The sequence below is a fragment of the Chryseobacterium sp. 27AL genome, from assembly GCF_057815395.1.
On record NZ_JBYRIW010000004.1, the window covers coordinates 112,551 to 214,459 of the forward strand.

A 101,909-nucleotide genomic window follows, 5' to 3' on the forward strand; every position below is an offset into this window, starting at 1 on the left:
GATTATCTTAATGACGTAGGAGGGGAAATCATCATTGGTGAAATACCAAAGCCACCTCACGAATTTTTGGGAGCAATCGATATTTTCGAAAGAGCTTTGGAACATGAAAGAAAAGTAACAAAAAGCATTTTCAATATCGTAAAAAATGCCAATGATGAAGGAGATTTTGCAACGACCTCATTCTTACAGTGGTTCATTAATGAGCAGGTAGAGGAGGAAGCAAGCGCTTCTCAGTTGGTGACAAAAATAAAAATGGTAAGTGATAACCCATCTGCACTGTATCTTTTTGACCAGGAGCTTGCACAGAGGGTTTTCAATCCGGATACGACAGCTTAATTTTTAGCATAAAAAGTTTCGGCGGCACCAAAGGTGCCGCCGAAACTTTATCTCTTAACCACGGTGAAGTTCTAAAACCTACTTATGGAAATCTATAATTCAGTTAAGAAATTCAGATCCATCTTACAGATAAATAAGTTGTGTTTTCAATACCTTTCTTCCCAACTTTTCAAGAATATTTTTATAATTTTCGATCTGACGTTCATCTTTGGCGGACTCTTCCCCTGTCTTAAAATCAACAATAATATAATCTTCGTCACTCTTTAAAATACGGTCAGGTCTGTACACCCTGCTTTCTCCGTTTTCCGAAATCATAATATCTTTTTCATTAATCACTTCCCATTTTTCATCGAAAAATTCGCTGTGTGTTTCTACGATTTTTTCCAGCTCCTGCTTTATCGTATGGCTTTCCTCAATGGTGATTTGGCCTTCAAGAATATAGCATTCCAGAACTTTAGGAATGTCTTTTTTTGTATTGATCTGTGATAAAAGCTCGTGCACAAAAAGACCGATCCTCACTTTTTCGTTTCGAACCTGGTAATTTTTAGATGGTGTTGCAATTTTGATCGAAGTTGTATTCTCGCTGATATTTTTCAGGACACGGATGTCTTTGGTTTTAAAAGAAGTGGTTTTCTCTTTTGAATGTTTTTTCAACTGTTCAGGATTCACTTCATAAAGATCAAACTCATCAAGATTCTCGGTGTTTTTTGACTGTAGAAATTCCAGCAATTCCAGATTATTCGAGGTTTTATTGGCTTTTTGAATATAAAAGAACAGCTGCTCTACGGGCCGGGTGGTGGCAACATATTGCAGGCAAAGCCGGTCTACAAAATTTTTGTAGGAATTTTGCTTGTTAAATTTCTGAATCTCTTCATCGTAAATTTCCAGATTTTTGTTGAATTGATTAATATTGACCGACTTCAGAGCAGTATCCTGTGAGGTTTCAAACCAGTTGGTAAATTCAGCATCGCGGTTCTTATTCATCATCGGAATAAAAACAATAGGAAATTCAAGACCTTTTGCTTTATGGATCGTCATGATCTGCACCGCATCAATATTCTCGGAAGCCTGAATCGTATAGGAAGAAGCTTCTTCATCCCAATATTTTAAAAATTCTTTTGTGCTGGCACCTGCATTTTGGGTAAAGTTAAACAGCATTTCAAGAAAATTCAACAAAAAGTCAGTCTCTTTATTTTCAACAGAAAATTCATTGATATAGTATTCCACAAAATTGTAGAGATTAAATCTTGGAAAATGATCTTGCTTAAGCTTTAATGAATATTTGTTCTGAATGAATAGTAAAACCTCCTCATGAGCATTAATATCAAGAATTTCTTTCATCTCCAGCGTGAAATCATTCATATGTATTCTTCCCAGCTGATTCAGGTAATACATCATCATGATCAGATTCGATTTGTTTTTCGGATTGACTTCCCATTTCAGAAATTCAATGACCGCTTTTAATGTGTTTGAAAGTTCCAGGGTAAGACCTTTATCAGAAATGGTTTTGATATTGGTTTCTTCACCTTTATAAAAAACTTTCAGATTTCCCAGCTTCTGAGAATAGCTGAAAATATCGAAGTTTCCACGGCAGAGAATGGTAATGTCAGAAAATTTAAAGCCGTTATCCAGACTTTCCTGGATATCTTTACGCATTCTTTCCGAAGTATCATTGTAAAAATCGTCATTGGTGAGATTCTCAATCAGATTCACTTTCACCCGGCCTTCCATAGATGATTTCGGGCTTTGTTCCGCATCTGTCCCGAAAATGTTTTTGTGTTCTTCTTCCAGAATTTCAGAATGAAATCGGTACAGATCATTATTGAAACGGACAATATTCTGAGCACTGCGCCAATTGTCTTTTAATACCAGAAGCTCTGCTTCTTTAGGAGAAATTTCTTTTTTGTTAATAATATCAAGCATCAACTTACTTTCTCCTCCACGGAAACGGTAAATACTCTGTTTAGGATCACCAACCAATGTGAATGAAGTATTTTCCGTCGAAATCGAATGATCTCTCAGCGGAAGAAAATTCTGCCACTGCAGTTCGGAGGTATCCTGAAACTCATCAAAAAAATAATGCTGAAACTGCGAACCTACTTTTTCATAAATAAAAGCAGAAGGCTCATTTCGGAGATTTTCATTGATCAGGATATTGAATTTACTGAGTAAAACAAGATCATTCTCCTGCTCGATTTTCCTCAATTCATCCTGGATGTCTTTATTTACTTTCAGCGGTAAAAGCGCCGATAAAATTTTCTCCTTTTTCTGTGTTTCAATATAAAGAAGAATCAGCTTCATTCTGTTTTCCAGCAATTCATCCAGAATTTCCAAAATATCAGTTTCCTTATGTTTCGATTTTGCAGATGCTCCTTTACGGTAATTGTTTACCACAGATTCTTCTGCGGTAGTCGGAAACGGAAAACCAGGACGTTTTTGCTGGTAAAAGTCCAGAACCTTGGTGAAAAATCCGCCGATCCCGTTTTTTCCCTGTGCAAAATCTTCAATCTCAATATTTCTTGATCTGAATAATTCAATTGATTTTTCTGCAAGTTCAGATGCTTGTTTTTTATATAATACAATCTCTTTACGGAGCGTATTTTTTATATTTTCATAATTCGTACTGTCGAAATCTTTATTGTTTTTAAGATGTTCGTAGTGAATATCTTTTACAAATTCTTTCGCTGAATCATAAAGGTTTTTATTTAAATTGATCCTTTCATTATTCTCCAGGCTGTAGTCAACATAATCCATGAAAGACTCGGAAATAGCTTCATTTTCTCCGATCTGGTCGAGCATTTTGTCTACTGCTTCTATCAGGAAAGGTTCGGCTTCAATTTCGAGGTTGAAGTTTTTTGCTAATCCTAATTCATAAGAGAAACTTCTCACCAATCGTGAATTGAAACGGTCAATCGTTCCGATATTTAGAGTAGAATAGTTATGAAGAACATAATCCAGCAGCTTTTTGGCACGGATATGCAGTTCATCAATCGTAATTTTTAATCCTTCCTGCTCAAATGCTTTCTGAATATTCTTAAGATCTCCATTATTTGCAAAGTCTTCTGAGGAAAAATTTCCAAGCCACGTAAGGATTCTTTCTTTCATTTCATTGGCTGCCTTGTTGGTAAAAGTCAGCGCAAGAATATTCCTGATCGACTGTTGCTGGTTTGGATAGCGGAGACAGATCATCAAAAGACGCTGCACGAGGGCATATGTTTTCCCTGAGCCTGCTGAAGCGTTGATGACTGTGTAAGAATTTTGCATTTTGAGTAGAATTCAATCTGCAAGTTAATTAATTTTTAAATGAAATTTTAACAATTCGGGTTGGTGATTTAACAGTTTTGGAAAGAAAAATCTAAAAGAAATCCTAAAACGAGTTAAGTGTGGTTAAACTTTACGTAATATTTAAAAATAATTTTAGTTTTGCTCTAACAAAAAACTTTCCGTGAAAATTAAACTATTCTTTATTTTATTAACTGTTTTTTTTATCAATGCCAAAGCTCAGGATTACATCTTCGGAAAAGTGATTTCTGAAGATAACGCTGAAATTCCTGATGTAACGGTCATCAATATTAGAACTGATGAAAGGGTTTTTACCAACCGGGACGGCCATTTTATGATTTCCGGAAGAAGCGGCGATGAACTTCGCTTTGTAAAGAACGGATACGAAAGGGCAAACAGGAAAATTACAAATGACAACATCAGTGCGCCGGTTAACATAACCCTTATAAAAGCCGCGACATTAATCGCAGAAGTTGAAATAAAAAAAGAGATCACAGGAGATATTAAAATTGATTCCAAAAACCTGAATGCACCGCGGAAAGTACAGAAGCTTAAAAGTGACCTTGCTGTTTATATGTCCCGTAGATCCGACCCTTCCGTTTTGGCACCGAGACCTGGTGAGTTTGTACAGCCGGTCACTAAAGGGGTATTCTCAATCGGAAAAGTTAAAAACAAGTGGGATGATATAGATCTGATGAATTATCTTCAGAATTCCCTTGGAAATGAGTTTTTTCAAGATCTTAAGATTGATAAAGCTCAGATACAGCATTTTATTCTTTATATCCTGAGAACGGGCTTCGAAAGAAAGAATATTCTGAAATACGGATATGTAACCGAAGCAGATATGAACAGGTTCAGAAATGCGGTGCTGAATAGGATTTCTGCATACAAAACTCCATAAATTTTTAGCACAATTTAAAAAAGTGATGAAGATAAAACTTTTACTTTTTCTCTTATTTCCGTTTTTAAATATATTTTCACAGGAAATTGTGAAAGCTACGATCACTGATGAAGATGGAGTGGTTCTGCCTGCTGTCACCATTATGAATATATCTTCAGATAAAAAAACGTACACCGCTTCAGACGGAAGTTTTTCCATAGAAGCTGCACCGGAAGATGAGATCCGTTTTGTGCGTGCAGGATTTGAAAGATCTTCGATACAGGCGAAATATCTTATCAATAAAAATCTGAATATAAAACTGATACGGGTTGCCCAGCCTATTGAAGAGGTTGAGGTGACCAAAATCACCGGTGACATTGCAAAAGATTCCCGGGCAGTTGCAAAAATTGATAAAGGAAAAATCGTAGAAGATGCCGTAGGACTTCCCGAGCCGAAAGGAAAAATGAGGGAAGAACCGGCTAATGTGAAGCAGGTTTTGTTTCCGATACTTTTAGGAAATCTGAATATCCAGGGATTATATGATCTTGTCAGTGGAGATGCCAGAAGAATGAAACGCCAATACAGGTACGACGATCTTCAGGAAGATATTGTGTGGATCAGGGAAAGGGTAGAGGACGATTACTTTACAAAAGAAGGAATTCCCAGAGAAAGAATTTCAGAGTTTATCGAGTTTTCTTTCCTGGATAAGCCTCAGACAAGAACTTTTATAAGAGCTAAAAATTTGACAGGTGCTTTATCAAGAATGGATGAATGCTTTCCTGTTTTCTTAAAAAGATTAAAAGAAAGTAATAAAAAGTAAATTCGATGCTTGATAAGAGCTTTTTAATGATAAACGATATCGTAAATCTCGTCTTTGATTTCTTTTAAATTTTCAGGATTGTAGTTAGAGAGCAGCCATAGATCCAATGGTTTTTTATCTTTTCCGTAACTTGGCTGTACGTACATTTCATCGATCAGTCGAAAGCCCTTTCTCTGATAGAATGAGTAGCGTCTCGCTGCGTCTTCACCTGCATGTTCAGGTTCTATTTCAAGAATTATTCTTGGATAATTTTCAAAAAGATATTTGGTAATGGATGAACCCAGTTTTTGGCTTCGGAATTTTTCAAAAACTTCAAAATGCTCTACAAAAGTATAGTTACTGAGTTCCCACAGGATAAGATAACCTATATTTTCAGACTCATGCAGTACGGAAATTATTTTCACCTTCGGATGTGAAAATAACGTGGCAAGTTTATCCCAATCTCTTCTTTCATCTTCAGGAAAAGTGGAGCAGTAAGCATCATAAATCTCCTTTACTCTGTAGTCTTCAGAGGATGTAATCTGTAAAAATTCCATAGTTATAGATCAAAAACATTAGGTCGTCTCGTGATGAAAATATCTTTCACCCAAAGTGTAAAGGCCAATCCGAGATAAATTAAAAAGAAGAAACCAGCCGTAGCAAAAGTAGAATAGATAAAGAAAACCCTGAGCTTGGATACGGGAATACCCAATTTTGCGCCGGTTCTGGTAAGAACACCGAACCATTCTCTTTCCATTTTGTGACGGATGTTGTCTAGCATGTTAAAATTCTTTTAAAAGTTTAAATCCAATACCGCAATTTAAGCAATTTTTCTCAACACAGGTATGATTGAAGTGATAAAGCAAACTCTGGCTTTCCAGTGAAGTCGGGATTTCGATTTTTATTTTCTTCCAGCTGTCGATAATGGAATTCTTTTCTGCAGGAAGGCTTTTATAAAAAGCAAGCATCTGATCTGCAATTTCTTCATTGTGATATTTATGGTACGTATATTTTAGTGGTAATACCGTATTCAGTATAACCAGCTCAATAAAATCTCTGCTGATGACTTTTGGCTGCTCAACACTGGAAATTTTCCCGAAATTGAAATGTTTGTCCCAGTATTCAGATGCTTTTACGTTCTTAAATAAATCGAATAATTCTTCAGATGATTTGATATGAATGATCCTGGAAAATAAATTCTGATGTTGATGGTATAAATCAGCAAACTGCGCCAGGCGAATGGTCGGAAAATTGGGCGGACGAAGCCTTAAAAATTTGGGATGAAATTTCAATTCAGATATGTTGAATTTTGCTTTCAGGAAATCAAACTCCCGTTTCCAGATTTTCATTGTTTCATCCTGTGGACTTTCCAGCCATCCGGAAATTCCGAATAGTAAAGCTTCCAACTGTGTTTTGTTTCGGCTGATTTTAAGGACAATAGTAAAATCAATGCTTTCTGCAAGGTGCCTGAAAATATCGGCATTGACTTTCAATCCAAACGAGTAGGCAAGACTATGAAACAATATCGCTTCAAAATTGTTTTTAAACTTGTCAAGACTTTTTTCCAGTTCGGTAGATTTCTCATGGAGTTTCTTAAGAACATTTTCTTCATGAAAATGCATCGGAATTTTATCAGAATTAATGATATTCTCACAAGCGATGAACTGGTTTCCGCTCAACAGTTTTTCGTATTTCCAGAGAATATTCTGATCGATGTAGCTTTTTAACTCAAGAGTCGGAACATTTTTATTCTTTAGTTCTTCGATTTCCATATCGTTGTGGTAAACAACGTGCAGAATAATATTTTGATAATTGGGATCGTGAGAATGATTATGAAAAATCCAGTCAGAAGCTTTTACATGTAGCTCTATATGACCGGCCAAAATGATATTATTGACTTTTATTTTTGCCGTTAGAAAATCCGGACCGGAATTGGTATTCCATTTTCCAAAATCTAAAATTTCAATGGGATTTCCTTCAATATCTTTGAAGTCAAAATGCGTAAAAACCTTATAGTTCCAAAGGTATTGGAGTAATTTTTCTGTCATGAGTGTTTTTTTTGTGTTGGGCTAATTTAGGGAATTTGTGTTATTTGTAAAAAAAAGACTGCCCAGAAATTTGAATATCCTCAAGAGAAAGAATTTTTGTGAGATTTATTCAGAGAATAATAATCTTACGTTATTTACATAACTTTTTCTGGCTACAAACCAGCCTTTTTATAATCAATCTTTTGCGGTCTCAACAGAAAACAGACTAAAACACTCGCCGTTGAGGCAAAAAGACTGGCGGTTGAGTCTTTTTATCTCAAAAACGAGTCTCAAAGACTGGTTTTTGAGTCTTTTTACCTCGTTGGTGAGTCTTTTGTGACAACGTTGAGTCTTTTATATTCAAAAACGACTCTTTTACACTCAATGACGAGTATAAAAGAGTCGTTTTTCAGATAAGAAATGATCAGTTATTCTTTTTTAGGAACAGCTTTGTTTCCCTTTCTTACAAATCTTTGGCTAAGATCGTCGTAAATTGGTTTCGCGGAAGCAATCCCTTTATCGGCAGCTTCTTTGGTCGTTCCGTAATAAAACAAGGCAGAGATTAAAGCCTCACTTCCAGCGATCGTTATCGTGTCGGCTATGTCAGAAGCCAGTTGAGTTGCCAGATTTCCTAATGGGCTAAGACCGGTAACCACGGCTTCATCTTTCAGAAATTCTGTTTTGTCCATATAGGCCGGCGCAAATTCAGGATTGGTTTCGAGATAATCTTTTACTTTCTGTACGGTAGCAACGGTTTTGTCACCCATTTTAAAAAGCTTTTTTCTCTGGTCTACTGTTAGCCCCTGTAGATAGGGTGCTAATAATGTTTTGCAGTCCTGTAGTTTTTGCGCTACTTCATCAAGTACTGCCTTCGGAATTTCTACACTGATTTGATTGTTTGCACTCATCATTTATAATTTTTAATTAAGGAAACTAAAATAATAAAAAACTTTGTAGCGTCATTTAAATATTTAAAAATCAGCGTAATATGAAATTTATTAATTTAAAATATTAAATGGATTTATAATTTTAATGAATATTAAGATTTGTGTTTAAAAAATAAGTCTAATCGGAATAAAGCAATAAAAAAGGCCACATTGTCAAGAAATGCAGCCTGTATTTTACACGATAAAAAATGATTATGCTTTCGTCAACTCCCTTTTAAAATTTTCGATAGTCGTTCTGTACATTTCCTCATAGATCGGAAGAATGTTTTTTAAATCAAATTTGATGGCCTGTTCTTTCGCGTTTTTCTTCATTTTGTTTAAAAGCTCTTCATTGCTCAGCAGCTTGATCGTGTAGTTGCTCATGGCTTCCACATTGCCGATTTCTGCTAAAAATCCGGTTTCCCCTTGAATATTCACTTCCGGAATTCCGCCTGCATTGGAGCTGATCACAGGTGTGTTGGCAGCCATTGCTTCTAATGCAGCCAATCCAAAACTTTCCTGTTCGGAGGGTAATAAGAATACGTCGGAAAGCTGAAGAATCCGGTACAGGTCATTTACTTTTCCGAGCAGACGGATCTTTGAGATCAGATCAGAATTTTCTTCCAGAAACTGATTGACTTTTTCCATATCCGGGCCTTCGCCAATGATGATTAATTTTGATTTTACCTTTTTCTGAACATTTTTGAAAATCTGCAATACTTCATTCACCCTTTTTACCGGTCGTAAGTTGGAGACGTGAATAAGAATTTTTTCATCCGGGTTGGCAAACTGTGTTCGCTGGCATTCATTGCGCTCCTCAAATTCAGAATTGTCGATAAAGTTGGTAATCACCTGGATTTCCTTTTTGATTTTAAAGAACTGAAGGGTGTCTCTCTTTAAACTCTCGGAAACCGAAGTAATGGCATCGGATTGATTGATCGAAAACTCTACCGCATGTTTATAGCTCGGGTGTTGTCCAACGAGTGTAATATCGGTTCCGTGAAGGGTAGTGACCAATGGAATATCATTATCGTCTTCTTTCAGCATCTGCTTCGCCGTAAAAGCTGCATAAGCGTACGGAATGGCATAATGGGCATGAAGCAAATCCAGTTTATAAAGATTCACCACACGATAGATCATCGAGCTCAACGCAATATCATAAGGCTGATACTGGAAAAGCGGATAGGTCTGAACATTTACCCTGTGAAAGAAAATATTCGGATTGGTAATATCTAATCTCGCCGGCAGCGCATTGCTGATAAAATGAACCTCATAGCCTTTGTTGGCAAGAGACATTCCCAATTCAGTTGCTACGATTCCGCTTCCGCCATAGGTCGGATAGCAAAGTATGCCTATTTTCATTTATTTTGGTGGTATTTTTTAATTGTTTGTACTGCAGTTTTTTTCATAATACTGACGCAGTGCTTCTGGATTATTATTCTTAATTACTATTTTCTCTGCTTCAAAGTCACTTACAAGCTTTGGATATTTATCTTTGAAGAAATTTTTAACCATTCTTCTTAGCATCTGCTTTTTATTAAGGGTCAAAATACTGTTGTTAATATAGATTATCTGAGGCTTTTCATCTTTATATTGGAACAAGAAATATTCATGTGAAGATGGGGTTACGGTGTAATGATAACCGTTATGTGCTCCTGAATCAAAGGCGTAGGCAACATACGTTGAAATTTCGCCTGAATCTATTTTGTTCATCCAACAATAACTGGTTTTAGGTTTATCAGACAAAAAGTAATAAATATATTCCTTATATTCTGCGGTCACAGGCTGTTTGTTTTCCGGATTAATATATTCAACTTTATCTAGTAAATTAACCTTAATTTTTTCTTTCTTTTTAGAGCCATTTTCTATGAATGCTAATTTAGGCTCTTGATTAGACACCATATCAGCCTTTCCTGTTCTTTTGCTTCCGTCTAAAAAGTATAAAGTAGCATCAAATTGTTGCGCTTTTATGTTGAAGGAAAAAGTAACAACTAAAGCAGCCAAAAGTTTAATCATTTTTAACATCATTTGTTTTTTTAGGATTTAGTTTTGTGAACTATTCAAATCAATTCCCATCCCTGCTTTTAATTCATCATTTACCAAAACAGGTAGCCTGCCCCATATTTTTGTCTGCCCTTTTAAAGCTTTGGCGGTAGCCGTCATAGAATCATCATTGTTCTCATAAGCAACCAACACCGTGGAAACTTTTGAAATATCAATATCTTTCAAAGCATAGGCACTTCCGAAAACACTAAGAATTACATTTTGATTTTTAGTAAATTCAGATAAAATCTTTTTTGACGCGTCAGAAATTTTGTAAGGCTTATACGCTGTTGAATTATCTTTATGGAATCCTACAATCACGATAGAATTTGCTGGGATTGTGCTGATTTCATTTGCTTTTTTAATGATGATCTCAGTACCCATTTCATTGGCAAATGTCTGGTACGGGGCTTCTTCTAAAGGAACATAATAAACCTGTTTGCCTTGTAATGGAAGTAAGTTCTTTTCATCTTTTAATAATGTTAAAGCATTAGCATATAAATTTTGAACCAACACTTTGTGCGAATCATTATTTAAATCTGAATTGATATTGTCCGGATTTTTTGGACTGTATTTGTCTAACCCTAAAAAGTATTTTGTCAGGAGAATCTTCTTTACACTTTCTTCTACCCTTGATTGCGGAATTTCACCGTTGTCAATCGCTTTCTGAATCAGTTTCTTTCCTTCTGCTACACCCTGAGAAAAAAGCATGATATCATTTCCTGCTTTAAAAGCCATGGCATCCAGTTCGCCTGGTTTGTATTTGTTGGCCACTGCACCCATATTGAGAGCGTCCGTAATAATTAATCCTTTATATCCCAATTGATCTTTCAGCAAGCCGGTAATGATATTTTTCGAAACCGAAGCAGGAATTCCTTTTCCGGATTCCAGGCTCGGAACATATAAATGCGCCACCATTACGCCGCCAATGCCTTTATTCATTAATGCTTTAAAAGGAGCGAGCTCAACGGTATTCAGCCTTTCCAGATTATGGGAAACTACCGGCAGGTCCAGATGAGAATCCGTGCTTGTATCACCATGTCCCGGAAAATGTTTGATGGCTGCTAAAATAGTATTGTCCTGAAGTCCGTTCGCATAAGCCAAAGCCGAATTGATCACATTATTAACCTCAGATCCGAAACTTCTGTTTCCGATAATTGGATTATTAGGATTCGTATTTACGTCTACAACGGGTGCGAAATCCCAATTGATGCCCATTCTGTGGCAATCTTCCGCAATTTTGGCAGCCATCTGACGGATCAGGTTTTTATCCTGAATGGCCCCCAATGTCATTGCCCACGGAAATTTGTGTGCGGCAGCAATCCTCTGATATATTCCCCATTCAGCATCCATCCCGATCATCAAAGGAACTTTTGATTTCTGCTGAAATTCGTTGACCAAGTTTATTTCTCTTGCTGCATCATCCTGCATCAGGATCAGGCCGCCTATTTTTTCGTTGGTAACAATATTTCTTACATTACTGATTTCACTTTCACCCTTATTGGTGTACAGTGCCACAATAAATAACTGTCCGAGCTTTTCGTCCTGCGAAAGATTTCTGTAGGTTTTATCTACCCAGTGATTTGCTTTCTTAAGATCTTCTTTTGAGAGATTCTGCGGAACATATTGGGCTGCAATTTTTGAGCTCAATAATAAAAAAACAAAAAACAACGTACGAACCAGTTTCTTCATATTTTTTGAATAATAACAAAAATACAATTAAAAAAATGAGCAAAACAATGTTTTTGAATTTTTTGGTATATGATTTGAATACGCTTTATAAATAACAAACAATAACTAAACTTTTATAAAATGAAAAAATTTCTTCCAATTTTACTATTAGCCTTCGTAGGTTTATTTATATTCAGTTGTAAGGATGATGAGGATTTTGATACCTACTCACAATCAAAAGATGTTGTAGGATCTTTTACTAGCTCAAATAGTTATGCATTCACACAAGGTATCGCCATCCAAGGTACTGACGTTGTATTGGTTTATAGATATTTAGGTGATTCTTGGCAATTGATTCCAAAGATGATGTATTTACCAGATGCTACAGGAATGCCTACAAACAGAGAATTTCAATATAATTTTGTTTTTGATACGAATAATGTACAAATTAGTATAGATGATCAAAATTTTAATCTGTCTACAGGACTTACTTCAGCTGAAGCAACTCAGTATTTAAATAATCAACGATTCAGAATTGTATTGGTTCCTGCAAGTGCTGGTAAAAATGCAAATGTGAACTATGAGGATTACAACAGCGTAATTAAATACTATAACATTGATGAGTCTAAAATACAGACCATTAAAGTAAATTAAAATATATCTTTTCAGTTTTTTATAATTACAAAAAAGCTCCGGAATTTATTTCGGAGCTTTTGCTTTATTTATCGTTGTCATCAAGAAGATGACCAAAATAGTCTTTCTTTGTTTGCAGATAACCTCTGCTTATTTCGTTGGCCGGAATTTGAAGAGGAATTCTCGAATTAAGATGAATATTGCTTTCTTCTACATATTTTACCTTTTCAGGATTGTTGGTAAGGAGATTAATATCTTTTACACCTAACAAGTTCAGGATTTCAATGGCAATGCCAAAATTTCTGTCATCTGCGGGAAGTCCAAGCTTTAGATTGGCTTCTACCGTATCAAATCCTTTTTCCTGTAAAGAATATGCTTTTAGTTTATTGATGATTCCGATATTTCTACCTTCCTGTCTCAGGTAGATAATAACTCCTCCATTTTCATGGATATATTTCATGGCCGCGTCGAGTTGCTGCCCACACTCACATTTTTTTGAATGGAAAACTTCTCCGGTAATACATTCTGAATGGAAACGCACATTTACAGGTTTTGAAAAATCTGTCTTTTCTGCGATAATAGCCATATGAGGCATCCAGTCATTCTCGTTTTCGGATAAAGCTATCATTCGGAAAGTACCATATTCCGTAGGAACATTGGATTCCGCCTGAATTTTAATCATTAATACCCCTTAAATTAGTTTTAATTTCCCTTAATATAGTCTTCAATTGCAGAAACATTGGTTTTTAATCTTACGAGATACCGGTTAAGAACTTCATTGTCGTCTTTGTTAAGATTTACTCTCAGTTTCTGAACTTTTTTATAAGATTTTTCGAAGTCTTTCATAGCTTTATTTTTTCCATTCAGATTATCAGCGTCTATTGCATAAAGATAATTCTGTAAGCTGTACTTTAATGCTGTAATTTCGTTGTTTAAAGCTGTATTCTTGAATTGTGGAAAAGTTGCGATCAGATTGGAAATTTCGGAAGCATTGACATTACCTTTTACATTAATATCAATACTGTTTTTTGCTTCTTTATCAGAATCAGATGCTTTTGTTTCGCTATAAAAACTGGTAGACAACGGAGAAAAATTTGGTTTTTCCGTTGCACAAGATGTTATTGTTAATAATACTCCAAAAAAAAGAAATCGTTTCATTTTTGCTGCCCCTTTTGATATAGGACTGGGTTAAGACTTTCATCATTGTACATTTTCATTTGTTTGTACACTTTCATCTTAACATCACCGTTCTCAATATCAGCAAGCAACTGATTAATAGAAGTTGAAAGATCTTCATGCTGTGCAAGCAGTACATCTAATTTAGCCTGACAATTGGCTCTGTGCTCTTGCGATGCAGAATCTCTACTAGCTTCTAACGACATATGATAAACCTTGAGTGCGAGAATTGATAGCCTGTCTACCGCCCATGCGATAGTTTCAGTATTGATTTTTGCGTCAGGTTTAGGAGTTACACTTTCATACTTTTTAAGAAACCAGCTGTCTATAAATTCTACCAGATCAGTTCTTTTCTGATTGGAAGCGTCTATTGCTCTTTTAAGTTGGAGAGCTTCAGCCGGATCAATATTTTCATCTCTAATTATATCTTCCAAATGCCATTGAACGGTATCAATCCAGTTCTTTGCATACAAAATCCGTTCCAAAGTATCTTTTTCGAACGGGTTATTAATTAGAGTGTTAACGTCATCAGACACGTGATAATCTTCAATAGATTGATTGAAGACTTTCCATGCGGTCTCAGTAAAATTCATTGAGTTGTAAGAATTTTTAGTTGCTAGAAGAGTTATTGTTGGTGGTTTTGTTTTCAGAACCAGGTTTGTCCTCTTCCTTTACAGCATCTTTGAATTCTTTGATACCAGAACCTACTCCTCTCATTAATTCAGGGATTTTCTTACCTCCGAAAAGCAACAGAAGAATGATCGCTACGATCAGGATGTGTTGCCATGATAATGACAATATTGTTAATGTATTCATTGCTAATTTTTTTACAAAGTTAATCTTTTTTTAATAAGAAACCCAACCTAAAGGATCAACCGGTGTACTTCCGTTCCATACCTGGAAATCAAGAGTATAGGTGCCGTCAAAATCCTGTCCGATAACACCTACAGGAGTTCCTGCAGAAACCTGTTGCCCTTTTGATACATTCACACTTCCCAAATTGGAATAAATGGTGAAATAATTACCATGTTTAAGGATAACGGTTTTGGTTCCGTCACTATTTGCCAAAACAGATGAAACAGTTCCCGGAAATACTGATCTTGCATGTGTGCCGGACGGTACGGAGATCTTGATGCCATTATTTTCCTCATCAATATTTTTAAATACAGGATGGGGGTGTCTTCCGAAACGGTGTGTGATTTGTCCTATTTTATCAGCAGGATAGCCCAGTCTTCCTTTGTTGTCTGCAAAATTGCTTCCGGCAACAGTGGTCACGCCATAATTGGTCATTGCTTTTGTTTCTGCTGCTTTTTTGTCGTCTTCTTTCTTTTTGGCTAATGCCGCTTCTGCAGCCCTTGCTGCAGCCAGTTTTTCAGAGGCTTCTTTCGCTCTTGCTGCTGCTTCATCAGACGCTTTTTTTGCGGCTACTTTTCTTGCTTCATCTCTGGCTGTTGCTTCTGACCGGGCAGCATCTTCATTACGCTTTCTTTCTTCTTCTGCTCTTTTGGCGGCGAGTTCTGATGCTTTTCTCGCTTCATTTTCTGCGGCCAGCCTTTCTTTTTCCAAAGCTTCAGCCCGTGCTTTATTTTCAGCCTCTATTCTGGCCTTTTCTCTTTCTGCCGCGATTTTGGCGAGACGTATTTTCTCAGCTTCAGCTTTTTTTCTGGCTTCTTCTTCTGCTTTGGCTATTCTTATCTCTTCAGCAATAATCGACCTGATCTGTCCTTCCAGCGCTTTGGATTGCGACTGTTTTTGTCGGAGTTCGGAGGTAAGCTTTGATTCATTTTTCTTAAATTCTGCTACAAGTTGCTCTTTCTGGGCTCTTTCAGCATTGATCGTCGTTAAATCTTTTTGCTGATTGACAAGAAGATTAGCTTTTTCCTTTACAGAATTCTGTTTCTGTGCAATAGATTGCTTAATCTTTGCTGCTGCCGTGGTGATTTCTGCGGCTTTTTTATCCTGATAATCGGAATATTGTTTTAGATACTGAACCCTGCGTATTGCTTCTCCTAAATTTTTGGCAGAAAGAATAAAAGTCACTTTATTTTGTACCCCTTTATTTTTATATGCATTCACAAGAACTTTCGCATAATTTTCCCTCAGGATTTTCAGCTCTCTGTTCTGACGGTTGATTTCCAGCTGACGCAGATAGATTTCGTCTTCAATAAATCTTTTTTCCTTTTGAGTATTGTTATAAACCTTTTCTCTCAGTGCCAGTTTCTTATTAACATTATCAAGATAGGCGATCGAAAGTTTAGATTCGTTTCTTGTTTTTGCTAAATCTGTATTGATCTGTGCAATTTGTTTTTTAAGTTCAGCATTTTGTTTTTGCAACTGTTCTTTTTTACCGCTTTGTCCAAGGTGCAGTGTGAACAATAAAATACCTATTAAAAAGCTAAATTTTTTAATCATTTAATCTCAATTTTCTTATAACTGGATGGTACAGAATATGGTGTATCCATCCTCGAAAAGTCAAATTTCGTATTTTCCAGTAAAATCTGACTGCTTTTTGAGCCTTTTATAATTATTTTAACATTTCTTGGTAAACGGATTCCGTTGATTTCTTCCCAGTTGCTGTAAGACACATCAAGCTCATCAGGAGAAAGAACATCCTTAAGATTTACATTTAAAAGGTCATAATTTGTATCGTAGTTCAGAACAATTTTATATTCTCTGGTCTTTTCATCGGTGACAATCTTCTGATTGACATTGGATGCCATTTTAAAGCCTTGTGAATTTTGAGTGAGCGTAAACTGGGAATCATTAATTCTGACAAAAGTTCGCCCCAAAAGTATTTTCTCCAAAGATTTGTAATCAATGAAATTTACATTCAGAAGATTATTTAAATAATCAAAATCAGAATCGATATAGGTTTTGCTGGTTTTATCCTGGCCTTTAATACCTTCCGGGGTTGCCATTCCGCGGGCGACAGTGATGATGAATGCCTGAAGATTCATCCAGACTTTTTTATCTTTTTCAATATAAATTGTGGCATCCAGAGTAGGAATAAAGCTTCCTGTCTCCACATTAACTTTGCTATTGATCTTGATCTGCTCAAACTGCGGCATAGGGATCACATGCTCAAAGAACGGGAGTTTATTTCTTATAGGTTCATTGATATCTTTGGGATTCTGGTCATTTTCCAGAACGAATGTACTATCAACTTTGATGCTATTTTTAGACTTTTTTGCCGCATTCCTCGTTTTACAAGAAGTTACAGCAAAAAGCAATAACAGTACTATGATCCAGTTTTTCATGTATTTACCTTTTCAATTTAAAAAAATTACGGTGCAATATTAACGCCAAACCACACAAAATGTTTTGTGTGGTCTGAAGATAGCTATTTGCGTTGATATATCTCTGTCAAATTATTTCGACAAGAAGTCCAGAACTGAATAGTCACCAAGAGAAATTTCCCTGGCTACTCCAAAATACTGTGCAGAATTTCCGATCATGGAATTGGAAAGATTTCCGTGGTTGATTTTTGTATTTTCCTGGATCAGTGAATTTTCAATATTTGAATTAACGATTACCGTATTGTTCCCCAATGAAACTCCAGGCCCTACTTTTGAATTGGAGATTTTTACATTTTCTCCAATAAAACATGGCGGAATAATCAGTGAGTTTTCGATCTGAGCCGAAGCCGGAAAATGTGACATCGCTTCCTGTTCATAAGCAAGAATTTTGCTGTTGGTTTCTACAGTCGCATTTTTGTTTCCGCAATCCATCCAGTCGTTGACTTTTCCTAATGTGAATTTTGCGCCTTTAGCACGCAGGTTTTCCAAAGCGGTTGTCAGCTGGTATTCTCCACCGTTTTTGATGTCATTATCCATAAGATAATTGATTTCGTTCATCAGCTTTTCTGCACTGTTGAAGTAATAGATCCCGATAATGGCAAGATCTGAAACAAAAGTCTGAGGTTTCTCAACAAAATCTGTGATGAATCCGTAATTGTCGAGTTTTACAACACCAAAAGCAGATGGGTCTTCCACGCTTTTTACCCAGATTACACCATCGGAATTTTTATCTAAAACAAAATCTGCACGGAAAAGAGTGTCAGCAAATGCGATTACTACATTACCACTCATTGACTGTTCTGCACATTTGATAGCATGTGCTGTACCAAGCGGGTCATTTTGATAGTAAATACTGCCTTTTGCCCCCAGCTTCTCAGCAATCTGAAGCAGTGATTTCTCTATTTCGGGACCAAAATCTCCGATAATGAAAGCTACTTCTTCAATTTCTTCTCCTGCGACCTTGGCAATATCTTCTACCAGTCTCTGTACGATCGGTTTTCCTGCGATAGGAATCAGAGGTTTCGGAACGGTAAGAGTATGTGGACGTAATCTGGAACCACGTCCAGCCATAGGAACGATAATTTTCATAAATTATTTAGTAAGTTTTAATTTTTTATAAAGATAGTAATAAAACCATTGCCGAGGTACCATTACTTCTTTAAGTATTGTTTATATTAAGTGAAACCCATAGCAACAAATAAAAGACCAAAGTCATTTTTTAATTCTCGACAGCAGCATATTTTTTTCAGAATAGATCAGAATACCTGCGTAAACCACAAAAAATAAATTCCCGATCCACAGGTTGTAATCAAACAATTCTACAATTATATAACTGAATGCAGCCAGGAGTATCACGAAAAAAGAGATTTTTTTCATTCTGTACGGGATAGGATAATATTTTTGGCCTAAAAAATAAGACACAATCATCATCGTAAAATATGCTGCCAGGGTTACCCATGCTGAAACCATAAAACCGTATTTTCTGAGAAGAGCAAGGTTTAAAATGATTGTTATGATAGCACCCGTCCAGGAAATATACGTTCCTACCCTCGTTCTGTCAGTGACTTTATACCAGGTAGAAAGGTTGTAATAAATGCCGAAAAAAAGATTTGCAATAACGATGATGGGAATGATATTAAGTGCAATCCAGTATGAACTGTTGGGTACCAGCAAGAGTTTTAGCCATGATACATTCGCGATAATTCCCAATGCAACCACTGATGCAAAAAACGAGAAATATTCCGTTACTTTGGCGTAAGTATTCTTCGCATTTTCATTATTCATCTGTTTAAAGAAAAATGGCTCTATTCCCATTCGGTATGCCGTAACAAAAAGCGTCATTAAAACAGCCATTTTATAACATCCGCCATAAGCTCCGGCATCACCATCATTAATAATGAATTTCTGTATAAATTTATCAAAGTTTTCATTGACCATAAATGCCAGACCGGCGATCATAATCGGCCAGGAATACTTGAGCATTTGCAAGAAAAGATCTTTTGAAAACTGCAGTTTTACCTTTAAAATCACAGGTAAGACAAGCAGTACACCTACAAAACTTGCCGCAAGATTACTGTAAAAAGGATAAGAAACTTTTTCATTTAAGCCTAATTGTAAACTGAATTCCTGAGGGATGTAAAGAAACAAAGCAATGGCAAAAGCACTCTGGAAAACCGCCTGAATGACTCTTACTGCCGTATATTTTATAGGCCTGTTGTGAAATCTGAACCAAGCCAAAGGAATAACGAGAATATTGTCAAAAAATGCAATCCATGCAAACCATCTGATATATTCAGGAGTAGTCGAATACCCAAAAACATTGGCGATAGGCTGGTTAAAAAATAAAACCAAAATCAGGAAAACTGTTGATAAGCCCGTTAAGAACCAGAAGGATGTGTTGAAAACTTTTTGTTCATTGTTTTTATCCGATGAAAACCTGAAATAAGCCGTTTCAAAACCAAAGGAAAGGACGATATTGACAAATGATATCAGCGCATAGAGATTAGTAAAAATGGCAAATGCACTGTTGTCGATATTTTTAATAAATAGGTAATTCAGCAATACGACAATTATCCTCGGCATGATCGCCCCGATTCCATATATAATTGTTTCGTTAAGAAGCTTCTTCAAAATCTGAAAATTTTATGCAAATGTAAATATTTAGAAATTGATTTGTTGTTGGCTGGGTTAAAATTCATTCATAAACCTTAATTTTGAAAAACTTTGTCAAAGTTCCGAACTTTGACAAAGTTGACAGCCAAATTTTCATCTCTAATTTCAAAAAGTAAATGAAGACTTTAATCAAAAATGTAAAAATCGTCAACGAAGGCAAAATCGTTGAAGGTGATATTTTAATTGAAAACGATTTAATTTCCAAAATAGATTCTCAAATTTCTGACGATGCCGACCAAATTATTGATGGAGCAGGGAAATATCTTCTGCCGGGAGTGATCGACGATCAGGTACATTTTCGCGAGCCGGGACTTACTCATAAAGGAGATGTCGAGACCGAATCAAAAGCAGCCATTGCCGGCGGGACAACAAGCTTTATCGATCAGCCGAATACTGTTCCGAATGCTGTAACGCAGGGATTGTTAGCAGACAAATACGAAACAGGTTCTCAAAAAGCGTATGCCAACTACGGCTTTATGATGGGCGGAACCAATGATAATCTTGAAGAAGTCCTGAAAACGAATCCGAGAAATGTTCCGGGAATTAAATTATTTTTGGGTTCTTCCACCGGAAATATGCTCGTTGATAATCCGGAAACCCTGGAAAATATTTTCAGCAATACCAAAATGCTGATTGCGGTGCACTGTGAAGATGAGGCAACCATTAAAGCCAATACCCAAAAGTATATGGATGAATACGGAGAGGATATTCCGGTAAAATTCCATCATTTGATCAGAAGCGAAGAGGCATGTTACAAATCTTCCTCAAAAGCGATCGAGCTTGCGAAAAAAACAGGAGCGAGACTTCATGTTTTTCATTTGTCAACGGCAAAGGAAACAGAACTTTTCAGAAATGATATTCCTTTAAAAGATAAAAAAATAACGGCGGAAGTTTGTGTTCACCACCTTACGTTTACCAATGAAGATTACGAAACCAAGGGCGGATTGATTAAATGGAATCCTGCTGTAAAAACGCAAAAAGACAAAGACGGACTTTGGGAAGCGTTGCTGGATGACAGAATCGATGTGATTGCAACCGACCACGCGCCGCACACCTGGGAAGAAAAGCAGAATGTGTATACCAAATGCCCTTCCGGAGCCCCGCTGGTACAGCATTCATTGAATGTAATGCTTGAAAACTATAAAAACGGCAAGATTTCTTTAGAAAAGATTGTTGAAAAAATGGCGCACAATCCGGCTATACTTTTCAGAATTGAGAAAAGAGGTTTTGTAAGAGAAGGCTATAAAGCAGACCTGGTGCTTGTTGATCTGAATGAAAACTGGACGGTTGCCAAAGAAAATATCCTTTACAAATGTGGATGGAGCCCGTTAGAAGGCATGAATTTCCATTCTAAAGTGACTCATACTTTTGTCAATGGAAACCTGGTATACGAAAACGGAAAAATTAATGAACAGAAATTCGGAGAACGTCTGCTTTTTGAAGTTCAGGAATAATACTTGTTTAAACTAATTTCAGAATTAACCGCAAAAGTTGCAAAAGATAATCACAATGAAATGATTAGTGTATTTAAAGTTTTCAAAAGAATAAAAATCGAAGATTTTTTTAAGCTATTGTAACCTTTTTCATTTGTAATTATCAACTTTAAATAAAAGTTGAGCTCGTCTTTGCAACTTTGCGGTTATATAAAAGTTTAAAACAGCCATACAATAAAAAAATATCGTTATATCAATAGGAGCGGGCTAAGCCTTTTTATTTATAATCATCGAATCGGCTTTAGCCAAACTTATCTTAAAACAAACTGAAGCCTCTTCAATTTAAAAAGGCTTCAGTGTATATGTATAATTAATCTATCGTTATATGTTCAATTGTTTTTTCCAACGAATTTTCCATGATTCCCGGAATTGATAAGCCTTCTGCCCGGAAGACGGTGACGTCTGAAATACCATAAAATCCAAAAACATTTTTAACGTAAGGAACATTAGAATCATAGATCTGATGAGGACCATCCGAATAAATATTTCCGGATGTAAAAGCGATATACAGCTTTTTGTTATTCAGCAAACCTTTAGGTCCGTTTTCATCATATTTAAAGGTATATCCTGCTCTGGAAGTAAAGTCAAAATAAGCTCTGAGCCCCACCGGAACCGAGAAGTTATACATCGGAGATTCAACAACGATAATATCGGCTTCCTGAAGCTCTGCAATTAATCCTGTTGAGTATTTATTGATTTCTGCCTGTTCTGAAGAATGGCTTTCTGCCGGTGTGAAAAAAGTATTGATGTGAACCTCATCTAAAATAGGAACAGAATTTTTTGCCAGGTCCCGCTCTTTTACTATAGCATCCGGATATTTTTCTTTTATTTTTTCAACTACAGCTTTTCCCAGTTTTCGGCTTGCGGAAACTTCCATTCTCGGGCTTGAAATAATGTGAAGTATGTTTTTCATTTTTTAAATTTTAAAAATCTCTTTAGCAAAATTATGTACATTTGCTTATCAAAAGTTAGTAGTATACAGAAGGTTAGCAGTAACTTTTAGGTTAGTTGAAATAGGACTTATGAAAAATACTGAAGTTTTAGAAGAGCGTATAACGGCTCAAGGCTGTACCGAGCATCTTTCTGCTGTTGAAGATGCCATCTATGTAATTGGCGGAAAATGGAAGCTTAAAATTATCATTGTTTTGCAGGAAAACGGTAATATCAGATTCAATGAGCTGCAAAGGAATATTCCGGGTATTTCGGCAAGGGTGCTCTCCAATGAGCTGAAAGATTTAGAGCTGAACGGATTTGTAAAAAGAGTTGTTCATGCAGAGCAAACGCCCGTGGTCGTAGAATATATTTCAACCGATTACAGCCGAACGTTACAGCCTGTGATCATGGCACTTTCGGATTGGGGCAAAACGCATAAACGAAACATCAAAGAAGATGCTTTTTAAATTTAATTAATCATCAACATTTGCTTTATCCAAAATATTTCTCCCGCAAATAATACAGTTTTTTAATATAGTTATCTGTAAAATCTTCGGGAGGAAAAATATCATTAAGAAAAGCATTAATTGAAAGATTGTCTGAATTCCAAAGGCGACATATTCGTTTTCTTTTTAAAGAGTGTACTGAACGACTGCGAATGCTCAAATCCCAGTTCATAAGCAATTTCGCTCACCGAAAGCTCTGTCGTCGAAAGTTTCTCCTTTGCTTTGCTGATCAGCTTTTCGTGAATATGCTGCTGTGTATTTTGCCCGGTATGCACTCTCAAAAGATCACTTAAATAATTCGGAGAAAGATTCATCGCTTCTGCAATTTGATGAACAGTTAATAAACCTTTTTCAGATGAATGATGATTAAAATAATCATTTAAAAAAGATTCAAATTTTGTTAAAAGCTGGTGGCTTCCGCTTTTTCGGGTAATAAACTGCCTTTCGTAGAAGCGTTTGGAATAATTCAACAACAATTCAATCTGAGACAGGATGATTTCCTGGGTGTGATGGTCGATGTGCTGACATTCTTTATCAATTTTATACATGATTTCAAGCAGATCATTCTCTTCATCTTCAGATAAATGCAAAGCTTCATTCACAGCATATGAGAAAAATCCATAAGAAGAAATGGTTTTTGCCAAAGGATGTTTCAATAGAAAATCTTCATGAAAAACCAGCAGGTAGCCTGTATTTTCACAATCCATCGTTTTCAGATCCAGATACTGAACCTGATTTGGTGCCGTAAAGCTCAGAACACCTTTGTCATAATCGTAATGCTGCTGACCGTATTTTATTTTTCCTTTCGCATTACGTTTCAGCGCGACACAATAATGTTTGCTCACAAAACCATCCCACACCTTATCTTCAATAAAAATACTTTCATAAAGATTAATGATACTCACCATGGGATGCTTCGGTTCCGGAAGTGATAATAAGTGGTGAAACTGTGAAATAGATTGTATAGTATTCATGATCTGAAGTTCTAAATAGTAAAGATAATAATTTGGGCGCCTTTTTCCGTCTGTAATTTATCCTGAGCGAAGTCGAAGGACTCCCGCTTTTTTGTTCCGCTTCGCTCCACAAAAAGAGCTCCGTTCAAGCCGGGGCGCGACATTACTGCGTTATAAATTTAGCAGTCTGTCATTTTGACGAAGGAAGAATCTCACAAATAAATAAAGGGGAGATTCTTCACTACATTTCTGAACTACGTTCGTAGACTTTCAGTCTATGTTCAGAATGACAAACTGTAGAATAATTTAAACAATTAAAATTACAAATTAATAATCCAAAAGTCCCATTCCAAATTCGTCATAGGTAGCTCCCGTATCTGTTCCCAGTGGGACAATGCTTTCCAGTTGCTGAATTTCAGACTCACTTAGTTGAATATTGGCGGCTTCAATATTTTGTTCCAAATATTTTCTGCGCTTCGTTCCCGGAATAGGAAGAATTCCTTTGCTGATAATCCATGCCAGAGCCAGTTGAGATGAGGTGATATTCTTTTCTTTAGCCAGACTTTCAATGGCATCTACCAATTCGATGTTTTTATAAAAATGCTGTTCCTGAAAGCGTGGAATTCCTCTCCTGAAATCATTTTCCGGAAGATCATCAATCGTGCGGATTTGTCCGGATAAGAAACCTCTTCCTAAAGGCGAATAGGCCACAAAACCAATCTCCAATTCATTTAATGTTTTGATGACGCCTTTTTCTTCAACCGTTCTTTCAAAAAGAGAATATTCACTCTGCACTGCAGAAATTGGGTGAACGGCATGGGCTTTTTTCACCGTTTCAGAAGATACTTCCGACAAACCGATATACCCTATTTTGCCTTCTTTTACCAACTCACTCATTGCTCCGACGGTTTCTTCTACAGGAGTGTTTTTGTCAAGACGGTGCATGTAGTAAAGGTCGATATAATCGGTTTTTAAATTTTTCAGAGAGCGTTCTACCGATTTTTTTACATAGTCTTTGGTTCCGTTGATCTTCCAGGTTACCTGGTCATTATCATCAATTTCCCATCCGAATTTGGTAGCAATGATATACTGATCTCTATTGCCTTCAATCGCTTTGGCAATTAATTGCTCATTTTTGAAAGGACCGTACAGATCGGCCGTGTCAAGGAAATTTCCACCCATTTCCAAAGAACGGTGAATCGTTGCGATAGCTTCTTTCTCATCGGTTTTACCGTACATATCTGCATCGCCAAAACCTGTCATTCCCATACATCCCAAGCCAATATTGGGAACTGTTAATCCCTGGCTTCCTAATTTTACCTGTTTCAATTTCATATTGTTGATTTTTATTGATACAAAATTCAGCAGAAATTAAAAACCAGATGTATGCAAAATCATGATTGTCGTATGCAAATTACAGAAGTTATAATAATGTTAAGTAATATCGGATTTAACCGCAAAAGGTACAGAAGAAAAATCGGGAAAACATTTAGATTGGCAAAAGTTCAAAAAAGCAGAATGAAAAATTTTGTAACCTTTTGAATATCTAAACACGCTGAAAATCTTTTGTGGCTTTGCGGTTAAATAAAAAATTTAAATATTATAATAATCTGCGTTATCTGCAAAATCAGCAGAGATAAAATGATAAATGGAGATTCTTCATTCCGCTTCTGCTTCATTCAGAATGACAAAAGTACAGCAGAATCATCAGTGAAAATCAAGTAAGATTAAAATTCATATTTACAAGATTACTTTCTTGGTTTAGCACCCATATAAAAACTCAGTTTTCCGCCATTTATAATATCAGAATGTTTCAGCGTAAAGTTTTTAATTTCTTTTCCATTCAAAAGAATTTTCTGTACATATACATTCTTCGGACTTTGATTGATCGCTTCAATAGTAAATATCTTTCCGTTCTCTAAATTCAATACCGCATGATCCACGGCCGGACTGCCGATCGCATAATCTTCAGAACCCGGTGCAACAGGATAAAAGCCAAGCGAGCTCAGAATATACCATGCACTCATCTGTCCCGCATCATCATTTCCTCCCAATCCGTCAGGGGTTGCTTTGTATTGCATCTCTAAAATTCTCCTGATCTGCGCCTGGGTTTTCCAAGGCTGTCCTGCCCAGTTGTAAAGATAAGCCACGTGATGTGCCGGCTCGTTTCCGTGAACATAGCCCCCGATAATTCCCTCTCTCGTAATATCTTCCGTATCTGCAAAAAACTCGTCGGGCAAATGCATGGTAAACAATTCATCCAGTTTTGATGCAAATTTTTTCCTCCCACCCATCATCGTAATAAGTTCATCCGGCTGTTGGGGAACAAAGAAACTGTAGTTCCATGAGTTTCCTTCGATGAAGCCCTGTCCATGGGTGCTTAATGCATTAAAATCTTTCTTAAAGCTGCCATCTGCCAAACGTGGACGCATAAATCCGGTCGATTTGTCGAAGTTGTTTTTCCAGTTTTGAGAACGTTTGATAAACTGATTATAAATTTCCGTTTCCCCAAGATGCTTCGCCAACTGAGCAATAGCCCAGTCGTCATAAGCGTACTCCAGTGTATTGGAAACTGAAGTGCCGTTTTTTTCTGCAGGAATATAGCCCAGATCAATGTATTGTCCTATTCCTTCGTAATCTCTTTTGTTGGCTGTTTCCACACAAGCCATCAGCGCTTTTCTGGCATCATCGGAATAATTTCCTTTGATGATCGCATCAGCCACAACACTTACGCTGTGATAGCCGCTCATACACCAGTTGTCATTGGCGTAATGCGACCAGATCGGTAACATCTTCATGGAAAACTGGTCGTAATGTGCCATCATCGATCTCACCATATCCCCATTTCTTTTAGGTTGAATAATGTTAAAGAAAGGATGAAGCGCCCGGTAGGTGTCCCAAAGCGAAAAAGTGGTATAATTCGTGAAATCCTCTGCTTTATGAATATTTTGGTCTAATCCTTTATATTCTCCGTTTATATCCATGTATACGGTAGGATTGATAAATGTGTGATATAGGGCTGTGTAAAAATTGGTTTTATCAGTGTCGGAGGCTTTAATGACAATTTTGTTCAATTCTTTATTCCAGCTTTCCTGAGTCTGAGCTTTGATCTGGTCAAACGATAAATTTCCGGTTTCTCTTTCTAAATTTTCCAGGGCATTGGCTTGGCTTACAGGTGAGATAGCAAGCTTTACTTCAATGGCTTCATTTTCATTTGTATCGAAATCAAAATACATTTTCAGATTCTTTCCTGCAATTTCAGGGAAGTTCTTCGTCTGGTCAAACTTTCTCCAGAATCCGTTGTACACTTGTTTACCATCGTAATTCTTCTGCCCATACGATTTAAAAGGCTTTGAAAACGTCATAGCAAAATAAACCGTTCTCGTTCTCGCCCAGCCGTTGGTCTGCCGGTAGCCTGTTATGGTATTTCCGTTTTCCACGCGTACGTAGGTCCACACGTTTTTACCGTCGTAATTATAAATTCCGGCCATCAGATCAAGAATGATATGTGCCTGATCAGACTTTGGAAATGTATAACGGTGAACGCCCACTCTTGTCGTTGCGGTGAGTTCTGCCAAAATATGATGATCGTCCAGTCTTACTTTATAATATCCGGCTTCTGCTTTTTCGTTTTGATGTGAAAATCGACTTCTGTAACCAATTTCAGGATTTGATGCTGTTCCCGGATTTAACTGTAATTTTCCCACCGTCGGCATAACCAGAAAATCTCCAAGATCAGAATGGCCTGTACCACTGAAGTGTGTCGAACTGAAGCCTACAATGGTTTTGTCTTCATAACGGTATCCTGCACAATATTTATAGACCTCACCATTGTATTTACCGTTCAGGGCATAGGAGATCGTATCGGTTTCCGGACTCAGCTGTACGGCTCCGAACGGCGCAGTTGCGCCTGGATAGGTATGTCCCATCTTTTCGGTTCCGATCAGAGGATTCACATACTGAATCAGTTTTTCGAATTGCTGGGCTTTACCATATACACTGAAAAATAAAATGAATAGAAAAACAGAAGCTTCCGGCTTTTTCATGAATAAAATATTTTTTATGAAAGCGTAAATTTAGTTAAATTTAAATGTAATGAAACGGGTCTTTATGAAGGATTAGTTTCGGCGGCGGCTTTGCCGCCGCCGAAACTAATCACAACCTCTTATTGCTAGCATATTATTTATAACGCATCGAATAACTTAAAATATTAAATTTACTGAAACAATAAAATTATGAATCTATATACACAGCCGATGTTACGGGAAGATGCCCTGAAAGATAAAGTTGCCATTGTTACCGGTGGCGGAAGCGGTCTTGGAAAAGCCATGACCAAATACTTCCTTCAGTTGGGCGCCAAGGTGGTCATCACATCCAGAAATCTTGAAAAACTACAGGGAACAGCCAAAGAGTTGGAGGAAGAAACGGGAGGTCAAGTACTTTGTGTGGCGTGCGATGTGCGCAACTGGGATGAGGTGGAAGCGATGAAAGAAGCCACGTTGAAAGAATTCGGGAGAATAGATATCTTATTAAACAATGCGGCCGGGAATTTCATTTCCCCAACGGAAAGATTAACGCATTCCGCATTTGATTCCATTCTGGATATCGTACTGAAGGGAACTAAAAACTGTACGCTTTCCATCGGGAAACACTGGATCGATACCAAAACTCCGGGAACTGTTCTGAATATTGTAACTACCTATTCATGGACAGGTTCTGCCTATGTCGTTCCATCCGCCTGTGCAAAAGCGGGTGTTCTGGCTATGACAAGATCGCTGGCGGTAGAATGGGCGAAATACGGAATTCGCTTCAACGCCATTGCGCCGGGACCATTTCCTACAAAAGGAGCCTGGGACAGGTTGCTTCCGGGAGATCTGCAGGAAAAGTTTGATATGAGAAAAAAAGTCCCGTTGAGAAGAGTAGGAGAACACCAGGAACTGGCCAATCTTGCGGCATACCTCGTTTCTGATTATTCGGCCTATATGAATGGTGAAGTGGTGACTATTGATGGGGGAGAATGGCTGCAGGGTGCCGGAGAATTCAACATGCTGGAAGATATTCCGCAGGAAATATGGGATGCTTTGGAGGCAATGATTAAAGCAAAGAAATCAAATTAATCTGTGATAAAAACTTTTTTAATGGCAACTTCGGATCCCGGAGCTGCCATTTTTTTTGTTAAATCAGCCCTTGAAATGATATCCTTTCAATGGTGGCTTCGACTCCGCTCAGCCACCAGTTGTAACGCGACCCTTCGACTCTGCTCAGGCTCCGCCAGCCGACTGCTTTTTGTCGTTCCCTATAAATCGCATATTTATATACACTAAAACACTAAACACTAAAACGCTCAAACCCTCCGATCCAATGCGGCTGAGCGGAGCCGAAGCCAAAACTCCGGCCTGTTCTGCAAAGCAATCGGTAAAACCATGAAACGATCACTTTACTCACAAAGCCGGAGTACCACTATACTTCAAGAAATAGTTGTCAGCTTCTTTCATTATGAATCATTTTCACTGACGAAAACGATTCCCTTTCATAATTCTGGCAATTTATTCGCAACAGAAATTATTGCTTTTTATAACAAGCCGATTGCTTGCTCCCTTGCAACCATCTTGCAAGCCTCCTTGTAATACCCTTACAAGCCCCCTTGCAAACCTCTTGCATGCACCGATGCAATCCGCTTGTTATTCTACGGCCAATTCTCTGTCAAAGGTTGCGACGCGAGGTTCCTTTAGAATAATACTGTCTGCATATTGTGTTAGGATCTCTAATCTATAAGTTCCTGCTGCTAATTCAGGAATCGCCACCATAACCTCCGAAGGATTAATTATATATTACTATTGCTGAAATTCTACTATGAAGCCCCAAGTACTATTTTGAGATGTATAGTTCGCCACTACATCATTCCAAGGATGTGTAGAGGTATAGCCATTATAAGTTTTGGTGATGTTTGTGTTTTTACTAATAATATGAATAAACCCTTCAACGCTACTTCCATTATTTGGTTCTCCTGAAGCAAACCAATTTGATTTCCTTACTGCAGAAGTACCCCCAGCAGAATAATCATGGTTGGGTTGCTCTCCTGTAATCCACTTCATTTCTGGGTCGGGTGTTAGAGCAGATCCTGCAGACCATGAAAATTTAGTCATACCTATCCATGCTCCATTCGTATTGAATATAGTATAAGCCGTCAATAAATTAGTTTCAACATATTGCCATTCTGCATCAGTCGTAAAGACCGCCAGATAGCCTCCCATATTTTTAGCGGCACTATACGCCTGATACCAGGTTACCGCTGCACTGGTAGAATAGGATGCATACGTATGCCCACCAAAACTCCCTGTTCCTTGTCGGGTGGCAGTAGCAGAACCTACCGTTAAGGTCGCAGGTGCGTCGACTGATGCTGTTGCCGTAGTGCTGGGTACATAGCCTAAGATGTTGGGATCTGCAATGGTGGTATAGCTTATGGTGCTTCCAGAACTGTTTATTTTCTTCCACTTGGTGCCATTGAAATAATAGAATCCCGGTTCGGTAATTTCTGCGGTGACGGTATTGGGAGCGGAGGGGGCTGCCGTGGCATAAATCATCGTTCCCACATGGTTCGACCCATACGTTCTGTTCTGGATTTCGGTACCACTTAATTGAGGGAAAATTAATCCTTGAGGTTTGCTGTCGGTTGTTTTGGCTTTGATGTCGAGGGTGGCATTGGGGGTTGTTGTATTGATACCCACTTGAGCTTTAATAATAAGGCTGATAAGTAAAACAGCCAGTGTGATTATATTTTTCATTTTTTATTGTATTTATTGTTGTTATATTTTTTAATCGTTTTTTAACACAAAAGAGCTGCACTTCGACAGGCTTAGCCTGACATTGTGAACACGAAGCGCACTAAGGTTTTTTATTGTTGATCTGCTTTAAGTTTCACAAAGCCGTTCCACTTATAAAAGCTCACTAAGCAATTGTTCTTAACACAAATGGCACTAATGGATTGAACACTAATTTCACAATTGTTTTGTGAAAATGTTTGCTTAGATCCCTACGGGATGACAAACGTGGTGGAAAGTATCTTGCATTAAGCTTTGTGTTATTTGTGCGTTGATATTTGTGCTTATCTGTGTTTAATAAATGTTTCATGATGACGCAAACATGGGCGGAGGACGGCTGAAGTGATTGATAATAATTTTTAAGAGGTTGAAATAGTTAATAAGTGAATATAGAAGCTTCTTTTCAGTAAGATTTACATATAAGAAAAGTTTTAGAATAGGAATTAATATTTTCTGATGTTGTTTTAATGAAAAGGAATTGCCTAAAATAGCTGTTGATAGATGATTCGTTGAGTTTACAATATAATCTGAGCTCTTTGGAATTGTAAAGCAGAGTTGGTTTATTTGGTTGACCTGACTCTTGTTAATGTCCGGCGATTTTAGCCTGAAAAGGGATTTACGCTTGTTTGCGTTAAACTGTTTTGATGATGTCTGACTTTTTCCTGGTAAAGATGTTACGGTTGAGATGTCAACAGGTGATTCAACATACAGATAAGAATCTTCAGAAACAAAAATTGTTGAATCGGAATAAGAAAAGGGAGTCTGTGAACAGATAAAGTTGGAGATGAAAAACAGTTGACAACACAGCATCCTTACGCTAAAACGCAGAAACAGAGGGAGCTGAGAAAGGGTCATCATTTGTAGTTTCATTGTGCTTAAAAAAGTAGTCCCACTTAGACTACTTTTAGTGCCAATGATTTAAGAATCAATATGTTTTTCTTTTTTTAGGGTAAAAACGATGGCAGTTTCTTTTCCTCTTAAGCGCCCGATTTTTAAAGGGATCTACTGTTTCAAATTAATTAACATATTAAAAAACAAAGGATTATTATTTGGAAGTAATGAGAATTTGTTTACATTTGTCACAGAGAAAGTAGTCTAAGTGGGACTACTTTTTTATTGAATATGACCGGTTCTTTTTAATAAAGATTTTAAGCTCCGTAAGAACCATAAAGCTTTCTTTTATAGGCTGTAATCGTAGAAGATTTATATTGCCTTTTCCTCTTTGTGGGATGTTTATTTTTGCTAACTTGTCGCCAAAAATAATTATGAAAATGAAATTTCGAAATCTTGTTTCTGCCCTGACTCTTATTGCTTTTTCGCAGTTCGCTTATGCGCAGGAATCTCCAAAGTATGATTATGTGGAAGCTTTCAAGCCTTTTTTCTACACGCAGACCGGCACCTCAACACGATCTGCAAGTGGCCAGCCAGGATATGCGTACTGGCAGAATGCAGCAGATTATCACCTCAACGTAAGCCTCAATGAAGCGAATAATGAAATTAGCGGAACAGCAGAAATAAAATATACCAACAACAGCCCCGATAAACTGGGCTTTCTGTGGCTTCAGCTCGATCAGAATTTATTTGAAAAAGATTCAAGGGGAAATGCGGTGGTGCCTATGTCCGGAAGCCGAAACGGTGCTCATGGTGAAGAATTTGAAGGTGGCTATAAGATAAAATCAGTAAAACTTGGCGGTAAGGAGGTACACTATACCATCACCGATACAAGAATGCAGATCGATCTTCCATCTGAACTAAAAGCCCGCGGTGGTGTTGCTAAGATTACAATTGAATATTCTTTCATCTCCCCGCAATATGGGTCCGATCGGATGGGGATTCAGGATAGCAAAAACGGTAAGATCTTTACCATGGCCCAGTGGTATCCGAGAATGTGTGTCTATGACGACGTCATGGGATGGAATACCATGCCCTATCTGGGAGCTTCCGAATTTTATCTTGAATATGGAGATATTACAGCTGATATTACAGTACCAGCCAGTCATTACGTCGTGGCATCCGGAGAGCTTCTGAATGCTAAAGAAGTCTATACCAAAGAAGAAAACAGCCGATGGGAGCAGGCAAGGAACAGCGATAAGACCGTTATGATACGCCCTGAATCAGAGATCGGAAAAAATAAGTCGTCCGGAACAAAAACCTGGAAATTTAAAATAAAACAGGCGAGAGATTTTGCCTGGGCGTCGTCAGCAGCCTTTGTAATGGATGCTGCCAGGATCAACCTTCCAAGCGGTAAGAAGTCATTGGCCATCTCGGCTTATCCTGCGGAGAGTGGGGGTGAAAAGGCCTGGGGGAGATCTACGGAATACACCAAGGCGGCTATTGAGCATTATTCTGCAAAATGGTACGAATACACCTATCCTGCGGCCACCAACGTTGCCGGAAATGAAGGCGGAATGGAATATCCTGGAATCGTGTTCTGCCACATGACTTCTAAAGGTGCAGGACTTTGGGGTGTTACCGATCATGAATTCGGACACAACTGGTTCCCGATGATCGTAGGCTCTAATGAAAGACTGTTTGCATGGATGGATGAAGGATTTAATACTTTTATTAACGAACTTTCTACGGAAGCTTTTAATAAAGGCGAATACTATCAGAAGAAAAATGTTGCACAAATGGGATCTTTCCTGATGAACGATCGTTTTGAGACCATGATGACTGGACCGGATAATATGAAGGAAAGCAGCATTGGTATTCTGGCTTACTTTAAACCTGGGGTAGGATTAGGTGTCCTGAGAGAATCGATCCTGGGACCTGAAAAGTTTGATAAGGCTTTCAGAACCTATATTCAGCGCTGGGCTTTTAAACATCCTACGCCCTGGGACTTTTTTCATACTATGGAAAACGTTTCGGGAGAAGAACTAAACTGGTTCTGGAGAGGATGGTTTATCAATAAATGGAAAATTGACCAGGCTGTAAAAAGCGTAAAGTATGTAAATGATGACTTTAAAAATGGTGCACTCATCACCGTTGAGAATATCGGCCAGCTGCCTATGCCAACGACCGTTCAGGTGAAATTCAAGGATGGTACGGAGCAGACGGCAAATATTCCGATTGAGGTTTGGAAAAGAAATACTGAATGGACATTCCGGTTAGATTCAGCAAAAGAAATTGTTGAGGTAAAGCTTGATCCGAAATCACAGATCCCGGATGTTAACATGACAAACAACATGTGGACTTCAGCAGATGCGAAACCATAAGGAAATTAAAGCAGGAATTAAGTGTCCTGTAAAATAATATACTGCAGATTGTGATCCAAAAGTCAGACATATCTCTTTAGATCGAATATGCTTCTAGTATAGGGGCTACAAGGCTGTCCAAACTTTGGACAGCCTCTTTTTTCTTTAACAAAAAATAAAAGGGTATTTTTTATGCTCCGGAGGAGCAATATCTCTGTAGAAAAAAACAATGGAATATCACCAGCACGCCGTAGGTGTGCTATGATAAGATAGAACCCCTCCGGGGTTCTGATGTTACAACATCTTGATATAGATCTACACAGATGTTGCTCCTCCGGAGCAAATTAAATGATTGCTTCATACACTATGTTGAAATTATTTTAAAAAGAAAACCTGAAAAAAATTAATAAAAAGAGGCTGTTCAAACTTTAGACGGTCTTTTTATTTTAAATTAAGTTCAAACTGAGTGTTGTCTTCATGATAAGCCTTACTTTTGTCTAAGCTAATTAAAAATATATGATTATGAATTTCAGATTTTCAATCGTAGGTCTTATGATGTTTGCATTAGGTTTTTCGCAGGATCTTAAAGTGATGAGCTTCAACATCCGTCTGAATGTAGATTCTGATAAAGAAAACTCATGGACCAACAGGAAACAGGATGTAGCAGATTTGCTGACGTATTATCACCCGGATTATTTTGGCGTTCAGGAAGCATTGCCGGAGCAGATGAAGGATATTAAGAGCGGATTGAAAAATTACGATTATGTAGGAGTAGGCAGAGACGACGGTAAGGAGAAAGGTGAATTTTCTGCCCTATTTTATGATACCAACAGGCTTCAGGTTATAAAATCGGGTACCTTCTGGCTTTCCGAAACTCCTGAAAAGCCTTCCAAAGGCTGGGATGCAGCGTTGAACAGAATTTGCACCTATGCGCTTTTCAAAGATAAAAAGTCAAAGAAGGAATTCATGGCCCTGAATCTTCATTTTGATCATATCGGAAAGGTGGCAAGGGTAAAATCTTCAGAGCTGATCTTAAAGAAAATCAAAGAGCTTAATCCTGGAAATTTACCGGTAACCGTAAGCGGAGATTTTAATTTAACAGAAGATTCCGAGCCTATTAAAATTATGTCACAGAATATGCAGGACAGCTTTTATCATTCCGAAACAAAACATTACGGACCGAAAGGAACTTTCACGGGTTTTAATGTCAACGAAATTCCAAAAGACAGAATCGACTATATTTTTGTAAAAGGATTTAAAATTAAATCTCACAGACATATCAACGACAGACGCGAAAACCTGCTGTATCCATCAGATCATTTTCCGGTGCTTACCGATCTGCAGTTTTAAAATATCGCTGAAGAGAAATTAATGAGCCTATCACTGTTTATTATTTCCCAAAAGCCCATACAGAATCTTATCTCTGATCTCATCGGTGATCTCTGATGTAGATTCTGTATTTCTTTTAAACCAGAAATAAGAGTTATTCAATGTATGTAGGATGAATCTTGTGGTAAAAGCCGGCGATTTCAGTTCCCAGTTTTCGGCCTGATGAATTTGGGAGATCAGCTCTTCAACTTCCTGCTGGTAGCTTTTTCGTAAAGCAATAAACTCGGGAAGACGTTCTTCCAGGTGCTTCCATTCGTTTGAGTAGATATGGGTAACGTCGCGGTTTTTAAGAACAACCGATAAATGTTTATCCAGAAAAAGGTTTAATTTTTCCTTCGGCGGAACATCCGTATTTTTCACCTTTTGCAGTTCATCAAAAAACTCCTGGGCAATCCCAAAACAAATCCATTCTAAAATTTCTTCCTTGGAGCGGATGTGCGCATACAAAGAAGCCGCTTTGATATTAAGTTTTGTGGCTAAATCCCGTACAGAGCTGCCCATATAACCCTTTTCTTTGAAGAGTTCTACGGCTACATCTAATATTTTCTTTTGTTTTTCTTTAAGCTCCATCTGGTAAAAGGCAAAAGTAATTATTTTGATTTTAATATTCTGATTTTCGGATTATGATTTTTGATCTGACGATTGTCATTGGCTATGCCGAATCTTCGATTTCTGACGAAGGAAGAATCTATAACATTAATAATAAGTGATTCTTCATTTCACTTTGTTCCATTTAGAAGACAAAGGTATTTTTTATATATTGAATAAGTGAAGCCATCTTAAACCCTCTTAACTTCTTAATTAAAGTCTTAATGGTTTAAAAACAAATCTCTTTTATTTAAATTTACCAACTATGACTGTTCTTCCGATAATTTTCATTGAATATCATCTTAACCGGAAAATTTGTCTTTGCATTCTTTGTTTACAATGAATATTTCGGAAATTTTGTCTGTATTTTTTGAAAATTCAATAATTGAATGGTTTTTGCGATATGGTTCTCGAATTAAATGATTGATAAGACATTAAGATTAGACTTAGCAACTTTGGTCTTAATGTTTTTTAATAACAAAAATCATTATTTTAAAACCGGGAATTGTATACATTTTGATGATAATCTATTAACTATAAACCAACAATAATCAGATAAATAATATGAACTTAAACCAATATACTGTAAAATCGCAGGAAGCCATCCAGGCCGCTCAACAGGTAGCCATGGAGTTCGGTAACCAGAGTATTGAGCCTCAACATCTTCTTGAAGGTATTTTTCAGGTAGATGAAAATATTTCGCCATTCTTATTAAAAAAATCTGAAGCAGATGCTGCTTTGGTAAGAGAGCGAAACCGTGAAAATTTAGAAAAGCTCCCAAAAGTGCAGGGAGGAAACATTTATCTTTCACAATCGGCAAACAAAGTTTTGCTTGATGCACCCAACATCGCTAAAAAAATGGGTGATGAATATGTGACGATCGAGCATTTATGGCTTTCGTTACTGGAAACAAATTCAGAAGTTTCGAAAATGCTGAAAGATATGGGCGTTACGAAAAGCCTTCTGGAGGGTGGAATTAAAGAATTAAGAAAAGGAAGCAAGGCCACTTCTGCAAGCTCAGAGGAAACGTATCAATCCTTAAATAAATATGCAAAAAACTTCAACGAATTAGCCGCAGAAGGGAAACTTGACCCAGTAATCGGTCGTGATGAAGAAATCAGAAGGGTGTTGCAGATCCTTTCGAGAAGAACAAAAAACAATCCGATCCTGATTGGGGAGCCTGGTGTTGGTAAAACTGCCATCGCTGAAGGAATTGCCCACAGAATTATCAGTGGTGACGTTCCTGAAAACCTGATGGATAAAACTTTATATTCATTGGATATGGGAGCTTTGATCGCCGGAGCCAAATACAAAGGTGAGTTTGAAGAACGTTTGAAATCGGTGGTAAATGAGGTTATTAAATCAGACGGGCAGATCATTCTTTTCATTGATGAGATCCACACATTAGTGGGAGCCGGAGGTGGTGAAGGAGCAATGGATGCTGCCAATATTCTGAAACCTGCTTTGGCAAGAGGAGAATTAAGAGCGATCGGTGCAACCACTTTGAATGAATATCAAAAATATTTCGAGAAAGATAAAGCGTTGGAAAGACGTTTCCAGAAAGTGATGGTGGAAGAACCTGATACTGAATCTGCCATTTCCATTCTTCGTGGAATTAAAGATAAGTATGAAGCGCACCACAAAGTAAGAATTAAAGATGAAGCAATTATCGCGGCGGTGGAAATGTCTCAAAGATACATCTCCGATCGATTCTTACCTGACAAAGCTATTGATTTGATTGATGAAGCTTCAGCTAAACTGAGAATGGAAATCAATTCAAAACCTGAAGAGCTGGATGTTCTGGACAGAAAACTGATGCAGCTGGAGATCGAATTGGCAGCTATTTCAAGAGAAGGAAACCAAACGAAAATTGACCATTTAAAAGAAGATATTGCCAAAATTTCTGAACAAAGAAATGAAATCAACGCAAAATGGTTAAAAGAAAAACAAAAATCTGAAGATTTAACCCAGATTAAAAAAGATATTGAATCTCTGAAATTAGAAGCTGAAAGAGCTTCAAGAGCCGGAGATTATGCAAAAGTAGCGGAAATTCAGTACGGGAAACTTCGTGAAAAAGAAGAAGAGCTTTCCAAGCTTGAAATCGAGATGCAAAATCATCAGAATGAATTGATTAAAGAAGAAGTAACTTCTGAAAATATCTCCGAAGTCATTGCAAAATGGACAGGGATTCCTGTGACGAAACTGCTTCAGTCTGAAAGAGAAAAATTATTAAATCTTGAAACCGAACTTCATCACAGAGTAGTTGGACAAGACGAAGCTATCACAGCGGTTGCCGATGCCATCCGAAGAAACAGAGCGGGATTAAGCGACGATAAAAAGCCGATCGGTTCGTTCTTATTCTTAGGAACAACCGGTGTCGGAAAAACCGAGCTGGCAAAAGCCCTGGCTGAATTTTTATTCGATGATGAAAACAATATGACGAGAATTGATATGAGTGAATATCAGGAACGTCATTCCGTTTCGAGATTGGTGGGTGCGCCTCCGGGATATGTAGGGTATGATGAAGGCGGACAACTGACGGAAGCCGTGAGAAGAAGACCTTATTCCGTAGTGCTTTTAGATGAAATTGAAAAAGCGCATCCGGATGTGTTCAACACGTTGCTGCAGGTTTTGGATGATGGACGTTTAACGGATAATAAAGGCCGTGTCGTGAATTTCAAAAACTCAATCATTATTATGACCTCGAATTTAGGTTCACACTTAATTCAGGAGAATTTTGAAAATATTACCGATGACAATCAGGATGAAATCGTTGACAAAACAAAAGATGAAGTCTTTGATTTATTGAAGCAGACTTTACGTCCGGAATTCTTAAACAGAATTGATGAGGTGGTATTGTTCCAGCCTTTGAGAAAAAAAGAAATCGGGAAAATCGTTCAGTATCAGCTGAGAGGATTTAATGATATGCTCGCAAAAAGAAATATCATTATGACCGCCACTCAGGATGCGGTAGATTATCTGATGAATAGAGGATATGATCCTGTTTTTGGTGCAAGACCGTTGAAGAGAGTAATCCAGCAGGAAGTTTTAAATAAACTCTCAAGGGAGATTCTTGCAGGAAAAGTGAATGACGGCGACAGAATCACTTTAGATTATTTCGAGGAAACAGGTTTGGTATTCAGACCAACCGATTTATAAGTAGTTTTTTCATATATATTATTTTTGTAAGTAAGTGCTGCATGTTTTCTGCAGCACTTATTTTTTTTTAATTTATGCTAATGATTTTGTTAAAATATACAATCCGTAAAAACCCCATAAATAAACAGGAAAAAAACGTGTTACTGCAATATGTTTTTTTACGAAATTTGCAGCATCAACTAACATTAAAAAAACTAGCTTATGAAAACGAAACCTAACCGGGGAGCTGAAACTCCGGACCCTAAGCTGCTACCCAACACAATGACCAACGATCTTATCCGTACGCTGGTAGAGAATTACAGAAGTAATCAATTGATGTCTGTAAAAGAAAAACTGGGAATCGAAGATGCTCATTCTATCCATTTTGATCTCACGACCCTGAAGAAATTTATTTCCGATATTGAAGCATTATCCATTACAAACAATCCTGATATAAATACACAAGATCTTGGTATAAGATTCTACTATGCTGCTTATCCTAAAGCAGAAAACTGGGATCTCATGGCTCATATACCTGTACAGAAAGAGTACGCCGGAAGGCATACGCTGGTAATGGTTCCTACTATTAAACGAAAAGATGAAAACGGAGAAGAGGGTAATTACGATTTCAATCTTTTAGAAATGAACAGAAAAGGAACGAATGCGGTGACTTTTGGAACGGATTCCGATACTGGTATTGAATTTATTTGTCAGAATCATGGCACATTATCTCCTCCTGCAACAAAAATAACAGAATTGTTTTAGAAAAAATTATATTTATACGAACAGGCACAATGGGTGAATTTCAAAAAGTACTACAGGAATCTTTAATCTGGACTGAGGGGCTGGCTGCCATGATTTCTATTATATTTTACAGAAATGCAAAGGATTCTTACTGGAAGTACTTTTCCATTTATTTAATAATCATGTTTTTAAGTGAAGTATTTGGAAAATGGGGTGGCGACCTGATAGAATATAGCAAACCGATATTTTTTAATTATTTTGTCATTCCCATTGAATTTTTATTTCTCTATTGGCTTTATGCTTCAAAAACATTTAAAAAGCCTAAATTATTTTATATTGTGTCACTTCTTTATTTACTTTCCTTTATTCCCAATGAATATTTCTTTGGAGCAGGGAAAATAATTTTTTCATTCAATTATACATTTGGCTGCCTTATTCTTATGATTCTTGTCATAATGGAATATTACAGACAGATTAATTCTTCAGATATTTTACATTTTAATAGGAATAAAATGTTTTACATTAATCTTGGGGTAACCCTATTTTATATAGGAACGTTGCCATTCTGGACATTTTTCAATCTGTTAAGCAAATATCCGGAGCTATGGAATATGTATTTTAATTATTTCCTTATGTCAGGAATCATTATGTATGTATTATTTTCAATTTCATTCATATGGGGAAAACAGAGCTCCTGATAACAATTATACTGTTCAACATATTTTTTGTGTTGTTTGTAGCCGCTGTCATGGTGTACATCCGGAAATACAGACAGCGCAAAAAAGAATATCTTAATGAGATTGAAGTGAAGAACGAAATTCATAAACGTGAACTTCTGGCTACTCAACTGGAAATCCAGCAGGCTACCATGCAACAGATCGGCCGGGAGCTTCATGATAATATCGGACAAAAGCTTACCCTGGTAAGCCTTTATACCCAACAGCTTCTGTACGAAAATAAAGTTCCTGAAGTAAGCGAAAGAATTGATCAGGTGTCGCAAATTATTAACCAGTCATTACAGGATCTCCGAAGCCTATCGAAAACCCTGACGGATGATAATATCAACCAAAAGGAAATCGTAACTTTAATCCAGGAAGAAGTGGACAATACCAACGCTTTTAAAAAATGTCATGTTGATTTTAAGCATAATTTTCAACAGCTCGATCTGGGATTTGTTCATAAAAATGTCCTGCTGAGAATTACTCAGGAATTTATTCAGAACAGTATAAAACATGCGCATTGCAAGAATATTTTTATTAGCCTGAATACTTCCGAAGAAGCACTCTGGGAGCTGAATATTAAAGACGATGGGATCGGTTTTGACCAATCATCCGTCAGGTCAAACGGAATCGGCCTTACCAATATGGAAAACAGGGCCAGGATCATCGGCGCTGATTTCAACCTCGTAAGTGGGGAACATTTAGGAACCACACTCAACATTATTTTAAAAAGAAAGCCATGAAAAAAACGATAGTGATTGTAGACGATCATATCCTTATTGCAAAAGCATTAGAGGGAATTATTGGGAATTTTAAAGATTTCGAAGTAATTTATGTTGCCGAAAACGGCAGAGATCTTATTCAGAAATTTGAAAATAACAGCCGGATTCCGGATATTATTTTAATGGATATCAGCATGCCAATCATGGATGGTTTCGAAACTGTTCTGTGGCTTAAAGAAAATCATCCCGGCATAAAAGTCATGGCACTGAGCATGCAGGGTGACGATAAAAGTGTTATCAAAATGATTAAAAACGGAGCAAAAGGATATTTACTTAAAAACACCCATCCGAAAGAACTCGAAAATGCTTTAATTAAGCTTAATACCGAAGGGTTTTTCTATCCCGACTGGGCCTCAAAAATTATTTTCTCTAATATGAATAATGATGATCCCGCCGGAAATATCAGGATTTCTGAACGGGAAAAAGAATTTCTGAAGTACACCGTTACCGAGCTCAGCTATAAAGAAATTGCCGACAAAATGTGCTGCAGCCCCAGAACTGTGGAAAGCTACAGAGATCAGCTTTGCGAGAAACTGGATCTTAAAACCCGTGTTGGATTAGCCGTTTTCGCAATTAAAAATGGTTTTGCAGGCTGAAATTGGGTTTAATGGAAATTGAATTTAAGTGGTTTTTTAATAACAAAAGCTTGTTTGTATTGGTGTGTTTTGAATCTAATATCAAAATTGTTATTGATTGAATAATAAAATTATATAACAATTTGGTGAAATACTTGCGTAGTAATTCCGAATTTTATAATTTCATTTTTGTAACAAAATATTCCTTATTATGAAAAAACTACTATTCGGAGTTCTCGTGCTGAGCTTCATGTCTGGCTGTAACAGCGACAACATTGCAAATCAAATTGAAGAATCATCAAACAAGCAGGAAACTTTGTCCGGATCGGCCTTAAAAAGAGGCTGCCCTTCTGAGGAAATCAGGAAAATTGCCCTCCAAAACAGTTCTGAGCTCAGACAAAAATATTCTGAACTTGAATCCAAAACTGAAAAATTTGAAAATGACCTTAAGCTCGGAAAAGTACTTTCTGATGGGACAGTTGAAATTCCGGTCGTGGTAAATGTTTTATACCGAACATCATCGGAAAATATTTCCGCTTCCCGTATCGCAGAGCAGATTGCTGTTCTGAATGCAGATTATGGAGGAACAAATACCGATGCTTCCAGTATACCAACTGCTTTCCAGGGAGTAAAAGCCGGGGATGTAAAAGTCAGATTCAGACTGGCAAACACGGTAAGAAAATCAACCACAAAAACCAGCTGGAGTACAAATGATGCCATGAAAAGATCTTCCAGCGGCGGTATTGATGCCACCAGCCCGGCCAATTATCTCAATATATGGGTTGTTGGAAATATGGGCCAGATTCTTGGCTATGCTACTTTCCCTGAATCTTCAGGACTGTGGAATGATGGTGTCGTAATAGCTGCTTCCTATTTCGGGAAAACGGGTGCTTCGGCTCCGTTTAACAAAGGAAGAACTGCAACTCATGAAGTAGGACATTATTTAAATTTAAGACATATCTGGGGAGATGCCAATTGCGGAAACGACCTTGTATCCGACACTCCTACGCAGACAGGACCAAATTACGGAACACCAAGTTATCCTTTGTATAATACCTGTGGCGGTGTTCAAAGATCTGTTATGTTCATGAATTATATGGATTACGTAGATGATGCGGCAATGTTCATGTTCTCTGCCGGTCAGAAAACAAGAATGCAGTCAGTTGTTGCTTCATCAGGAGCAAGATCAGGCTTAAGACTGTACTAAAAAATAATAACCTTTTCATCAATACGAATGTCGGGCTGTTTCAGAATGAAACAGCCCGACTTTTTTTATAAAGATTTTTTATTATCCTCCGGTGTATAATCCATAAAGATACCGCCATCAATATTCACCGATTTTACTTTCTTGGTGATGGGGATGGTAAGCATTGTCTGCTTCTGATCTTTTTCCCATACGGAAGGTGAAAAATGAAGCTTTTCAACCGTACCGTCATCATATCCGATCTCCGCATCAAATGGAATGGCGAAGCCTCCGATGTTATTGATATTCACGGTAAGAAGACCATTTACCTGGATTGCTCCTGTTACTTTAAGGTCGATATAATTATTAGTATAAAACCAGTTATTAAAGAACCAGTTGAGATTTTTTCCTGAGCCTGTATTCATAGAATAAAAATAATCCCAAGGAATAGGATGCTTGCCGTTCCAGTTATTCATATAATGATGAAGCGCTTTTTTAAAAAGATCATCCCCAAGATAATCTTTCAGCGCCAGATAAGATAATGATGCTTTCACATAAGAATTGTTGCCGTATCCCGCCCCGCTTACCTGTGTGCTCATGGTAATGATCGGCTGATCCTGTTCTGCAGAAGGGTCATTGATCCATCTTTTCACTCTGAAATTTTTATAAAATTCTTTGGCTTTTGCTTCACCGTTTTCATCGATTCCGATCAGGTATTCCAATGTGGTGGCCCAGCCTTCATCCATAAAAGCATATCTTGTTTCATTAATTCCCATATAGAACGGGAAATAAGTGTGTGCAATTTCGTGATCTGCGGTTAACCTTGCATCCTGAAAATCATCAGGAATACTGGTGTCATTGATCATCATTGGATATTCCATATCGGCATATCCCTGCACGGCGGTCATGACATTGTAAGGATATTCCACGCCCGGCCAGTTTTTTGAAAACCAATCCAGGTTGTATCGCATCCATTCTACATAATGTTCAAAATCCTTTGCATCGGCTTTGTAAGCTGCCTGCACACTGGCTCTTTTGGTTTTTAGCTGAACACTGGAAGCATCCCATGTATAATGATTACTCAATGCAAAACAGAAATCGGTGATATGATTGGCTTTAAATTTCCATACATTCCATTTATTCTGCTTCGTGACTTTTCCGGCTTTCATTTCATGCTCAGTAGCAACATGAATGACCTTGTCACTTTTTAAAGAAGATTTAAATCTTTTTAAATATTCTGATTGAAGAACGGCTTCCGGATTGAGGAAATCTCCCGTGGCCCAGACTACATAATTCTTTGGAGCTGTAATGGCGAAACTATAATCGTTAAAATCATTATAGAACTCCTGTCTGTCGGAGTGAGGAAGCATATCCCATCCGTTGTAATCGTCATAGACAGATATTCTTGGGAAAGAATAGGCAACATAAAACGTTTCCGGATCGATCTGTCCTTCTCTTCCGCTTTGTACCGATAGAGGATATTCCCATTCTATTTTGATTTCCGCTTTTCCTTTAGACTTTAAAGGAGAATGGAGTTTGACTTTTTCTACTGTTCCCCAATTTTCACTGTTCACAGTATATTTTTCTCCGTTTACAGAGAATGATTTAATATGCAATCCGGATGTCAGAAAATCTTTGGAAACCATTCCTGATCTTGGAGCTTGAGGCTTATGTAAATTATTTACAAACCGTATAGCCAGTTCGCTAAGATTATTGGGGCTGTTATTGCTGTAAACGATCGTCTCTTTCCCTGAAACGATCTTTGTTCCGGCATCTACTTTTACCTCTACATTATAGATCCCTTTATTCTGCCAGTAATTTTTTCCCGGTGCACCGGACAAGTCGCGGGTTCCGTTTTCGTATGCCTTTTTTATATTTCTCGGCATATACAGCTCCTGAGCGGAAAATTGCCATGAAGCCAAAAGCAATAATCCCCAAACTAATCTTCTCATTAAAGTTTTTTTATAATCAATTAATTTAACATAAAAATAATGAAAAACAGCAATAAAATATTACTTCATCTTATTATTTGTCAGCTGTTAACAAGTAAAATTCAAGACAAATTGTATCCAGTTTCGGTTTTTTGCTTTCAGAATATATTGTACAGCCTTAATCGAACGTGCAAAGATACGTCAATTTAGTACGGATGCCATAAAAAGTATATTAAAAAGAAGTCATATTTTACAGCGTATTTAAACGGATTATCTTATAAAGTATTGCATTATTTTAATCAGCCATATGACGAAAATCATAAAAATTTGGCAGAAACAAAAAATCTTTTTACATTTACGCCTAACAAGTGTTAGTTAGTTGTAGTATGGATTTTTCAGTTGAATATTTAAAGCTCGACCAATTGAGACAGCTTCAATCTGAGCGATTGGCTAAATTGGCAGACTATCTTGGGGAGAAGTCGGAATTTTATAATAGAAAATTTATTGAGACAGGAATATCTCCGCAGGATATCAGGTCGATTGAAGATATTACGAAACTTCCGATTACTTACAAACAGGATTTGAGAGACAATTATCCGTTCGGATTATTTACCGTTCCGAAAAATGAATTGCAAAGAATTCACTGCTCAAGCGGAACAACGGGAAAACCAACGGTAGTAGGATATACAAAAGAAGATGTTGATTTATTCAGCGAAGTGGTTGCAAGATCATTAAACGCAGCGGGAGCAAAACCCGGAATGCAGTTGCACAATGCCTACGGTTACGGAATTTTTACGGGCGGATTAGGACTTCATTATGGAGCAGAAAAATTAGGAATGAGCGTGTTGCCCATTTCAGGAGGAATGACAACGAGACAGGTCGATTTAATTATAGATTTTAAGCCTGAAGTTCTTTGCTGTTCACCCTCTTACGCTTTAACGCTGGCTGATGAATTTGCCAAAAGAGGAATTTCTGCGGATGAAATTAGTTTGAAATATGCCGTTTTAGGTTCTGAGCCTTGGACGGAAATCATAAGACATCATATTGAAGAAAGGTTGGGTGTTCACGCGACCAATATTTATGGTTTAAGTGAAATTATCGGTCCCGGAGTTTCAATGGAAGATTTTGAGGAAAAAGGCGGTGCTTATATTTGGGAAGATCACTTTTATCCTGAAATTTTAGATCCGGTTACTAAACAGCCGGTGCCATTCGGGGAAGAAGGAGTTTTGGTAATCACGACTTTAACGAAAAAAGCAATGCCGCTGTTACGTTACTGGACAAATGATATCACAAGTCTCTATTATGACGAAAAAGGTAAAAGAACAATGGTGAAAATGAGACCCATTCTCGGAAGAGCCGATGATATGTTGATCGTAAGGGGAGTAAATGTCTATCCGAGTCAGATCGAGGAAGCATTTTCCCACGTGAAAGGAGTTGTTCCAAATTATTATCTGACACCTGTAGAAAAAGAACAAATGTGTGTCGCACTGGATGTTGATGTGGAAGTAGATGATGAATTGGTACGGGCGCAAAATTTAAGTTTAAATACCGATGATTATGCTATTTTTGTCGGAAACTTTGGAAAAAGTATAGAAAACGAAATTAAAAAGCGGGTAGGAATCACAACGAAAGTAAAAATTCATGCCCAGGACAGTCTTCCTAAATGTGAAGGTGGAAAAATTAACAGAATACTTAAAAAATAAATGAATTCATTTTATAAACTAAAAACGGTTAAGGTTCAGAAAGATACCAACGATGCAGTAAATGTAGCCGTTGAAATTCCTGAAGAGCTGAAGGATAAATTCAGGTTTAAACAGGGACAGTATCTTAATTTCAGAATGATGATCGACGGAAACGAAGAGAGACGGTCTTATTCTATCTGCAATGCGCCGAGCGAAAAAAGCAACACGCTGGAAGTATTGGTAAAACTATTAGAAGGCGGAAAGGTTTCCGGATATTTCAACGAGCATCTTCATATGGATGAAGTTCTTGAAGTAATGCCTCCAATGGGCGGTTTCAACACTTCCTATCACCCGACGAACGTTAAAACCTATATTGGTTTAGCGGCAGGAAGCGGAATTTCCCCGGTGTTGTCTAATATTAAAGAAAGTCTTTACCAGGAACCGAATTCAAATGCTTATCTGTTTTACAGCAACAGAAGCATGAATCATGTAATGAAAAAAGCTGAAATCGACAGGTTGGTAGAGCAGTTCAGAGGAAGACTGAAAGTTATTTATCTGGTTAGCCGTGAAAAGCATGAAGATCAATTATTTGAAGGACGCATCTGTCCGGATAAACTGGAGCAGCTTTTTGAAAGGCATCCCGAAATTGACGTTAAAGAATCTACTTATTTCATTTGTGGCCCTTCAGAGATGATTAAAAGCGTTGCAGATTATTTAAAGAAAGATAAAAAAGTACCTGCTATTCAGGTTTTATTTGAATATTTCACCGCTCCGGATGAAGAAAATACAGAAGAAATGAGCGATGAATTCAAAGCCATTGCCAATATCGAAAGTATGGTAACGGTGATCATTGATGATGATGAATATTCATTCCATTTAAATTCAAAAAAAGAAAGTATCTTAGATAAAGCATTGAAAGATAATCTTCCTGTACCTTTTGCCTGTAAAGGAGGAGTTTGTTGTACGTGTAAAGCCGAAGTTTTAGAAGGTGAAGTTTTCATGGAAAAAAACTACGCGCTTACCGAAGAAGAAGTAGCCAGAGGTTATGTTCTTACCTGCCAGTGTCATCCTACAACGAACGTGGTGATGCTTAATTATGATGTTTAAAATTAATGTAACAATCTAACAATTTACCATTGTAACAATCACTGTCATGCTGAGCTTGTCGAAGCATCTAATTGGTACATTGCTAAACTGATATATTGCTAAATTGAAAGCTATGGATTTAGAAAAATTTGTACAATACGTACACGACGAAAATAAAGTGGAACCAAAAGATGTAATGCCAGATGATTACAGGAAATTATTGGTTCGTCAGATCTCCCAGCACGCCCATTCCGAAATTGTAGGAATGCTGCCGGAAGCCAACTGGATTTCCAGAGCACCGTCATTGAGAAGAAAAATGGCTCTTTTGGCTAAAGTTCAGGATGAGGCGGGCCATGGTTTATACCTTTATTCAGCAACAGAAACTTTAGGTGACGGAACGGTAAGAGCAGACAGAGATGCCACTTATGAAGATATGCTTTCAGGAAAAGCAAAATATTCCAGCATCTTTAATTATCCGACGTTGAGTTGGGCAGATATCGGCGCAATCGGCTGGCTGGTAGACGGAGCTGCGATTATGAACCAAGTAATGTTGATGGGGAATTCTTACGGTCCTTACTCAAGAGCGATGGTGAAAATCTGTAAAGAAGAATCTTTCCATCAAAGACAAGGTTACGAGATTTTGATGGCCCTTTGCCGTGGCACAAAACAGCAGAAAGAAATGGCTCAGGCTTCGCTAAACCGATTCTGGTGGCCGGCTTTAATGATGTTTGGTCCGAATGACGACAGTTCGCCAAACTCAAAAATCTCTATGAATTACAGAGTGAAAAGAGAAAGCAACGACAGTCTTCGTCAGAGATTTATCGATGTTACCGTTGCTCAGGCTGAATTTTTAGGCTTAACCATTCCGGATAAAGATCTGAAATGGAATGAAGAAAGACAGCATTACGATTTCGGAGAGCTTCCTTGGGATGAATTCATGGAAATTCTAAAAGGAAACGGTCCTTGCAATAAAAAACGTATCGAGACAAAAAGAAAAGCGCAGCGAGAAAACTCTTGGGTAAAAGAGGCAGCTGTGGCTTTTGCAGAAAAACAGGAAAAAATTTCAATATAACAATATACCAATGTAAAAATGTAACAATCCTATTGTCATTCTGTAAGAAGCGAAGAATCTCATTATTGTTAAACTGTTACATTGATACATTGTTAAATTAATTTTAATTATGGCAAACTTAGATATGTGGGAAGTGTTTATTCAGACTAAACCGGGATTATCCCACAAACACGTTGGAGTGGTGCAGGCACCAACAGCAGAAATGGCTTTGCAGAATGCAAGAGACGTTTACACAAGAAGAAAAGAAGGAACTTCGGTTTGGGTGGTTCCAAGTAAATATATCGTAACTTCGGAAGGCGTGGATAAAGAAGCGTTTTTCGACCCGGCAGATGACAAATTGTACCGTCACCCGACATTTTACGAGATCCCGAATGATGTAAAAAATATGTAATAAGACTTTGGAGATAATGGACGGATAGATAATAGACCTTGAAATTTATATCTATTTTCTATTAGTCTATCATCTATCCGTCTTCAAATTGATTAAACAATGAATCCATTATATAATTATTTATTAAAACTGGCAGACGACAGCTTCATCATGGGACAACGTTTGTCCGAGTGGTGTGGTGAAGGCCCTTATCTGGAAGAAGATATTGCATTGACAAATATCGCGCTGGATGAACTTGGACAAGCCAACAACTTTTACGTATACGCCTCAAGAGTGATTGATGACGGAAAAAGTGAAGATGATTTGGCATTTTTAAGATACGAACATGAATATGTAAATGCCCATTGGGTAGAGCTTCCAAACGAAGATTATGCACAGACGATTTTAAAAGTGTATGTATTTGCGGTGTATCAAAAGCTGATGTATGAAGCATTGTCAAACTCTGCGAATGAAGAACTTTCTGCTATTGCTCAGAAATCTTTGAAAGAAGTAAGATATCATTATACTCATGCCGCTTCCTGGATGAAAATCTTTGCTCAGGGAATGGAAGAAAGTAAAATTCGTCTGGTGAAAGCCATCGAAAATATTTGGGAATATACCAAAGGATTATTTGCGAAAACAGAAGGTGAAGATGATTTAGTTGCCTTAAATATTGCCCCGAATACAGATATTCTTTACGAAGAATTCCTTGCGATCACGCAAAAAGATTTTGCAGATTTCGGGCTGGAATATCCTGTAAATCCTTTCATGCAGCCAAAATCAAGAACAGGCTATCACACAGAATATTTCGGATATATCCTTTGTGAATTACAATATATGCAGAGAGCATATCCGGGGTGTACGTGGTAAATAAAATGTACCAATATATCAATGTAGCAGTTTAACAATCTAACAATTTTGAACTACCATTGAATTTACTCTTCGTTGGCTTCGCTGAGTAGAACGCCTTTGCGAACTTAAAAACGGTTAGTAGTGAAAAAAATCTTAGCGCACTTTGCGTTAAAAAAATAAGATAAAATAAGATTGAAAAATCCTTTAGACATATTAGAAATGGTTCCCGATCCGGAAATTCCCGTGATCAATATTGTGGAATTAGGTATTGTAAGAGAAGCTAAAGTTATTGGTGATAATTCTTGTGAAGTAACGATTACGCCAACTTATTCTGCCTGTCCCGCCATGTTTACCATTGAAGAAGACATTATCAAGATCATGAAACAAAACGGTTGGGAAGCGAAAGTAGTCACCAAAATGTTTCCGATCTGGACGACAGACTGGCTGACGGATGAAGCAAGAGAAAAACTTCGTGTTTACGGAATTACCCCGCCTGAAAAAGGAGCAGATGAGCATTATATTGGGAAACCGAAAAAATGTCCACGCTGCGGTTCCGAGCATACGAAGCAAATCAGCAGGTTTGGCTCTACATTATGTAAAGCTTCGTATCAATGTTTAGACTGCCTAGAACCTTTTGACTATTTTAAATGTCATTAAATTGATGTCTTGTTACATGATTTAATATTGTTAAATTAGAGCATTGTTAAATCTTTGAATTTTTAAATAAGTTAAACTTAAAATTTAAACCATGTACACACAACTCGATATTGAGACGCACTTTGAAGGAAAACTAAAAATCGCTTATCTCAACCAACCGGAAACTATGAATGCGCTTACAAAGCCTTCATTATCAGATTTAAAAGATTTTTTTAAAGAATGCAGTGAAGATCCAAATGTACGATGTGTCGCGATTTCAGGAAGAGGCAGGGCTTTTTGCTCAGGTCAAAATCTGGACGATGCATTCGTTACCGGCAAAGAGCATCATGACCACGATATCATCAGAAAAATTGTGACGGATTATTACAATCCTTTGGTGATTGAACTTACACGCTGCAAAAAACCGGTGGTAGCATTGGTAAACGGTCCTGCCGTAGGAGCCGGAGCTATGTTGGCGCTGATCAGTGATTTTGTTTTAGCAAGTGATAAAGCCTATTTTGCACAGGCCTTCTCTAATATCGGACTAATTCCTGATACAGGAGGAACATATTTTTTGCCTAGATTGATGGGCCGTCAGCTGGCAAATTATTTAGCTTTTACAGGAAAAAAATTGTCTGCAGAAGAATCAAAATCTTATGGTCTGGTTGCTGAAGTATTCTCGGAAGAGGAATTTAATTCAAAATCAATGGAGATTCTTGAGAAAATGGCCAATATGCCGACAGCAGCAATTAAATTAACGAAAAAAGCATTCGCCAACTCTTACAGCAATACACTGAAAGAACAACTGGAACTGGAAGCCGATCTGCAACAGGAAGCTGCAGGAACTGAAGATTTTATCGAAGGAGTAAATGCCTTTTTACAAAAAAGAAAACCTGATTATAAAGGAAAATAAAATTAATATAACAATGTACCAATGTAACAATCACTGTCATGCTGAGCTTGTCGAAGCATCTCATTGATAAACTGCTACATTGCTACATTGTTACACTATTACATTATGAAATATGTAGGAATTATCGGTGCCGGAACTATGGGAATTGGCATCGCACAGGTAGCCGCTACCAACGGATGCAAAGTTTTGGTTTACGACGCCAATCCGAAACAAGCGGAAACTGCAACCCTTGGTCTGGAGAAAACACTGATCAAACTGGTAGACAAACAGAAAATTTCAGCAGATAAAATGACTGAAATTTTAGCCAATATCTCTATCGCAACAGAACTGAAAGACTTCAAAGAATGTGAGCTCATCATTGAAGCCATCATTGAAAATAAAGAAATTAAGACCAAAGTATTCACTGAACTGGAAAACCACGTTTCAGAAAGCTGTATCATTGGTTCTAATACATCCTCCATTTCCATCACCTCACTCGGTGCAGAATTAAAGAATCCTGAGCGTTTCATCGGAATTCACTTCTTCAATCCGGCTCCTATCATGCCTTTGGTGGAGGTCATTCCTTCTTTGCTTACTGAAAAATCTTTAGCGGATAAAATTTACCATTTAATGAAAGAATGGGGCAAAACACCTGTTATTGCCAAAGATATTCCAGGATTCATTGTGAATAGAATTGCACGTCCCTATTACGGAGAAGCATTAAGAATTGTTGAGGAAAATATTGCAACTCCTGAGCAGGTAGATGATGCCATGAAAACTTATGGAAACTTTAAAATGGGACCGTTTGAATTAATGGATCTTATCGGCGTTGATGTGAATTTTTCCGTAACTACAACCGTGTATAAAGACTATTTTTACGATCCGAAATATAAACCGTCTTTGTTGCAGCAAAGAATGTCTGAAGCTAAGCTTCACGGCAGAAAAACAGGAAAAGGCTTCTACGATTATTCTGAAGGGGCAGAAAAGCCCGTTCCTCAAAAGGATGAAGTTTTGTATGATGATATTTTTCACAGAATTCTCTCCATGCTTATTAATGAAGCTGTTGAAGCAAAAAGACTGGGTATCGCCAGTGATGAAGATCTTGATTTGGCCATGCAGAAAGGTGTAAATTACCCAAAAGGTCTTTTACAGTGGGGGAAAGAAATCGGATACGATCTGGTAACTGAAGTCCTTGAAAATCTTTATGATGAATACCAGGAAGACAGATACAGACAAAGTCCGCTGCTGCGTAGAATGTAACAATTTACCAATCTAGTAATCAATGTCGCCTGTAGGAGCTTGTTTGATTTTCTAAACATTTCATTTTTAAATTATTATGAATTACAAAATAATAACTAAAAAGAAGTTGATTTCATCTTTTACGGTAGCCCTTTTCTCAACAATTTTTGTAGGAGGTATATTTTACTTAACTGATATTCGTTTTAAAGCGATTGCAGATGATAAAATGTTTAGTTGGGGATTCGTAATCATTTATTTTTCAGCGACGTTTATAAGTCGTCTTTTTATGGATAGATTGATGATTTTTTTTAAAAAGACTGGTCGAAAAGATTTGATAAAATAGAACGGTTAATGGATATAAATGCATTCAGGGCAGAATTGGAAACAAGGCTTCTTATTGAAAAAGAATATATAATTCAGGAGCTTGATTCTATTAAAACCTATCAGGAGCGGATTGAATTGCTGCCAAAATTTAATAAGAAATATAAGTTGCTTATCAAAAGGCTTGCGGATGAGGAAGGTTTGGATCTGAGTGCTCTCTATCAGAACGAAAGTGATCCTAAGTCGGAAAATCTTTCTAATGGACAGATCATTCTCGGTGTAACCATGAATATTTATGACCAGATGGCAGACGATTTATATGAAAGAATAGCAGATACAGAGTAAAGTGAATAATCAAAAACTTAAAAAAGCATTTACGCAGACAGCAATTTCATTTTCGGTTATGACAATCGCAAATTATCTGGCATACTACTTTTCAGATACGAAAATTTTTTCATGGCGCTTCATGATTATACTTTTTGTGATTTATTTTTCAGCCAATTATTTTCTGGCAAATAAAGAGCTAAGCTGGAAAGATATTTTTAAAACAAAAAACAACGGATTAAGTTAATCAATATATGGAAATGACTCCAACACAGGTTGCAGAATATATGTTGAATCAGGATGAGTTCTCTCAATGGATGAATATCAGACTGATAGAAGTAAAAGAAAACTATTGTTTAATCGAAATGCCCATAAAGAAAGAAATGATAAATGGGCTGAAGACAGTTCATGGTGGAATTACATTTGCTTTTGCGGATTCTGCGCTGGCATTTTCGTCTAATAATTCAGGAGATGCTGCCGTTGCATTAAACTGTATCATCAATTTTACCAAAGCCGGTAAAGAAGGTGATATTTTCAGGGCAGAAAGTATTTTAGTGAACGATACCAGAAAAACTGCTGTTTACGACATTAAAATTACCAACCAAAACAACGATCTTATTGCCAAATTTGTCGGAACGGTATATAAAATAGGGAAAAAAGTAACAGAATTATAAATTTGAAAATTTGGAAATGAGGCAATTTGGAAATTATTTTTAATGCTTTATTTCATTTTCAAATTCTCAAATTAACTCATTTTCAAATTAAAATTATGAACAACGTATATATCATCGATTATGTAAGAACACCGATTTCAAAATTATCTGGAGGACTTTCAGAAGTTCGTGCGGATGATCTGGCAGCGGTAGTTATTAAAGAAATCATAGCAAGAAACCCGGAAGTTCCCGTTGAGGAAATTGAAGATGTTATTCTCGGGTGTGCCAACCAGGCCGGTGAGGATAACAGGAATGTGGCGAGAATGGCGCTGCTTTTGGCTGGACTTCCTTATCAAATTGGTGGAGAAACAGTAAACAGGCTTTGCGCATCAGGAATGTCGGCGGTAGCCAATGCTTTCCGTGCGATTGCTGCAGGAGAAGGCGAAATTTATATAGCGGGTGGCGTAGAACATATGACACGCTCACCTTATGTAATGTCAAAACCAAGCACGGCGTTCGGAAGAGACAGCCAGATGTTTGACACGACTTTCGGATGGAGGTTTGTCAACCCCAAAATGAAAGAAATGTACGGGGTAGATGGAATGGGAGAGACAGCTGAAAATTTAGCGGATATCCACCAGATCAGCCGCGAAGATCAGGATAAATTTGCCCTTTGGTCACAGCAAAAAGCGAGCAAAGCTCAGGAAAGCGGAAGACTGGCAGAAGAAATTGTGAAAGTTGAAATTCCCCAGAAGAAAGGTGAACCTAAAGTTTTTGATACTGATGAATTCATCAAACCGACTTCCTCAATGGAAGGACTAGGAAAACTTCGTCCTGCTTTTAGAAAAGAAGGAACAGTAACTGCAGGAAATGCTTCAGGAATGAATGATGGTGCCGCAGCATTGATTTTAGCCAGTGAAGAGGCGGTACAGAAATACGGACTCCAGCCTATTGCTAAAATTTTAGGTTCAGCCGTTGCTGGTGTAGAGCCAAGAATTATGGGAATCGGCCCTGTAGAAGCCATTCAGAAAGTACTGAAAAGATTGAATCTCTCGTTGGATGATATGGATGTTATTGAATTGAATGAAGCCTTTGCAGCTCAGGCGTTAGCCGTAACAAGAACATTAGGATTACAAGATGATGATTCAAGAGTCAATCCAAACGGAGGAGCAATTGCAATCGGTCACCCGCTTGGAGTTTCCGGCGCGAGAATCGTAGGATCTGCTGCCATGGAATTACAGAAACAGAATAAGAAATATGCCCTGTGTACCCTTTGTATCGGTGTCGGACAAGGTTACGCAATGGTGATTGAAAAAGTTTAAATCAATTTGAAAATGAGCTAATTTGAGAATTTGAAAATGATATTTAAAACAGAATAAATTTTCAAGTTAGCTCGTTAAATTAACGTTTAGACTTTGCTGAGTGAAATCGAAGATTTGACGAAGTCAAACGCCTTTGCAAACGAAAAGTATGCAGAAAAATTTTCGAAAAAACTTCGTGAACTTTGTGTTAAAGTAATTTTCAAATTAGCTCATTCTCAAATTTTCAAATTAAAATTATGAATATCTACTCATATCACGGTATCAGACCGATCATTAAACCTTCCGCTTACATTCATCCGCAGGCGGTAATTATTGGAAATGTGGAAATCGGTGAAGAAGTGTACGTGGGACCCAATGCGGTAATACGTGGAGATTGGGGAAGAATCATCGTTAAAGATGGAGCAAATGTTCAGGAAAACTGCACGCTGCATGTTTTTCCGGGCATTGAAACTGTTTTGGAAGAATCTGCACACATCGGTCATGGCGCAATCATTCATTCCGGACATATCGGAAAAAATTGTTTAGTGGGAATGAATGCTGTCGTGATGGATAAAGCAATTATTGGTGATGAATGCATTATCGGAGCTTTGGCTTTTGTTCCCGCAAATTTTACATGTGATGCAAGAAAATTAATCGTAGGAAGCCCGGCAAAAATTATCCGTGATGTTTCAGATGAAATGATCAAATGGAAAACCGAAGGAACAAAATTGTATCAGGAATTAGCAAGAGAAGGAAAAGATGCCATTTTACCTTGCGAGCCTTTTACAGAATATGTTCAGCAGATTCCTACAAAAGTTGTTGATTATAGCATTTGGGATGATATTAAATAATTTTTCGTTCCTTACTAAACCTCATAGGTTTCCAAAACCTATGAGGTTTGAAATATAAAAACACAACTGAAGAAAAAGAAATGTCAAACACAGAAAATTTTGAATGTGAATATGTTTACCATATCTACACTCATGCAAATGGAAAAGATTTAATTTTTAGAGAAGAAGAAAATTATAAATATTTTTTAGATAAGCTTGTAAAATATATTGTTCCAATAGCTGAAATATATGCATACTGTTTAATGCCAAATCATTTTCACCTGTTGTTAAGATTTAAAGAATTGAAAGAGATTGAAAATGAGCATTTTTATTTAATGAAACATTTTAGCAATTTACTAAACGGATATGCAAAAGCATATAACAAAAGATATAATAGAAAAGGATCTCTCTTTCTTGACTATATAAGGCGTAAAAGAGTTGATAATAAAAAATATTTAATTAAATTATTACATTATATCCACAATAATCCTGTCAATCACGGATTTATAGAAGATATTAATGATTGGAAATATTCATCCTATCAGTCTTATATTAATTTTTCTAAAGAAAGTAGAATTGAAAGAAAAGAAATGATGCAATATTTTGATACCATAAATGAATTTGTAGAATATCATAAATCAAATGTTGAGTATGATTTTCTAACAATCGAATAAATAGAATTTAATTCAAACCTCATAGGTTTTAAAACCTATGAGGTTTTGAGAGAACAGTTAACAAAGAAATAAAGTATGTTAAAAAAACTTCTCATTTTCTGTAGTATTTTGTTTGTATTTCAAAATGTGATTTTAGCCCAAAACGGGAATATAAAACCGCTGACTATAGGAGAAATCAGAACGTTTAAGTCTAAAATTTTAAATGAAGATAGAACGTTAAACATCTATCTTCCGCAAAATTTTGATAAAGCAAAATCTTACCCGGTTATTTACCTTTTGGATGGAAGCATGAATGAAGATTTTATCCACGTTACAGGGCTGGTACAGTTCTTTAATCAAATGTATGCAATGCCGGAAACAATCGTGGTAGGAATTGCGAATGTCGACAGAAAAAGAGATTTCACGTTTCATACCGATTTAAAAGATTTACAAAAAGATTATCCTACAACAGGACATTCTGATAAGTTCATTAATTTCCTTGAAAAAGAATTAAAACCTTATATTGAAAATCAATTTAAAACTACCGATACCTATATCTTCGGACAATCCCTTGGCGGACTATTAGCGACAGAGGTTTTATTGAAAAAACCTGAAATGTTTAACCACTATTTTATTATCAGTCCGAGTTTATGGTGGGATGGTGAAAGCCTTTTAAAGAAGGCGAACCAGCTATTAACCAAAATTCCTGATACTACGAAATTTATTTACATTTCGGTTGGAAAAGGCGAACATTCTGTGATGGTAAAAGATGCAGAAGATTTATATGATGTCCTTAAAAAATCAAACAAAAAAAACTGGACAGTAGAATATAAAATGATGGAAACGGACAATCATGCAACGATTCTTCACAGAAGCTTGTATGAAGGTATTTTGAAATTATTCCCGTATAAGGAAACGAAATAATTTTTATTTCATGAAGAATAATAAAATTTTGAATATCAATAATTTAGAGAATGTTCAGGATCTTCTTTTGGAAGTTCCTGAATTTGAATATCAAAAAGTATTAACAGAAAAACTTGATAATAAAAAAGACGATTTCACTTACGAAACTATGTTGGAAATTGTTCTTTGGAAAACGAATCGATTTCCCGAAATTAATGATGATTTAATTATAAGAATTAATGAATTAAGAAAAGGATATGATGAAGATTTATCAGATTATATTCTAACTAAATTATTAGATTCAAGAGGATTTGATTTACCTATGGCTTCAACTTTTTTAAGATTTATTAATCCGGATTATTTTCAAATTATTGATCAAAGAGTTTACAGAATCGTATATGGAGAAAATTTGAAGATTCCATTTAATAAATCAAAGAAAGTTGGATTGTATAAAAAATATCTTATTGATTTAAAAGAGACTTGTATTCTTCATCATATTCCTTTTTCTAAATCTGATAGAATTCTTTATTTGTTGGACAAACATCCTCGTGTGAATAAAGATCAAAAAATAAAATATTAGTAAAAAGTAAAAACTATATGCAAAAATTAAAAAACTATATCCACGGCGAATGGATCGAAGGTAACGGAAACGGAATTCCTTTGTACAATGCGGTGACTGGAGAACAGGTGGCTATCTCCGATACAGAAGGGCTTAATTTTGAACAAGCCTTGAATTACGGTAGAACGATTGGGTACAAAAACCTTTCATCCATGACGTTTTACGACCGTGGGGAAATGCTGAAAAAAGTAGCACTGTACCTTTTAGAAAGAAAGAAAAAATATTACGAATTATCTTATAAAACAGGAGCGACTCATGTAGATTCGTGGGTAGATATCGAGGGAGGTTTCGGTACTTTCTTTACCTACTCAGGTTTGGCAAAAAGAATGCTTCCGAATACACCTTTTTGGGTAGATGGAGACACACAGAAAATTTCTGCCAACGGAACTCACCTCGGAACCCATATTTTAACGCCGAGTGAAGGAGTTTCTGTCCAGATCAATGCCTATAACTTTCCGGTTTGGGGAATGCTGGAAAAACTTTCGACATCATTATTGGCTGGTGTTCCTTCGATTGTAAAGCCGTCTCCGTTTGGTTCGTATTTAACAAATGCCGTTTTTCAGGATATGATTGAAAGCGGAATCCTTCCCGAAGGAGCCGTACAATTAGTTTGCGGAGAGCCCGGAAATATTCTGGATTATGTTCAGGATGGAGATTCTGTGTTATTCACAGGTTCTGCAACGACAGGTAGAAAATTAAAATCTTTACCATCTGTTGCGGGAAATGCTGTTCGCTTCAATATGGAAGCAGATTCTCTAAACTGTTCAATTCTCGGTTTGGAGGCAAAGCCCGGAACTCCTGAATTTGATTTATTTATCAAAGAAGTTCGTAACGAAATGACCACAAAAGCAGGACAGAAATGTACGGCGATCCGAAGAATTATCGTTCCTGAAGACTTAATCGGAGAGGTGCAGTATGCTTTATCCAAAGCTTTAGATCAGACCAAAATCGGAAATCCGCTAAGCAGGGAAACAAGAATGGGCTCTCTTGTTGGAAAACAGCAGTATGACGAGGTTTTAAGAAAGATCAACCTGCTGAAAGCTGAAACCGAACTGATTTATGACGGACAGCATGAACTGGTAGATGCCGATTATGAAAACGGAGCATTTATGAGTCCGAAATTATTCTTAAATGACAAACCTTTTGAAAAAAATATCTCTCACGATGTAGAAGCATTCGGACCTGTTTCTACTTTAATGCCTTATAAAGATGCGGAGGAAGCAGCTGCTTTGGCAAAAAGAGGAAAAGGAAGCCTGGTTGGATCCATCGTTTCTTATGACGATCAGTTCGTAGCAGAAACTTCATGGAAAATGGCATCGCAGCACGGAAGGATTTTTGTTTTGAACAGAGATAATGCCAAGGAAAGCACCGGTCACGGTTCACCGCTTCCTACATTAATGCATGGCGGTCCCGGAAGAGCCGGAGGAGGCGAGGAAATGGGCGGACTAAATGGTCTTCATTTTTTCCTTCAGAAAACAGCGATTCAGGGTTCTCCGGATATATTGACGGCAATTACTAAAGTATATCAGCAGGGTGCTGAAAAGAAATATTCTGATAAGCATCCGTTCCAGAAATATTTTGAAGAAGTAGAAGTTGGCGATTCACTCGAAACAGCAGGAAGAACGGTGACTGATGCCGATATTGTGAATTTTTCTAATGTTTCATGGGATCATTTTTATGCGCACACTGATGCAACAAGTTTAACGGGAACTATTTTCGATAAAACGGTTGCTCATGGGTACTTTATTCTTTCTGCGGCAGCAGGATTGTTTGTATCAGGTAAAAAAGGACCGGTTATTGCCAACTACGGACTGGAAAACTGTTCATTCTTCAAGCCTGTGTATGCAGGAGACACGATTACCGTTTATTTAACGGCGAAAGAAAAAATCAACCGCGGAGTGAAGGGTAGAAATATTCCTTCCGGAGTGGTAAAATGGTTGGTTGAGGTAGTTAACCAAAGAGAAGAAGTCGTTTGTGTAGCAACAATTTTAACGCTTGTTGCAAAACAGTCACCGTTCATCGATCTTAGTGTAAAAAATGTTCAGAAAATTCTCAATGGCTTAACAGAAACAACGCAGCCGAAATGGGGAAAAATGTTACCTCAACAAATGATCGAACACCTGGAACATGGCGTATTGGTAAGTTTAGGTGAGCCTGAAGCAGACAAATGCTATACCCCGGAAGAGCATTTGGAAAAATGGCAGGATTCTCTTTACAATCACCGGAAAATGCCTAAAGATTTTCCTGCTCCGTTCTTAGCGGATGACGCAAAGCTTTTGGAATTAAAGCATAAAAACCTGGAAGCAGCCAAACAGTCCTTCCTGGAAAATCTTAAGAGATTTGTAATTTATTATAAAGAAAATCCACAGGCGGAACACATGAATTTCGTATTCGGAAAGCTGAATAAAGAAATGTGGGAGCTGATGCACAGAAAACATTTTACGCATCATTTTGAACAGTTCGGATTGATTTAATTTAATCATACACAGTGTAGCAGTTTAACATAAATTGCTACATTTTTTTTATATTGTATTGTGGAAAATTTAGCGGACAACATAATTGAATTCAATAAAAATTTAACTTACAATGGAAAGCTTCCGGAAGATTTTCAGGTGTTGAATCCTTATCTCGACAATCCGGAAACGCTGGAAGTTATGCAGCAGTTTTACTGTAAATATTATAATGATTCAAACCGCCGGAAATTTTTAATAGGAATTAATCCCAGCCGTCACGGAGCCGGAGTTACCGGAGTTCCTTTTACAGATACCAAACGTCTGGAGAGCGTTTGCGGAATTAAAATGACCTCAGCCTACACCCATGAAGTTTCGTCTGTTTTTGTGTATGATATGATTGCAGAATATGGCGGCGCAGAAGAATTTTACAGAGATGTGTATATTAATTCACCTTTTCCGCTGGCAATTGTAAGAAAATCTAAAGGAAACTGGATCAATGCCAATTATTATGATGATAAAGCTTTATTTAATGACGTAAAGGATTTTATGATTGATTCCTTAAAGAAGCACATCAGTCTCAATCTTGATATTTCGGAAGTATTTATTATGGGGAAGAAGAACGCTGATTTTATTTCAAAGCTTAATCAGGAAGCCGGCCTTTTTGATAAAATGACTGTTCTTGAGCATCCGCGATATATTCAGCAATATAAATCGAAAGAGAAGCAGATGTATATCGACAAATATATTTTAGCGTTAAAAAAATAAAATCCCCCGAATTCAATTCAGGGGATTTACATCACACACTTATGCATTAGAACCGCCACGGTATAATTACCTGTATCAAAAAGTTTCGTGGTTATTAGTCAAGTATTTTTATTTTTTGATAATTTTGTAAACCTCTGAAGAAGATTTTACCAGATAAGTTCCTTTTGGAAGTTCAGAAATATCTGTTTGATTTACACCTTTTCTTGCTTCAATCGTTTTAACCAATTGTCCTGACTGGCTATACACTTCAAATTTAGAATTCTCAACAGTTTCAATCGTAAGAGGTCCGCTGGTAGGATTCGGATATACCTTGTCGGCTTTTTTAGAAGCTTTTACGTCATTAGCCGCAAGCACAAGATTGCTGTCTTTCACCCAAGTAAAGGCATCAAGTGCAAGATATTGGAAGTTTCCACCGGCAGTAATCTGAATTTGATCAATGACAATGTTGCTGTAGTTTTGGCCATTTAAATTCGTAAGGTCAATCAAAGTGTATCCATTGGTAGCACCAAGTGTTGCTGCAAACCCTGTGGTTTTAGTCTGTAAAAATTTAGTAACTCCTGAAAGTTTTCCCGTAATAGTCAGAGTACCTGCAACTCCCAAAGTACCATTTCCTGCAGCTGCGTACACCCAGAATCTGTTTACTTTGAATAAGTTAGAAGTCGTTTTGATACTGAAAGATGTACCTGCCGACTGATTTCCTGCTCCTGAATTATCGATATACCTGTTGTCATTAGAGGTTCCGTTCCATCCTGATCCTGGATAGTTGGCCTGAATGTCGTATGTATTAACATGCGAGAGAATATTGAAAATCACACCGTTGTCAGTAAAACTTGAACTTGAGTTTGATTCAGTTTCAAACTGTTCTGTGCTGGTCTGTCCAAACGAAGCAATCGAAATGAAAAGAGCACACACGCTAGAAAATAGAGTACTTTTCATGATTAAATTTTATCGTTGATAATTATTGTCTTGATGGGAAAATGCCTATTACACAGATAATATAGTTGAGCCCCAGATATGGAGGCATATTATCTATAGGAAGATTCTGCCCCGTAAAGGTTACCGAACCCGAATTTATTACTGTATCCGGATCATTGTCTATAAAGTTCGGAACAGGTAAAAAATCTCTTCCCGCATATGTTCCTGAAACAGCAATTGAAGAAGCTGCAGATGGAGTGGAAGTTGTTGCATTTGATTTCGAAACCCGCAGCTGACTTACCATCGTAGGAAGATTTGAACTGAGAATCGTGGTCTGAGGATTTCCTGCCGCTTCTCCTAAGACAACACTTTTTCCCGTGTTTGATGCTCCTGCTCCTATAGGTGCACGGCCGTTTAGGTTAGGTAAGGCAAAGGTTGTTTTTCCGTCGCCTCCATACACATTTCCTAAAATTGCAAAAAGTGCCTGGTTTTGATTGATATTTAACAGCGCACCGTTGCATAGCATATAGCCTCTTGGCGCAAAATTTCCTGCGAAAAGTTTGATTGTTCCTATTAATTCTTCGTCCATGATTATTGTATTTGGTTGTTAATATTATAAAAGATTATGGTCTTGAGGGGTAAAGTCCTTCTACACAGATGATATAGTTAATCCCTAAATAAGGAGGCATATTGTTAACCGGTAAATTCTGACCAATGAAAACAACAGATTGCTGGTTGATGATAGTGTCAGGATTCGCATCTACAAAATTTGGTGCAGGTAAAAAATCTCTTCCTGCATACGTTCCGCTCACCGCAAGTGATGTCGTATTTGAAGGAGTAGAAGTTGAAGCGTTAGCCGATGATACCTTTAGTTGGCTTGCAAAGCTTGGCATATTGGCAGAAAGAAGTGTATTTGCAGTCGATCCGTCTGCTTCCCCAAGTTCATAAGACTGTCCTGTAGTAGAATTTCCTGCACCAATCGGCATACGTCCATTTAGGTTTGGTAGACCAAATGTTGTTCTTCCATCACCTCCATAGGTCGTTCCAAGAATTGAATAAAGAGCAGTGTACTGTGAAATACTTAGTAAATCACCATTACAGAACATATATCCTACTGGTGGGAAATTTCCGGCGAAAACTTTGATTACGCCCATTAATTCGTCGTCCATGATAATTATTTTTTTCAGTTTTAAATTCCTACTCTTTTCTGGCTTTTCGGATACCGCCCTTTTTGGTGTAAATGTCATATTGATTGACAGTTCAAAGTAACGACAATCACAAACGTTGCTATAGAGTAGAAAATACTAAATTCATGATTACGTATTTCTACGTAGTGAGAGTTTAGAAAAAATTTAGTTCATGCGTATTTCCTCTGAAAGCATTGTATTTATTACATTTGTAAAAATCTAATTAAAACTAAAATGAACGAATTTGTAGTAGCAGAACTTAAAAATAATATCGCCGAAATTACTTTCGGAACACCCAAAAGCAATTCTCTTCCCGGGGCTATTCTGGAAAAATTGGCACAGACTATTCTAGATGAAGGAGCAAAAGATGTGGTAAAAGCCATCCTTATAAAAAGCGAAGGTGAAAAAGCTTTCTGTGCTGGAGCGAGCTTTGATGAATTGCTGGAAATCGAAGAGCTTGAAAAATCCACAAAGTTTTTCGGAGGTTTTGCTAAAGTTCTGAATGCCATGAGAAACTGCGGTAAAATTGTCGTAGTAAGAGTTCAGGGAAAAACTACCGGAGGTGGAGTGGGAATTGCCTGTGGGGCAGATTATTGTTTTGCAACAAAGGATGCTGCATTGGCACTTACGGAAATCAATTTAGGAATCGGCCCGTTCGTGATTGGTCCTTATGTGGAAAGAAAAATCGGGAAATCACAGTTTTCGGCAATGGCTATTGATGCAGATTTCAGGTCGGCAGAATGGGCGGAGCAGCATAATATTTATCATTCTGTTTCTGAAAATATTGAACAAATGGATGCTAAGCTTGAGAAATTCCTTCAGACACTTGCGTCGAGAAGCAGTGATGCTTTAGCTTTGATCAAAAAAGTTTCCTGGGAAGGAACAGATCATTTTAATGAATTGATGCCTGCAAGGATTCACATGAGTGCAAGCCTGATCCTGGAAGATTCCGCAAAGAAAAATATAGAAGCTATTAAAGAAAGATTAAGGACAAAATAAAAGTCTTTTATTCTGAATACAACCGTCGGGCTTTCCGACGGTTTTTTTAGCAATAATGATTTAGTGCTTATTTAAATTTTATCTAATATATTTTATGGACTTCTCTTTATATGCTTTATCAAATAAATATATTTTTAGAATTAAATACAATCTTTAAAATTAGGCTGACCAAAAATTGATAAGCAAAGCGGATTGACCATTGACTATTCAACTTTTTTGCAAAAAAACTTTGCGTATTCAAAAAAAATAATAACTTTGTAATTCAAAGTTCTTTTTATGGAATCAAAAAACTATCACGAAGACTTATCACATATCCGTTCCATGATGGAGCGTTCTTCAAGGTTTATTTCTTTAAGCGGATTATCAGGAGTTGTAGCAGGTTTGGCTGCTATCATTGGTGCCGTGTATGTGTATTTTGTTTTTAAAAGAGAAGGAATTGACTATTTTGATGGTGACAGGAATATTTTCGGGCCTTCTTTGGTAAAAGAACTGATTTTCATCGGAACCGCTATTCTTGTTGTCGCTATTCTGAGCGGATATCTGTTTACAGCTCACAAAAGTAAAAAGAACGGACTGAAGATCTGGGATGCAACGACAAAACGCCTGCTTGTCACTTTTGCAGTTCCGTTGGTTACTGGCGGAGTATTTTGCCTGGGACTTCTTTATCATCATCTTTTTGTTTTCGTAGCACCTGCAACTCTTATTTTTTATGGATTGGCTCTGGTAAGCGCAGAAAGATATACCTTAACCGACATAAAATACCTGGGATATTGCCAGGTCATTTTAGGATTAATCTCACTGTTTGTTTTGGGATGGGGACTGCTTTTCTGGACGATCGGTTTCGGAGTGTTACATATTGTTTATGGTATGATCATGCATATTAAGTATAAATAATAATTATTTTTGCAGATCTAAAATTGATATAATAATGATAAAGATAAATCAACTCAATAAAGAATTCGAAAGCCGGGTAAGATTAGGCATTATGTCTGTTCTTATGGTCAACGATTGGGTTGATTTCTCTGAAATGAAAAGTCTGCTTGAGATCACAGACGGCAATTTGGCAAGCCACAGCAACGCATTGGAAAAGGCAGGATATATTGAAGTGAAGAAAGAATTTGTCGGAAAGAAACCTAAAACGTCTTACCGTGTTACACAAAACGGAAGAAAAGCTTTCTCTGATCATCTGAATGGATTGGAAAAATTGCTTGGAAAATAAAGAATTTTTTTTGAATTTAAACTTTGAAATACAAAGTACTTTTTAATTTAAAATATTAAAATAATGATTACACAAAAACAAAAAACAACAATTATTTTCGCTGTACCTGCTTTATTGCTTGCTGCCGCATTTTTTGCTAACCTTTTGATGAAAGACTGGAATTGGTCCATCTTTGATTTCATTGTTGCAACAGTAATTCTTTTCGCAACTGCTTTTTTCGTAAATCTTGTAGTGCTTTCCAACAAAACTTTTATCACCAAAGTTCTGGTTTCATTTGTCATACTGCTGATCGTTTGTCTGGTTTGGATCGAGCTGGCTGTAGGTATTTTCGGGAGTCCTTTTGCAGGAAACTAAGTGAATCTTTAAAATTTAATTTTTTATGAAAAAAATACGCGTTCAATTTCTGCTTTTCATTTATGATAAAACTCAAAAGCTTTACCGAAAATATTTCAAGAAAAAGAAAAGACAGTGGCAGTTTACCGAAAAACAGCTGCTGGAATTTCAGGAAGATTCTTTAGGAAGAAAATTAGGCGAATTTTATAAAAAACACGGTTTTAGTATGATTCCGAAAATGGAAAATCATGATGTTCATCATCTGATTACAGGCTGTGGAACCAATTTCGAAGATGAAATTGCCATGCAGTTTCTTTTGCTCGGCAATGGCAAGCTGAATGCTCATCTTTTGGCAGCTATCGTTTTAGGAAGTCTGATTTTACCGGAATATTATAAAATCTACATTAAAGCTTACAAAAAGGGACAAAACATGCGACCGTTTTATGAATGGGATTTCGAGGCCTTACTATGGCAGAATTTTGAGCATCTAAAAGATTTTATTCTGCAAAAAAATACGGAGGTTCACTTTTAAAATTAAATAAAAACTATGAAAACACATCACTATATCTTTATCACGACTGTTTTGTTCATCATTCTGTTTTATGATCAGAATATGGGACTCAACCTTGGAATTATAGCCGTAGTCTATTCCATCCTCACATTTTTCAGAACACCTGCTAAAAACAGAACATTGACTTTTTACTTTCTTTTGATCACAAGTTTATTTTCGGCGGCAGCATTTGCCTGGTACGGAGATTTCCCTTCATTTCTGGCTGTCTTAAGCTCGGTGGTACTGTTGGGCTACCGTTCAAAAAACAGAAGAATGAAAATCCTTTTGCTGATTCCGGTTATTGTAACCAACTGCTCAACTTTTTTATGCAGGTTCTTTAGCTTTGACAAATGGCTCCCAAAGAGAAAAATTCCAGGATTCTGGCAGAAAATGTTTGCGTTTATCTTTATTCCGTTACTGCTGATCTCTGTTTTCTTTGGCGTCTACTCGGCAGGAAGCGATCATTTTGCCAATCTTTTTATAAATATTGAACTAGACATTAATTTCTGGCAGTTAATCGCCATTACTGCTTTGGGACTTTTTGTTGCATTTAATTACTGGAATTATGTTGTTGAAAGAATTATTTACAAAATTAACGGACTCTTGGACAATAACTTTGGAGAAAAGGATAAAGTTCTGAAACCTACCTATTCTTTTTTTGACCTTGATATGGAAAGAATGGGCGGTGTAATTTCCTTACTGGCTTTGAATATTTTGTTGATATTTTTTATTGTCACTTACAATTATGAACAGTTTTTTGAAACGGTAAAAAGTCCATCACAGCTTTCCCAGGAAACTCATGAGAGAGTAAACGTCGTAATTATCTCCATCGTTATGGCCATTTTTGTGATTATGTTTTATTTTAAATCCAGTTTCAATTTTGATCCTAAAGCAGGCTTAATGAAAATGTTGGCTAAAGTATGGATCTTCCTGAATGCTGTTCTCGTCATTTCAGCATTGGTGAAGAACACGGAATATATTGAAAATTATGGGTTTACTTATAAGAGACTTGGTGCGTATGCGTTTTTAATTCTTTCGTTGATAGGTTTGGTCATGACGTTTATTAAAATACAGTTTAGAAAAAGAAATGCATTTCTTTTCAATACGATGACATGGTACATCTATGGAACAATTCTGGTCTGCAGCTACATCAACTGGGGCGGGATTATTACCTCTGAAAATATGAAGCGTAAAGATTTTATGGTAAATTATTATGAAACAACCATTAATTTCAATGAAAAACAATTATTGGAATATGCTGAAAAAAAACATGATGAAAAGCTTAAACAGGAAATACTAAATAAAGTAAAACCCCAACACGAAGAGAAAACGCTTTCAAAGGTTTTATATTATCAGACCATAAAATAATGGTGAAAAATCTAAAATGTGATAAACTGTAATTGATTTGTTTAAAATTAATTCTAATATTTTTTTAAGCTGTGAATAACTTTAATGGAATAATTTTGGCATCTCAGAATACTCAAAGTTTAAAGACTTTAAATTTAAGTTTCTCATTAAAATAACTATTATGAAAAAGATATTTTTGCTTATCCCGCTGATCATCCTATCATGTAAAAAAGAATCGAAAATACAGGAAACGCAAAATACAGATTCACTGGCGACGACAACGGAACAAACTGCAAATCCTGAAAAAACAGATTCTTCTGCCGTAAAGATGAAAGATTCCATCATCAATAATGCTCCAAAAACAAAAGAAGTTTTACGAACTGGCGTCATGAGAGAAGTTAAGGATGGAAAAATCATCAGAACGGTAGATGGTGAGCATCTTCCGATAACACTGGGCGAGGAATTTACTAACGACAATCAGGAACTTGTCCTCAAAATTGCCGATTACAGCAATCCTGAAATAAAGGCCAAAATTTCAACCAAAGAGAAGGATTTTAACATACGCTTCAATCAGATAAAATTACCAAACGGCGATTACGACGGACCTTTCGGAAGAGATCTTACCTATGAAATAAAAAATAAAGGTGAGGTGTGGCTGATTATTGGCAAAAGCAATATGGCTTCAGGAAATACCAAAGGAAATTTTACAGTAAGTATAGAATGATGTTTAGCAATTTGGTATAATTTCTGCTTGCAAAACTTTAAAATTTATCAATATGAAAAATATGATTTTGACAGCGGCAGTGGCCTCACTTGCTGTAGTAAGCTGCGGAACAGTGCAGTCGTTGGTTCAGAATACATTTCCTTATACAGCTAATGTTTTGATTTCAACAGGCGTTCCTGCAGATAAAGAAGTTTCATCTACCGCAACAGCATCCAATGTACAGACCTGGTTTGGCGGTAACAATAACGCAAAAATTAAAGATGTAAGAATTTCCGATGCTAAAGTTTCTGTAGTATCACCTTCGGGAGGAAATTTAAGTGCTTTTAAATCCATTAAAGTTTATATATCATCAAGCGGTACAGGAGAAAGGCTGGTTGCCTCCAGGACGAATATCTCTACCGATGCTTCAAGCTTAACGCTTGATCTTGAAAATTCAGGTTTTCTTGATGAAGTTGTAAAAAGTACGGGCGTTACCGTAAGAACGGTTTATGAACTGAAAAACCAGACAAGTTCAGACATGAATCTCAGAATTGCTCTTAATTTCAGCAGTATACCTGCGAATTAGTTTTTTTATAAAAGTTTATTGAAAAAAACGCCTTTCAGCAATGAAAGACGTTTTTGTTTTTATATGATTAAATTTATTTGAAATCAACCAGCTCAACATCAAAAATAAGTGTTGATCCTGGAGGAATGATATTCCCGGCACCATTGTCGCCATAAGCAAGGTCGGCAGGCAGATAGAATCTGTATTTTGCCCCTTTACTCATCAGCTGTATACCTTCTGTCCATCCTTTTATTACCCCGGAAAGATTAAGCTCAGCAGGTTTTCCACCGTTTTTCTCCGTAGAGTCGAATACCGTTCCATCCATCAGTTTTCCTGTATAGATAACAGTTACGGTGCTCGTTGCGGTTGGTTTTGCTTTTCCGTCGCCTTCTTTAAGCACTTCGTACTGTAGGCCGCTGGCAGTGGTTTTTATATTTTTATTAAGCTTGTTTTTAGCGAGAAAATCATTTCCTTTCTTTTTATTTTCTTCCGCCTTAGCTTTTTCTATAGCCATTCTTTTTTCATTCTGCTTCTGCATAAAGCCCTGCATAAAATTGCTCATTTCTTCCTTAGGAAACAATTTGGGTTTATCCCCAAACTCATCTTTCATGGCCTGGGCAAGTAAGTCGGGATCTACGTCGAAACCTTGTCTCTTCATATTTTGTGCAATATCAAGACCTATATAATAAGAAGCTTTTTGATCTTCAGTATAGCTTTTTTGAGCATACACAGAGCTTATTCCGCCGAGAATAAGTAAAGTAACGAATGTTTTTTTCATTTTTGTTAATTAAAAATTCGGTGCAAATTTAAGATTTTATTACAGAATCCATCACAATTGTTACAGGTCCGTCATTAATTAGTGAAACTTTCATGTCGGCTCCGAAAATTCCGCTCTCGGTTTTTAATCCGGATTTTGAAATTTCATCTTTAAAATAATCAAATAGCGGAATGGCTTTATCAGGTTTTGCCGCTTTAATGAATGACGGGCGGTTACCTTTTTTGTAATCTGCAATCAGGGTAAACTGGCTGATACACAGAATTTCACCTTTAATGTCCTGTACGGAAAGATTCATTTTACCTTCATCATCTCCGAAAATTCTTAAGTTTAAAATTTTCTGCACAAGCCAGTCTGCATCTGTCTGAGTATCATTTTCGTCAATTCCTACCAGCAACATCAATCCTTTTCCGATTTCTCCTACCACTTTTCCGTCTACTTTTACGCTGGATTCGGAAACTCTTTGTACTACAACTTTCATTTAATAATAAATATTTAAAATTTTTCCTGAAGGATCATAGTTGTAAAGATAAGTCTTCGGAGGAACATTCGCCACTGCGGTAGGCTGCCCTGTCAATAAAATCCATTGTGCATTATCTTTTGGACATATTACCTTGATGTTATCCTGAACTTCTAATGTCGTATTATTATCCGGGCATATATGCGGCGCATTCCGGTCATAGATCTTAAATGTTGTATCGGAGGCTCTTACCACGATAAGTCCTCTTGTACCGGACTGTTGTTCATTGATGTAGACCCATCCTCCAACCTGGTTCAGCGGGTAATAGGCAGGAAGATTAAGATTAAGGGTGACGTTAACGGGATTATTCGGGAAGCAACTTACGGTGTCTTCCGTACTTCCACAGGATTTTATTGCTAAATTACTGAAAATCAATAATGTGATTAAAGATAATATTGAAAAAGTTTTTTTCATTTCAATTTAAATTTTTATATATTTGTAGAAATTAAACGATTACAACTCGAAAACATTGTCCGGCAAATGTCGGATTATTTTTTTATACTAAAACTAAATTTTGAAAATTATGGCAAGCTATGTTACAAAGGAGGGATTAGACAAAATGAAAGCTGAGCTGGAACAGTTGGAAACTGTGGAGAGACCAAAAATCACCCAACAGATTGCAGAAGCAAGAGATAAGGGAGATTTGTCTGAAAATGCAGAATATGATGCTGCGAAAGAAGCTCAGGGAATGCTTGAAATGAGAATTTCTAAGCTGAAAGATATTATTGCTACTTCCAAGATCATAGACGAAAGTCAGCTGGATACTTCAAAAGTTTCTATTCTTACCACAGTAAGATTGATGAATAATGCCACAAAAAAAGAGCAGGTATTTACTTTGGTTCCCGATAATGAAAGTGATCTTAAAGCAGGAAAAATTTCTGTGAATACCCCTATTGCAAAAGGGCTTTTAGGGAAAGCGGTCGGCGAAACGGCAGACATCACGCTTCCTAACGGAAACAAGCTTTCTTTTGAGGTATTGGAAATTACCCTTTAATTCAGTTAAGAAAAATCAATCTTAAACACTAAGAAATGAGTACAATATTCACAAAGATCATCAATGGCGAAATTCCCTACTATAAAATTGCCGAAGATGAAAACTTTATCGCTTTTCTGGATGCAATGCCTTTGGTAAAAGGTCATACTTTGGTAGTTCCCAGAAAAGAAACAGATCTTATTTTTGATCTGGAAAGTGAAGAATATAAAAATCTTTGGGGTTTCACTCAGGAGATTGCTAAAAAAATTAAAGAGGCAATACCATGTGTACGGGTTGGAGTAGCGGTGGTAGGACTTGAAGTTCCTCATGCTCATATACATCTGATTCCCCTCAACAAGGTGGAAGATATGAACTTTAAAAATGAAAGACTGAAATTATCAGCTGAAGAGTATACTGAAATTCAGAACTCTATTATTAAATCCTGAAAACAAATAGACTCGTAATATTTGCGGGTTTATTTAATATACTTATATCTATACAATTTAAAAATGAATTCAAACCAGTGTTCTTTCTGCGGAAGAAAGAGAAATGAAGTGCAGATGCTGATTTCCGGTCAGAATGGTTTTATTTGTGAAAACTGTATCGAGCAGGCACATGCTATTGTGAAAGACAGTTCCGCAAAAACAGGATTTTCTCCTGCTGAAAATATAGAAGAATTAAAAAAACCGAAAGAAATAAAAGAGTTTCTCGATCAATATGTCATAGGACAGGATCAGGCTAAAAAACAACTGTCGATTGCTGTTTACAATCATTACAAAAGATTGCTGCATGCCCGGGACGAAAACCGCGAAGTTGAGCTTGAAAAGTCCAATATCATCATGATTGGTGAAACCGGAACCGGTAAAACGTTATTAGCTAAAACTATCGCACGCGAACTGAATGTTCCTTTCTGCATCGTAGATGCTACCATTTTAACGGAAGCCGGATATGTAGGAGAAGATGTCGAAAGTATTCTGTCCAGATTGCTTATGGTTGCAGATTATGATGTGGAAAAAGCAGAAAGAGGAATTGTTTTTATTGATGAGATAGATAAAATTGCAAGAAAATCTGATAATCCAAGTATCACGAGAGACGTTTCCGGAGAAGGTGTTCAGCAGGGGCTTCTGAAACTGCTTGAAGGAAGCATTGTAAATGTACCGCCACAGGGTGGAAGAAAACATCCGGACCAAAAATATATCCAGGTAAATACACAAAACATTCTGTTTATTGCAGGGGGAGCGTTTGACGGAATTAAAGAAATCATTGAACGTAGAATGAATAAGCAGGCTATTGGTTTCAGTGCAGAAAAAATCAATAATACCAATGAAGATGAATACATTTTAACCAATATCAATGCTATTGATCTCCGTTCTTTCGGATTAATTCCTGAACTTCTTGGTAGATTCCCTATTATCACCTATTTAGATAAACTTACAAAAGAAACAATGGTAAGAATCATGAAGGAGCCGAAGAACTCTATCGTTAACCAGTTTGTAGAGCTTTTCAAAATGGATGGTACCCATCTTGTTTTTACGGACGGTGCTATTGAAAAGATTGTGGAGGAAACTATTGAAAAAGGTTTAGGTGCAAGAGGACTAAGGGGAACTACTGAAAAAGTCCTTGAAGACTATATGTTTTCGATTGGTGAAGAAAAAGAAATAATCTTGTCTGAGGACAACATTTTTGTAAAAAATTAAAATATTTTTGTTTTTTATTAAAAAAAATATAACTTTGCAGTTGTATTAACACACAAATAACTACATACAGTGAGAAAAAATTTATTTGCTATTGGTCTATTAGCAGCTATGTATTCTGTTCAGGCGCAGAATATTCTAGTACACATAGATGACGCTGCTACTACGTACGTGAGTGAAGGCACTCTGTTATACTCCGGTGGAGGATTTCAGACACGAGGTTCCGGCATAATAGATCTTCACGGAAACATGATGATTGAAGGAGCATCTACGGATGGCTTTAGAACAATCACAACAGGAGGTTCAAACAAAACGGACGGTGGAAACATCGTCCTGAGACTTAATACTCCCGGAAGTTACGCTACTTCTACATATGGACAGCTTTATATTAACGGATTAACCCAAGCGAATATTACGGGTGTCGTAAGTAAAGAATTTCGCACAAGTAGGCATGGGACAGGAAATAGTTACTTTCAACAAATGGCTATGCCGTTTTCCGGTAAGGTTATAAGCAGCCTTTCAACTGAATTTGGTAAAACATTTAATACCAGCAGATATGATAACTCAATTCTGAAATGGGATAATACAAATGTGCTGCAGGTTCATTACACGAATCTTGCTTCGGTGACGGCTGATCCTACCGGATATTATATGGTAAAATCCAAAAATAATGATCTTGATACAAGTACACCGCCTGTTTCATTACCAACCATTGCGCCTACCGCTACAGGATCTGTATTTACACTAAACGGACAACCTTATGCCAATCTTTCTGCACCTATAACGCTGCAGAATGCCGGAAATGTGAATTTCGGACTTAATGGTACCAATAAGAATGCTTACAATGAAAAGTATAACACCTATCTGAATGATCTTTGGGAATTTACTGCTACTCCATGGGCAGGAACTTTTGGTAAGAACATTTATCAGTTTGGAAACCCTTTCCTTACCAATTTAGATTTAACAAAGATAGGATATGTAGAAAACGGGGGTGTGACGGATGGAAACAATGTATCAAATATCTTGGGTATCGTATATGACCCGGGTACAATTGTTACAACAGCATCCGGAACTTATTCTGTGGGAACTTTAGTGCAAAACTTTAACCTTGACGGAACTCCGGTAGGTGATACAGGTCTTATTATTAAACCTATGCAGACCTTTAAAATTAAGCTCAGAGATAATACAGCTCAGACGTTAGACTTTAATACTTTAAGAAGATTCAACGGAACAGCCAGAGCTGCGTCTACGGATTACAGTGTGGTAGCAGCCAAGAATAATTCTGCCGGAACTGTAAAACAGCTTGGGATTATTGGTCTTGATGCTAACGGTGTAGAATTATCCAGAACTTATTATGTGGTTTCTCCATCATCCGTTACAGGACATCAGTCATCAATTGCCACAACTGTTCAGGCTTCTGCAGGAAGTAACATGATTGGTACTTTTGAAGAAGCAATAAATGGAGGTTATGATAACAATTACCTAAACTATTGGCTGTATATAAATGAGGCAAACGAAAATAATTTTAAAGGTAAGAATGTAAAACTTGTTAATTATTATCCGAATAACGTAAAATCATACAAGTTTGAAATCAAAGAAAATGCTCAGCCAATAGCAAATGGTGCACATGCATTATCTACCGGAATTGGATTCTATTATAAGGAACCAAACGGAACTATACAACAGGCGAAACAAGGAGATGTGATTCCTGTAAAAGGTAATGAATATGATTTGTACTATGGAGAACCTACTAATATTGTTTTAGGAACTGATGAAAAGGCTACAAATGCAAGAACACTGGTAATTTATAATCCTGCAATAGATAATTATTTTGTAAGATTTGATCCTAACTGGAAAAAGGCAGACATCGAAGTTTATGATATGAGTGGTAAATTGGTTATCTCTAAAAAGGCAGTTGATGCATCACATGACTTTGTTATTGAGTTAGATGGTAAAGTCAAAAACTCATATGTGGTGAAAGTAGTATCGGAAAAAGGAGAAATTGTTAATGCAAAAATATTAAAATAGAATATATGAAAACCCTACATAAACTGTGTTTAGCTTTTTTTCTAACCTTGAGCTTTGTGGTGACTGCGCAACCACCCAATCCGCCCGGTAATAATGGTGCGGGAGGTGATGGAACAGGGGAGCAGGTGCCTGTTGATATGTATGTATATTTGCTGGCTGTTATTGCGATAATGTTAATACTGTTTTACAGCAAAAAATATATACCCAGAAAAATATAAAATTTTATTAAAAATTCATTAAGCTCTCTGATTACTCGGAGAGTTTTTTTACTTTTACCCTATGAAAAAGATTTTAATATTGCCAGCTATTATAGCTTCATTTTCATTACAGGCTCAATTTATCGTTACTATTCAGGCTCCGGCTGACTTCAAAGATCAAGATGCCATCTTATATACATTAAACGGATCCAAAGACATCATTTTTTCAAAAGAGAAAAGTAAAAATAATACGTGGAACTTCAAGTACCCTAAAAATTATATGGGAATGATGAAGGTGTATTTTCCGGGTTCAAACAATACGTTTAATTTTATCTCTGAAAATAAAAATGTGAGTGTAAAGCTTGAAGTACAAGCCAACAAAATTAAAGATGTAATTTATCTTGATGAAGCAAACGAACTTATGAGTAACCTGCAGGAAGGTTCTCAGAAAAAAGAGCTGATATTGCCCGCTTTATCGCAAATCAAAGAGTATTACAAAGACAATACAGAATTTGGCAAAGCCCTTAAAACCGAGATCAACAGACTTAGCGGAGGTTCTTTAGGCATTGATCCGGCTCAGCATCCTTTTATTAATTACTACAATACCAATTATAGCAAATTTCTTTCTAATGAGGCCTCAAAAAAAGTAAACCAGGATGATATTATTAATTTTATTGATAAATCAAATGACATGCTTGAGACATCATCGTTATTAAGGCCTGTATTGGTTTCATATCTTAATACAGGAGGAAATACCAATGTAAGTGCATCTGTAGATAAACTACTTGAAAGATTAAAGGTAGAAACTCCCCGGGGGCAAACCGTTCTTTCCGAACTGATCGACATTTTTGATGTATACGACATGCAGGATTTTAAAACCAAATATCTCGGGCTGGCTAAAAATCTTAAATGTACTATTACAGACCGATTGGCTTCAACTTTGAAATCTAATGCCAATGTGGAAATTGGAGCTGTTTTTCCAAATTATACTTTTCAGACGCCGGCCAATACAAATGTTAAAACTCTTCATGATGTAAAAGCAGATAAAAAAGTGGTGATATTTTGGTCATCTACATGTTCTCACTGTGAGAGCGAACTTCCGCAGCTATTGGCAAAATACAACGATCTAAAAGCAAAAAATATTGAGGTCGTGGGATTATCATTGGATGTTGACAAAGATGCTTATACAAAAAAAATCAGTGCATTTCCATGGGTGAATGATTCTGAATTAAGGGGATGGAACAGCAGTTATGCTGATACCTATAATGTTCATGCTACACCAACGTATTTTATTTTAGATGCTAACAATAAGATAATCAATAAACCAGAACATGTGGGCGATGTTTTGGAATATTTTAAGCTAAAATAATTTTGGTTAGTTGTAAATATTTTCTATATTTGCACCACCAAAACGGCGAGGTAGCTCAGTTGGTTAGAGCGCAGGATTCATAACCCTGAGGTCACGGGTTCAATTCCCGTCTTCGCTACAAAAAAGTCTGTAAGATACTCTTGCAGACTTTTTACTTTTTAAGATAATTGTATTTTCTACTATAAAAATAGTAAAAGCCAAAGAAGACTCTTCGGCTTTAAAATATGCTAGCTTTGATACCCCAGCAGTTTTCTGATTTGATAGAAGAACCTTTCAATCAAACGTAAATCTTGTGTTACAATTTCGGCGCTTCCTTTTAATTCCTTATCGAATGTCAGGGTTTTGTTGTATGAAGTTTTCAATCCTTTTGGAAGAGCGATATCTACATAATAATTTCCGTCTTTATCAGGAGAAAGAGAAATATTCTGCACTTTTCCTTCCACAATCCCATATTCCTGGTAGCGGTAATTATCGAGTTTGATTAATACTTTTTCACCGGCAATGATCTTCCCTGAATTAGCGGCGGGAACAGCCATTCTTCCCACAAGCTTTTCTTTGTTATCGGGTAAAATGGATAAGATGGCATCCCCAGCCTTTACAAATTGATTTTCACCAAAAAACTGCTGAAAGCTGGCCTCACCATCTGTATTGGAAATGATCAGATAATTCTGTTCCCATTCTTTCAGCGATTTTCTGAGTTGTTCGAAAAGCTGTAAAGTTTGTGACGAATACGTAATTTTATCCTTTTCGGTATTAATGGCTGTTCCGCTTTTGGTTTTATTAACATTGGAGATCCCCTCTTCAATCTGTGAAAGAGAAATATTGATGTTTTCTAAATTTTGTTGAGCCTGCAGGAATTTTATTTTTTCATTTTCCAGTTCTACAGCAGCAATTACGCCCTGATTAAACAGCTCCTGCGAACGCTGATAATTCTTTTTCGTAATCTCATATTTGGCCTGTTCAAGACTTTTCTGCTGTTTTAATGTAGCGATTCTCACACGGTATTCTGAGAGGCTTTGATTGGCGGCGAGATTTTCCGGGGCATAAGGCTGCAGCCTTGTAAATAATTCTTCATCCTGAAATGCCTTTGCAAAATTGTTGTAATCCCCCTGCAGTTCACCAAGTTTAAAGTTTGAGGTTTTGCTTAAAGGAAATGAGGCCAGCTGATCCGGCGTTATGGAATCAACCAGTTTTTTCAGTTCCAGGATATCTTTATAATTCGCTGTCGACTGCATGACCATCAGAACATCGTTCTTTTTAACATGCTGGTGATCTTTAATAAAAATCTTTTCGATTTTCGAATTGGTACGGGCTTCCAGTTTTTCCGGCGGATTTTGAGAGGTTACCACAATCGGGGCAGGGATAAATTCAGGATACCGGATCATGTAACTCATGATGAGAATCATCACAAGAATTAAAAATATAATGGTATTTCCCCATCGGATCATCCAGTGAGGAGGCTGGGTAAGGATATCCTGAACGCTTTCTGAGCGAAGTTCAATACTATCTAAGACGTCTTTTTTCATATAAAAATAAAACTCAATAATCTTCAGGTAATAATGATTATTGAGTGATTTCTGAATTAATGCTATAATGGCAAGGTATAATCACATTTCGGATTATTGCCGGGCTCTACTCCGGGAATGTCTCCATCGGGGCAGTAACGGTTGCATGCATTCCACTGTTTTACATTGTTGATGTAGCAGAAACAATTGCACGGAAATACCGGAACAGGGCCTGCACCATGAATTTCTCTAAGTTTTTTTCTTTCAATTTTCTGTAAATTTTTCATAACTGATAGATTTTGAATTGGTTGATTAAAGTTAGTTAAATCATCGTCAGTTTCCAAGCTCCAGCTGATTTTTTACCAATCTGTAATATTCACCTCTTAAGGCCACCAGTTCGGAATGATTTCCCTCTTCAACGACTTTCCCTTTATCCAAAACAATAATTTTATCGGCGTGCTTCACGGTTGAAAGCCGGTGGGCAATAACGATGGCTGTTTTTCCTTTAAAAAACTGTTCAAGATTTTCCATGATGATTTTTTCGTTATTGGCATCAAGAGCCGAGGTTGCCTCATCAAAGAAAATATAATCCGGAGATTTGTATACGGCCCTGGCAATGAAGAGCCTTTGTTTTTGTCCGCCACTTACTCCAAGCCCTTCGTTTCCGATTTTTGTGTTGTAGCTTAACGGTAATTCTTCAATAAAATCCTTAATGTGGGCAATTTCTACCGCTTTCCTTAATTTTTGTTTATCAACATAATCTTCACCAACAGCAATATTATTAGCAATAGTATCATTAAATACATATCCTTCCTGCATCACTACCCCGCAATGATCCCGCCAGAATCTTGGAGAAATATTTTTAAGCTTTGTATTTCCAAGCCTTATTTCCCCTTCAGTGGGCTCATAAAATTTCATGAGAAGCTTTAGCAAAGTTGTTTTTCCGCTTCCGCTTGCTCCCACGATGGCCGTTGTTTTCTGGTAAGGTATATTTAAATTTAAATTTTCAAAAACATAGGCATCTGAACCTATATAACGGAACGAAAGATTCTCGATTTCGATATCCTTTTGTGGAAGATCATGGGCATACTGCTCATCTTTATTTTCTTCGTCTTCCTTATCATGAATTTCTCCCAGTCTTTCAAGGGAAATTTTGGCATCCTGAGTTTGTTTGATAAAGTCGATTAATTGGAGCAAAGGACTGTTGAGCTGGCCAATGATATACTGAACCGAAAGCATCATCCCCAATGTAAGGTTCCCTTCCAATACCAGTTTTGCAGAAAGAAAGCTGACGAGGATGTCCTTCATCTGGTTGATAAAATTTCCTCCCACAGACTGCCATTGTTCCAGTGAAAGCGATTTTATCCTTATTTTAAATAATTTTACCTGCAAAAATTCCCAGTCCCATCTTTTTTGCTTTTCGGCATTATGCATTTTGATTTCCTGCATTCCGTTGATCAGCTCGATCACCTTACTCTGCTCCTCGGAAACCTGTGAGAATCTCTTGTAATCCAGCTCCTTTCTTTTTCCAAGGAAAAAACTGATCCACCCAATATAGGCCGCCGCACCTACCAGATAAACGATAAACAGCCGGTAATCATAGAACAAAAGAACAATACTGAAGATAATGAGATTCACTAATGAGAACAGCGTGTTCAAAGAAGAACTCGTTAACAGATGTTCGATTCTGTGATGGTCATTGATCCTCTGCATGATGTCTCCCGTCATTCGGGTATCAAAAAAGCTGATGGGCAATTTCATCAGTTTAATAAAGAAATCAGAGATGATGGAGATGTTGATCCTGGCAGAGAGATGCAGTAAAATCCAGCTCCGAATCACTTCGATACCCATTCTTCCGATAAAAAGCATGATCTGGGCCAAAAGAACAAGGTAAATAAAGTTCAAATCCTGATTCTGAATACCGACATCGACAATACTCTGCGTAAGGAACGGGAAAATAAGCGATAATAAGCTTCCTGCCAGCAGTCCTATTGCCAGTTGGATAACGAGTGATTTGTATTTTAAAAGATATTTTGAAAGAAAAGAAAAACTTGCTTTACTTTCTTTATCATCAAATTCAGTCTGAAAGAAGGCGGGGGTAGTTTCTAAAATTAATACGATACCTTCCTCGGTTTTCTCGTCAGCATTTTCGCCAATCCATAGTCTTATAAATTCTTCTTTTGTGTAAGTAATAAGACCATAACCCGGATCAGAAACATAGATCTTTTTATTTTTATCAATTTTGTATACGACCACGAAGTGATTTTTGTTCCAGTGCACAATACAGGGCAGCGGAACTTCCTCTGCAAGTGTGTTGAAGTCAATCTGCACACCCATAGAACGAAAACCCAGATCTTCGGCAGCATCACTTAGCCCCAGCAGGCTGCTTCCTTCGCGGGTAGTCTCCGAAAGGTTACGGATCTGCTGTAAAGAAATGCTTTTTCCGTAATGTTTGCTTACGATACGAAGGCAGGTAGGTCCACAGTCTTTGGAGTCTGGCTGGCGATAAAATGGAAAAGATTTCAATGATGTATTTTTATTTTTAAAACAAATTGCCATTTTTTATTGGCAACTATTCTTTTTTTAGTGTTAGAGTCCGTTTATTTTTTTTCTAATTTAATGAATTTTGATTACAAAAGTATTTTCCTTATATCTCTTCATCTTCAACCATCTCATCAATAAAATAGTAAATATCTTCCCGGTCGTATTTATCTGGGAACTGATATCCATTGATTAAAATGATTGGAGTGAAATTAAGTCCTGCATTCCTGTTTTCTGCAGACATCTCAATCAAAGGAGCTAAATCTTCAATGCTTGAAGCGGCTCCGACTTTTTGTCTGATTTTATTTTCATCCCTGGTTTCAAACCAATAGTCAATAAGTTTTAAAAAATCGTCCGAAGTTCTGTTTTTATATGTGTACATGAAATCGGAAATGAGATTGGTAAATTTTTCATTCTGCTTATCGGGAGAATAATTGAACCTCATCTGTACAGAAATATCTTCCGGATATTTTTGAAGTAAATTTTCCATGATTTTATGAGCATCTTTACAAAAGCCACAATACGGATTTGAAATAATGGAAAGATGAAGTTTTGCATCTTTATTTCCGATAAAAAATGTTTCGTTGTTTGTGAAAGTTACTTTTTCGTTTTCCAGAAGTTCTCTTTTGAAAAGTTCATAATTTCTTTTAAACCTTAAATTTTTAGCATTTGATTTCTGAAGTTTTTCTTTCTCTTCAAGCATATTATTAAGATATAAGACTGAAGAAAACAGAACAATCCATAAAATAAGGCTTAATAAGGCAATTCCTGTATCAAAATAAATATTCTCAAACACAAAAGCGCTGATGAAAAGCTGAGCTAAAAGGATAGAAATAATCAAAAGGCAAACTCTGCAGAAAGTCTTTTCCACAAATCCCTGAATATATAACGAATAGCCGATAGCAATGATTGAAGCGAACGAAAAACCTTTCACCACTAAAGAAGTTGTGGGTAAAAATAATCCTAAAATGGTAATTCCGATAAAATAAATGAGAGAAAAATCCGAAAACTTAAGACCGAGAATACTCGTTTTGTCTTGTGTAATTATTTTATTGCAAGAGTTTACGGATTGATTTCCAGCTGTGTCACCGCAAATGCTCCCGATCACTGCGGAAATATTTCCGAATTTCTGATTAAAGATTTCAAGCGAAATATAAACCCCGGCAAGGGAAAGGAGGTTAAAAAATACCTCATACCATGCTTGCGTCAAAAGTGAATACACAGCAATAAGGGCAAAAATGCCATAAACAAATGGCTTATAACTTGTAGCAGATTTACTTTCTGCTTTATCTTTTTCAAACAGCAAGACGAAGTCCGTGGCTTTTTGATGAAGTTCTTCTTTGTTTAAAGTTTTCGCTTTATCAGAATAAATAGAATATTGATTCCCCGATTTTTTTACTATGGAGAAAGAATTGTCAACAATGGCAATAAATTCTTCAGGCAGCTCATCCCAATATTCTTTATCCAACTCATAGGCATCGTTTCTCACGCCCATAAAATTAAGGGTATCACTAAAAGCTAATGCTGATGGGTAATTCGGGTGAGAATTGAACTGGAACAGAAACTCCTGTTTGTCCAGTTTCAGATAATTAATGAGTTTGTCCAATAGCATATTAATTTTTTTGTCTAAAATAGGGAGATGTTTGAAAAAAACAAACTTTTTTTTCAATTTTCTGGGATATATCGTGTTTTATTAAATTACAGTTGTATCATTTATTTTCAATAAAACCTTGCAAGTCTTTTTCTGAAGATAAACCTACGGTAGACTTTAAAATTTTAGAATTGTTATCAAGAAGAACAGTATATGGAATAGCGCCATTTAATCTGAAATACATTTGAATTTTTTCGTAATTTGGATCTTTTTCGTTGATAATTAGTTGTTTCCAATCCATTTTTTCTTCGTTCAAAGCTTTTTTCCAGGCATTTTTATCATCATCAATTGAAATAGAAATAAATTCTATTGATTCATCTTTTTTACTATACATCTTTTTTAAAAGAGGAATCTCCTGTCTGCAAGGTCCGCACCAACTTGCCCAGAATACAACAAGATGTTTTTTATATTTTGAATCTAAAATCGCAAATTTCTCACCGATAATATTTTCCAATGATGGAAGGGATGTATTTTTTTCGGTGAATCTTTTTTTGTTGTAAGCAGAAAGTTTTTTATAAGATTCGCTTTCTGTAATATCACCTTTGAATATTTTCAAAAATTGATCGACTTGTTGTGGAGAGAAGCTGTTTTTATTGTTGCTAATTTGATAGAGTAAATGAAATGAAAAAGGATATTTTTTTATTTTTTCTTTAATAATTTGTATACTACTATCATTAATTTTATCAAAAAGATCTGCGTCAATATTATAAAGAGCTTCGGTTTGAATGCCTGCAGAAACCTTAGGACTAATAACAATTTTGTATTTTTTTTCTAATGTAATACCTTTTGCTTTAAAATCTTTCAGTTTACCTTTGATTAAAATTATTGGATCAGAAAAAAAATATTGAGAATTAATTGCAGAACCTTTAAATTTTGAATTAATTGTTGGAAATCCAATTGCTCGTAATACACCGCTATTATCAACATGATCTAATCCTAAATATTGTGGTTCAGTATTTTTTGGGGTATACCTTATTTCAAATTTCCCATTTTTTGTGTTTACACTATCTATTCTATTATCATATTTGTCTTGATATAAATATAGTGTACCATCTGGTAAATTTGAAATATCACCCTGTATAATTGTTTCTTTACTTTTATTTTCATTGCAAGACGAAATGAAAATAGATATGATTAAGAAAAATAAAAATTTATAATTCATTCTATCTTTATTTATAAGAAGTTTGTCATATCATGACAAACTTCTTTTTTGTTTCTAATTTTATATTGCTATAATCCTTTTGTTAGCATCTGGATTGTCCTCCATTTGAAGTAACTGGAACTTGTCCTAATCCTGTACTGCAATAACTAGTTTTTATAGGGACAGATGCACCTCCTACTTGCTGCCATTCTACAGTAGTTACACATTCTCCAGTTCTTGGAAACCATTGTCCATTATCAGCTTGAATATAATGAATACAAGCTTTTCCACCAGTTATTTCTTTCAAATCATTTCTCGAAAGTTTTTTCAAATTTTTCATTTACTTAATTTTTAACATTAATAGTTTACTTTTTGCCATACAATCCCTGACATGGGCTTTCTGATCAGTTCTAACTTATATCTGTACATATATAAATTATATTGTTTAAAGCGCTTTATCAATATTGATTTTCAAAACTATAAAAAAACTATATCACATCGAATAGAAAAATTTGCAATTTTTTTGCAATTTTATGCAGATATTTGCGTTAAGTTTTAAAAATATTTTTAATAACCACGTTAGGATGATACAGCAAAAGTTGAGGAATCTCAGAAAGCAGAAATGTATGTCGCAGGAAAAAATGGCTAAAATATTATCTACAGATATTTCCAGCTATTGCCGCAAAGAAAACGGAAAATCAAAGATTCATGATGATGAATGGGAAAAGTTAGCTAAAGCACTGGAAGTTTCTGTTGATGATATTAAAGAATCAGAAAGCTCAGGAATTGTTCATAATGATAATTCAACTTTGCATGATCAGTCAGATAGGTCTATTCATAATTATAACTTTCCTATTTCGGTATTAGAAAATCTCCAGGACTAAATCAAAATTTTAAAAGAGCAAATGGAATCCTTAAAACGAGAACTTGAGGGTTTAAAAAAATAAAATAAAAAATATTCAATATTAGATGCCCCTAGAAAGTTTTTAACTTTTTTAGGGGCATTTCATTTAATTACTTAGATTTAAAAAAATTGTTGAATATTAATTCTCATCTAAATGATAAATATCTCCAAAAAAAATTATTAGATATAATCACCTAATAATGAGTAATGACCGGCATTTTAGAAAAAAGGTAAAGATTATAAGAAGTAATTGTAGCAATTTCAGAAATTGAATTGTCAAAAATTTGTGAAAAAAAATTTGAAAATATTTTTTTATTTCTAAAATATATTGTACTTTTACAACGCCTTGAATGAGGGAACAAGTCAAGGTAATAAATTTTTTTTCATCATTTGTGTTTTTAGAATCGTATCGCCTGATACGATTCTTTTGTTTTTATACCTTTTCATAATTCAGAAGAAGATCAATGAAATAAGAATAGGTGATCGATCCTTCCTGCTGATTGCTCTTAAGAAAAAGATTATTGGTAAATCCGAAAAAATCATCCAGCAAACCCTGATGTTTCATCATAAAAGCTTTTTCATAAGCCCTGTCTTTTTTCATTTCTGGAGAATAATTTCGAAGTATGCTCTTTACAAAATCAGGATCTTTATCTGCAATATAATTCAGTAAGCTTTTTAAAGTAAAATATTCCGTGCTGTAACGTAAATCTAAATTTTTAGAATTGATTCCAATGAGATATCCGACAAAATTAGCTTCCTGTTCTCTTGCAAAACCAAGTTGGTGTGAGCTTTCATGAGCAGATGTAAAAGGAATAAATGTATTTGGCAGCAGGGAATTAAATTGGGATTCTGCTGTAAAAGGATTATAATATCCTAGAATTCCCGTATAGCTCATGATATTTTTAAAAAGACTGGGTTTAAAAGAATTAATCCCAGGAGCTTTTTTCCCTGAAATGTTTCCAGGAAGTAAGGTTTGCCGGTAAAGAATCTCTTTCTGAACAGCTTTCAAATCGGCAATCACAAAAATACCGTTTTTATCTTGTTTCGTAAGTTTTCTGGTGTCTTTGCATTTTTGCAGATATTTTAATGCTAAAATTTTGGCTTTATCAACGGTCGGTTCTTTTTGAGAAGGAAGTTTCTTTATAATCGGGGTCTGGAAATAAAGCATTCCCCAAAATATCTGATATATAAAGTAAAAGATATTTATAGATACAAGAATTTTGAATAAAGAGTTTTTTCTTGTCTTTTTGCTGAAACATCTTATAACGTGATAAAGTAGAAAAATTCCTAATAAAATATAAAGAACATCACCAAATGAAAAAGGAATCCATGAAAAGATCAGCTGATGAAATTTCTTTTGAATTTCGAAGAAGCTTTCAAAAAAAGAAATGATTACCGAAGCTCTGGAGAATGCGTAGAACAAAAGAAATTGGGCAAGTAATAAACCTGCCCAAACTCTTTTTTTATATATTGTTTTTGTTGTATTAGTGACCACTGCCTTTTGTGATTTTGTCAAGATCAATGCCCTGGGATTTCAGGATTCCGCTTACTCTTATTGCATAGAAAGCAAGGTACGCAAAACAGATTACTCCCACAATATAACTGAAGTGGATATTAGTTAGGTCTGCTACATATCCCTGGATAAGGCTTACAATTCCACCTCCCATGATCATCATAATTAATAGGCCGGATCCCTCATTGGTATGCTTGCCAAGACCATTGATTGCCAAAGCAAAAATACAAGGCCATAGAGTAGAACAGAATAAGCCCACGCTGGTGAAAGCATATACCGAAACCATACCGGTGGTGAACATTCCGATTAACAAAGCTGCAATCCCTGCAACTGAGAAAATAAGAAGCATTCTTGCAGGATTACCTTTACTCATAATGTCACAGATGATCATTGCAATGATAATCAATCCATACACATAAAAATGGGAAAGATCATGTTTTGCAATAGCATTTACTAATAAGAAAACTCCAAAAGCAAGATAAGGAGCTAAAAATCTCAATATTTTTTTAATTCCTGCGCTTACGTCAAAAGCTTCTACAGCACCGGTCCAACGGCCGATCATTAATGAAGCCCAATATAAAGAGATGTAAGGAGCAACATCTTTAGTTTCAAAACCTAAACTTTTTTCCATGTACGCAGGGAGATTACTGGCTGTAGAAACTTCCACACCCACATACACAAATATCGCAATCATCCCCATAAAAAGCTGCGGGTATTGAAAAGCAGACTTTCTATGTTGTCCCGGAACGACATCATCCGTATTTTCAGTCACGGTTGGTGTAATGGCCGGAAGGGAAGAAAATTTCAACATAATAGCTACCAGAACAAAGGCTACTCCTAATATTAGATAAGGAACCTTTACACTTTCAACACTTACGTCAGTTGTAGCAGCTGCTGCAGAACCGAAAATCGCGAAGGATACAATAAGCGGGCCTATCGTTGTGCCCAGGTTATTTATTCCTCCTGCCATGGTAAGCCTTTGGGAACCTGTTTCAGCAGGACCTACTTCAATAGCTAACGGATTTGCTACAATTTGCTGTAATGAAAATCCCAGTCCTACAATAAAAAGACCCGAGATCATCAGAGTAAAAGAATGCAGATTGGCTGCAGGATAAAATAAAAGTGTTCCTGCCGCAGAAATAAGAAGTCCTACAATAAGACCATTTTTATAACCGATTTTATTAACCAAATCCTGTTTTATACCTTTGGAAACAGCCATATAAATCAGAGAACCTACCGTATATGCTACATAGAAGCATATCTGCACCAGCATACTTTCGGTTTGTGATAATTTAAAAGCTTTTTGGAAAACCGGGATCAAAATGTCATTACTTGCCGCCACAAATCCCCAGAAGAAAAACACAGTAACCAATGGGATGAATTGTCCCCAATTGGTTTGTTTAGAATAATTTGACATATTTGTTGAAAATTTCTGAAAACAAATATATATTATTTCTTTTAATTATAGTGTTTTAGCAATGTTTTTTTTATTGTCTCAAAAGAAGACAATTTAAGCTCTTTCGGAGGTGCAGATGGGTATAAAATTCCGTTAAAATATACTTTTGCTTTACCCGGATAACCTTTTGAATTGTCAAACGGAAAAATTTCCTTTAATCCGATAAAAGTATAGATTACAATTGGCGAATTATGCTTCGAAGAAAGTGTAAAAGCTCCATCTTTAAATTCATCTAAAATTATTGAAGTATCATCCGGGACACCACCTTCAGGAAAGATCACAATGCTGTTACCTTCTTCCATTTTCTCGGCGCACCTGCGGTATACATCGGCACGGCTTCTGGCGCTTCCACGGTCTACCATTACACATATCCGTTTATAGATTGTGCCAAAGATCGGGATTTTTACCAGCTCTTTTTTTCCCACGAAACAGATCGGATGATCAGCGCACAAGATGCACATCAGCATAATGTCCATAATCGAAGTGTGGTTGGAAATAAAAACATATTGCTGATTCTTGTCAAGCGTTTCCCCCGATAATCTGGTTAACTCATACCGAAGTCCCATACCGTAAAATATACAGTAGCTCCAATATCTTACGAAACGGTAGGCATATTTATAATGCTTTTTATTAAATGATAAAATATAAACCGGAAGTCCAAAAATTAGGGTAAAGACAAATGCCAGAATCAAAAGCCAGGCTCTCCAGAGATAGTTTAAAACCTTTGCCATTTCTATCCGTTAAAGATTAATTTCTTCTTAATTGAATAGTTCAGGATCGAAACCAGCAGGATTGCTGCAATCTTACTTATAATTTCAGGGCTTAATGCATAAACCACAAGATCAATCGTATCTTTAAAGACATAGCTGTAAAAAATCTGGAAGAAGCCGAGACTCAGTAATGTCGAAATAAATGAAACAAGCATGAAATAGGCAAATTCCTTTCTTTTTGAATGTTTTCCCCTTTCAAAAACAAACCAGATGCTTAGGAAATAATTGGTGATAATTCCGCAGCTTGTTGAGAAAATATTACTTAAAGGATAATGAATTCCGTGGAAATTAATTTCGCGAGGAAAGAACTGAGGGATCGTGGTGCTAAATAGTTTAAAGCTTCCGATTTCAACAACAGCGCTCAGCCCTCCTGCTATGATAAAGAATAAAACCTGCTTCTGTCGTAGTAGTAAATCTCTCATCCGATTGATATAATGTGCAAATTTATAACTATATGTTAAACCCTGAAAAAAGTTGTTAAAAATTTTTTTAGATTCAAAATAATTTCTAAATTTAGTTTTCCAATTGAGACAAGCTATACCTGATAATAAATTCATTTTCAACTATTTGTGTTGATGGTTTTTTATATCTTGTAATATGATTAAAAATCATATCATCCAAATTTTTTACGCCCAAATTTTAATAATATTTGTATGAAAAGCCAAAACAAATACAGAAAATTTCAGCTTCAGCAGAAAAATATTGAAGCTCTAGAAAGAGAAAATTCACGTTTCAAACGCGTTTATTCAGAGTATGAAAATATGTCAGAGGAGCTTTGGAATCTTGAGAATTCCAATAATGAACCTGTTCCCGATGACTTTATCAATGCCATGATCCTTCAGACCTCCTATCTTGAAAATGAGATCGAAGACTGGCTGGTGCAGTTTAACGATAAAAAGCCAGAGATAAAACAATGAAAATACAATTTTTCCTCCTGCAACAAAGAGCTTACTTATTTGGTTTGCTCTTTTTTATTTTAATGTTCATTTAAATTAACAATATGTTCAGATTTCAGAAACAACACATATGTCATGTCAATTATCCCATATCTTAAAAGATAAATTCATAATTTAGCATCCTTAAACTAAAATGGAAAATATGGTTGCTATTGTTGATAGTGGTTCTACAAAATCAGATTGGGTTATTCTGGACGATTTTAAACAAGTCTTCCTGAAAACAGAAACCATTGGCTTCAATCCCAATTTTATCAGCAAAGAACTCATCGTTCCCGAAATTGAAAAAAATACAAGCCTTACCTCCGTTAAGAATTCTATCAGGAAAATATACTTTTACGGCTCAGGATGTGGCGTTCAGCAGAACTGCGATACCATTATCGAAGAATTGGGGAAAGTATTTACCGATGCCGAAATCATCGTGAAAGAAGATCTTACCGCAGCAGCCTATGCCGCATACAGAGGAAAGCCGGCCATCGTCTGTATCTTAGGAACAGGCTCAAATTCATGCTATTTTGATGGTGTAAACATAAAAATTCAATTACCTTCATTAGGTTTCCTTGTCGGAGACGAAGGCAGCGGAAGTGCCATCGGAAAACAACTGGTACGTAGATTCTTTATGCAGAAACTCCCTGAAGATCTTTCAAACGAATTTGAAAAAACGTATAACCTTACCGTGGATGAGGCATTGAAAAATATGTATCATACCACACGCCCAAATGCCTATTTAGCAGATTTCAATAAATTTGTTGTAGAAAGAAAAAATCATCCTTATTTACAGCGAATGGTACATGAAGAAATGCTTAACTTCTTCGACTACCAGGTGATTCCTTACAAAGAATCAAAAAATGCCGAGATCAATTTCATCGGGTCGATAGCCTATTACTATGAAGACATTCTGCGTGCAGCAGCGGCAGAACTCGATTTAAATGTGGGGAAGATTGTACAGAAGCCTATCGAAAGCTTAGTCAGCTACCACATTCAATATGTATTATAACTAAATAACAAAATTCAATATATGTCAAGTAAAACCCACCGCGACGAAAAGAACTTTAATCAGGCCGCGTTAGATTATCATAAAGCCGAACCTAAAGGAAAAATCGAAGTGATTCCTTCAAAACCGCACTCTTCGCAGAGAGATCTGTCATTGGCGTACTCGCCGGGAGTTGCAGTGCCTTGTATGGAGATTCACGATAAGCCGGAAACCGTTTACGATTACACCGGAAAAGGAAATCTGGTAGCCGTTATCTCTAATGGTACAGCGGTTCTCGGATTGGGAGATATTGGTGCAGAGGCGTCAAAGCCCGTGATGGAAGGAAAAGGTCTTTTGTTTAAAATTTTCGCAGACATCAATGTATTTGATATCGAGATCAATGAAAAAGATCCGGACAAATTCATTGATATTGTAAAAGGAATTGCGCCTACTTTCGGAGGAATCAATCTTGAAGATATCAAGGCTCCGGAAGCATTTTATATCGAGCAGAAATTAAAAGAAGAGCTGGATATTCCTCTGATGCACGATGATCAGCACGGAACAGCAATTATTTCTGCAGCAGCCTTAATAAACTCTTTAAAAATCGCCGATAAAAAAATTGAAGAAGTAAAAATGGTGGTGAACGGAGCCGGAGCTGCCGCGATTGCCTGTACCAACCTTTACATTTCTTTAGGTTTAAAAAGAGAAAATGTACTCATGTGCGACAGTAAAGGGGTGATCAATCAAAGAAGAGAGAATCTTACACCCGAAAAACTGGATTTCATCGCTCAAACCGATATTGATACACTGGAAGATGCCGTAAAAGGTGCTGATGTTTTCGTAGGATTGTCAAAAGGAAATGTAATGAATCCTGAAATGCTTTTGAGCATGAATGAAAATCCTATCGTGTTCGCATTAGCCAACCCTGATCCGGAAATTGCCTATAATCTTGCCATTGAAACCCGTAAAGATGTGATCATGGCAACAGGAAGAAGTGATTATCCGAACCAGGTAAACAACGTTCTTGGTTTCCCGTATATCTTCCGTGGAGCACTGGATGTACAGGCGAAAACCATTAATGAAGAAATGAAGCTGGCAGCGGTTCACGCTATTGCTGATCTTGCTAAAGAACCGGTTCCTGAAGCTGTAATTTTAGCGTACAATCTTCAGAATCTTCAGTTCGGAAGAGAATATTTTATTCCGAAACCATTTGATAACCGTCTGATTACAAAGGTTTCAAGTGCTGTAGCAAAAGCAGCCGTAGAAAGTGGAGTAGCGAGAAAGACCATCACCGACTTTGACGAATACGAAAACAGCCTTCTCGACAGAATGGGAAGAGATGAGAAGCTGGTAAGAATGATGCAGAACCGCGCCAAAGCAAATCCTAAAAGAATTACCCTGGGAAATGCTGAAGAATACAACGTGTTGAAAGCTGCGCAGATTCTGTATGAAGAAGGAATTGCTTATCCGAGTCTTTTAGGAAGCAAAAAATACATCAAAGAACAGATGGAGCGTTTCGGAATTACCCTTGATGTTCCGATTATCGATCCCAGTGATGACGATCAGAAAGAAAACAGAAAAAGATACAGAGAAACACTGTGGAAGCTTCGTCAGAGAAAGGGAATGAACGAATATAAAGCCAAAAGATTTGTTCGCCAGAGAGATTACTTCGGGCCTTTGATGCTGAGACATGGTGATACCGATGGATTGATCGTTGGTTTCTCTAAAAACTATGTGTCTACATTAAGACCGGTTTTAGAGGTGATCGAAAAAGATAAAGGCGTAGATAAAGTAGCCGCAATGATGATGATCCTTTCTGAGAAAAAACCGATTTTCTTTGCAGATACTTCCATCAACCAGAATCCTACCGCCGAAGATCTTGTTAATATTGCTAAAATGGCAGAATTAACGGTGAAATCTTTTGCCATAGAACCGAGAATTGCAATGCTTGGATTTGAAAACTTTGCTGCGATCTCCGAAACCTCTAAAAAAGTGGCAAAAGCGGTAAGCATTCTTCACGAAAAATATCCTAAAATGATTGTTGATGGAGAAATACAGCCGGATTTTGCCATGGATTCTGATCATCTTAGTGATTATCCGTTTTCAAAATTAGGAAACACACCGGCCAATACATTTATCTTCCCGAATCTTGAGAGTGCCAATCTTTCGTACAAAATTCTTCGAGGAATGAAGCTGGCACAGGTAATCGGCCCAATTCTAATGGGACTTAAACAGCCGGTTCACGTATTGCAGATGCGCTCAAGCGTTGATGAAATCGTAAATCTTGCAACCATTGCCGTACTGGATGCTCAGAGAAGAGAGGTTAAAGAGAAAAAATAACCTTCCACGGTATTTAAGCTAAAAAATATATAAAACAAAGACTTCATTTCCGGAGTCTTTGTTTTTTTATGTATTGTCCGAAAATATTATCCTGATAACTTTTGGAATTTATCCTGGTAATTTCCCAAATTTATCCTGATGATTTTCCTGATTCATCAGGATGAATTTAAAATAGATGTCGGATGACTGTTTTTCAAGTCTTTTGTTTTTGTGGCATATCTTTAAAATTCAAATTAAAAATTAAGTTAAAAATCATTCGTCCATGAAATGAAAACATTAATTAGTTTAATTTGCTATATTTGGGAGTTTTAAAAATTAATAATGATATTTTCACTACAAGGCATTGTTCAGGAACTTACGCCTACTTATGCAGTGATCAACGTCCAGGGAGTTGGTTACTATGTAGGTATTAGCTTAATGACCTCACAAACCCTTACCACCAATCAGGAAACCATTCTTTTTATTCAGCAGATCATCAGGGAAGATGCTCATTTACTTTTCGGATTTAAAACCAGATCAGAAAAAGAGATGTTCAATCTGTTAATAAGCGTTAACGGAGTAGGGGCAGTGTCTGCTCTTATTTTACTTTCAACATTAGCTCTTGATGAGATCGCTTCGGCCATCCTTTCAAGGAACAGTGCGTTGATCCAGAAAGCCAAAGGAATCGGTGCTAAAACAGCCGAAAGAATTATTGTAGACCTTAAAGATAAAGTCCAGAAATTCAGCAATCCGGAAGAAAATATTTCTACGCTGGCAAATAATAAAGTCAAGGAAGAATCGTTATCTGCATTAGAAGTTTTGGGTATTCCTAAAAGAATGAGTGAGAAGCTTGCAGACAGAATCATAAAGCAAAATCCGGAGATTTCAATCGAAGAGTTGGTAAAACAAATTTTAAAAAACATTTAACATTTGGTGGCAAATATTAAGTATTTCAATATATTCCTGTTCCTGTCGTTCATGTGCATGTCAGTAATGACTTTTGCGCAGCAGAGACCGGCAGTCCGGGACACAGCAATAATAAAAAAGGACTATCAGCTGGCAGATCCTACACAATATGAAGCCTATTATGATATAAAAACCGGTATGTATTACGTATATCCGAAGATCGGAAATACCATTACCGGACCTCCTACAGCCATGTCTCCCGAAGACTATAAAGAATTTATGATGGCGGAGCAGACCAGGGCTTATTACAAAGAAAAGTCGGACCGCTACAGCCTGATGTTCAGAAAGGATAAAAGTGATGCGGCCAGAAAAGGATTAATTCCTTCTCTTACCATCAATAACCGTCTTTTTGAAACGATTTTCGGAAGCAATAAAATTGAGATCATTCCTTCAGGATATGTCTCGTTTGATTTTGCAGGGCTTTATCAGAAAATCGATAATCCACTCATCTTACCTCAGAACAGGACGAGTTTTACCTTTGACATAGATCAGAGAATTCAGCTTGGTTTATTGGGGAAAGTAGGAGAGAATCTACAACTGAAGGCCAATTATGACACGCAGAGTGGTTTTGCCTTCGAAAACAGGATGAACCTCGTATGGCAGGCTAAAGGAAGCTGGAAAGATCTTCAGCAAAAAGGACTTCAGGATGTTGATAAGCCTAGTGCCGGCGGCGAAGATAAGATCATCAAAAGAGTGGAATTTGGTAACGTAAATATGCCGCTTTCAACCAGCCTCATCCGTGGATCTCAATCTTTATTCGGGGTAAAAACAGAATTCCAGTTAGGAAAAACGTACGGAACCGTTGTATTATCCCAACAACAGGGAGAAGCCAGGAATATTACTGTTCAGGGAGGGGGTGTGATGAATACGTTTAAGCTGAATGCTATTGATTATGAAGACAATCAGCATTACTTTATCGGGCATTATTTCCTGAACAATTATGATAATGCTTTATTAAATTATCCCCAGATCAATTCGAAAATCAGCATCACCAGAATGGAAGTTTGGGTGCTGGATCAGGGAAACAGCAACTTGCAATATCAGAAAAGTATCGTTGGGGTAAGGGACCTTGGAGACGCTCCGGGTGTACTTCCAAATAACGACCAAACCGGATTTAATCTATACTCTGCAGTAAATGCATTACCGGGATTAAGGGATGCAAGCACAGCTTATGATGCTATAAAAGGAGCAAATCTTCCTGTCGCATCGGGCGGAACACAAACGTATACAGACGGAGAACATTTTATCTTTAATAAAAAAGCAAGAAGATTAAATACCAACGAATATATCCTTCAGCCACAATTAGGATACATTTCATTAAACCAGAAACTGAATGATAACCAGCTTTTGGCGGTGTCATTTTCATATACGGTAAATGGAAGCAATCAGGTGTACAAAGTCGGGGAATTCTCTGAAGAAAGTACGGTTTTGGTAGCAAAACTTTTAAAACCGAATACCACAGTAAAGACTTCCTCTCCAATGTGGGATCTGATGATGAAAAATATCTATTCGCTGGATGCAGGCCAGGTGATTCAGGACGGATTTCTACTGAATGTTTTATACAGGGATCCGCAGTCCGGAGGTAAACTAAACTATCTTCCGGTGGCTAATAATCCGCAGGTGAACAATGTTCCTCTAATCAAATTACTAAACTGGGACCGACTCAATGCCAACGGTGACTTACAGTCCAATGGAAATACAACAGGGGACGGAATTTTCGACTTTGTCAATGGAATCACCATCAGACCGGAAACAGGGAGGGTGATCTTTACCAAAGCACAGCCATTTGGTAATTATATTCAGTCGGTAATCGGAAGTAATGATCCGCAGTATGTTTTCTCGGATCTGTACAGCCAGCAGAAGCAGGTTGCCATATCCAGTAACCTTGCTCAGCGATATACCATCGAAGGCCGTTATAAAGGAACTCAGGGACAGGGAATATCTTTAGGAGCTGTAAATGTTCCTCAGGGTTCTGTAAAAGTCTCTGCAAACGGTGTTCAGCTTACCGAAGGTATCGACTATACCGTAGACTACATGCTCGGTACGGTAACCATCATCAACGAGCAGGTGAAGCAGTCCGGGCAGGCAATTAATATCTCATTAGAGAATCAGCTTACTTTCAATACCCAGAGAAAACGTTTCTTAGGATTAAATTTAGAAAGAAGATTTAATGAAAACTTTATTTTAGGAGGAACTGTTGTTAATTATTCCGAATCACCGCTTACTCAAAAAGTGAACTACGGACAGGAAGCCGTAAACAATACCATGGCGGGAATCAATTTAATGTACAACAATCAGTTGCCATTCCTGACTCGATTAACCGATAAAATTCCGTTTGTAAATACAGAAGCACCTTCCAATGTAAATTTCAAAATGGAAACTGCTTATTTGCTTCCGGGGTTAAATAAAGGAATTAATGACCAGTCTTATATCGACGATTTTGAGCAGACCACTTCAAAGATTACTTTAAAAGAACCAACCGCATGGAGTCTGGCTTCTAAACCTGAAAAAAACCAATCTAATTCTTTGTTTACAGGTGCCGGTAAGAATAATGACATCAGAGAAGGTTATGGAAGAGGTTTGCTATCATGGTATAACATTGACCCAAGATTCTGGGGAGTAGGAGGAAGAGCGCCGAACGGGATTACACCGCAGTCGGTTTCCAACCACGCTTCCAGAAGAGTTCAGTTCTCCGAGATTTTCAATAACAGGGATTTCGTTGCAGGAGAACAGACCTATACCAATACATTTGATATTTCATACTATCCTGCAGAAAAGGGACCTTATAACTCAAATCCTGCCGCTGAAAGTACATCGCAAAGATGGGCCGGTATTATGAGGCCAATCTCGGTTTCGAATTTTGTAAGTTCCAATATTGAATATGTGGAATTCTGGATGATGGATCCTTATGCCGACGGAAATACGTTGGGTGCAAATCCAAAACTTTTATTACAGTTAGGTAACGTATCTGAAGATATCCTTAAAGACGGCCAAATGCAATACGAGAACGGATTGCCTACACCTTCAGCTCCATCGGTTACCACAAACTCGAACTGGGGAATTCAGCCTAAGCAGCCACCGATTTTATACGCTTTCTCAAGCGAAGGTGCAGACAGAACGGCACAGGATTTAGGATACGATGGATTAAGTTCAGATCAGGAAGCAGCTTTATTTGGAAATACATTTGTAAACCCGGTTACAAACATATCTGACCCTGCAGTGGATGATTTCGTATTCTACATGTCAGACAGATTTACCGGAAATCAGGCGGCATCTGTAGTACAGCGATATAAATACTTTAGAGGTCCGGAAGGAAATTCACAGAGTAATTCCCTGGAAGTTTCTACCCAGACTCCGGATTCGGAAGATATTAACAAAGATTATAACCTTGATCAGAGCGAAAGCTATAATCAATATGAAGTGAATCTTGATCAGGGAAGTTTGGCATTAGGAAGCAATAATATCGTTGATGTTAAAACAGTTCAGGCTCAATTTCAGAATGGACAGACTTCTCAGGTAAAATGGTATTTATTCAGAATCCCAGTTTCACAGTATGTAACAACAGCGGGAGATGCAGACCCTTCAATTTTAAATAATGTAAGATTCGCAAGATTATTATTAACAGGGTTTGATCAAACTTCTACATTAAGATTCGGAACAATGGATCTTGTAAGATCCGACTGGAGAAAGTATCCTAAAAATATTGCTAAATACTCAACCCTTGATGGGAGCGGAAGTATTGTAATACCAGATCCTGCAACAGATGAAGGATTAAATATTGATCCAAACATTCAGAATCTTGAAGTGGGAAGTGTAAATATTGAAGAAAATGCTTTAAACCAACCTCCTTATGTATTGCCTCCGGGAATCGATAGGCAGATCCTGAGTGGAAATGCAGGTGCACAAAGACAAAATGAGGCTTCTTTATATTTGAAAGCCACAGGATTACGTGCTAATGAAGCCAAAGGGGTATTTAAAAATACTTCTCTTGATATGAGAAGATATAAGAAATTAAAACTTTTTGTACATGCCCACACGGATCCTAGAACCGAAGGTTCAGTTAGTGGTCAAATTGATGAAAAGACTAAATTTTTTATTCGTTTAGGAAGTGATGCTACAGACAACTATTACGAATATGAATCTTCATTAAAGATTACTCCAACAAATGCTACCGCTCCTATGGAAATCTGGCCAATGGAAAATGATGTTGATCTGAATATTCAGGATTTTGTAGATGCTAAAATAAGAAGAGATAAGAATCATTCGACTCAGATTGTGCAGCGATTAAAAGATGAGGCTTTTGACCCTGGGAATACCTTTAAAAGTATTTATATAAAAGGCCGTCCTAGTTTAGGAAATATTACAACCATAATGATTGGTATCAGAAACGGAGATGACAGGGGTACTCCAGGTGCCATCGACAGGATTCTTTGGGTCAATGAAATTCGTCTTTCCGAAATTGAAAATGATGGTGGATATGCTGGAAATGCAAGTTTAAATTTCAATCTCGGAGATTTTGCTACGGTGAATACCAGTGCATCCTACACATCCGTCGGATTCGGAAATATTGATTCTAAACCGGCAGAAAGAAACCAGTCTACACAGTCTGCTTTCAGCATCAATACAGCAATTAACGTTGATAAATTCTTACCTGAAAAAACAGGAGTGAAAATCCCGTTAAACTATTCATATTCTCAAACTATCGAAGATCCGAAATACAATCCTTTGGATACCGATGTTGAATTTAAAAAAGCCGCTAACAGAGAGGAACTCAAAAAAGTTGCAAGAACATATACCCAACAGAGAAGCATTGGTGTTGTAAACATGCACAAAGAAAGAATGAACCAGAATAGAAAACCGAAATTCTATGATGTGGAAAACATTTCCGTAACAGCTGTTTATAACGATGATTTTTACAGGGATATTTACACCAAAAGAAATTACAGGCAATATCTGCGAGGGTATATAGATTACAATTATACTTTTAAACCGTGGGTGATCCGTCCGTTCAATAAAATGATCAGCGATACGGCAAAATCTACGAAATACCTGAAATGGGCAAAAGAATTTAATTTCAATCCAATACCAACAAGATTCTCTTTCAGAACAGAGGTTGACAGAAATTATAACGAATTGGAGTTCCGTAATATTGACGCTATTTTAAACGGAAACTATAATGATGACTTCGGGGCAATCAAAAACAGAAACTTCTATTTCGGATGGCAGTATGGTTTAGGATTTAATTTCACGAAATCTCTAAAGCTTGAAATCAATTCAGCTACCAGAACGTTAAATGACAATGTGGATGTAAACACCATGGATAATAATTCCATTTTCGGAAATGTGTTCAGAGCCGGAAGACCTGTATTGTATAACCACAGAGTTCAGTTAAATTATAAACTGCCGTTCCAGTATCTTCCGTACTTAGATTTCATCGATGCGGAATTAGGTTACGGATTTACCTATAACTGGAATGCGAGATCCACTGTTCTTTTGGCAAGTCCGGATGGAAGTTTAGGATCGATCGGGCAGAATACCAATGTGATTTTGGCTACCGGTACGGCGGACTTTACGAAGTTCTTTGGCCAGTTTAAATATTTTAAAAATATTTCTGCCAAACTTCAGAAACGTAAGCAGGAAATTGATTCATTAAATAATGCGTACACTCAACAGTGGGAGAAAAACAAATATGCTTATAAAAAATATAAGTTTAAAAACAGACTAACGCCACTTCAGAGTATGGCGTATCTGTTGACCTCCATGAAACAATTGGATATCAACTATTCTGAAAATAACGGTACGGTACTTCCGGGATTACTTTCTGCGCCGAACTGGTACGGATATGGTCAGACATTAGGTGGTCCTACCATCGGATTCCTTTTTGGTTCACAGGCAGATATCAGAAGAACCGTTATGGAGAATGGTTGGGTGAGTGACTCTGAATTTATGACCGATCCTTATGTGCGGATGTCAACAAGAGAACTTCGTGCAAATCTGCAGATCATGCCGATGAATGATCTCAGAATTGATATCAGTGCGCTGCACAATTACAACAGAAACTTTACGCATACCGGATTTAATTATGTTGATAAAACTGATCCATTGAATCCTGTGCCTAATCCTAATTATACATTTGCCAATGATATGGTAACTTATACCAATTCTGTGGTGCTCCTTAAAACAGCATTTAAAGATGGTACCGCAATTTATCAGGCAATCAGGGAAAACGCAAGAGCCTTGTCACAGCAAATGCCGGGAGCTTTGGAACCAAACGGATTCAAAGACGGCTACGGAATATCAAATGCTTACATTCTTATCCCTGCATTCAGGGCAGCGGTGGAAGGTAAGACTCCAAAAATGATGGGCAATCCTAAAAAAGCAGGACTTCCGATTCCAAACTGGAAGATCACGTATTCAGGATTAAGAAATGTTCCGATTATTAATGGGCAATTCTCCAAATTCGATATTCTCCATGCTTATCAAGCAACGTACACTGCAACGGGAGTTCAGTCGAGTATAGATTATTTTAATACGCTCAATAATCTTGGTGCAACACAGAGAGATATCAATGACGATTATATCAATCCGTTTACATTCGCTCAGGTAGGGTACGTAGAAAACTTCTCACCATTAATCGGGGTTGACATGACAATGAGAAATAATATGCAGTTTGGAATCCAGTATAATAGATTAAGAACACTATTATTAGGATTAGTCAATCATACGCTCACTGAAGATTCAAACAGTGAATATGTTGTAAGAGTAGGGTATATCATCAGAAACTTCAGACTTGGAATGACCAACGTCAGAGGAAGAGGTAAAGCTAAAGGAAGTGATTTGAATATCAGAGGAGATTTCTCCTTAAGAGACAGCAGAACCAGCATTACCAACATCCTGCTGGATGACTCACAGGTTACCGGAGGTCAGAGATTAATGAACATTAAAGTGTCTGCAGACTACAACGTTTCGGAAAATCTGAACCTTAGAGTATTCTACGAACAGATGACCTCAAAATATAAAATCTCAACCGCATTCCCACTGTCAACGATAAGAGCAGGGATCTCAGCTACATTTACCTTCGGAGATTCAGGAGGTTTCTAATTAGAACTAAAATAAATTTAAATGTCCTTCACCTTTTGGAGGATATTTTTTATATCCAATATTTGAAGCTTGTAGAATTTTGAATACATTTGTACAAAATAAAAAATTAAAAATGAACACACCATCAGAATTAAAGTACACTAAAGATCACGAATGGATTAAGATCGAAGGTAACGTGGCTACAATCGGTATTACAGACTTTGCTCAGGGAGAGCTTGGTGATATCGTTTATGTAGACGTAGATACTGTAGATGATGAATTGGAAGGAGGAGCAGTTTTCGGAAGTGTAGAAGCTGTAAAAACAGTTTCAGACTTATTCTTACCAATTTCAGGAAAAGTGATTGAGTTCAATTCGGAACTTGAAGATCAGCCTGAGCTTTTGAATTCAGATCCTTATGGAAACGGATGGATCATCAAATTAGAAGTTGCTGAAGGTGCAGATCAGTCAGAATTACTTTCCGCTGAAGAATATCAGGCCATCATTGGATAAAATTTCAAAAATATTTAGTAAGATACTGCCCATTTATTGGGCATTTCTTACTTATATGCTTCTGAAGCCCGGAGAAGAAAACCACGAATATTGGTTTATGTTCGACGGGATCGACAAACTCTTACATCTCAACATTTTTGCGGCACTTGGCTTCTGTTTCATGGCTGCATTTCCAAAAATCAGATTTTACTACTTCATTCAGATCATTCTTATATATGCCTTTCTTACAGAAATTCTCCAGCAGGAAATGGGACTCGGCAGATCAATGGAGACTCTGGACGTTCTTGCAGATACCATTGGCTGTCTCATCGGCTACTTTACATACAAGTTTCTTGTCAAAAGATTTTTCTGATCTTATTTACAAGCATTCACTACCACAACAGAACTCATCCACTCTCCAACTCACTCTCCAACTCTCACACCTTCATCTCTTCCTTTTTTTCAGGGAGCTTTTTCCGGCTCTCCGCTCATACTCCTCGCGCCGACCTTCACCGATGCTCTCCAACACCCAATCCTGTACGCTCCAACACTCCAGCCCCGCTGTGGGGTAACCGCTTCTATCCGGGCTAGGGTATGGGGGCTTTCTTTCAACAGTCGCCATCCAAATATTACCCAAACCCTCCAGCACATCTTTAATAAAAGTAAGATTGCACATATTAAAAGCACCTGAATATTATAAATTCACAATCTGCATCATCAGCCAAATCCGCGAGAGATTAAATAAAACAAACCCTAAACACGCCCTCCGACACTCAACCCTTTACGCTCCAACGTTCCAGCCCCGCTGTGGGGTAACCGCTTCTATCCGGGCTAGGGTATGAGGACTTTCTTTCAACAGTCGCCATCCAAATATTACCCCAACCCCCAAACACATTTAATAAAGAGGGCCACTCAAAATAAAAGCACCTGA

General features: G+C 36.9%; 94 protein-coding genes and 1 tRNA gene (1 of these 95 only partly in view). 55 read left to right on the forward strand and 40 right to left on the reverse strand.

Going from position 1 to position 101,909, the window contains the following annotated elements:
- A protein-coding gene (locus AC3WV0_RS09560) for a ferritin (protein WP_089999808.1) crosses the window boundary here: on the forward strand, positions 1–336 show its 3' portion. It extends 174 nt beyond the left edge of the window; 336 of the gene's 510 nt are visible here — the last part of the coding sequence; its start codon lies beyond the left edge, outside the window; its stop codon occupies positions 334–336.
- Positions 337–459: 123 nt separating this feature from the next.
- On the opposite strand, the gene AC3WV0_RS09565 is transcribed toward AC3WV0_RS09560, so the two are convergent.
- Positions 460–3,600: a UvrD-helicase domain-containing protein gene (locus tag AC3WV0_RS09565; protein ID WP_488845874.1), complete on the reverse strand. Its 3,141-nt coding sequence runs from the start codon at positions 3,598–3,600 to the stop codon at positions 460–462.
- A 181-nt stretch (positions 3,601–3,781) separates the two neighbouring features.
- Between AC3WV0_RS09565 and AC3WV0_RS09570 the strand changes: the two genes are divergently transcribed.
- Both AC3WV0_RS09570 and AC3WV0_RS09575 read left to right on the forward strand, forming a co-directional pair.
- Positions 3,782–4,519: a carboxypeptidase-like regulatory domain-containing protein gene (locus AC3WV0_RS09570; protein ID WP_488845875.1), complete on the forward strand. Its 738-nt coding sequence runs from the start codon at positions 3,782–3,784 to the stop codon at positions 4,517–4,519.
- A gap of 25 nt (positions 4,520–4,544) precedes the next feature.
- A complete protein-coding gene (locus tag AC3WV0_RS09575) occupies positions 4,545–5,318 on the forward strand; it encodes a carboxypeptidase-like regulatory domain-containing protein (RefSeq protein ID WP_488845876.1) in 774 nt (257 codons plus the stop codon).
- 23 nt (positions 5,319–5,341) lie between these two features.
- On the opposite strand, the gene AC3WV0_RS09580 is transcribed toward AC3WV0_RS09575, so the two are convergent.
- The 7 genes from AC3WV0_RS09580 to AC3WV0_RS09610 form a co-directional block, all read right to left on the reverse strand.
- Positions 5,342–5,854, reverse strand: a complete 513-nt coding sequence (locus AC3WV0_RS09580; protein WP_488845877.1) for a GNAT family N-acetyltransferase — start codon at positions 5,852–5,854, stop codon at positions 5,342–5,344.
- Between the two features lie 2 nt (positions 5,855–5,856).
- Positions 5,857–6,078, reverse strand: coding sequence for a PspC family transcriptional regulator (locus tag AC3WV0_RS09585; protein ID WP_029297636.1), 222 nt, complete (start codon positions 6,076–6,078; stop codon positions 5,857–5,859).
- A gap of 1 nt (position 6,079) precedes the next feature.
- Positions 6,080–7,345, reverse strand: coding sequence for a DUF2851 family protein (locus tag AC3WV0_RS09590; protein ID WP_488845878.1), 1,266 nt, complete (start codon positions 7,343–7,345; stop codon positions 6,080–6,082).
- Positions 7,346–7,752: 407 nt separating this feature from the next.
- Positions 7,753–8,235, reverse strand: coding sequence for a hypothetical protein (locus AC3WV0_RS09595; RefSeq protein WP_488845879.1), 483 nt, complete (start codon positions 8,233–8,235; stop codon positions 7,753–7,755).
- Between the two features lie 228 nt (positions 8,236–8,463).
- Entirely contained in the window at positions 8,464–9,612 is a 1,149-nt protein-coding gene (gene bshA / locus AC3WV0_RS09600) for an N-acetyl-alpha-D-glucosaminyl L-malate synthase BshA (RefSeq protein ID WP_488845880.1), read from the reverse strand.
- 18 nt (positions 9,613–9,630) lie between these two features.
- Positions 9,631–10,278 (reverse strand): hypothetical protein, encoded by a 648-nt coding sequence (locus AC3WV0_RS09605; RefSeq protein ID WP_488845881.1) that lies wholly within the window; start codon positions 10,276–10,278, stop codon positions 9,631–9,633.
- 15 nt (positions 10,279–10,293) lie between these two features.
- On the reverse strand, positions 10,294–11,985 hold the full coding sequence (locus AC3WV0_RS09610; protein ID WP_488845882.1) for a glycoside hydrolase family 3 protein: 1,692 nt from the start codon (positions 11,983–11,985) through the stop codon (positions 10,294–10,296).
- A gap of 120 nt (positions 11,986–12,105) precedes the next feature.
- Here AC3WV0_RS09610 and AC3WV0_RS09615 point away from each other — a divergent pair, with 120 nt between their 5' ends.
- Positions 12,106–12,618: a hypothetical protein gene (locus AC3WV0_RS09615; protein ID WP_488845883.1), complete on the forward strand. Its 513-nt coding sequence runs from the start codon at positions 12,106–12,108 to the stop codon at positions 12,616–12,618.
- Between the two features lie 64 nt (positions 12,619–12,682).
- On the opposite strand, the gene ribA is transcribed toward AC3WV0_RS09615, so the two are convergent.
- From ribA to AC3WV0_RS09655, 8 genes are all read right to left on the reverse strand, one after another.
- A complete protein-coding gene (ribA, locus tag AC3WV0_RS09620) occupies positions 12,683–13,279 on the reverse strand; it encodes a GTP cyclohydrolase II (RefSeq protein WP_488845884.1) in 597 nt (198 codons plus the stop codon).
- Between the two features lie 20 nt (positions 13,280–13,299).
- Positions 13,300–13,755, reverse strand: a complete 456-nt coding sequence (locus AC3WV0_RS09625) for a hypothetical protein (protein WP_488845885.1) — start codon at positions 13,753–13,755, stop codon at positions 13,300–13,302.
- Positions 13,752–14,366 (reverse strand): DUF4254 domain-containing protein, encoded by a 615-nt coding sequence (locus tag AC3WV0_RS09630; protein ID WP_488845886.1) that lies wholly within the window; start codon positions 14,364–14,366, stop codon positions 13,752–13,754. The genes AC3WV0_RS09625 and AC3WV0_RS09630 overlap by 4 nt, the downstream gene beginning before the upstream one ends.
- A gap of 16 nt (positions 14,367–14,382) precedes the next feature.
- A complete protein-coding gene (locus AC3WV0_RS09635) occupies positions 14,383–14,589 on the reverse strand; it encodes a twin-arginine translocase TatA/TatE family subunit (protein ID WP_042721620.1) in 207 nt (68 codons plus the stop codon).
- A 30-nt stretch (positions 14,590–14,619) separates the two neighbouring features.
- The gene (locus AC3WV0_RS09640) at positions 14,620–16,185 is read right to left on the reverse strand and encodes a peptidoglycan DD-metalloendopeptidase family protein (RefSeq protein ID WP_488845887.1); all 1,566 of its coding nucleotides are present in this window, start codon (positions 16,183–16,185) and stop codon (positions 14,620–14,622) included.
- A complete protein-coding gene (gene lolB1, locus AC3WV0_RS09645; RefSeq protein WP_488845888.1) occupies positions 16,182–17,030 on the reverse strand; it encodes a lipoprotein insertase outer membrane protein LolB1 in 849 nt (282 codons plus the stop codon). Before lolB1 ends, AC3WV0_RS09640 begins: the two co-directional genes overlap by 4 nt.
- Positions 17,031–17,141: 111 nt before the next feature.
- Complete coding sequence (locus tag AC3WV0_RS09650; RefSeq protein WP_488845889.1) at positions 17,142–18,158, reverse strand: sugar phosphate nucleotidyltransferase; 1,017 nt, start codon at positions 18,156–18,158, stop codon at positions 17,142–17,144.
- A 123-nt stretch (positions 18,159–18,281) separates the two neighbouring features.
- Positions 18,282–19,700, reverse strand: coding sequence for a lipopolysaccharide biosynthesis protein (locus AC3WV0_RS09655; RefSeq protein WP_488845890.1), 1,419 nt, complete (start codon positions 19,698–19,700; stop codon positions 18,282–18,284).
- A 158-nt stretch (positions 19,701–19,858) separates the two neighbouring features.
- On the opposite strand from AC3WV0_RS09655, the gene AC3WV0_RS09660 reads away from it, so the two are divergent.
- Complete coding sequence (locus AC3WV0_RS09660) at positions 19,859–21,196, forward strand: dihydroorotase (RefSeq protein ID WP_488845891.1); 1,338 nt, start codon at positions 19,859–19,861, stop codon at positions 21,194–21,196.
- A gap of 349 nt (positions 21,197–21,545) precedes the next feature.
- Here AC3WV0_RS09660 and AC3WV0_RS09665 read toward each other — a convergent pair whose 3' ends face one another.
- Positions 21,546–22,148 carry an FMN-dependent NADH-azoreductase gene (locus AC3WV0_RS09665; protein WP_488845892.1) on the reverse strand — a complete coding sequence of 201 codons (603 nt, stop codon included), beginning with the start codon at positions 22,146–22,148 and terminating at the stop codon, positions 21,546–21,548.
- A 109-nt stretch (positions 22,149–22,257) separates the two neighbouring features.
- Here AC3WV0_RS09665 and AC3WV0_RS09670 point away from each other — a divergent pair, with 109 nt between their 5' ends.
- On the forward strand, positions 22,258–22,635 hold the full coding sequence (locus AC3WV0_RS09670; protein WP_488845893.1) for a winged helix-turn-helix transcriptional regulator: 378 nt from the start codon (positions 22,258–22,260) through the stop codon (positions 22,633–22,635).
- 116 nt (positions 22,636–22,751) lie between these two features.
- Here the strand turns inward: AC3WV0_RS09670 and AC3WV0_RS09675 are convergent, their stop codons facing one another.
- The 3 genes from AC3WV0_RS09675 to AC3WV0_RS09685 all read right to left on the reverse strand — a co-directional run bounded on the left by AC3WV0_RS09675 (position 22,752) and on the right by AC3WV0_RS09685 (position 27,673).
- Positions 22,752–23,648: a helix-turn-helix domain-containing protein gene (locus tag AC3WV0_RS09675; protein WP_488845894.1), complete on the reverse strand. Its 897-nt coding sequence runs from the start codon at positions 23,646–23,648 to the stop codon at positions 22,752–22,754.
- 306 nt (positions 23,649–23,954) lie between these two features.
- Positions 23,955–24,962 carry an aldo/keto reductase gene (locus AC3WV0_RS09680; RefSeq protein ID WP_488845895.1) on the reverse strand — a complete coding sequence of 336 codons (1,008 nt, stop codon included), beginning with the start codon at positions 24,960–24,962 and terminating at the stop codon, positions 23,955–23,957.
- 413 nt (positions 24,963–25,375) lie between these two features.
- The gene (locus AC3WV0_RS09685) at positions 25,376–27,673 is read right to left on the reverse strand and encodes a GH92 family glycosyl hydrolase (protein ID WP_488845896.1); all 2,298 of its coding nucleotides are present in this window, start codon (positions 27,671–27,673) and stop codon (positions 25,376–25,378) included.
- Positions 27,674–27,862: 189 nt separating this feature from the next.
- Between AC3WV0_RS09685 and AC3WV0_RS09690 the strand changes: the two genes are divergently transcribed.
- Complete coding sequence (locus AC3WV0_RS09690) at positions 27,863–28,744, forward strand: SDR family oxidoreductase (protein WP_488845897.1); 882 nt, start codon at positions 27,863–27,865, stop codon at positions 28,742–28,744.
- A gap of 564 nt (positions 28,745–29,308) precedes the next feature.
- On the opposite strand, the gene AC3WV0_RS09695 is transcribed toward AC3WV0_RS09690, so the two are convergent.
- Together AC3WV0_RS09695 and AC3WV0_RS09700 are read right to left on the reverse strand one after the other, a co-directional pair.
- A complete protein-coding gene (locus AC3WV0_RS09695) occupies positions 29,309–29,455 on the reverse strand; it encodes a DUF4469 domain-containing protein (RefSeq protein ID WP_488845953.1) in 147 nt (48 codons plus the stop codon).
- Between the two features lie 6 nt (positions 29,456–29,461).
- Positions 29,462–30,412 (reverse strand): C-type lectin domain-containing protein, encoded by a 951-nt coding sequence (locus AC3WV0_RS09700; protein WP_488845898.1) that lies wholly within the window; start codon positions 30,410–30,412, stop codon positions 29,462–29,464.
- Between the two features lie 1,301 nt (positions 30,413–31,713).
- Here AC3WV0_RS09700 and AC3WV0_RS09705 point away from each other — a divergent pair.
- Positions 31,714–33,663, forward strand: a complete 1,950-nt coding sequence (locus tag AC3WV0_RS09705; RefSeq protein WP_488845899.1) for a M1 family metallopeptidase — start codon at positions 31,714–31,716, stop codon at positions 33,661–33,663.
- Positions 33,664–34,164: 501 nt separating this feature from the next.
- The gene (locus AC3WV0_RS09710; protein ID WP_488845900.1) at positions 34,165–34,992 is read left to right on the forward strand and encodes an endonuclease/exonuclease/phosphatase family protein; all 828 of its coding nucleotides are present in this window, start codon (positions 34,165–34,167) and stop codon (positions 34,990–34,992) included.
- Between the two features lie 30 nt (positions 34,993–35,022).
- Here the strand turns inward: AC3WV0_RS09710 and AC3WV0_RS09715 are convergent, their stop codons facing one another.
- Complete coding sequence (locus AC3WV0_RS09715; protein ID WP_488845901.1) at positions 35,023–35,601, reverse strand: TetR/AcrR family transcriptional regulator; 579 nt, start codon at positions 35,599–35,601, stop codon at positions 35,023–35,025.
- 582 nt (positions 35,602–36,183) lie between these two features.
- On the opposite strand from AC3WV0_RS09715, the gene clpB reads away from it, so the two are divergent.
- The 6 genes from clpB to AC3WV0_RS09745 all read left to right on the forward strand — a co-directional run bounded on the left by clpB (position 36,184) and on the right by AC3WV0_RS09745 (position 42,784).
- Positions 36,184–38,778: an ATP-dependent chaperone ClpB gene (clpB, locus tag AC3WV0_RS09720; protein WP_488845902.1), complete on the forward strand. Its 2,595-nt coding sequence runs from the start codon at positions 36,184–36,186 to the stop codon at positions 38,776–38,778.
- A 201-nt stretch (positions 38,779–38,979) separates the two neighbouring features.
- Positions 38,980–39,522: a hypothetical protein gene (locus AC3WV0_RS09725; protein WP_488845903.1), complete on the forward strand. Its 543-nt coding sequence runs from the start codon at positions 38,980–38,982 to the stop codon at positions 39,520–39,522.
- Between the two features lie 29 nt (positions 39,523–39,551).
- Complete coding sequence (locus tag AC3WV0_RS09730) at positions 39,552–40,199, forward strand: hypothetical protein (protein WP_488845904.1); 648 nt, start codon at positions 39,552–39,554, stop codon at positions 40,197–40,199.
- A complete protein-coding gene (locus AC3WV0_RS09735; RefSeq protein WP_488845905.1) occupies positions 40,178–40,963 on the forward strand; it encodes a sensor histidine kinase in 786 nt (261 codons plus the stop codon). Before AC3WV0_RS09730 ends, AC3WV0_RS09735 begins: the two co-directional genes overlap by 22 nt.
- On the forward strand, positions 40,960–41,598 hold the full coding sequence (locus AC3WV0_RS09740) for a response regulator transcription factor (RefSeq protein WP_488845906.1): 639 nt from the start codon (positions 40,960–40,962) through the stop codon (positions 41,596–41,598). The genes AC3WV0_RS09735 and AC3WV0_RS09740 overlap by 4 nt, the downstream gene beginning before the upstream one ends.
- 190 nt (positions 41,599–41,788) lie before the next feature.
- Positions 41,789–42,784, forward strand: coding sequence for a M43 family zinc metalloprotease (locus AC3WV0_RS09745; RefSeq protein WP_488845907.1), 996 nt, complete (start codon positions 41,789–41,791; stop codon positions 42,782–42,784).
- A gap of 65 nt (positions 42,785–42,849) precedes the next feature.
- Here the strand turns inward: AC3WV0_RS09745 and AC3WV0_RS09750 are convergent, their stop codons facing one another.
- Positions 42,850–44,712 carry a M1 family metallopeptidase gene (locus tag AC3WV0_RS09750; protein WP_488845908.1) on the reverse strand — a complete coding sequence of 621 codons (1,863 nt, stop codon included), beginning with the start codon at positions 44,710–44,712 and terminating at the stop codon, positions 42,850–42,852.
- A 365-nt stretch (positions 44,713–45,077) separates the two neighbouring features.
- On the opposite strand from AC3WV0_RS09750, the gene AC3WV0_RS09755 reads away from it, so the two are divergent.
- From AC3WV0_RS09755 to AC3WV0_RS09835, 17 genes are all read left to right on the forward strand, one after another.
- Entirely contained in the window at positions 45,078–46,394 is a 1,317-nt protein-coding gene (locus AC3WV0_RS09755) for a phenylacetate--CoA ligase family protein (protein WP_488845909.1), read from the forward strand.
- Positions 46,395–47,480, forward strand: coding sequence for a 2Fe-2S iron-sulfur cluster-binding protein (locus tag AC3WV0_RS09760; RefSeq protein ID WP_488845910.1), 1,086 nt, complete (start codon positions 46,395–46,397; stop codon positions 47,478–47,480).
- A gap of 112 nt (positions 47,481–47,592) precedes the next feature.
- Positions 47,593–48,531, forward strand: a complete 939-nt coding sequence (gene paaA / locus AC3WV0_RS09765; RefSeq protein WP_488845911.1) for a 1,2-phenylacetyl-CoA epoxidase subunit PaaA — start codon at positions 47,593–47,595, stop codon at positions 48,529–48,531.
- 109 nt (positions 48,532–48,640) lie between these two features.
- The gene (gene paaB, locus AC3WV0_RS09770; protein ID WP_027373980.1) at positions 48,641–48,922 is read left to right on the forward strand and encodes a 1,2-phenylacetyl-CoA epoxidase subunit PaaB; all 282 of its coding nucleotides are present in this window, start codon (positions 48,641–48,643) and stop codon (positions 48,920–48,922) included.
- A 99-nt stretch (positions 48,923–49,021) separates the two neighbouring features.
- Entirely contained in the window at positions 49,022–49,771 is a 750-nt protein-coding gene (paaC, locus tag AC3WV0_RS09775) for a 1,2-phenylacetyl-CoA epoxidase subunit PaaC (protein ID WP_488845912.1), read from the forward strand.
- Between the two features lie 201 nt (positions 49,772–49,972).
- Complete coding sequence (paaD, locus tag AC3WV0_RS09780; protein ID WP_488845954.1) at positions 49,973–50,410, forward strand: 1,2-phenylacetyl-CoA epoxidase subunit PaaD; 438 nt, start codon at positions 49,973–49,975, stop codon at positions 50,408–50,410.
- Positions 50,411–50,501: 91 nt separating this feature from the next.
- Positions 50,502–51,302: an enoyl-CoA hydratase/isomerase family protein gene (locus tag AC3WV0_RS09785; RefSeq protein ID WP_488845913.1), complete on the forward strand. Its 801-nt coding sequence runs from the start codon at positions 50,502–50,504 to the stop codon at positions 51,300–51,302.
- Positions 51,303–51,407: 105 nt separating this feature from the next.
- Complete coding sequence (locus AC3WV0_RS09790) at positions 51,408–52,541, forward strand: 3-hydroxyacyl-CoA dehydrogenase NAD-binding domain-containing protein (RefSeq protein ID WP_488845914.1); 1,134 nt, start codon at positions 51,408–51,410, stop codon at positions 52,539–52,541.
- A gap of 330 nt (positions 52,542–52,871) precedes the next feature.
- Positions 52,872–53,186: a hypothetical protein gene (locus AC3WV0_RS09795; RefSeq protein WP_488845915.1), complete on the forward strand. Its 315-nt coding sequence runs from the start codon at positions 52,872–52,874 to the stop codon at positions 53,184–53,186.
- Positions 53,187–53,425: 239 nt separating this feature from the next.
- Positions 53,426–53,839, forward strand: a complete 414-nt coding sequence (locus AC3WV0_RS09800; protein ID WP_488845955.1) for a PaaI family thioesterase — start codon at positions 53,426–53,428, stop codon at positions 53,837–53,839.
- Between the two features lie 95 nt (positions 53,840–53,934).
- A complete protein-coding gene (pcaF, locus tag AC3WV0_RS09805; protein WP_488845916.1) occupies positions 53,935–55,140 on the forward strand; it encodes a 3-oxoadipyl-CoA thiolase in 1,206 nt (401 codons plus the stop codon).
- A gap of 236 nt (positions 55,141–55,376) precedes the next feature.
- Positions 55,377–55,970: an acyltransferase gene (locus AC3WV0_RS09810; protein WP_488845917.1), complete on the forward strand. Its 594-nt coding sequence runs from the start codon at positions 55,377–55,379 to the stop codon at positions 55,968–55,970.
- A 47-nt stretch (positions 55,971–56,017) separates the two neighbouring features.
- Positions 56,018–56,623, forward strand: coding sequence for a transposase (locus AC3WV0_RS09815; protein ID WP_488845918.1), 606 nt, complete (start codon positions 56,018–56,020; stop codon positions 56,621–56,623).
- 75 nt (positions 56,624–56,698) lie between these two features.
- Positions 56,699–57,526 carry an alpha/beta hydrolase gene (locus AC3WV0_RS09820; protein WP_488845919.1) on the forward strand — a complete coding sequence of 276 codons (828 nt, stop codon included), beginning with the start codon at positions 56,699–56,701 and terminating at the stop codon, positions 57,524–57,526.
- Between the two features lie 10 nt (positions 57,527–57,536).
- Positions 57,537–58,085: a hypothetical protein gene (locus tag AC3WV0_RS09825; RefSeq protein WP_488845920.1), complete on the forward strand. Its 549-nt coding sequence runs from the start codon at positions 57,537–57,539 to the stop codon at positions 58,083–58,085.
- 17 nt (positions 58,086–58,102) lie between these two features.
- A complete protein-coding gene (paaZ, locus tag AC3WV0_RS09830; RefSeq protein ID WP_488845921.1) occupies positions 58,103–60,598 on the forward strand; it encodes a phenylacetic acid degradation bifunctional protein PaaZ in 2,496 nt (831 codons plus the stop codon).
- A gap of 60 nt (positions 60,599–60,658) precedes the next feature.
- The gene (locus AC3WV0_RS09835) at positions 60,659–61,342 is read left to right on the forward strand and encodes an SMUG2 DNA glycosylase family protein (RefSeq protein WP_488845922.1); all 684 of its coding nucleotides are present in this window, start codon (positions 60,659–60,661) and stop codon (positions 61,340–61,342) included.
- A gap of 108 nt (positions 61,343–61,450) precedes the next feature.
- On the opposite strand, the gene AC3WV0_RS09840 is transcribed toward AC3WV0_RS09835, so the two are convergent.
- From AC3WV0_RS09840 to AC3WV0_RS09850, 3 genes are read right to left on the reverse strand one after another with little or no spacing between them, the layout of a single operon-like run.
- On the reverse strand, positions 61,451–62,278 hold the full coding sequence (locus tag AC3WV0_RS09840; RefSeq protein WP_488845923.1) for a T9SS type A sorting domain-containing protein: 828 nt from the start codon (positions 62,276–62,278) through the stop codon (positions 61,451–61,453).
- Between the two features lie 22 nt (positions 62,279–62,300).
- Complete coding sequence (locus AC3WV0_RS09845) at positions 62,301–62,846, reverse strand: phage tail protein (RefSeq protein ID WP_488845924.1); 546 nt, start codon at positions 62,844–62,846, stop codon at positions 62,301–62,303.
- 34 nt (positions 62,847–62,880) lie between these two features.
- The gene (locus tag AC3WV0_RS09850) at positions 62,881–63,426 is read right to left on the reverse strand and encodes a phage tail protein (RefSeq protein WP_488845925.1); all 546 of its coding nucleotides are present in this window, start codon (positions 63,424–63,426) and stop codon (positions 62,881–62,883) included.
- Positions 63,427–63,678: 252 nt separating this feature from the next.
- Here AC3WV0_RS09850 and AC3WV0_RS09855 point away from each other — a divergent pair, with 252 nt between their 5' ends.
- The 8 genes from AC3WV0_RS09855 to AC3WV0_RS09890 all read left to right on the forward strand — a co-directional run bounded on the left by AC3WV0_RS09855 (position 63,679) and on the right by AC3WV0_RS09890 (position 69,181).
- Positions 63,679–64,443 carry an enoyl-CoA hydratase/isomerase family protein gene (locus AC3WV0_RS09855; RefSeq protein WP_488845926.1) on the forward strand — a complete coding sequence of 255 codons (765 nt, stop codon included), beginning with the start codon at positions 63,679–63,681 and terminating at the stop codon, positions 64,441–64,443.
- A 276-nt stretch (positions 64,444–64,719) separates the two neighbouring features.
- Entirely contained in the window at positions 64,720–65,337 is a 618-nt protein-coding gene (locus AC3WV0_RS09860; protein ID WP_488845927.1) for a hypothetical protein, read from the forward strand.
- A 34-nt stretch (positions 65,338–65,371) separates the two neighbouring features.
- The gene (locus tag AC3WV0_RS09865) at positions 65,372–65,662 is read left to right on the forward strand and encodes a winged helix-turn-helix domain-containing protein (RefSeq protein WP_488845928.1); all 291 of its coding nucleotides are present in this window, start codon (positions 65,372–65,374) and stop codon (positions 65,660–65,662) included.
- 63 nt (positions 65,663–65,725) lie between these two features.
- The gene (locus AC3WV0_RS09870; protein WP_488845929.1) at positions 65,726–66,016 is read left to right on the forward strand and encodes a hypothetical protein; all 291 of its coding nucleotides are present in this window, start codon (positions 65,726–65,728) and stop codon (positions 66,014–66,016) included.
- Between the two features lie 25 nt (positions 66,017–66,041).
- On the forward strand, positions 66,042–66,527 hold the full coding sequence (locus tag AC3WV0_RS09875) for a Coq4 family protein (RefSeq protein WP_488845930.1): 486 nt from the start codon (positions 66,042–66,044) through the stop codon (positions 66,525–66,527).
- A 15-nt stretch (positions 66,528–66,542) separates the two neighbouring features.
- Positions 66,543–67,913, forward strand: coding sequence for a DUF4153 domain-containing protein (locus tag AC3WV0_RS09880; RefSeq protein ID WP_488845931.1), 1,371 nt, complete (start codon positions 66,543–66,545; stop codon positions 67,911–67,913).
- Positions 67,914–68,073: 160 nt separating this feature from the next.
- The gene (locus AC3WV0_RS09885) at positions 68,074–68,616 is read left to right on the forward strand and encodes a hypothetical protein (RefSeq protein ID WP_488845932.1); all 543 of its coding nucleotides are present in this window, start codon (positions 68,074–68,076) and stop codon (positions 68,614–68,616) included.
- 52 nt (positions 68,617–68,668) lie between these two features.
- On the forward strand, positions 68,669–69,181 hold the full coding sequence (locus AC3WV0_RS09890; RefSeq protein ID WP_488845933.1) for a hypothetical protein: 513 nt from the start codon (positions 68,669–68,671) through the stop codon (positions 69,179–69,181).
- A gap of 73 nt (positions 69,182–69,254) precedes the next feature.
- Here the strand turns inward: AC3WV0_RS09890 and bamJ are convergent, their stop codons facing one another.
- Genes bamJ through AC3WV0_RS09905 form a run of 3 tightly spaced genes read right to left on the reverse strand, consistent with a single transcriptional unit; the run spans position 69,255 to position 70,869 of the window.
- A complete protein-coding gene (bamJ, locus tag AC3WV0_RS09895) occupies positions 69,255–69,938 on the reverse strand; it encodes a BamJ family beta-barrel-assembly machinery protein (RefSeq protein ID WP_488845934.1) in 684 nt (227 codons plus the stop codon).
- A gap of 28 nt (positions 69,939–69,966) precedes the next feature.
- Complete coding sequence (gene dtd, locus AC3WV0_RS09900) at positions 69,967–70,416, reverse strand: D-aminoacyl-tRNA deacylase (protein WP_488845935.1); 450 nt, start codon at positions 70,414–70,416, stop codon at positions 69,967–69,969.
- Positions 70,417–70,869, reverse strand: a complete 453-nt coding sequence (locus AC3WV0_RS09905; protein ID WP_488845936.1) for a hypothetical protein — start codon at positions 70,867–70,869, stop codon at positions 70,417–70,419.
- 109 nt (positions 70,870–70,978) lie between these two features.
- On the opposite strand from AC3WV0_RS09905, the gene greA reads away from it, so the two are divergent.
- From greA to AC3WV0_RS09940, 7 genes are all read left to right on the forward strand, one after another.
- The gene (greA, locus tag AC3WV0_RS09910; protein WP_066434321.1) at positions 70,979–71,449 is read left to right on the forward strand and encodes a transcription elongation factor GreA; all 471 of its coding nucleotides are present in this window, start codon (positions 70,979–70,981) and stop codon (positions 71,447–71,449) included.
- Positions 71,450–71,484: 35 nt separating this feature from the next.
- Positions 71,485–71,874, forward strand: coding sequence for an HIT family protein (locus AC3WV0_RS09915; protein WP_488845937.1), 390 nt, complete (start codon positions 71,485–71,487; stop codon positions 71,872–71,874).
- Positions 71,875–71,937: 63 nt separating this feature from the next.
- Entirely contained in the window at positions 71,938–73,125 is a 1,188-nt protein-coding gene (gene clpX / locus AC3WV0_RS09920) for an ATP-dependent Clp protease ATP-binding subunit ClpX (RefSeq protein WP_488845938.1), read from the forward strand.
- 69 nt (positions 73,126–73,194) lie between these two features.
- Complete coding sequence (locus AC3WV0_RS09925) at positions 73,195–75,150, forward strand: T9SS type A sorting domain-containing protein (protein WP_488845939.1); 1,956 nt, start codon at positions 73,195–73,197, stop codon at positions 75,148–75,150.
- Between the two features lie 5 nt (positions 75,151–75,155).
- Positions 75,156–75,368 carry a signal peptidase gene (locus AC3WV0_RS09930; RefSeq protein WP_488845940.1) on the forward strand — a complete coding sequence of 71 codons (213 nt, stop codon included), beginning with the start codon at positions 75,156–75,158 and terminating at the stop codon, positions 75,366–75,368.
- Between the two features lie 61 nt (positions 75,369–75,429).
- Positions 75,430–76,716 carry a peroxiredoxin family protein gene (locus AC3WV0_RS09935; protein WP_488845941.1) on the forward strand — a complete coding sequence of 429 codons (1,287 nt, stop codon included), beginning with the start codon at positions 75,430–75,432 and terminating at the stop codon, positions 76,714–76,716.
- Positions 76,717–76,760: 44 nt separating this feature from the next.
- A tRNA-Met gene (locus tag AC3WV0_RS09940) sits at positions 76,761–76,834 on the forward strand.
- Positions 76,835–76,943: 109 nt separating this feature from the next.
- Here AC3WV0_RS09940 and AC3WV0_RS09945 read toward each other — a convergent pair.
- The 6 genes from AC3WV0_RS09945 to AC3WV0_RS09970 all read right to left on the reverse strand — a co-directional run bounded on the left by AC3WV0_RS09945 (position 76,944) and on the right by AC3WV0_RS09970 (position 83,894).
- Entirely contained in the window at positions 76,944–78,242 is a 1,299-nt protein-coding gene (locus AC3WV0_RS09945) for an HlyD family secretion protein (RefSeq protein ID WP_488845942.1), read from the reverse strand.
- Positions 78,243–78,304: 62 nt separating this feature from the next.
- Positions 78,305–78,508 (reverse strand): hypothetical protein, encoded by a 204-nt coding sequence (locus AC3WV0_RS09950; RefSeq protein WP_042722904.1) that lies wholly within the window; start codon positions 78,506–78,508, stop codon positions 78,305–78,307.
- A 46-nt stretch (positions 78,509–78,554) separates the two neighbouring features.
- The gene (locus AC3WV0_RS09955; RefSeq protein ID WP_488845956.1) at positions 78,555–80,747 is read right to left on the reverse strand and encodes a peptidase domain-containing ABC transporter; all 2,193 of its coding nucleotides are present in this window, start codon (positions 80,745–80,747) and stop codon (positions 78,555–78,557) included.
- A 121-nt stretch (positions 80,748–80,868) separates the two neighbouring features.
- Entirely contained in the window at positions 80,869–82,374 is a 1,506-nt protein-coding gene (locus AC3WV0_RS09960) for a thioredoxin domain-containing protein (RefSeq protein ID WP_488845943.1), read from the reverse strand.
- A 97-nt stretch (positions 82,375–82,471) separates the two neighbouring features.
- Positions 82,472–83,575 carry a thioredoxin-like domain-containing protein gene (locus AC3WV0_RS09965; protein WP_488845944.1) on the reverse strand — a complete coding sequence of 368 codons (1,104 nt, stop codon included), beginning with the start codon at positions 83,573–83,575 and terminating at the stop codon, positions 82,472–82,474.
- An 82-nt stretch (positions 83,576–83,657) separates the two neighbouring features.
- Positions 83,658–83,894, reverse strand: coding sequence for a bacteriocin-like protein (locus AC3WV0_RS09970; protein WP_488845945.1), 237 nt, complete (start codon positions 83,892–83,894; stop codon positions 83,658–83,660).
- Positions 83,895–84,138: 244 nt separating this feature from the next.
- Between AC3WV0_RS09970 and AC3WV0_RS09975 the strand changes: the two genes are divergently transcribed.
- Entirely contained in the window at positions 84,139–84,438 is a 300-nt protein-coding gene (locus AC3WV0_RS09975; protein WP_488845946.1) for a helix-turn-helix transcriptional regulator, read from the forward strand.
- A gap of 453 nt (positions 84,439–84,891) precedes the next feature.
- On the opposite strand, the gene AC3WV0_RS09980 is transcribed toward AC3WV0_RS09975, so the two are convergent.
- The 4 genes from AC3WV0_RS09980 to AC3WV0_RS09995 are packed head-to-tail and all read right to left on the reverse strand — an operon-like array spanning position 84,892 to position 88,619.
- Positions 84,892–85,953 carry a DUF3810 domain-containing protein gene (locus AC3WV0_RS09980; protein WP_488845947.1) on the reverse strand — a complete coding sequence of 354 codons (1,062 nt, stop codon included), beginning with the start codon at positions 85,951–85,953 and terminating at the stop codon, positions 84,892–84,894.
- On the reverse strand, positions 85,943–87,388 hold the full coding sequence (locus AC3WV0_RS09985; protein ID WP_488845948.1) for an MFS transporter: 1,446 nt from the start codon (positions 87,386–87,388) through the stop codon (positions 85,943–85,945). The genes AC3WV0_RS09980 and AC3WV0_RS09985 overlap by 11 nt, the downstream gene beginning before the upstream one ends.
- A 41-nt stretch (positions 87,389–87,429) precedes the next feature.
- On the reverse strand, positions 87,430–88,158 hold the full coding sequence (locus AC3WV0_RS09990; protein WP_312902491.1) for a lysophospholipid acyltransferase family protein: 729 nt from the start codon (positions 88,156–88,158) through the stop codon (positions 87,430–87,432).
- A gap of 2 nt (positions 88,159–88,160) precedes the next feature.
- Positions 88,161–88,619, reverse strand: a complete 459-nt coding sequence (locus AC3WV0_RS09995; RefSeq protein ID WP_089999724.1) for a GtrA family protein — start codon at positions 88,617–88,619, stop codon at positions 88,161–88,163.
- A 231-nt stretch (positions 88,620–88,850) separates the two neighbouring features.
- On the opposite strand from AC3WV0_RS09995, the gene AC3WV0_RS10000 reads away from it, so the two are divergent.
- The 7 genes from AC3WV0_RS10000 (at position 88,851) to AC3WV0_RS10030 (ending at position 101,351) form a co-directional block, all read left to right on the forward strand.
- Positions 88,851–89,114 carry a hypothetical protein gene (locus AC3WV0_RS10000; RefSeq protein WP_488845949.1) on the forward strand — a complete coding sequence of 88 codons (264 nt, stop codon included), beginning with the start codon at positions 88,851–88,853 and terminating at the stop codon, positions 89,112–89,114.
- Positions 89,115–89,295: 181 nt separating this feature from the next.
- Entirely contained in the window at positions 89,296–90,147 is an 852-nt protein-coding gene (locus AC3WV0_RS10005) for a BadF/BadG/BcrA/BcrD ATPase family protein (RefSeq protein ID WP_488845950.1), read from the forward strand.
- A 21-nt stretch (positions 90,148–90,168) separates the two neighbouring features.
- Entirely contained in the window at positions 90,169–92,463 is a 2,295-nt protein-coding gene (locus tag AC3WV0_RS10010; protein ID WP_488845951.1) for an NADP-dependent malic enzyme, read from the forward strand.
- Between the two features lie 321 nt (positions 92,464–92,784).
- The gene (gene ruvA, locus AC3WV0_RS10015; protein WP_089999721.1) at positions 92,785–93,369 is read left to right on the forward strand and encodes a Holliday junction branch migration protein RuvA; all 585 of its coding nucleotides are present in this window, start codon (positions 92,785–92,787) and stop codon (positions 93,367–93,369) included.
- Positions 93,370–93,420: 51 nt separating this feature from the next.
- Entirely contained in the window at positions 93,421–100,509 is a 7,089-nt protein-coding gene (gene sov / locus AC3WV0_RS10020; RefSeq protein WP_488845957.1) for a T9SS outer membrane translocon Sov/SprA, read from the forward strand.
- 112 nt (positions 100,510–100,621) lie between these two features.
- Entirely contained in the window at positions 100,622–100,999 is a 378-nt protein-coding gene (gcvH, locus tag AC3WV0_RS10025) for a glycine cleavage system protein GcvH (protein WP_089855944.1), read from the forward strand.
- Positions 101,000–101,054: 55 nt separating this feature from the next.
- Positions 101,055–101,351 carry a VanZ family protein gene (locus AC3WV0_RS10030; RefSeq protein ID WP_488845952.1) on the forward strand — a complete coding sequence of 99 codons (297 nt, stop codon included), beginning with the start codon at positions 101,055–101,057 and terminating at the stop codon, positions 101,349–101,351.
- Positions 101,352–101,909 lie beyond the last annotated feature (558 nt).

Bases quoted from the DNA above. Each gene is read 5' to 3' on its own strand.
- pcaF (WP_488845916.1), top strand. From the start codon at position 53,935: ATGAACAACGTATATATCATCGATTATGTAAGAACACCGATTTCAAAA.
- AC3WV0_RS09650 (WP_488845889.1), bottom strand. From the start codon at position 18,158: ATGAAAATTATCGTTCCTATGGCTGGACGTGGTTCCAGATTACGTCCA.
- AC3WV0_RS09730 (WP_488845904.1), top strand. From the start codon at position 39,552: ATGGGTGAATTTCAAAAAGTACTACAGGAATCTTTAATCTGGACTGAG.
- paaC (WP_488845912.1), top strand. From the start codon at position 49,022: ATGAATCCATTATATAATTATTTATTAAAACTGGCAGACGACAGCTTC.
- dtd (WP_488845935.1), bottom strand. From the start codon at position 70,416: ATGAAAGTTGTAGTACAAAGAGTTTCCGAATCCAGCGTAAAAGTAGAC.
- AC3WV0_RS09595 (WP_488845879.1), bottom strand. From the start codon at position 8,235: ATGATGAGTGCAAACAATCAAATCAGTGTAGAAATTCCGAAGGCAGTA.
- AC3WV0_RS09690 (WP_488845897.1), top strand. From the start codon at position 27,863: ATGAATCTATATACACAGCCGATGTTACGGGAAGATGCCCTGAAAGAT.
- AC3WV0_RS09855 (WP_488845926.1), top strand. From the start codon at position 63,679: ATGAACGAATTTGTAGTAGCAGAACTTAAAAATAATATCGCCGAAATT.
- AC3WV0_RS09625 (WP_488845885.1), bottom strand. From the start codon at position 13,755: ATGAAACGATTTCTTTTTTTTGGAGTATTATTAACAATAACATCTTGT.
- AC3WV0_RS09585 (WP_029297636.1), bottom strand. From the start codon at position 6,078: ATGCTAGACAACATCCGTCACAAAATGGAAAGAGAATGGTTCGGTGTT.
- paaB (WP_027373980.1), top strand. From the start codon at position 48,641: ATGGCAAACTTAGATATGTGGGAAGTGTTTATTCAGACTAAACCGGGA.
- AC3WV0_RS09580 (WP_488845877.1), bottom strand. From the start codon at position 5,854: ATGGAATTTTTACAGATTACATCCTCTGAAGACTACAGAGTAAAGGAG.
- AC3WV0_RS09885 (WP_488845932.1), top strand. From the start codon at position 68,074: ATGAAAAAGATATTTTTGCTTATCCCGCTGATCATCCTATCATGTAAA.
- AC3WV0_RS10005 (WP_488845950.1), top strand. From the start codon at position 89,296: ATGGTTGCTATTGTTGATAGTGGTTCTACAAAATCAGATTGGGTTATT.
- AC3WV0_RS09915 (WP_488845937.1), top strand. From the start codon at position 71,485: ATGAGTACAATATTCACAAAGATCATCAATGGCGAAATTCCCTACTAT.
- AC3WV0_RS09795 (WP_488845915.1), top strand. From the start codon at position 52,872: ATGGATATAAATGCATTCAGGGCAGAATTGGAAACAAGGCTTCTTATT.
- AC3WV0_RS09785 (WP_488845913.1), top strand. From the start codon at position 50,502: ATGTACACACAACTCGATATTGAGACGCACTTTGAAGGAAAACTAAAA.
- AC3WV0_RS09870 (WP_488845929.1), top strand. From the start codon at position 65,726: ATGATTACACAAAAACAAAAAACAACAATTATTTTCGCTGTACCTGCT.
- AC3WV0_RS09945 (WP_488845942.1), bottom strand. From the start codon at position 78,242: ATGAAAAAAGACGTCTTAGATAGTATTGAACTTCGCTCAGAAAGCGTT.
- bshA (WP_488845880.1), bottom strand. From the start codon at position 9,612: ATGAAAATAGGCATACTTTGCTATCCGACCTATGGCGGAAGCGGAATC.
- AC3WV0_RS09990 (WP_312902491.1), bottom strand. From the start codon at position 88,158: ATGGCAAAGGTTTTAAACTATCTCTGGAGAGCCTGGCTTTTGATTCTG.
- AC3WV0_RS09840 (WP_488845923.1), bottom strand. From the start codon at position 62,278: ATGAAAAGTACTCTATTTTCTAGCGTGTGTGCTCTTTTCATTTCGATT.
- AC3WV0_RS09590 (WP_488845878.1), bottom strand. From the start codon at position 7,345: ATGACAGAAAAATTACTCCAATACCTTTGGAACTATAAGGTTTTTACG.
- AC3WV0_RS09670 (WP_488845893.1), top strand. From the start codon at position 22,258: ATGAAAAATACTGAAGTTTTAGAAGAGCGTATAACGGCTCAAGGCTGT.
- AC3WV0_RS09755 (WP_488845909.1), top strand. From the start codon at position 45,078: ATGGATTTTTCAGTTGAATATTTAAAGCTCGACCAATTGAGACAGCTT.
- AC3WV0_RS09630 (WP_488845886.1), bottom strand. From the start codon at position 14,366: ATGAATTTTACTGAGACCGCATGGAAAGTCTTCAATCAATCTATTGAA.
- AC3WV0_RS09715 (WP_488845901.1), bottom strand. From the start codon at position 35,601: ATGGAGCTTAAAGAAAAACAAAAGAAAATATTAGATGTAGCCGTAGAA.
- AC3WV0_RS09735 (WP_488845905.1), top strand. From the start codon at position 40,178: ATGGGGAAAACAGAGCTCCTGATAACAATTATACTGTTCAACATATTT.
- ribA (WP_488845884.1), bottom strand. From the start codon at position 13,279: ATGATTAAAATTCAGGCGGAATCCAATGTTCCTACGGAATATGGTACT.
- gcvH (WP_089855944.1), top strand. From the start codon at position 100,622: ATGAACACACCATCAGAATTAAAGTACACTAAAGATCACGAATGGATT.
- AC3WV0_RS09820 (WP_488845919.1), top strand. From the start codon at position 56,699: ATGTTAAAAAAACTTCTCATTTTCTGTAGTATTTTGTTTGTATTTCAA.
- AC3WV0_RS09605 (WP_488845881.1), bottom strand. From the start codon at position 10,278: ATGATGTTAAAAATGATTAAACTTTTGGCTGCTTTAGTTGTTACTTTT.
- AC3WV0_RS09725 (WP_488845903.1), top strand. From the start codon at position 38,980: ATGAAAACGAAACCTAACCGGGGAGCTGAAACTCCGGACCCTAAGCTG.
- AC3WV0_RS09800 (WP_488845955.1), top strand. From the start codon at position 53,426: ATGACTCCAACACAGGTTGCAGAATATATGTTGAATCAGGATGAGTTC.
- AC3WV0_RS09745 (WP_488845907.1), top strand. From the start codon at position 41,789: ATGAAAAAACTACTATTCGGAGTTCTCGTGCTGAGCTTCATGTCTGGC.
- AC3WV0_RS09660 (WP_488845891.1), top strand. From the start codon at position 19,859: ATGAAGACTTTAATCAAAAATGTAAAAATCGTCAACGAAGGCAAAATC.
- lolB1 (WP_488845888.1), bottom strand. From the start codon at position 17,030: ATGAAAAACTGGATCATAGTACTGTTATTGCTTTTTGCTGTAACTTCT.
- bamJ (WP_488845934.1), bottom strand. From the start codon at position 69,938: ATGAAAAAAACATTCGTTACTTTACTTATTCTCGGCGGAATAAGCTCT.
- AC3WV0_RS09860 (WP_488845927.1), top strand. From the start codon at position 64,720: ATGGAATCAAAAAACTATCACGAAGACTTATCACATATCCGTTCCATG.
- AC3WV0_RS09825 (WP_488845920.1), top strand. From the start codon at position 57,537: ATGAAGAATAATAAAATTTTGAATATCAATAATTTAGAGAATGTTCAG.
- paaD (WP_488845954.1), top strand. From the start codon at position 49,973: ATGGTTCCCGATCCGGAAATTCCCGTGATCAATATTGTGGAATTAGGT.
- AC3WV0_RS09565 (WP_488845874.1), bottom strand. From the start codon at position 3,600: ATGCAAAATTCTTACACAGTCATCAACGCTTCAGCAGGCTCAGGGAAA.
- AC3WV0_RS09685 (WP_488845896.1), bottom strand. From the start codon at position 27,673: ATGAAAAAGCCGGAAGCTTCTGTTTTTCTATTCATTTTATTTTTCAGT.
- sov (WP_488845957.1), top strand. From the start codon at position 93,421: ATGTGCATGTCAGTAATGACTTTTGCGCAGCAGAGACCGGCAGTCCGG.
- AC3WV0_RS09880 (WP_488845931.1), top strand. From the start codon at position 66,543: ATGAAAACACATCACTATATCTTTATCACGACTGTTTTGTTCATCATT.
- AC3WV0_RS09810 (WP_488845917.1), top strand. From the start codon at position 55,377: ATGAATATCTACTCATATCACGGTATCAGACCGATCATTAAACCTTCC.
- AC3WV0_RS09640 (WP_488845887.1), bottom strand. From the start codon at position 16,185: ATGATTAAAAAATTTAGCTTTTTAATAGGTATTTTATTGTTCACACTG.
- ruvA (WP_089999721.1), top strand. From the start codon at position 92,785: ATGATATTTTCACTACAAGGCATTGTTCAGGAACTTACGCCTACTTAT.
- AC3WV0_RS09930 (WP_488845940.1), top strand. From the start codon at position 75,156: ATGAAAACCCTACATAAACTGTGTTTAGCTTTTTTTCTAACCTTGAGC.
- AC3WV0_RS09675 (WP_488845894.1), bottom strand. From the start codon at position 23,648: ATGAATACTATACAATCTATTTCACAGTTTCACCACTTATTATCACTT.
- AC3WV0_RS09575 (WP_488845876.1), top strand. From the start codon at position 4,545: ATGAAGATAAAACTTTTACTTTTTCTCTTATTTCCGTTTTTAAATATA.
- AC3WV0_RS10010 (WP_488845951.1), top strand. From the start codon at position 90,169: ATGTCAAGTAAAACCCACCGCGACGAAAAGAACTTTAATCAGGCCGCG.
- AC3WV0_RS09985 (WP_488845948.1), bottom strand. From the start codon at position 87,388: ATGTCAAATTATTCTAAACAAACCAATTGGGGACAATTCATCCCATTG.
- AC3WV0_RS09790 (WP_488845914.1), top strand. From the start codon at position 51,408: ATGAAATATGTAGGAATTATCGGTGCCGGAACTATGGGAATTGGCATC.
- AC3WV0_RS09845 (WP_488845924.1), bottom strand. From the start codon at position 62,846: ATGGACGAAGAATTAATAGGAACAATCAAACTTTTCGCAGGAAATTTT.
- AC3WV0_RS09970 (WP_488845945.1), bottom strand. From the start codon at position 83,894: ATGAAAAATTTGAAAAAACTTTCGAGAAATGATTTGAAAGAAATAACT.
- AC3WV0_RS09975 (WP_488845946.1), top strand. From the start codon at position 84,139: ATGATACAGCAAAAGTTGAGGAATCTCAGAAAGCAGAAATGTATGTCG.
- AC3WV0_RS09705 (WP_488845899.1), top strand. From the start codon at position 31,714: ATGAAAATGAAATTTCGAAATCTTGTTTCTGCCCTGACTCTTATTGCT.
- paaZ (WP_488845921.1), top strand. From the start codon at position 58,103: ATGCAAAAATTAAAAAACTATATCCACGGCGAATGGATCGAAGGTAAC.
- AC3WV0_RS09995 (WP_089999724.1), bottom strand. From the start codon at position 88,619: ATGAGAGATTTACTACTACGACAGAAGCAGGTTTTATTCTTTATCATA.
- AC3WV0_RS09935 (WP_488845941.1), top strand. From the start codon at position 75,430: ATGAAAAAGATTTTAATATTGCCAGCTATTATAGCTTCATTTTCATTA.
- clpB (WP_488845902.1), top strand. From the start codon at position 36,184: ATGAACTTAAACCAATATACTGTAAAATCGCAGGAAGCCATCCAGGCC.
- AC3WV0_RS09635 (WP_042721620.1), bottom strand. From the start codon at position 14,589: ATGAATACATTAACAATATTGTCATTATCATGGCAACACATCCTGATC.
- AC3WV0_RS09960 (WP_488845943.1), bottom strand. From the start codon at position 82,374: ATGCTATTGGACAAACTCATTAATTATCTGAAACTGGACAAACAGGAG.
- AC3WV0_RS09665 (WP_488845892.1), bottom strand. From the start codon at position 22,148: ATGAAAAACATACTTCACATTATTTCAAGCCCGAGAATGGAAGTTTCC.
- AC3WV0_RS09610 (WP_488845882.1), bottom strand. From the start codon at position 11,985: ATGAAGAAACTGGTTCGTACGTTGTTTTTTGTTTTTTTATTATTGAGC.
- AC3WV0_RS09740 (WP_488845906.1), top strand. From the start codon at position 40,960: ATGAAAAAAACGATAGTGATTGTAGACGATCATATCCTTATTGCAAAA.
- AC3WV0_RS09615 (WP_488845883.1), top strand. From the start codon at position 12,106: ATGAAAAAATTTCTTCCAATTTTACTATTAGCCTTCGTAGGTTTATTT.
- AC3WV0_RS09875 (WP_488845930.1), top strand. From the start codon at position 66,042: ATGAAAAAAATACGCGTTCAATTTCTGCTTTTCATTTATGATAAAACT.
- greA (WP_066434321.1), top strand. From the start codon at position 70,979: ATGGCAAGCTATGTTACAAAGGAGGGATTAGACAAAATGAAAGCTGAG.
- AC3WV0_RS09750 (WP_488845908.1), bottom strand. From the start codon at position 44,712: ATGAGAAGATTAGTTTGGGGATTATTGCTTTTGGCTTCATGGCAATTT.
- AC3WV0_RS09865 (WP_488845928.1), top strand. From the start codon at position 65,372: ATGATAAAGATAAATCAACTCAATAAAGAATTCGAAAGCCGGGTAAGA.
- AC3WV0_RS09700 (WP_488845898.1), bottom strand. From the start codon at position 30,412: ATGAAAAATATAATCACACTGGCTGTTTTACTTATCAGCCTTATTATT.
- clpX (WP_488845938.1), top strand. From the start codon at position 71,938: ATGAATTCAAACCAGTGTTCTTTCTGCGGAAGAAAGAGAAATGAAGTG.
- AC3WV0_RS09760 (WP_488845910.1), top strand. From the start codon at position 46,395: ATGAATTCATTTTATAAACTAAAAACGGTTAAGGTTCAGAAAGATACC.
- AC3WV0_RS09680 (WP_488845895.1), bottom strand. From the start codon at position 24,962: ATGAAATTGAAACAGGTAAAATTAGGAAGCCAGGGATTAACAGTTCCC.
- AC3WV0_RS09850 (WP_488845925.1), bottom strand. From the start codon at position 63,426: ATGGACGACGAATTAATGGGCGTAATCAAAGTTTTCGCCGGAAATTTC.
- AC3WV0_RS10000 (WP_488845949.1), top strand. From the start codon at position 88,851: ATGAAAAGCCAAAACAAATACAGAAAATTTCAGCTTCAGCAGAAAAAT.
- AC3WV0_RS09950 (WP_042722904.1), bottom strand. From the start codon at position 78,508: ATGAAAAATTTACAGAAAATTGAAAGAAAAAAACTTAGAGAAATTCAT.
- AC3WV0_RS09890 (WP_488845933.1), top strand. From the start codon at position 68,669: ATGAAAAATATGATTTTGACAGCGGCAGTGGCCTCACTTGCTGTAGTA.
- AC3WV0_RS09965 (WP_488845944.1), bottom strand. From the start codon at position 83,575: ATGAATTATAAATTTTTATTTTTCTTAATCATATCTATTTTCATTTCG.
- AC3WV0_RS09710 (WP_488845900.1), top strand. From the start codon at position 34,165: ATGAATTTCAGATTTTCAATCGTAGGTCTTATGATGTTTGCATTAGGT.
- AC3WV0_RS09905 (WP_488845936.1), bottom strand. From the start codon at position 70,869: ATGAAAAAAACTTTTTCAATATTATCTTTAATCACATTATTGATTTTC.
- paaA (WP_488845911.1), top strand. From the start codon at position 47,593: ATGGATTTAGAAAAATTTGTACAATACGTACACGACGAAAATAAAGTG.
- AC3WV0_RS10030 (WP_488845952.1), top strand. From the start codon at position 101,055: ATGCTTCTGAAGCCCGGAGAAGAAAACCACGAATATTGGTTTATGTTC.